The organism is Cupriavidus numazuensis, assembly GCF_905397435.1.
GTDB lineage: Bacteria > Pseudomonadota > Gammaproteobacteria > Burkholderiales > Burkholderiaceae > Cupriavidus > Cupriavidus numazuensis.
Genome location: NZ_CAJPVI010000003.1, coordinates 1 through 115,343, shown reverse-complemented (window position 1 = coordinate 115,343; position 115,343 = coordinate 1). Strand labels below are relative to the sequence as shown.

The following is a 115,343-nucleotide window of genomic DNA, read 5'->3' as shown; positions in this document are numbered from 1 at the left end:
GATGCCCTGCGGCGCCAGGCGCTTTTCCAGCGTGCCGCGCGCCTTCAGCAGGGTCAGCGTGCCGTACTTCTGATAACCGATGCGCAGCACCTTCGGGTCGACATTCTTCGATTGCGCCTCGGCGCGGCCCGGCAACAAACCGTAGGCAAGGCCGGTCGCGAGCACGAGCGCTGCGGCCAGGATCCGGCGGCGGCGCTGGCTGCCGATGTGCGGATAGCGGGAATGGTTCGATTCGCCGGCAACCGGCGACAAGCTGGACGATGTCATGAATGGTTTCCTGAGCCGGCGCTGGTCCGGCAATCTGTCTGCATGGATGGTCTTGGCCGATATGCGGCCCGCAATCCGCCCTGCCGGCCTGGTCTACAGGCGGCATGACAACGTGATTGCTGTGGAGGCGCCGGCCCAGTGCCGGTACGTCAGTACGGGTGGCCGGCGGGACTACGAATCAGCTCAGGCGGGACATCGCTGCGTTACGGTGACGTGCGCGGCATGTACAGCGTGCCGGGCCAGCGAAACGGCGCGCGAAAGCACCGAGGGACTGCCGGACAGCGTGAGGATCGACATCGGGGCTTCCTTCTTCTGATTGGCGGGACGGTGCCGGTGGCCCGGGACGCTGGGGCTGGCCCGTCCGTCTTCTGCTGACTATTGCTTCTTGCCCGGCTGGTAGATCTGGTCGAACGAACCGCCATCGGCAAAGTGGGTCTTCTGTGCCTTCTGCCAGCCGCCGAATGCTTCGTCGATGGTGAACAGCTTCACCTTCGGGAAGTTCGCCGCGTACTTGGCGGCCACCTTCGCGGAGATCGGACGGTAGTAGTTCTTGGCCGCAATTTCCTGGCCTTCATCGGTGTACAGGAACTGCAGGTAAGCTTCGGCCGCCTTGCGGGTACCCTTCTTGTCGACCACCTTGTCGACCACGGCGACAGGCGGCTCGGCCAGAATCGAGACCGACGGCGCAACGATGTCGAACTTGTCCGGACCGAGTTCCTTGATCGCCAGGATCGCTTCGTTTTCCCATGCGATCAGCACGTCGCCAAGGCCGCGTTCGACGAAGGTCGTGGTCGCGCCGCGCGCGCCGGAATCGAGCACCGGCACGTGCTTGAGCAGTTCGCCGACGAATTCGCGCGCCTTGGCGTCATTGCCGCCCGGCTGGCGCTGCGCGTAGCCCCACGCGGCCAGGTAGTTCCAGCGCGCGCCGCCCGACGTCTTGGGATTGGGGGTAATGACCTGCACGCCCGGCTTCACCAGGTCGTTCCAGTCCTTGATGCCCTTCGGGTTGCCCTTGCGCACCAGGAACACAATGGTCGAGGTGTACGGCGACGCGTTGTGCGGCAGGCGCTTCTGCCAGTCGGGCTTGATCAGGCCTTTCTCGGCAATCGCGTCGATGTCGTAGCCGAGCGCCAGCGTAACCACGTCGGCGTCCAGCCCGTCGATCACGGAGCGGGCCTGCTTGCCCGAGCCGCCGTGCGACTGGCGCACGGTTACGGCGTCGCCGCCCTGCGCCTTCCAGGCCTTGGCAAACGCGGCGTTCACGTCCACGTACAGTTCGCGCGTCGGATCATACGAAACGTTCAGCAGATTGGTTGCCGTCGCCGTCTGCGCGGCGCCGATAGCGGCAAATGCGGCCAGGCCAATGGCCAGCTTGCGGATCATCTTGTTGCTCCCGTCAGTGTCGTGAATGGCGCCGGGGCGCCTCATTGGCTGCCCGCCTTGTGTGGATCGGGCTTGTGTCAGGAGCAAGACTACCGAGGGGCCTATCTGAACGGAACGAATGGTTTCGCCGAACCTTGCGTGTTTTCCGCATAAGATCGCGCGGAAATATGCACATGCCGGCGCAGGGTGGGTCGGGCGGTCAACCAGACGTTAAAAAGCGGACGCCCAAAAGAAAACGCCCACACCGTTTTACCGGTGCGGGCCAAGTTTCCATTCGGAAACGGGTAGACAAGTCATGAAGAGCGCCCCCGCATCTCCATGACAGAAACAATCTTATCGGGACGGGCTCGATTCCGGATTGACCAAGGTCAAGCCAGGCTCATTGCGTCGGGTTGCATGGATTCGCCGGTTAGCCGGGCCGAATTGCGCCGCCCGCATCACAAACCGCGCATAAGTTTGCTGCATCGCAAAACACTTTATCGGGCGCTCAAAAAAGTGCAATTGCGTACGCCGTTTGCCGCCGTTAGTGTCCCTTTCGGTTTCATTGACGTGCCGCCCGGCGCGCCCGCTTATGCTCGCAAGATCTTCCCTGGCGGTTTTCTTTCTGGGCGCCCTGCCCGGATTACCCGAGGCCGAAGCGGCCGAATGTTCGCCGTGGCAGGGCGGCAAGGCCGTTGCCAACGCGTGCGAGTTGACGCTGGCCGGCGGCACCATCGACACCGGCCGCGGCGATTACCAGGCAGCGCTGACTGCGCAAGGCGGCGGCGTCGTGACGGTCACCGGCCCGCTCAAGCTGTTCACCGCCGGCAACGACGCAACCGGCATCTTCGCGCAAAGCCAGGGCAAGATCACGCTCACCGTGCCCGGCAACTCCGTGACGACAAGCGGCAACAATTCCTACGGCGTGCAGAGCTTCGGCTCGCAATACATCACCGCGCAAGCCACGATCGTGACCTCGGGCGAGCAATCGCACGCGGCGTTCGAAGATTTCGGCGGCGCCATCCGGCTGACGGACTCGGACCTCACGACCAGCGGCGCACGCGCGGCCGGCGCGGCCATTCAGGGCGGCGGCGTGATCGACCTGGAAGGCACCACCACCATCACCACGCGCGGCGATGCGGCACCGGGCCTGTTTGCGACCGATGCGGGCTCACGTGGGATTCTCGGCGTGAACGGCACTGGCAACTTCACGATCCGCACCAGCGGCGCCGGCGCCCCCGCCGCCATCGCTCGCAACGGCGGCGTGCTGAACCTGCGTGGCAACAGTGCCATGACGACCACGGGCAGCGGCAGCCACGGCTTGCATGTGTATGCCGATGGCTCGAGCCTGACGGCGCAGAACGCGCAGGTCCGCACCGAAGGCCCTTCCGCCTTTGGCGCGTTTGCTACGCAGCGCGGCGCCATCACGCTGGCCGACAGCACCATCACCACGACAGGACAAGGCAGCCACGGGTTGTCCGTCCATGATGGCGGCCGCATCGTCGCGCGCAATGTGACGGTCAACACGTCGGGTCAGCAGGCCAGTGGCGCCGAGATCTCCAACGGTGCACGGCTCGACCTGTACAACGTGACCCTGCGCAGCACCGGCAGCGGTGCTGGCCTCTATAGCGATGCTGCCGGTGCCAATGCGCCTGTCACCGTGCTGGTCGACGGCGGCCTTGTCGATGCGGCGCAATCCGGCGTGGTCCATGTCGCGGGCAGCAATATGGATCTGACCGTGCGCAACGGGGCCATCCTGCGAGCCGGAACGGGACGTTTGGCCGAAATCATGTCGATGAACGGCCAAGCGGCACAACTCACCCTGGCAGCCGACCACGCCACGCTGAACGGTGACATCGTTGCCAATGCCGCCGGTGGCAACATTGCCGATATCGCGTTGACCAACGGATCGGTGCTGACAGGGGCCGTCACCGGCGCACGCACGCTTGGTGTGCAGCAAAGCCAGTGGTCCGTCACCGCCGACAGCACCGTCGGCACGTTGACCAACAGCGGGGCCATCGCCTTCGGTGAGGGCTTTCACCTGCTCGCCACGCGTAGCTACACCGGCCAGTCCGGCAATCTGACGCTCAATACCCGACTGGGCATCGACGAATCACCGTCCGATCGCCTGCAGGTCGCGGACATGGCATCCGGCACCACGGCGCTGCGCATACGCAATGCCGGCGGCCCCGGCGCGACCACGACCGGCAACGGCATCCTCGTCATCGACGCCCACGCCAGCGAACCGCATGCCTTTGCGCTGGCCGGCCCCGTGGTCGCAGGCCCGTACGAGTACACGCTGCAGCGCGGCAGCACCGACGCGAGCGCGCCGCAGAACTGGTACCTGCGCTCGACGCTCGACTGTTCGGGCGCGGGAGCGCCTTCCCCGCCCTGCCCTGCGCCCGGGCCATCGCCGGCGCCGCCCGGTCCGGTACCGCCGATTCCAAACTACCGCCCCGAAGTCTCGCTCTATACCGCCATCGCGCCGCTCGCCCTGCAGTACGGCCGCTCGCTGATGGACACGCTGCACGAACGCATGGGCGAGCAGGCAGTGCTGCGCGACCGTAGCGACCTTTCAGGCGAGCCGTTGCCCGGTGCTGGCTGGGGCCGCGTCATCGGCATGCAGGGCAATCGCGATGGCGGCCAGCGTGGCATCTACGGCAAGACACCGAGCTACGACTATCGCTTCGCCGGCATGCAACTCGGCGCGGACCTGCTGCGCCACACGCATGACGACGGACACCGCGACCACGCCGGTGTCTATGGCGCCATCGGCTACGCGGGCATGGATGTCGATCACTTCACCGGCGTGCGTGCCGGCACCAACCGCTTCGACGGCTATACGGTCGGCAGCTACTGGACCCACTACGGCGAGCAGGACTGGTATCTGGACGGCGTGCTTCAGGGCACGTGGTACAACGTGCGCGCAAGCTCGAACCGCGGCCTGCCCGAACTGACCACCCATGGCGTCGGGCTTGCCTCGTCCATCGAAGCGGGCTATCCGTTTGCCTTGGGCCAGGGCTGGGTGCTGGAACCGCAATCGCAACTGCTGTACCAGTGGGTGAAGCTCGACGACTCGTCGGATGCGGGCGCCACCGTGCACTTCGACAACGTCCGCTCGCTGGCAGGCCGTATCGGCGCACGAATCGCCAGAACATGGCAAGACGACGAAGCTGTGCAGCCGCGCCAGTTCACCGTGTGGGCACGTGTATCGGCGTGGTACGAATTCCTTGGCGATCCGCGCACGGCGTTCTCGACGGCATCGGGCTTCATCCCGTTCCAGGCAAACCTCGCGGGCGGCTGGAGCGAACTCAAGGCCGGCTTCAGCGCAGAGTTTAGGCGCAACTTGTTCGCCTATGCCAGCGCCGGATACCAACGCGGTTTCGATGGCACGCGACGGGCCTGGGACGGCAAGCTTGGCGTACGGTTCAACTGGTAAGCCCAGGACGACAAAAAACCCGCCGCATCACTGCGGCGGGTTTTGGGCAAGCACATGACGGCATTGCTGTCAAGCTTCGCGCTTACTGGGCAACTCCACCGATCACAAACGTCCCATCGGCATAGTCCACCGGCACCACATCCTTGGCGGCGAACTTGCCTTCCAGAATGGCGCGGGCGACCGGGTTCTCGATCTGCTGCTGGATCGCCCGCTTGAGCGGACGCGCCCCGAACACCGGGTCGTAACCCGCGCTCGCGATCTTCTCCAGCGCCAGTTCGCTGACCTCCAGCGTCATGTCCATACGGGCCAGGCGACCCTGCAGGCGTTGCAGCTGGATGCGCGCGATCGACTCGATGTTCTTCTGGTCGAGCGCGTGGAACACCACGACTTCGTCGATCCGGTTCAGGAACTCCGGCCGGAAATGCGTGCGCACCTCCTGCCATACCGCGCCCTTCACCGCTTCCTGCGGCTCGCCCACCATCGACTGGATGATCTGCGAACCGAGGTTGGACGTCATCACGATCACGGTGTTCTTGAAGTCCACCGTACGTCCCTGGCCATCGGTCAGGCGGCCATCGTCCAGCACCTGCAGCAGCACGTTGAAGACGTCCGGGTGAGCCTTTTCGACTTCGTCGAGCAGCACCACGCTGTACGGCTTGCGGCGCACGGCTTCGGTCAGGTAACCGCCCTCTTCATAGCCGACATATCCCGGCGGCGCGCCGATCAGGCGGCTTACGCTGTGCTTCTCCATGAACTCGCTCATGTCGATGCGGATCAGGTGCTCTTCCGAATCGAACAGGAACTCGGCCAGGGCCTTGCACAGTTCGGTCTTGCCGACACCGGTCGGTCCCAGGAACAGGAACGAACCATAAGGCTTGTTCTCGTCCGCCAGGCCCGCACGCGAACGGCGGATGGCATCGGACACCAGCCGCACGGCCTCGTCCTGCCCCACCACGCGGTTGTGCAGGCGGTCTTCCATCTTGAGCAGCTTCTCGCGCTCGCCCTGCATCATCTTCGACACCGGGATGCCCGTCGCGCGGCTCACCACTTCGGCGATTTCCTCGGCGCCCACTTGCGTGCGCAGCAGCTTGTTGGGCTGCTTCTGCTCACTCGCTTCGGCGTCGGTCGCGGCCTTGAGCTTGCCTTCCAGGCCCGGCAGCTTGCCGTACTGCAGTTCCGCCACCTTGTCGAGCTTGCCTTCACGCTGCAGCTTGGCGATTTCGAGCTTGATCTTCTCGATCTCTTCCTTCAGCGCAGCCGTACCCTGCGCGGCGCCCTTCTCGGCCTTCCAGATCTCGTCGAGGTCCGCATACTCCTTCTCCAGGCGCGTGATTTCCTGCTCGATCAGGTCCAGGCGCTTGAGCGACGCTTCGTCGGTCTCTTTCTTGACCGCCTCGCGTTCGATCTTGAGCTGGATGGTGCGACGCTCGAGCTTGTCCATCGATTCCGGCTTGGAGTCGATTTCCATCTTGATGCGCGCGCCGGCCTCGTCGATCAGGTCGATGGCCTTGTCGGGCAGGAAGCGGTCGGTGATATAGCGATGCGACAGCTCCGCCGCGGCGACGATGGCCGGGTCGGTGATTTCTACGCCATGGTGCAGCTCATACTTTTCCTGCAAGCCGCGCAGGATGGCGATGGTCGCCTCCACGCTCGGCTCGTCGACCAGCACCTTCTGGAAGCGGCGCTCGAGCGCGGCGTCCTTCTCGATGTACTTGCGGTACTCGTCCAGCGTGGTCGCGCCGATGCAATGCAGCTCGCCGCGCGCCAGCGCCGGCTTGAGCATATTGCCCGCATCGATCGCGCCTTCGGCCTTGCCGGCGCCGACCATGGTGTGGATCTCGTCGATAAAGACGATGGTCTGGCCTTCGTCCTTGGCCACATCGTTCAGCACGGCCTTCAGGCGTTCCTCGAACTCGCCGCGGTACTTGGCGCCAGCCAGCAGGCCGGCCATGTCGAGCACGAGCACGCGCTTGTTCTTCAGGCTTTCGGGCACTTCGCCGTTGACGATGCGCTGCGCGAGGCCTTCGACGATCGCGGTCTTGCCCACGCCTGGCTCGCCGATCAGCACCGGGTTGTTCTTGGTGCGGCGCTGCAGGATCTGGATCGCGCGGCGGATTTCGTCGTCACGGCCGATCACCGGATCGAGCTTGCCCATGCGAGCACGCTCGGTGAGGTCGATGGTGTACTTCTTGAGTGCCTCGCGCTGCGTTTCGGCGTCGGCACTGTTCACGGCATCGCCGCCGCGCACAGCCTGGATGGCCGCTTCCAGCGGCTTGCGGCTGAGCCCGTTCTCGCGCGCAATGCGGCCGGCCTCGCCCTTGTCTTCCGACACGGCAAGCAGGAACAGCTCGCTGGCGATGAACTGGTCGCCGCGCTTGATGGATTCTTTCTCGGCAGCGTTGAGCAGGTTGACCAGATCGCGGCCCACCTGGACCTCGCTGGTGCCCTGGACTTGCGGCAAGCGCTTGATGGCCGCGTCCAGCGCGGTCTGCAAGCCGTTCACGTTGACGCCGGCGCGCTGCAGCAGCGCCTTGGCGGCGCCGTCGTTCTGCGCAATCAGCGCACGCAGCAGGTGCTGCGGTTCGATGTATTGGTTGTCATTGGCCAGTGCCAGGCTTTGCGCATCAGCCAGCGCTTCCTGGAACCGGGTAGTCAGTTTGTCAAGACGCATAGGATTCCCTCTCTCTGTGAGTGTCCTGTTGCTAGGGAGCTCGCCTGGCCGGACACTGGATGTCTTTCCGAAAGATAAGGCTTTGACTTGACATTTCAAGACCGCGACGTCGCTATCTTGATAGCGGTCTCGAGTGCAGGATGCGATACACGAAGTCGCACGCAAACGAGCGCGCGCTAGCCGTCGTGTGCCTGTGCTTTGCGCTCGAGGTTCCGCACCATCCATCACGAGCGCCTCTCCCTCCACTACGACATGCCCCCCCCGCAGGCGGCGGATACGCACCTGGGCCCCGAGCGGCTCGCCAGGCCGCACCGCGGAGCAGAGCCACAGGGATCGCTTCATCCATCCGGTACCGCGCCCCGGCAACTGCGTGCCTAGCAAGTCCGAAAACATGCGGGCCAGCAAAGGCAACGGTACCGGTGCGCCATCAAAGCCACGCGACCGTGCGAAGCGCGCATCGGCATGAAAGGGGTTCTGATCCCCCGTCAGCGCGATGTATTCGGCGATGTCGGCCGCCTCGAACGTCCGCTGCGCCGATGCCGCCTGCCCCTGCCGCAAGTGGTAAAGCGTACTGTCACCGGCCACCTCCGGCGCGCCATCGTCGGACGCACCCAGCGCCGCCAGTGCCTGCACCGCGGCCTGCGGCAACAGCGGCACTGTCAACCTGGTAGAGCGCGACAAGGTCGAAGCGAACAGGGTCGTCCCACTCAGAAGACGGAGGACGGAGGACGGATTTTGGGTGACTTCCGTGAACTCGCGCTAAGCCGTGAATCGTGCAGCGAACTGTTCGCCGCAGAGCGAGGCATGCAGCGAATGTCGCTTGATCGATCGCGAAGTGCTGACGAACTGGGCCGAAGCTTGACAGGAACGCTTGCGTACGGCTGGCCTCGCGAAGTCCCCGCGTTCGGCGCTCGCGTTCCCAGGTAGGCTGGTGGTTGTTCCCGGCCCGGTTGTTCAGGCGGGCGCTGCCCTTGACGAATACGTGTTTGACCTTGGCCAGCCCCGGGATGTCATCTTTCGCGGCCGGATAGCGTAGTCAGCAGATCGGTAACGCTGCAGAGCTGCTGTTGGCGGGGCCGTCGAAGAGCGATCGGCGCGACGAGGCGCAACCAAACGCTTCTTTCGTGGCACGGGACAGGAACTCAGCACGCGCTGGAAGCGCACTGCGCACGCGGGGCGCGCCGTGCTGCGGCGGTAAGCGCTGGTAACGCCTTCCAATTCGAATCTGGAAAGTATTTTCCAAGTCGGGTAAGGACGCCTCCGTAACGGCGCGTCCTTACCCGCCGAACAAGCACTCTAAAGATTCCTGAACGTGTAACGACATCAGAATCAGATTTTCCCTATGGACATGCGGAGAACATGCCACTAGCGTGCTTCGGCATCACATAGGGATGTAAGGGATCACGCCTGATCTGCGCCACCCATTGGCGCTAGCGGGCCTGCTGTTCCAATGAGTTGAGAAGAATCTACTATGACAGAAAGGAAATTGGTTTGCGGCCATATTCGTTACATCAATTATTTGAAGTTGACTGACCTTTCATCATACGGAATGGCGGAATATTCTGCCTTTCCGACGTGGAATCCCGCTTCCATTTATACAAAAATAATCTGGAAAAAATAGTGAGTCCACTTAATCGTACTGCCTTAATTCTCTCTTTCTTTGGTGTAATTATCAATTTCCCATCAGCCATCGCCCAGTCTAATATGACGGCGCAACAAGAAAATCAGCAGCTATTTTTTGATACAATAATCACCATCAACGAGGAAGCCAGGAAGCACACAACCCGCGGAACGGACGTTTCATCTCCGGCCGTATGTGCACAGGCCCGTCCGCTCTGGCAGCAGGCTTATGATCTGCTTGAAAAATCCGGACTATCTGGCGATATATTCAATAAGATGCTTTCCTCGACCGGCTTGCGTCTGGGACGTTGCCTTATCACGGATCATGAGGAAGCAGAGGCTGTCAGAATTCTGGAGCGGTCAATCGTCGGTACGCGATCCGATGCTCGGATCCATCTTCTTCTAGCCGAACTCTATGCCGAAGGTAGAGGTGTGAAGAAAGATCCCGTCCGCGCACTTGGGCACTTTATGCTCGGTGATGACGGAAAATTCGACGAATACAGAGGTTCTGAGTTTTCCGAGAATATAGATCTTTCACGTATACGCCGCTGCATGGCGGAGCTACTTGTTGAGAATCGCGATAGTGCTGACAAGTATGACGATGTGGTATCTCCATGGATGCAAAAATTGCTTGAGCAGGGTGAGGCAAAAAACTGGCTTCGCGCTGTTCAATTGATGACACCAAATGGGAACTACTATCGAAGTGATCTGTTGAGAATTCAACTGCGTGCTCTTAACGATGGCTACACATCTGATAACGAAGACAAGATTGCATTGCAGACAATGCGGCTCAACATTGGCAACACTTTCTTAGGTTTCGACTCACCTAAGCTCGCCGCCGCTTTGTATTTTCTACAAACATCCAGCTTGAAGGAAGCGCGCGATTCTCTTGCCAAGGTTGGAGAAATGCTTCCATATAGACTTTTAATGCCGACTGGAAAAACGTGGAGTGCCGTAGATGCTCAATAGTGCGCTGTTGCTTGTTGTCTTCATTTGTATGATCGCCTTTTCTCCGATGGCGACGGCGGAATCCTGTCACTCGCACGACCTATCCAGCGTAGGGGACTGCAAGAGGAGTCGTAGGGCCGTCCGCGAACAACTGCGAGGAATCGAGCCGCAGCAAGTGTCTCCGCCCGCCGGAATGGATACGTCCCTGCTAGCGACGCAACTAAGTGGAACGCTTTCCGTTGGCGAGGTTTTTCCCATAACCGATAGCCCCTATAGCGACTGGTTGCTCTTGGCTTATCCGTCATCAGTCAATCCCGTCAACCTTGCCCCCACTCCTCGGAAGGCAGATCAGCAACCTACTCTCGTTGCCGCTATTCGTTGGAGTCAGCCCGCACCGTCAGACTCGCAGGCGAAACCAACGGCAACTGTACTTGCGCTCACGAAAAATGCCTTGATTCCCGAGCAGGCCGTTGGCGATCCAGGCGGAGAACAAGAGGCCATATCTTCACTGGGAGGCCTTTACTGTGTTGTTCCTAAAAACAAGACTGAAGGTTCGGACCCAGGGCGTTACTCCGAATACAGCAAACTTCGCTGGATGCAGCTTTCGCCAAAACGTCGCGTCCTCGTCGCCACGATTTCGAGAAGCGAGGGCTATGCGGGTGGAGGTGGCTCCTTTGAGGCAGAACTTCTCGTCGACGCTGCTACTGATGGTTCCTTGCGTCCGATCGCCTGTTACGCAACCAAAAATTTTCAGATGGTAGCCGGTGAGTGGAACCAGGATGGCACTCGCAACCATGCCGAATATCAGGCAGGTTGGAAACTTGTTATTGACCGCAATTCTCACGCGGAATGGCCCAGACTGCGTTTGCTCCCCACGACCCGTCAAACATCGGGGGCGACATTGGTGTGGAGCCCGCAAAGACATCAGTATGTTGAGTACGTTGGTCACTAGTCAGGATCACGTGATCATGTGCAACTCGCCTCAGTCGGAGCGACGGTGAATCGACGGCCGACGATCGAAGAAATGCACTCAGAAGACGTAGGACGGTGGACAGCCGACGGATTTGGATGACTTCCGTGAATTTGCGCCAAGAGCGGAAACATCAGCGTCCGGGCCACCGTGGCGCCGAAGTGCGTCGTCCGCGCGAAGTCCGGATCACGGTGGATCGGACTGTCGTCGCGCGACAACGCCGCAAAGCGGTCGAAGTCGCGCTGCGTCAGGACATGGCCAGCGGTTTCGCCTGTCAATCCGGAACCTGTACGGTGCCCGAATTCGCCGCGATCTGGTCGCCCAGGGCCGGTGTTGCCGAGATCGCCGGCACGTTGGCTGGCAACAGCGTCGGCGCAGTCGTGGTGTTGGTGGCGCCACCACGCGGAATAGTGCGCACCACCTGCGACGGCGGCAGCACCTTGCCTGCGGTCAGGTTGTCATAGACGGCATCGAGCGCGCGGATCAGGTATAGGTGCAGCGGCACGTAGCGGTTGCTGTAGCCCGACACCGCGCCGATGAACGCGTCGAAGTGCTGCGCGTTCTCGACCTCGATATACGACAGCTTGCTGGTAGCGCCCTCCTGCCGCTGGTTGAGGCCCAGATATGGCCGTGACGTGTGATTGACCGGCAGCAGCCCATCACTGCGGCCATGCACGATCAGCGCGGGCTTGCCGCGCAGATTGCCCGAACGCAGCGTCTGCGCCACACCCGTCTGCAAGGCCACCGCCTGCGTATCGGTGCCAGTCAGCAAATTGCGCAGGCATTTGGCACCATCGAAATTCACATCGGCCCGGTTATTCGAAGCCGATACCGACTGGCCATTCAGAAACGGTCCATGCTGCAGGTCGCGATCATTGATCAGCTGCACCGTGCTTGTCGGCGGCACGCCGTTCCCGGTCGAAAACATCGATGCCAGCACGGCAGGCGCGATGGCCGCCGGCTTGAAATCAGCGAGCGTGGTCGCGAAGCTGTAGCCGCACAGGCGATCGGTCACGCTCGCGCGGGCATACGAATTCGCATAGGTGACGGAGATCGAGGCCGCCGTGTCGAACAGCGACAACGAAGGATGCAATGCATCCGATTCCAGCTCCCAGCCGGCAGCATGGAGCAGCGCCAGCGCGCTGGCCGCCTGGTCCGCAGTTGTTGTCCCAGTGACGACATTGTTGTCCGCCAATGTCTGGCAACGGCTGGCATAGAACGCATTGGTCGCGAACGACGGCGTGTTGACCAGAGAGATATCCTGCGATGCGCACAGCTGCAGCAGGTTCGCCGTAGTGATGTAGTCATACAGCACGCGTCCCGACGCGCTCACGACCGTGTTGCCGCGCTTGACGACCACTCCCGCATTGGCCGGCAGGCTCAGGTTGGGTTCGCCCACGGCCACGCCATCGATCAGGCCATCGGTATCCTGCTCGGCCGCGGCAACCGCCGCGCCGCCGCCATTGGACACGCTCGACGCGATCACGACGATCTTGCTCTTGGCCAGCGTCCGCTGGCGCACGCCGTTGGAGGCGACTGTGCCGAAGCGGTCATTGATGGCCCAGATGCCGAATTCGATCGCCTGCAGCGTGAACTTGCCCCAGTCCTTTTCGGGGTTTCGCTGGGAATGCGCGTGCTTGAAAGCCAGGCGATGCGGCGCCTGCGCCGTGAAATCCGCAAGCGGCAGGATGCCCGGCTTTGCGGCGAACTGGGCGTTGGTGCCGGCTGCGCTGCGCGTCGTGCGCGTGCCATCGATCAGCGGCACGGTGTCGGTATCGAGATCGTGCGGCGCGGCGCCGGTGCCCTTGTCGGTATAGGCCACCGCGCAGCCGCGCTTGAGTCCCCACTCGCCCACGGCAATGGCGCCATACACGCCACGCGAGCCGGACGACGTCGCGGTGATCATGCACGGCTTGCTCTGGTTGAACGTGTTCGGGATCTGCACCAGCATGGTCACGTTTTCCTGCCCGCTGCCGTCGTCGGAGAAGGCCAGGTACTCCACGCCGGCGATCTTGCCCTGCCCGGTGGTGACATTGCCCTGCGCATCCACATTGGGGCCGTAGAGCGAGCCAAAACCGCCGCCCGTCGTGGTGTCAACAATGGCGCGGTAGTTGGTGTAGATCGCATAGCGGCGCAGCTCGGCCGCGGTCGGGCTGTTCGGGCTCGCGGGGACGGGCGCCGTGGCGCTCGCCAGCCCGTCCTTGCCGAGCCCGGCCGTCAGCAGGTCATCGGTCGCGCCATCGTAGGCCTGGATCGTCACCGTGCCGATGTTGGCAGGCTTGATGTTCGGGTTGGTGTTGCCATCGTTGTTGCTGTCGCCGCCTCCGCAAGCGACGGCCAGCAGTGCAACCGCTGCCGCGAAAGCTGCCTTGCCAAGGCGACGAAAATTGTCGTGGTGCATGGGACCCCTCCTGGTGTGCTGAGGTTTGCTGACGTTCCGCTCCTGCCGGGAAGACTTCCGAACTGCAAACTGCCAGGTCCCACGCCGCTATCCGTGACCCGAAAAACGCTTGCGTAGCTTGTGCTTTTCCACCTTGCCGGACGGCGTGCGCGGCAAGGCGTCGATAAACCGCACATGGTGAGGCACCTTGTAGCCCGCCAGGCTGGCCCGGCAATGCGCGATCACGGCATCGGCGTCCAGCGCGGCACCGGGCCGCAACACCACGAGTGCCATGCCGACCTCGCCCCACTGCGGGTCCGGCGTGCCGATCACCGCGGCTTCCGCAACGCCGGCGAGCTGGAACAGGACGTTCTCGACCTCGGCCGGATACACATTCTCGCCGCCGGAAATGAACATGTCCTTGGCGCGGTCAACGATGTAATAGTCACCTTCATCGTCCATCCAGGCAATGTCGCCCGAATAGAGCCAGCCGTCGCGAATCGCCTCGGCAGTGGCTTGCGGCAGGTTCCAGTAACCCGGCGTCACGCCCGGCCCTTTGATCAGCAGTTCGCCGCGCTCGCCGGGGGCCACATCCGCCCCCGAAGCATCGACAATGCGCGTCAGCATGGAACCCACCGGCTTGCCGATGGTGCCGATCTTGCGCCGCGCGGTCGCCTCGTCGCAGACAAAAACCGTGGGGCCGGTCTCGGTCATGCCGAAACCAAAGCAGATGGTCACGCCCTTGACCAAGTAGGCCTGCAGCAGCGGCTGCGCGACGGTGGAGCCGCCCGCGCTCATATTGCGTACGGCCGAGAAATCGGCCTGACCGAAGTCCGCGTGCTGGCTCAGGAACAGGTAGACGGCCGGCACCGCGAAGAACATCGTGATGCCTTCGCCCGAACGGCGATCGAGTTTGCTGAGCACGACCTGCGCGTCGAACTGCCGCATGATGTGCACCGTGCCGCCGGCATGCAGCACCGGATTGGCATAGAGGTTCAGGCCGCCGGTATGGAAGAACGGCAGCACGTTCAGGAACACGTCGTCACGCGTGATCTTGTTGGCGAGCATGGCGTTGACGGCATTGAAGAACACCATGCCATAGGTCTGGATTACGCCCTTGGGCTGGCCAGTCGTGCCCGAGGTGTAGAGCAGGTGCCAGACCTCGTGCTCGTCGCGCGGCGGCATCTCGACAACGCGGCCCGATGCAGCGGCCAGCACGGCTTCGTACTCGGTCCAGCCTGCCGGCACGTCGGCGGCCTCGTCATCGGCAAGATGCAGCACCGCGCGCATCGGCATGGCGCGGCTCAGTTCGGCGGCCACGCGCAGGAACCCGTCGCCAGCCACCAGCACCTGCGGCGAGCAATCCTGCAGGATCGGCAGCAATTCTGCCGCGGGCAGCCGCCAGTTCAGGCACACCATCACCATGCCGGCCTTGGCACAGCCGTAGAGCATCTCGAAATAGTCCGAGCCGTTGTGCGCGAGCACCGCCACGCGCGAGCCGGCAGGCAGGCCGAGCGTCTGCGTCAGATACTCCGCAAACCGGCTCGCGCGCTCGTCGAACTGGCGGTACGTCACGCGCCGGCCGCTCTCTACGTCGACGAGCGCGACCTTGTCCGGGTAATGCTGGGCATTCTTGTGCAGCCAGTCGATCACATACATGGCATACGGTCTCCGTGCGGCGGGTTCAGGAGGCGGCGTCCCGCGCCGAACCGGCGCCGCGCAGCCGTCCTACCACGCCCTGCGGAAAATAATAGACGCTCAGGATAAACAGCAACCCCAGCCACAGCAGCCAGCGGTCCGGGTGCAACAGCCCGGCAAGCAAGGGCACGGACACCGTGGCATCGCTCGCGAGCTTCATCACGTCCTGCAGGTAGGTCTGCGCCAGCAGGAACAGCGTCGTGCCGATGACCGCGCCATAGAGCGTGCCCATGCCGCCGATCACGACAATCAGCAGGATATCGACCATGATCTCGAACGACAGCGAGGTATCGGGCCCGTTATAGCGCAGCCAGACCGCCATCAACACGCCGGCCATGGTCGCGAATATGGCAGACAGTACCGTGGAGACCGTGCGGTAGACCACGGTCCGGTAGCCGATCGCCTCGGCGCGGAAGTCGTTCTCGCGGATGGCCTGCAGTACCCGGCCGAACGGCGAATTGACGATGCGCAGCAACAGCAGGAACAGCAGCACGGCGCCGGCAAAGACCAGGTAGTAGCTCAGCAGCTTGCCGTTGAGCGGCACGCCGAACCATTCGGCGTCGCCAAGCGAGAAGCCGGGGCGCAAGGCCTCCGGCACCTTGAAGGTCAGGCCGTCCTCGCCGCCGGTCCATTCGGACAGCTGCGAAATCAGCGTGGCAAACGCCGTGGCCACGGCCAGCGTGATCATGGCAAAGAAGATGGCCCGCACGCGCAGCGAGAACAGGCCGATCAGGAACGCCAGCACGGCCGACACCGCCAGCGCCGCCACCGTTCCCGCCAGCAGCGCGCCCCACCCCGGCTCCATGCGCGACATGGCAATCGCCACGCCGTAGCCGCCGATGCCGAAGAACATGGTGTGGGCAAACGACACGATGCCGGTATAGCCAAGCAGCAGGTCATAGCTGCCCACCAGCACCACGAAGATACAGATCTTGGCCGCCATGTTGAGCGCGCGGGCGCCCGGAAACACGAACGGCGCACAGGCCAGGGCCAGCACGATCAGGACCAGCATCGCGCCCAGCAAGCGGCTGCGCGGCAGGTCGCCCGAAAGCAGTCGGATCATGTCGCGTCCCCTCTCAGCGCCTGGCGACCGCAAACAGCCCTTGCGGCCGCCACAGCAGGATCAGCATCATCAGCAGGATGTTCGAGAACAGAGCCACCTTGGGGAACAGGAAGCCCGTGTAGTTGGCCATCAGCCCAACCAGCACCGCGCCGACAAAGCAACCGGTGGTGGAGCCCAGCCCGCCAATGATGATGACGATGAAGATCAGCACATTGACCTGCGCGCCGATCGCCGCCGTGATGTTCTGCTGGTACAGGCCCCACAGCACGCCGCCCATGCCAGCCAACGCCGCCCCGGCCACGAACACGCCGATGAACAGGCGCCGCACGCGATAGCCGAGCGCCTCCACCATCTCGCGGTTCTCCACGCCGGCCCGGATCAACAGGCCGATGCGCGTGCGGTTGAGCAGCAGCAACATGGCGATGAAGACCACCAGCCCGAGCACCATGGCCACCAGCCGGTACTTCTCGATCGCGGCATCGCCGAGCAGCACCGCGCCGCGGAACGCCGCGGGCACTTCGAGCGCGATGGTTTCCGGTCCCCAGATGGCCTTGATCAACTGCTCGGCGACGATCATGCCGCCCATGGTGATCAGGATCTGCTTCAGGTGCTGGCCGTAGACCGGGCGCACCACCACGCGCTCGAAGAACAGCCCCACCGCGCCGGCCGCCGCCATGGCGGCGAGCACCGCCAGCGCGAACACCGCGAGGTTCAGCGCGAGGCTGTCGGCCTGCACCCAGCCCGACAGCGGCAACAGCACCGATGCCGCCACATAGGCGCCCAGCGCAATGAAGGCGCCATGGCCGAAATTGAGCACGTCCATCAGGCCGAACACGAGCGTCAGGCCCGACGAGACCACGAAGATGATCATTCCCATGGCCAGCCCGGCAATGGTCAGCGTCAGCCATGTCGAACCGCTGCCCACGAGCGGGAATGCCAGCAGCATCAACAGCGGCGCCAGGGCCAGTGGCGTCCAGTCAAGCCGGACTTTCGGCAGCGATGCCGCGACGGCCGAGGGCAAGGTGGTTGAAGTTGTCATGTATCTCGTCCTGCTGATCGTGTACTCGCCTCCCGCGCGTGCGGGAGAGGCCAGCAAACCTTCGGAACTGCGTGCGTCCTTACTGGTGCGCCGCCAGCGACAACCCCAGCAGGCGCTGCTGTAGCGCTTCGTCCTGCGCCAGCGCGGCCATCGTGCCGGTGTGCACGATGCGCCCGTCATCCATCACGGCCACGGTATCGCCCACCGACTTCGCCATATGGAAATTCTGTTCGACCAGCAGGATCGACACCTCGGTCTGCTTCAGCTCACGGAACACGGCGATCATGTTCTGGATGATGGCCGGCGCCAGTCCCTTGGTCGGTTCATCAACAATCAGCAGTTTGCGCGGTTCGATGATGGCGCGTGCCACCGACAGCATCTGCTTCTGGCCGCCCGACAGGACCCCGGCGCGCTGGTGCCAGAACGTCTTCAGCGCGGGGAACATGCGGAACACCCAGTCCAACCGCCGCTCGTCGATGGCGCCGCTGCGCGCGGCCAGCCGCATGTTCTCGGCCACTGTCAGGTCGGAAAACACGCCCATGTTTTCGGGCACGTAGGCAATGCCGGCCTGCGCGATGGCCGGCGTGCCGTGTTCGGTGATGTCGCCGCCGTCGAACGCCACTGTGCCCGCGCTGGCCCGCCACAGGCCCATGATCGTGCGCAGCGTCGTGGTCTTGCCCGCGCCGTTGCGCCCCAGCAGCATGGTCACCCCGCCGCGCGGCACGTCGAAGCTCACGCCGTGCAGGATGTGGTACGGGCCGATATGGGTCTGCACATCGCGCAGACGCAGGATCGGGCCTGCGCCGGCGTGTTCACGTTGTTCACGCATGGCTTGCCTCCATGCCGGTTTCCACCACGCCCAGGTATGCCTGCTGCACGATCGGCGACGCAATGACTTCCGCCGGGTCGCCGTCCGCCATCAGCGTGCCGTTGTGCAGCACGATGATGCGGTCGGCAAGCGATCGCACCACATCCATCTTGTGTTCGACGAGCAGCACGGTCTTGCTGCGGTCCTGCCGGATCTCCCGAATCAGGTCCAGGATCACCGGCACCTCGTCCACGCTCATGCCGGCCGTGGGCTCGTCGAACATGAAAATGCGCGGCTGCAGCGCCAGCAAGATGCCAACCTCGAGCTTGCGCTGGTCGCCATGCGGCAACGCGGCCACCGGCAGGTGGCGCTTGTCGGCCAGCGCCACGCGTTCCAGGCAAGCCTCCGCCTGCGCGCGCACGCCGCGGTGGCTGGTCCACATCGACAGCAGGTCGATGCCGCGCTGCTGGCGTGCCTGCACCGCCAGGCGCACGTTTTCCAGCACCGGCAGGTTCGGGAACAGGCTGGTCAGCTGGAACGCGCGCCCGATGCCGCGACGCGCCTTGTGCGAGACCGGCAGGCGCGTCACGTCTTCCCCGTCCAGCAGGATCTGGCCCGCCGTGGCAGGCAGTTGTCCCGAGATCAGGTTGAAGTACGTCGTCTTGCCCGCGCCGTTGGGACCGACGATGCACGTCAGCTCGCCGGGCCGGAACGCGCACGACACCGCATTGACGGCCACATGGCCGCCAAAGCGGATGGTCAGATCGCGCGTTTCCAGCATTGGCGGCTGTGCCGCTGTGGCTGTCGCGTCCATCAGCGCTGGTTGCGGATCGGCACGTTCATCTCTTCGGGCTTGATCTCGCGGACCAGCTCGGGCACGCCCCAGGCGAACGCCGGGTCCACCTTGATCTTGAAGTGGTACATCGACTGCATCGCCTGGTGGTCTTCCTTGCGGAAGAACATGCGGCCCTTGGGCGTTTCGAACGCCATGCCCTCCATCGCCGAGATCAGCTTTTCGGTATTGGTGTCGCCGCCCGTCTTCTTCAGCGCTTCCACCAGCGCGATGCCGGCCGACATGCCACCGGCCGTGAAGAAATCAGGCGGCGACTTGAACTTGCTGTAGTGGTTCGACACCAGCCATTCGTTGGCCTTGTTCTTCGGAATGCCGAAGTAGTAGTAAGTCGCGCCTTCCATGCCCGGGAAATTCTTGTAGCTGGTCATGGCCGGCAGGATGTTGCCGCCCGAGGCGATCTCGATGCCGTAGCGCTTCGGGTCGAGGTCCGCGATCTTGAACGGGTTGCCCGCACCGGCCCAGATGATGAAGATCACCTTGCGGCCGGGCTTGTCCTTGAGCGAATCGAACAGCCGCTGCGCACCGGCGGTGAAGTCGGTGGTGCTGGTCGGCAGGTATTCCTCATGGACGATCTTCGCGTTCTTCAGCGCGACCTTGAACGCCTTCACGCCGTCGCGGCCGAAGGCGTAGTCCTGCGCCAGCGTGGCGATTTGCACGCCCGGCTTGTCCAGCGCCACCGCGTTGGAGATGGCGTCCTGCGACGAGTTGCGGCCCGTGCGGAAAATGTAGCGGTTCCACTTGTCGCCGGTAATGGAATCGGCCACGGCGGGCTCGACCAGCAGGACCTTCTTGTACTCTTCCGCGACCGGCAACATGGCCAGCGCGGTGCCCGATGACGTCGGCCCCAGCGCGATGTCGGCGCGGTCATCGCTGTAGGCAGCCGCAAGCTGGGCCTTGGCCACGTCGGGCTTGCCCTGGGTGTCCTTCTCGATCACCACAAGCTTGTTGCCATTGACGGTCATGGTGCCGTTCGTCGCGTACTCCAGGCCCATCATCAGCCCCGTCTGGGTCTGCTTGGCATAGGCTTCCAGCGCGCCGGTCTTGTCGTAGACGTGGGCAATGCGGATGTCCCTGGCAAGCACGCCCGCACTGGCGAGCAGGCTGGCGGCCAGCGCCAGGGCATGTACGGCGATCGTTCTGCGTTGCATGTTGTCTCCTCTTATTTTTCGCTTCGGTATCTCGGCCGCCGCCAGCCATCACCGCGCTTGCAGCCCGTGCGTGATCATGTCGAACGCAGCATCGACCACCTTCTCCATCGATGCCGGCCGTTTCCACAGCGCATAGCGCATGCCCAGGAAATTGCTGATGCCGATCAGGCACCAGGCGCGCACCTCGGCATCGCCGGGGCGCACCTCGCCCTGCTCCGCCGCACGGCTCAGGCGCCGGCTGTAGAGATCGGCAAAGACCTGGAAGTAGCTGCTGTAGATGGTCTCGTCCACCGAATACGAATCGAGCACGATCCGGTAGAGGTTCTTGTGTCGGGAAACGAAGGACAGGAACGCCCTCAGGCCGAGCCGTTCCGCCTCGATCTGGCTGGTGGCCGGCGCCACGTGCTTGCGCAGGTGGGTGCGCAGCAGTTCGAGCATGTGCTGGACCAGCGCGCGGAAAACGTCTTCCTTGTCCTTGAAGTACAGGTAGAAGGTGCCCATGGCCACCTTGGCTTCCTGCGTGATCTCGGAAATCGATGCAACGTAGTAGCCCTTCTCGCCGAACACCTTCTCGGCGGCACGCAGCAGGGCAGCGCGTGTCTTCTGCCCGCGCGCGGTCTTGGGCGGGCAGATGCTGGATTCAGTCCTGGCGGATTCAGTCCTGCCGGAGTCGGTCTGGGACATCGTGTCTCCACTGTGGCGCTCGGGCGCCCTCTGTGTGTGCAACCTGTGTCCCGCGCCCTGCCCGCCGTCCTGCCTCCTCTGCCCGGAGCGGCCCTGCGAAACATGATGACTGATTCATGTTTCATCGTATGAGGCCTTGACCGCCGATGTCAATTCATGGCTTTCCCGTATCACGCGGTGCAAACGGCCCAGCCGGCGCGGCTGCCGCTGCAGCGCTCAGGCCAGCAGGCGGTAGGTCCAGAGGCCCAGCGCGGCGAACAGCAGAGAGCCGCCCAGATGGCTGAGCAGATGCAGCAAGGCCCAGCCGTAGTCGCCTGACATCAGGTTGGCCAGCGCTTCGCTGGAAAAGGTGGAGAACGTGGTCAGGCCGCCGAGGAAGCCCGTAATGGCCAGCAGCCGCCATTCCGGGGGCAGCCCGGGATGGCTATCGAAGAAGCCGACAGCCAGCCCGATCAGGTATCCGCCGAGCAGGTTCGCGGCCAGCGTGCCGTATGGCAAGGCCGGATTCAGGCTGTTCCACATGACCGAGAACGCCCAGCGCAGCCACGCGCCGAGAGCGGCGCCGATGCCGACCGCGACGAACCCGAGCGGCCCCATCAGGCCTCGCCGTCGCTACCGGCTTCGGGACCGCTGGCGTTGAAGGACGGGATCCCCCAGCGCTTCAGGGCGGCCTCGTCAGTGACGCGGGCATCGACCCAGCGCGCGCCTTCCGGTGTCTCTTCCTTCTTCCAGAACGGCGCTTCGGACTTGAGGTAGTCCATGATGAATTCGCACGCAGCGAATGCATTGCCGCGATGCGCGGAGGCGACCGCCACCATCACGATCTGGTCCAGCGGCAGCAGCGGTCCGACGCGGTGGATGATCGTCACGCCCAGCAGCTCCCAGCGCGCACAGGCAGCGGCTTCGATCTGGGCGAGCGCCTTCTCGGTCATGCCGGGATAGTGCTCGAGCTCCATCGCGCTGACGGCGCTGCCCTCGCTGATATCGCGTACCGTGCCGATGAAGCTTGCCACCGCGCCCACGGCCGGACGGCTGCTCCGTAGCGCCGCGACTTCGGCGCCGAGGTCGAAATCCTCGCGCTGTACCCTGACGCTCATGTCAGCCTCCCGTCACCGGTGGGAAGAAGGCCACCTCGCAGCCTTCCGCAATCGCCGTATCGGCGCGTGCCACAGCATGGTCCACAGCCATGCGGAGCGCACGGCCTTCGGCCAGCGCTTCGGCCCAGGAACCACCGCGCGTGCGCAGCCATTGGCGCAGTTCGCCTACCGTGCGCACGTCGCCCGGAACTTCGGCGCGCTCCCCGGCAACGCCGAGTTGTTCGCGCACGCTGGCAAAGAAACGTAGTTCGATGTTCATCGCGACTTCTTGCACCGTTTGCACGGCCCGCTATGCGAGCAGGCCGTCGAACGGAATGAACTGCACGGTATCGCCGTGCGCGATCGCCCGGTCGGGCGGGTTGTCGATCAGGCCGTCGCCCCACACCGTGGAGGTCAGCACGCCCGAACTCTGGTTCGGGAACAGGTCCAGGCCGCCATTGGCATTGATGCGCGCGCGCAGAAATTCGTTGCGGCGGTCGCCCTTCTTCAGTTCGAAGTCCGCGCGCAGCGGCAAGCGCCGTGGCGACACGTCGGCAACCCCTTGCAGTCGCAGGATGAACGGCCGCACGAACAGCAGGAACGTGACGAAGCTAGACACCGGATTGCCCGGCAGGCCCAGGAAGAACGCCGCATCGCTGCTGCCATTGTTCACCTGCCCGAATGCCAGTGGCTTGCCCGGCTTGATCGCGATCTGCCACATGTCCAGACGGCCCTCGGCTTCGACCGCGGGCTTGATATGGTCCTCTTCGCCGACCGAGACACCGCCCGACGTGATGATCAGGTCGTGCCCCTGCGCGGCCTTGCGCAGCGTCTCGCGCGTGGCAGCCAGCGTATCGGGAACAATACCCAGGTCGCTCACTTCGCAACCGAGGTTTTCGAGCAGGCCGCGCAGCGTGAAGCGATTCGAGTTGTAGATCGCGCCCGGCTTCAGCGGCTCGCCAGGCATGGCCAACTCGTCGCCCGTGAAGAACACCGCGACGCGTACGCGCCGCACCACATCCAGCCGTGCCTGGCCCACTGAAGCCGCCAGGCCCAACGCCTGCGGTGTCAGCCGCGTACCGGTGGGGAGGATCACACTACCGGCTTCGATGTCCTCACCGGCGCGGCGGATCCACTCACCGGACTGCGGCACGTGGTTGACGATCACATCGTTGCCATCGGCCGCACACTGCTCCTGCATCACTACGGCATCGGCGCCCGGAGGAATCAGCCCGCCGGTAAAGATGCGGGCAGCGGTACCTGGCGCCAGTTCGCTGCCGACATGGCCGGCCGGAATACGCTGCGACACCGGCAAGCGGGTACCGGCTGCGGGTACATCCGCGGCGCGCATCACGTAGCCATCCATCGACGTATTGTCGGCAGGCGGCACCTGCAGGGAACTGGTGACCGGAGCAGCCAGCACGCGGCCGTTGGCGGCCAGGGTATCGACCTGCTCGGCCTGCGCCAGCGGGCGGGCGGCGGCCAGCAAGGCGTCGAGCGCCTGGGCCATGGTCAGCATCGGGGGGCGAGAAGACGCTGCAGCTTGGGTCATGGTGGGATGTGTGGGTTCTGGGCGCCCATGAAAAACGGCCCGCGCATTGCGTCGCACAGGGTCATTCGACCTGGCGGGCAATCCGGGGGCCGCGACTGGGCCACGGCTAGCCTGATTGTAGCGAGTTGGCGCCGCCAAGGCATGCGGCGGCGCCGCAGCCACATTGGCACCGCCCCGCTTACAGGCCGGTGTGACCGGCGATAAAGGCCTTGACCTGGCTGGCGTCGTTCGCCATCACCTCGAAGCGCTGCGGCAGCTTCTCGATGCCTTCAAACGCAGCGGGACGCTCCGGCTCATGGCCCAGCGCTTCACGGATGGTGTCGGCGAACTTGGCGGGCAGCGCCGTTTCCAGCACGACCATCGGCACGCCGGCGCTGAGATGCTCGCGCGCCACCTTGATGCCATCGGCGGTATGGGTGTCGATCGTGATGCCATAGCGCGCCGACATGTCGCGGATCGTCGCCACGCGGTCATCGTGGGTGCTGCGGCCCGAGACAAAGCCGAACTCGCCGCGGATGCGCTCGTATTCCGGCGTGCCCGACAGGTCGAAGCCGCCCTTCTCGTCCACATCGCGGAACAGCGCGGCCAGCTTGCCGCCGTCCTGGCCGATCAGGTCGAAAATGAAGCGCTCGAAGTTCGATGCCTTCGAGATATCCATGCTCGGGCTCGACGTGTGGTACGTCTCGGCCGACTTGCGCACGCGGTAGGCGCCGCTGCGGAAGAACTCGTCGAGCACGTCGTTTTCGTTGGTCGCTACTACGAGCTTGTCGATCGGCAAACCCATCATGCGCGCAATATGGCCGGCGCAGACATTGCCGAAGTTGCCCGACGGCACGCAGAACGACACCTTCTGGCCAGGGCCCGTGGTCGCGAGCAGCCAGCCCTTGAAGTAGTACACGACCTGGGCCACCACACGCGCCCAGTTGATCGAATTGACCGTACCGATGCGCTGGCGGGCCTTGTACTCGAGGTCGTTCGAGACCGCCTTGACGATGTCCTGGCAGTCGTCGAACACGCCTTCCACCGCCAGGTTGAAGATGTTCGGGTCCTGCAGGCTGAACATCTGCGCGGTCTGGAACGCGCTCATCTTGCGGTGCGGGCTCAGCATGAACACGCGGATGCCGCGCTTGCCGCGCATCGCGTACTCGGCAGCGCTGCCGGTATCGCCGGACGTGGCGCCCAGGATGTTGAGTTCCAGCCCGGCACGGCCCAGCGCGTACTCGAACATATTGCCGAGCAGCTGCATGGCCATGTCCTTGAAGGCCAGCGTCGGGCCGTTGGACAGGCCCAGCAGCTGCAGCTTGGTGCCACCTTCCTCGCCCAGCGTGCGCAGCGGCGTGATGTCGGCGGTGTTGTCGCCGGCGCGCGCGTTGCAGTACACCTCGGCGGTATAGGTCTTGCGCGTCAGCGCGCGCAGGTCCTCGGCCGGGATGTCGTCGCAGAATTTGCTCAGGATCTCGAACGCCAGGTCGGCGTACGACAGCTTGCGCCAGGCTTCCAGTTCGTCGGCGGTGACTTGCGGATACTGCACCGGCAGGTACAGGCCGCCGTCCGGCGCCAGGCCGCCCAGCAGGATTTCAGAGAACGATTGCGGCACTTCGTGGCCGCGGGTCGACTGGTATTTCATGGGTCCGGAATATCCTGCCGATCAGTTCAGTTCTTCCATGCGCAGGCGCGTGACCGGCGACAGCACGGTCGGCAGCGACTCGATCTTCGCGATGGCGGCATTGACGTGCTTCTCGCGCGTCACGTGGGTCAGGATGATGATGTCGGTCTGCGGCTCGCCCTCGCGCGATTCCTTCTGCAGCATCGCGTCGATGGAGATGCCCCCCTCGGCCAGGATGCGCGTGATCTCGGCCAGCACACCGGTCTCGTCCGACACGCGCATGCGCAGGTAGTAGGCGCTGTTGATTTCCTCGATCGGCAGCACCGGCACGTTCGACAGCTCGTCCGGCTGGAACGCCAGGTGCGGCACGCGGTGGTTCGGGTCGGCGGTGTGCAGACGCGTCACGTCGACCAGGTCGGCGATCACGGCCGAGGCGGTCGGCTCGGCGCCCGCGCCCTTGCCGTAGTACAGCGTGGCGCCGACGGCGTCGCCCTGCACCAGCACGGCGTTCATCGCGCCTTCCACGTTGGCGATCAGGCGCGAAGCCGGCACCAGCGTCGGATGCACGCGCAGTTCCACGCCGTCGTCGCGGCGGCGCGTGATGCCCAGCAGCTTGATGCGGTAGCCCAGTTCCTCGGCGTACTTGATGTCGGTCGCGGCCAGCTTGGTGATGCCTTCCACGTGGGCCTTTTCGAACTGCACCGGCATGCCGAACGCGATGGCGCTCATCAGCGTGACCTTGTGCGCGGCGTCGACGCCTTCGATATCGAAGGTCGGGTCGGCCTCGGCATAGCCGAGCTGCTGCGCTTCCTTCAGGACCGTGTTGAAATCCAGGCCCTTGTCGCGCATCTCGGACAGGATGAAGTTCGTGGTGCCGTTGATGATGCCGGCAATCCACTGGATGCGGTTGGCCGTCAGGCCTTCGCGCAGCGCCTTGATGATGGGGATGCCACCGGCCACTGCGGCCTCGAACGCGACGATCACGCCCTTCCTGCGCGCGGCTTCGAAGATCTCGTTGCCATGCACGGCCAGCAGCGCCTTGTTGGCGGTGACTACGTGCTTGCCGTTCTCGATGGCTTTGAGCACCAGTTCGCGCGCGATGCCGTAGCCGCCGATCAGCTCGACCACGATGTCGATGTCCGGACGGGCCACCACCACATTGGCGTCGTTGACGATCTCGACTTCGCCGTTGGTCAGCTCGCGTGCGCGCTCGGTGTTGAGATCAGCCACCACGGCGATCTCGATGCCGCGGCCTGCGCGGCGGCGAATTTCTTCCTGGTTGCGCTTGAGCACGTTGAACGTGCCGCTACCGACGGTACCGATGCCGAGCAGGCCAACTTTGATGGGGTTCATGGACAATCTGACTCTAGGTTGCTAAGGATGGTTTGCAGCGGCCGCCCGATCAGGCAGCCACCTTGCCGTGGCGTTTTCGGTACGCCTCCAGGAAGCGCGCGATACGGTTGATTGCCTCGCGCAGATCTTCCTCGTGCGGCAGGAATACGATCCGGAAATGATCCGGCTTGTCCCAGTTGAAGCCGGATCCCTGCACCAGCAGCACCTTGGACTCCTGCAGCAGTTCGTAAATGAACTCCTGGTCGTCCTGCACCGGGTACATCGACAGGTCCAGCTTCGGGAACAGGTACAGCGCGGCCTTGGGCTTGACGCAGCTCACGCCGGGAATCGCGGTGATCAGCTCATAAGCCAGGTCGCGCTGGCGGCGCAGGCGACCGCCTTCGGCCACCAGGTCGTTGATGCTCTGGTAGCCGCCCAGCGCGGTCTGGATGGCCCACTGCCCCGGCACGTTCGCACACAGGCGCATCGAGGACAGCATGTTCAGGCCCTCGATATAGTCGAGCGCCGGACGCTTGTCGCCCGACACCACCATCCAGCCGGCGCGGTAGCCGCACGAACGGTAGTTCTTCGACAGGCCATTGAACGTCACCGTCAGCACGTCCGTCGACAGCGAGGCGATCGAGGTGTGGACGTTGCCGTCGTACAGGACCTTGTCGTAGATCTCGTCGGCAAAGATGATCAGCCCGTGCTCGCGCGCGATCGCGACGATCTCGAGCAGCAACTCGTCCGAGTACAGCGCGCCGGTCGGGTTGTTCGGGTTGATGATGACGATGCCCTTGGTATGCGGCGTGATGCGGGCGCGGATATCGGCCGGATCAGGCATCCACTCGTTGGACTCGTCGCAGATATAGTGGACCGGCGTGCCACCCGAGAGGCTCACCGCCGCCGTCCACAGCGGGTAGTCCGGTGCCGGCACCAGGACTTCGTCGCCGCTGTTGAGCAGCGCGTTGACTGCCATCACGATCAGTTCGGACGCACCGTTGCCCACGTAGATGTCTTCCAGGCCGACGCCCTGGATATTCTTCTGCTGGGTGTAGTGCATGATCGCCTTGCGCGCGGCGAAGATGCCCTTGGAATCCGAATAGCCCGCCGAATTCGGCAGGTTGCGCATCATGTCCTGCTGAATTTCCTCCGGGGCATCGAAACCGAATACGGCCAGGTTGCCGATATTCAGCTTGATGATCTTGTGTCCCTCTTCCTCCATCTGCTTGGCCTTTTCCAGCACCGGGCCGCGGATGTCGTAGCAAACGTTATTGAGTTTGTTGGATTTCTGGATGGGTTTCACGGCGATATCGGCGGAGGCGAAAACTGCCGCGTCGGCGGCAGCGAACATGGGAATCCGGATGGAGTGTCTCGGGGGCGCCGTCCGTTGCGCTGCAACGCAGTCATGCCGCGAATGTGGCAGACACGGAGGCAAAAGCTATAATTTATCGGATTATGACAGACTTCGGCAGCAATTCTTGCATTGCAGCGTGCCTCGGGGATACCCGCCGCCAGCGCCTGCAGCCTGCCGCCAACCCGCTGCCTGCCCGCGCTGCCGGCCATCCGCCCCGCGGAAGGCATCGCTGCGCCAGCCAGGCCGCCTCCGGGACCCCCAATTGAAACTCCACGCCGACCAGCCACAGTCGCTCAATACCGTCACGGCCTACGGGCCTGATTACATTGAAATCAACCTGATACGTCACACGAATTCCGTCCTGGTACTGCCGGAGGGCGAGGTCCGCCCCTGGCCGGTGGAGCGCTTCGAAGACCTCGAACCCGCCCACTTCGAGGCGCTGGCCGAACTCGGGCCCGAAGTCGTGCTGCTGGGCACTGGCTCGCGCCTGCGCTTCCCCCATCCGCGCCTGACCGCCTCGCTCGCCCGCAAGCATGTCGGGGTCGACGCCATGGACATGCAGGCCGCATGCCGCACTTACAATATCCTGATGGCGGAAGGGCGCAAGGTCGCGGCCGTGCTGCTGCTGGAGCCGGAAGCCGCAGGCAACTGAGCCGTCATTGGCCGCCAGGGAAAGTTAAGGGTACGCCACGCTTGAAGTTTGCCCGCCCGCCCCAATCTGCCCCTTCCGTGACGCAGGCGCGCTACCCGTGCCGCCTTCGTCCAGACTCTCGCAGCGTCTCCGACACCGCCCCTCCCCTGGAGCCATAACAATGACAGTCAGTCTCAACAAGGCAGTGCCCGACTTCAGCGCACCGGTCACTGGTGACGACGGCACCTTCCGCCTGTCCGAGCACCGCGGCAAGACCGTGGTGCTGTACTTCTATCCGAAGGACAACACCCCCGGCTGCACGACCGAGGCCATGAACTTCCGCGACCAGCACGATGATTTCGTGAAGGCCGGCGTGACCGTGTTCGGCATCTCGCGCGACAGCCTGCGCTCGCACGAAAATTTCAAGGCGAAACTCGAACTGCCGTTCGAACTGATCTCGGATCCGGACGAAGCCGTGTGCAATCTCTTCGATGTCATGAAGATGAAAAAGCTGTATGGCAAGGAGCATCGCGGCGTCGAACGCAGTACTTTCATCGTTGACGGCAAGGGCATCCTGCGCCACGAGCTGCGCGGCATCAAGGTACCCAACCATGTGGATGAGGTGCTGGAGATGGTTCGCGGTCTCTGAAACATCATCTGCATGGCCTCCGGCAACGCAAGCCGATTGGCATTGCCGCGACACCACGCCCACCCCGCGTGACTGGCAATTGCCAAACCGAAAACCTTCGGATACATTGGGCCGTAATGAGTTCAGATTCCGGATGCCACGCTGATTCGACTTCCTGGCCCAGGCGGTTCGCGCCGCAGGCCGGTAGCGGACCTGCCGTGTCGCAGGTCCGCAAGCAAGCCGCCAAACCTGTACCGCAGGGCTGGCGGCTTTTTTGTTTATCCGATGCCCCGGGTGCCTCGCGCGTGCATGCCCCGGTGGCCGCTGGCATTCTTCTTGCGAGTTGCCACACGGATAGTTCCGCCCCCATCTTGTCCCCCTGAAAGGAAAGCCAAGCATGCCGCTGCCTACCATGCCCGCCAAGCCTGCCCAATTGCTGGATCCGAGCGAGTTCGCTCCGGTCACTGCGGTGCCCAAGGCCAAAGCCGTCGCACAGGGGAAGAAACCTGTGCCGGCACTCGAACGCGTGGCATTGCTGGAAACCGGCGAAACACAGGCGCCCGCCGTCAAGGCGCGCGCCGCCGGTGGCACCCGCGCCCGTTCGACTCCTACGCAAGAAGTTCCCGCAACGCCCGCCGCTACGCCGCCGGTCAGCCTGGTCAAACCGGCTGCCGGCCCGACGCGACGCGCACGCAAGGCCGAAGGTCCGAGCAAGCTGTTCGTGCTCGACACTAACGTCCTGATGCACGACCCGAGTTCGCTGTTCCGCTTTGAAGAGCACGACGTCTATCTGCCGATGATGACGCTCGAAGAGCTCGACAACCACAAGAAGGGCATGAGCGAAGTCGCGCGCAATGCGCGCACGGTCAGCCGCACGCTCGACTCGCTGGTGAGCGGCACCGGCGGCGTGCTCGATGACGGCCTGCCGCTGGCGAAGCTCGGCAACCGCGACGCGCAGGGCAAGCTGTTCTTCCAGACCAAGCTCAACGACATCAAGCTGCCCGAAGGCCTGCCGCAAGGCAAAGCCGACAACCAGATCCTGGGCGTGGTCAGCGCGCTGCAGCAGCAGTACCCCGAGCGCCAGGTCGTGCTGGTGTCGAAAGACATCAACATGCGCATCAAGGCGCGCGCCCTGGGACTGCCGGCCGAGGACTACTACAACGACCAGGTTCTCGAAGACAAGGACCTGCTCTACGCAGGCGTGATGCAGTTGCCCAGCGACTTCTGGGCCAAGCACGGCAAGGGCGTGGAAAGCTGGCAGGACCCGAAGACCGGCGCGATGTTCTATCGCCTGACCGGCCCCCTCGTGCCCTCCTTCCTGGTCAACCAGTTCGTCTACCTGGAGCCGGTGGACGGCAGCCTGCCGCTCTATGCGCAGGTCAAGGAAATCAACGGCAAGACCGCGCTGCTGCAGACGCTCAAGGACTACACGCACCACAAGAACAATGTGTGGAGCGTGACGGCCCGCAACCGCGAGCAGAACTTCGCGCTGAACCTGCTGATGAACCCGGACATCGACTTCGTCACGCTGCTGGGCCAAGCCGGCACCGGCAAGACGCTGCTCGCGCTGGCGGCTGGGCTAGAGCAAGTGCTCGACCAGAAGCTGTACAACGAGATCATCGTCACCCGCGCCACCGTGCCGGTCGGCGAGGACATCGGCTTCCTGCCCGGTACCGAGGAAGAAAAGATGCAGCCGTGGATGGGGGCGTTCGACGACAACCTCGAAGTCCTGCAGAAGAGCGACGACAGCGCCGGCGAATGGGGCCGCGCCGCGACGCAGGAACTGATCCGCTCGCGCATCAAGGTCAAGAGCATGAACTTCATGCGCGGCCGCACCTTCGTCAACAAGTTCGTCATCATCGATGAAGCGCAGAACCTGACGCCCAAGCAGATGAAGACGCTGGTCACGCGCGCAGGCCCGGGCACCAAAATCATCTGCCTCGGCAATATCGCGCAGATCGATACGCCGTACCTGACCGAAGGTTCGTCTGGCCTGACCTACGTGGTGGACCGCTTCAAGGGCTGGAGCCACAGCGGCCATATCACGCTGGCGCGCGGCGAGCGCTCGCGCCTGGCCGATCACGCTGGCGACGTACTGTAAGGCTTGCCGCCGGCCGGGCCACCAGGTCCGGCCGGCGGACCTGGTTCGCTCCCCGGCCCACGGGCCGCGGGCGCTTGTCCCGTTCGCTGTGAGATTGCCCGACAGGAGGCGTCGATGAGCCCTCAGCAACCGCGCGTCCCGGCTACGCTGCGCCTTCAGCACCGCAAGCGCATGCTGGCACTCGCCGCACTGGCTGCCGCGGGCATGGCGCTGGGCACCGCATGGCGGCCCGCACACGCGGCCGACGAAATGGTGATCCGCACCATGGGCCCGGTGAGCTATGTCTGCGGCGGCATCGCCGAAGACGAACGCAAGGCATTGGCCGACCTGGAAAAGAATTTCAACATGGGCATCCTGTTCACGCAGGGCAGCAACGGCGAATTCCTGTCGGACGTCGCCGTGCGCCTGTTGCGCGACGAGCAGGAAATTGCCACGTTCCGCGCCGCGGGCCCACGCTGCCTCATACGTGCGCCAGAAGGCAGCTACAATATCGAGGCCAGTTACAAGGGCCAGACCAAGACCATCAAGATCGGCACCGGCAGCCGCGACGCACAGTTGCGCTGGTAGCGAACGGATCCGGGTCTGGGCTGGCGACCGACCCAGTAAGGATGCCTTCGCGCCGTTTTCCTGCCCTTCGTGCCATCCAGCTGCGCGTGCCCGCGGTTCCCGCCAGGGCACGGCTGCCGCTGGTATGCGCCGCCGCACTGCTGCTGGCGGCCTGCGCCGGCGCACCGACCTCCCGCCATGCCGGTCTGCCCCGCACGCCGGGCAAGCCGATGATCGACCCGAGCGCGGGACTGGAAGAAATTTCGATCCAGGCCATGTCGCTGGTCGGCACGCCATACCGCTACGGCGGCAATACGCCGGACAGCGGCTTCGACTGCAGCGGCCTGGTGCGATACGTGGTCGCCCGCGCAGCCGACGTCAACCTGCCGCGCACCACCGAGGCCATGGGCGCGCGCGGCTCGGCGCTTGACCGCAGCGAGGTGGCCTCGGGCGACCTGGTCTTCTTCAATACCACGGGTCGCGCCAATTCCCATGTCGGCATCTACGTCGGCCAGAACCGCTTCGTGCACGCGCCGTCCACCGGCGGCACGGTGCGGCTCGAGGACATGGGCAAGCCCTACTGGGCATCGCGATACAACGGCGCGCGCCGCGTGGTGGCGGCCGTCAACCAGCCGCTGCCGGTTCAGCCCGCCGGTCCTGTCCCGACACCAGTGCCTCCCGCTGCGCCACCTGACCCCGTCCCGGCTGTCGACGACGATCCGATCGCGGCCTTCGCCAACAAATAGCGCCCCCCCTCTGAACGACAAAAAAGCCAGGCAAGTGCCTGGCTTTTCTTCATACGCGGATATCCGCCCAGCCTTACAGGATGTGGCGGCCGACCCACCAAGCAATCGCGGACATGAACGCGGACGCCGGAATGGTCAGCACCCAGGCCCAGACGATATTGCCGGCCACGCCCCAACGAACCGCCGACATCTTCTGCGCGGAGCCCACACCGACGATGGCGCCGGTAATGGTGTGCGTGGTTGACACCGGCACACCCAGGGCAGACGCGATGAACAGCGTAATCGCGCCACCGGTTTCGGCACAGAAGCCGCCGACGGGCTTCAGCTTGGTGATCTTCTGACCCATGGTCCGCACGATCCGCCAGCCGCCGAACAGCGTGCCCATGCCAATCGCCACGTAGCAGCTCACGATCACCCACACCGGCGGTTCGCCGCCCGCCGCGACATGGCCGCTGGCGATCAGCAGCATCCAGATGATGCCGATGGTCTTCTGCGCGTCATTGCCGCCGTGGCCGAGGCTGTACAGCGATGCCGAGGCGAGCTGCAGCCGACGGAACCAGCGGTCCACGCGCGACGGCGGCGTACGGAAGAAGGTCCAGCCCACGATCACCATCATCAGCGAGCCGAGGATGAGACCCAGCAGCGGCGAGATCACGATGAAGGCGACGGTCTTCAGCAGGCCGTTGCCCACCAGTGCACCGGTGCCAGCCTTGGCCACCGCAGCCCCGACCAAACCGCCGATCAGCGCATGCGATGACGACGAAGGAATACCGTAGTACCACGTGATCGCGTTCCACGCGATGGCCCCGACCAGCGCACCGAATATCACGTAGTGGTCAACGATATTGACGTCTACGGTGCCGGTACCGACGGTGGCTGCCACCTTCAGGTGGAAGATGAAGATCGCGACGACGTTGCACATTGCCGCCATGGCCACCGCATGGTGCGGCTTGAGCACGCCCGTGGACACCACCGTGGCGATCGAGTTGGCTGCATCGTGAAAGCCGTTCATGAAGTCGAACAGCAACGCGAGCGCGACCAGCAGGCCGATCACCCACAGGCTCATTTGAATGGTATGCATTGCCGATTCCGCTTCAGGCGTTTTCCAGGACGATGCCTTCAATGATGTTGGCCACGTCCTCGCACTTGTCGGTAATCGTTTCGAGCTGTTCGTAGATGGCCTTCAGCTTGATCAGCCGCTTGACGTCGGTCTCGTCGCGGAACAGCTTCGACATGGCCGAGCGCATCACGCGGTCAGCTTCCGATTCCAGCTGGTCGATCTGCTGAGCGGTCTTCAGGATGGTGCTGGCGTTGCCCATGTCCTCGAGCAGGCCCACGGCGATCTTGACCTGATCGCAGCACTGCACGCAGATGGCGGCGAGACGCAGCGCCTCATCGGTCAGGCTGGTCACGTCGTACAGCGAGATGGTTTCCGCCACGTCTTCCATCAGGTCCAGGATGTCGTCCATGGTCGTGATGAGCTTGTGGATTTCGTCGCGGTCCAGCGGCGTGATGAAGGTCTTGTGCAGCAGGTCGATGGTGTCGTGCGTGATCCGGTCAGCCTTCTTTTCGGTCGCCTGGACCCGGCGGGCATGCGCCTCGGCATTGGGCAAGTCATTGACCAGCGTCTGCAGCTCATGGGCGGCGGTCACCGCGCAGTCGGCATGCTGGTTGAAGTATTCGAAGAACTTGCCCTCGGTGGGCATGAATCGGCCGAACATGGAATGTTCCTTGTCGCAGCGCCACGGCGCCGCTTGGTTTGTTGCTGGAGGATGCGCAATGCGTCGCGCAACAGCAGCTTTTTGAGCCGCCGTCATCAAAGCGCAATATTTTACAGGGTTGTTGCTTCAATGCCCGCCCATATGTCGCAAACGAGACGCTTGTTCGCAGGCAGGCTTGACTTCAGTTGTCGTTATCGAAGAAGGCCGGACCGCCGCTGAAGTTGTCGAACTTGGTGAACTGGCCCAGGAAGGTCAGGCGCACCGTGCCGATCGGGCCGTTACGCTGCTTGCCGATGATGATTTCGGAGGTGCCCTTGTCCTGCGAGTCCGGGTTGTAGACTTCGTCGCGGTAGATGAACAGGATCACGTCGGCATCCTGTTCGATGGCGCCCGACTCACGCAGATCGGACATCACAGGGCGCTTGTTCGGGCGCTGTTCCAGGCTTCGGTTGAGCTGGGACAGGGCGATCACCGGGCAGTTCAGTTCCTTGGCGAGGCCCTTGAGCGAACGCGAAATCTCGGAAATCTCGGTCGCCCGATTCTCGCCGCCACCGGAGCCCGACATCAGCTGCAGGTAGTCGATGATGATCAGGCCCAGCTGCCCGCACTGGCGCGCCAGCCGGCGCGAACGGGCGCGCAGTTCCATCGAGTTCAGCGCCGGCGTTTCGTCGATGAAGAGCTGGGCGTCGTTCATGCGCTGGATGGCATGGGTCAGGCGTGGCCAGTCCTCATCGAGCAATCGCCCGGTACGCAACCGGTGCTGGTCGAGGCGGCCGACCGAGCCCAGCATACGCATGGCGAGCTGGGTGCCCGCCATTTCCATCGAGAACACGGCAACCGGCAGCCCCTGCTCCACGGCCACGTGTTCGCCGATGTTAAGCGAGAAGGCCGTCTTGCCCATCGATGGCCGGCCCGCCACGATGATCAGGTCACCGGGCTGCATGCCGCTGGTCATCTTGTCGAGGTCGATGAAGCCGGTCGGCACGCCCGTTACGTCGGTGGTTGAATCACGGTGGTACAGCTCGTCGATGCGCTCGACCACCTGCGTCAGCAGCGGCTGGATTTCCTGGAAACCCTTCTGGCCGCGCGAGCCCTCTTCGGCAATCGCGAAGACCTTGGATTCCGCTGCATCCAGCAGTTCCCGGACTTCGCGGCCCTGTGGCGCGAACGCCGACGAGGCGATGTCATCCGCCACCGTCACCAGCTTGCGCAGCACCGCGCGCTCTCGCACGATTTCCGCGTAGCGGCGGATATTGGCCGCGCTAGGCGTGTTCTGGGCGAGCGAGTTCAGGTAGGCGAGCCCGCCCACCTCCTCGGCCTTGCCAGCCCCCTGCAACATCTCGAAGACCGTGATCACGTCCGCCGGCTTGGTGGCGGAGATCAGCTTCGCGATGTTCTGGAAGATCATCCGATGGTCGAAGCGGTAGAAATCCGCTTCGGAGATGAAATCGGCAATACGGTCCCAGGCGGCATTGTCCAGCAGCAGGCCACCGAGTACCGATTGTTCGGCCTCGATCGAATGCGGGGGTACCTTGAGACTGTCGAGTTGGGGGTCGGCGACGGGCGCGTTCATGGGGTGGGATTATACCGGCGGGCGGACGCTACCCGCCTGACAAATGAGCGGCAACAACTCGGCATCAGGCCTTGACACCAGAACGTGTGCAGCGAAAACGGAGGTCATACCGCGGCATGGATGCCGCAGACAAAGAAAAAGGCAGGAGCCATGCTCCTGCCTTTCTGGTTGCGCTTGCCGGACAGGCCGGCCAGGCAAGGTCTTGCTTAGACTTGCTCGCCAGCGACGGCGACGGTCACGTCGACCACCACGTCGGTGTGCAGGGCAACGCTGACCGGGTGCTCACCCACCGTCTTCAGCGGGCCGTTCGGCAGGCGAACCTGAGCCTTCTCGACCTTGAAGCCTTGGGTGCCCAGGGCAATGGCGATGTCGGCGTTGGTCACGGAACCGAACAGGCGGCCGTCCACACCCGACTTCTGGCTGATTTGAACGGTCTGACCGTTCAGCTTCTCGCCTTCCGCTTGCGCAGCGGCCAGCTTCTCGGCAGCAGCCTTTTCCAGCTCGGCGCGCTTCACCTCGAACTCTTGAATCGCGGTTTGCGTGGCGCGGCGGGCCTTCTTGCTCGGGATCAGGAAGTTACGGGCGTAACCATCCTTCACCTTGACGATGTCACCCAGGTTGCCCAGGTTGATCACTTTTTCCAGCAGAATAATTTGCATCGTGTTCTCTCCTTTACGGACCTATGGCCTGGACTATCAGTTCTTGTGCAGGTCGGTGTACGGCATCAGCGCCAGGAAGCGGGCGCGCTTGATGGCCGTATCCAGCTGACGCTGATAGTGAGCCTTGGTACCGGTCAGGCGAGCCGGCGTGATCTTGCCGTTGTCGCCGATGAAGTCCTTCAGGGTGTCCAGATCCTTGTAGTCGATCTGTTCCACGCCAGCCACGGTGAAGCGGCAGAAGCGCTTGCGCTTGAACAGCGGGTTCTGTTGCTGGAAGCGCTTCTTATTCTTGTTGTCACGTTTGATGAATGCCATGATTCAATCCTTTACGAATGCTTTGCATCCGGTGATGTGAAAGACGAGGGCCTTGCTGTTGCGGTGCTTGCGGGTCAGGAATCCTTCGCAGTCGAGCAGCGTGCCGAGCGGTAACCGCTCCAGGCGCTGGCCAACCGGCCCGATCCCCATCGCTGCAATGGCAAACTCGACCTGCCTCGGCGTATCCGCCTCGACCGCCTCGCCGCTGTACTGCAAGATGCAGTTCACGACGGGCACGCCGGCCGGGGTATACCTGAGAGCATCGCGTTCCGCCAAGGTGGCGGCTAGCCGAAGCTGGTTCAACGCGCGGCCCCTTGCAGTGTGTTGCCCATGCCGCCGTGGTCAGCTTTGCCAGCCACGACAGGCACCGCAGTCCGCATTCAGGCGGCCTGGCCTTCGGTGGTCGTTTGCGCGGCCTTGCGGGCTTCTTCGCGCTGCACTTCCTTCATCATCGGCGAAGGAGCGGTTTCAGCCTTCTTGGTCTGAACGATCAGATGACGCAGCACGGCGTCATTGAACTTGAAGGCGTGCTCCAGTTCAGCCAGGGTTTCCTTGCCGCACTCGATGTTGACGCAAACGTAGTGAGCCTTGGCCAGCTTCTGGATCATGTAAGCCATCTGGCGACGGCCCCAGTCTTCCACGCGGTGAATCTGGCCGCCTTGCGACGTCACGAGCGACTTGTAGCGCTCGATCATGGCCGGGACTTGTTCGCTCTGGTCCGGATGGACGATGAAGACGATTTCGTAATGACGCATTGACGCTCCTTTTGGATGAGCCACCCGGGCGTCACGTCCGGTGCGGCAAGGTTGAATAGCCTTAAATTATAGCCCGGCTATTGACAAACGCGCAACCGCTGTCACGAAGAGGCAAACAGCCCTTGCAGGCGCTCCGGGTCGGAAGCGAGCCCCGGATCCTGCGCCAGGGCCAGCAACAGCAGGACCCTGGCCTTATAGGGATTGAGATCGGCGGCGGACACGAATGTCCCACAAACGGGATCCACAACCGGCGGAATCGCCACATGACCCGCCCCGGTACGCGAACTGCGAACCACCGCAACCCCGGCCGCCACGGCATCCCTGAGCGCGGCCACGAGCGTCTCGTGTACCGAGCCGTTGCCCGCCGCCGCTATGACGAGCCCGCGCACACCAGCGCCGACGAGCGCATCCACCACTATGCGGCCCGGTTGCGCATAGCTGGCGATGATCTCCACATCGGGCCAATGCTGCGGCACCGGTAATGGCGCCATGCCGGACCGTACCGGCGCACGGGCAATGCGCACCAGCTCGTCCTGCACAAAGCCAAGCGGCCCGCATGGTACGGATACGAAAGCATCCACTGCGGAGGTATGCGCCTTGACCACGTCGCGCGCCGCGTGGATCTGCTGGTTCAGCACGACCAGCACGCCCTTGCCGCATGCATCGGGATGGGCCGCAACCCGGACCGCGTCGAGCAGGTTCAGCGGACCATCGGCGGACAGCGAGGTCGACGGCCGCATCGCCGCGGTCAGCACCACCGGCACCGGACAAGCCTGCGTCAGCTGCAGGAACATGGCGGTTTCTTCGAGCGTGTCGGTGCCGTGCGTAATGACAATGCCCGCGACATCCGGCTGGACCGACCAGTACTGCACGCGCGCCGCCAGCGTCGACCACAGAGAGAACACCATATCCTTGCTGTCGACCTGCGCCACCTGCTCGGCCTCGACCCTGGCCACCGATTGCAGCGCCGGCACGGCAGCCAGCAGCGTCGTCACGGGCACCGTTGCGGCCTGATAGCGCGCACTGCTCGCCGGATTGGCGGAAGCGCCGGCAATGGTGCCGCCGGTAGCCAGGATGACGACGCGAGGAAGCTGGGACATGGATCGTGACATGGGCCGGACACGAGAAAGTAAAGGTTCGCCGATTCTACCTGCGGCATGCCGGCAAACCCGAAGTCGAGCAGACGGCTCTGAAATTCTGCTTGCGCTTGTGCCGATACTGTATAAAATCACAGGCATACTGTTTAAACATACAGTGCCCGCCTGGCTGGCAGCCGTATTGCACCGGGGCACTCATCAAGGAAGCGCTTCCATGGCGACCCTGACACCCCGGCAGCAGCAGATTTTCGACCTGATCCGCAACACGATCCGCAATACGGGCTTCCCGCCCACGCGCGCCGAGATTGCTGCCGAGTTCGGCTTCTCATCGCCCAATGCCGCGGAAGAGCATCTGCGGGCGCTGGCACGCAAGGGCGTGATCGAACTGACGCCGGGCGCGTCGCGCGGCATCCGCCTGAAGGTGGCGCGCAGCGATTCCGAGATGCCCGACCAGTTCTCGCTGCCGGTGTCCGGCATCATGCAGCTCACGCTGCCGCTGGTTGGCCGTGTCGCTGCGGGCAGCCCCATCCTCGCCGCCGAGCATATCGACCGCCAGTACCAGGTTGACGCCTCGGTCTTCGACGAACGCCCCGACTACCTGCTGCGCGTGCGCGGCCTGAGCATGCGCGACGCCGGTATCCTTGACGGCGACCTGCTCGCCGTACGCAAGGCCAGTGAAGCGCCCAACGGCAAGATCGTCGTGGCCCGGCTTGGCGATGACGTGACCGTCAAGCGCTTGCAGCGCCGCGGCGGTGCCATCGAACTGATCGCCGAAAACCCGGACTTTCCGAACATCATGGTCACGCCCGGGCGCGAAGAATTTTCGCTGGAAGGTATCGCCGTCGGGCTGATCCGCTCCTCGGGCTTCTGACCTGCGCGGCCAGCTGAGCGCTGGTCGCCGCCCTTTCCCTTTGCTGTGCCGATGCCGCCCGCCAGACGGGTGTTGACCCCGCTTTTGCCGCTTTTTGCCGCTTTTGCCAAATCGAGAGGTGTAGCCATGCCGCAAACCAACCACATTGCAGCCGCCCGTCAACCGGTCAAGCCGGTGCCGTTCCGGCAATCGAAAGGCGTTCGCATCTACCAGGGCGCGCAGCGCCGCACCATGGTCGGCAGCATGGCGGACATCTGCCGGATGCTGGAACTGGCCGAGCCGCCGAAGCTCCTGGCCTGATCCTTCCGAACAGGCATGAGGGCGCCGCAGCCCTCATTGATGGCAGATTGATCGAGAATTGCATATTCTGCATATCTCATCTTCATTTGTTTTGTCCGCGGCACCTTTCCATCAGAGGTGTCACCTTCTAGCCTTCAGATAGCAGGCACAGCGCGCCACGGCGCCGTCGCAGAACGGCCCGACTGCAGCATGGCGCGCCATCGGAGGGAACCGGCTCGCGCACAAAGCCGCCGGCCGCCAGCTTTGCGTTTGCCGGGGCATTTGCGAACGCCCGCGGCGCTGTCGGCGCCGTCAGCGAATCCGCATGGGAGGCATCATGGCCACCATTGCGCTAACGGACGCCTTGCGCCAGGACTATGCGTCGCTGTTCAACAGCTGCGTCATCAACGCCGCACGCGCGGCAGACGTCGACGGGCTAGTCAGGGCGCTGGAACGCAACCGGCCCCGCTATGAGACAGCGGGCACCCTCTCTGGCGTGCCCTGGCACTTCATCGCCGTGATCCACAACATGGAGTCCGGCCAGCGGTTTGATTGCCATCTCCACAATGGCGACCCGCTGGGCGCCCGCACCACGCATGTGCCCACCGGCCGCCCGCGCGCCAGTTCGCCGCCATTCAGCTGGGAAGACAGTGCAGCCGATGCGCTGGCCCTCAAGGGACTTGGCGCGGCCACCGACTGGAGCCTGGCCGGCATGCTGTTCCAGGTGGAGCGGTACAACGGCTTCGGCTACCGCTCCTACCATCCGCAGGTTTCGACGCCTTACCTCTGGAGCTTTTCCAATCACTACATCCGCGGCAAATACGTGGCCGATGGCACGTGGTCCGACACAGCCGTGTCGCGCCAGTGCGGCGCCGCAGTGCTGCTGCGGCGCATGGCCGAGACCGGCGCGATCGGCTTCACGGATCAGCCAGCGCATGCCGAGGCGGACGCGCCGCTGGTCGTTCACTATGCCGCGCGCAAGCCCACCGATCCCACCGTCATCGCGCAGGCCGACGCGCTGCAGCGCTGGCTCAATACGTACCCAGGAATCTTCGTCAGACTGGACGGCTATCCGGGCAAGCGTACCTCTGCAGCCTACCGCGCCGTTACCGGGCACTACCTGCCAGGCGACCCGCGAACCTCGGCATAGGCCGCCCTGCCCTGACCGCCCATGCCACGCAACTACTCCGAACTGGAAATCGTGATCGGCACCGATGCCGCGGGCGGATATGAAGCCGAGGCCAGGCATCGCGTGCCCGAAGGCGACGTCATCACGCCGCGCGTAACGCTACAGCTCGCCCCCGATGACCCCGCCCTGCGCGATGCCGACCCACAGGTGTGCGGCCGCGCGCTGGCCGCGAGCCTGTTCGGCGCACCGCCGCTGCGCGATGCTTTCGTCGTCGCGCAGGCATCGGCCAATGAGCGCCGCCTGGACCTGCGCGTGCGCCTGCGCATCGACGTCGATGCGCAGGAACTGCACGCGCTGCCCTGGGAAACGCTCTACGACCCCACCGGCGAGCACGCGCTGTTCATCACCCAGCGCTGCTTCTTCTCACGCTACCTGTTTGCGCGCGAGATGCGCCTGCCGCGGCTGCGCGCGAAGAGCGATGTCAGCGCGCTCGTGGTCGTAGCGAACCCGAGTGGGCTCGGCGCCGAACTCAAACCGATCGACGCAACTGGCGAAGCCGCGCGCGCCGTCGCCGCACTCGCGCCGATTCCGGCTACGACGCTGGCCGAGCCGGGCCACGCCACGATCGATCGCATCTTCGCGGCGCTGCAGGATGGCGCCGACGTGTTCTGCCTGATCTGCCATGGCGCACTCGTGGACGACCAGCCCATGCTTTGGCTGGAACACGCCGACGGCAGCCGCGACCTGGTCAGCGGCAGCGTGCTCGTGAACCGCATCGGGACGCTCGAGCGCCCGCCGAGCCTGGTGGTGCTGTGCTCGTGTCAAAGCGCCGGAGCTGGCGCCGCGCGCAGCGCCAGCACGCTGATGGCTCTGGGCCCGCTGCTCGCGCAGGCCGGTGTGCCGGCAGTGCTGGCCATGCAGGGCAATGTCGGCATGGCCACCATGGATGCATTCCTGCCGCTCTTCTTTGCCGAGCTGCGCGAGCACGGCGAAGTCGATCGCGCCGCCGGCGTGGCGCGCGCAGCGGTCAGCGAGTACCCGGACTGGTGGATGCCTGCGGTATTCACGCGGCTGGACAGCGGCCGCATCTTCTATCCACCCGGCTTCGCGCCCGACGAGGGCGATGGCGGCGACGCATGGCGCGCCGTCATCGAGAACATCCGCCACGGCGAGACCACGCCGATCCTCGGCCCCGCGATGAGCGAAACCGTGTTCGGTTCACGGCTGCAGCTCGCGCAAATGTGGGCCGAGGCCTACCACTTCCCGATGGCCCCGCACGAGCGCGACGAGCTGCCACAGGTCGCCCAGTACCTGGCGGTTTCGCAGCAGGGAGTATTCCCGCGGCGGCTGTTCTTCAAGTTCGCCTACCAGCATATCGTGCAGCAGTACCGCGAGTTGCTGCCACCCGAGTTGCTCGCGCTGAAGAACGAGGACATCATCGCGCAGCTCGGCGACGTGGTCAGCGCCGTTGGCCGCGCGCAGCGCGACCGCGAGCCGCAGAGTCCGTATCGCACCATGGCGCGCCTGAAGCTGCCGGTCTACCTGAGCACCGACCCCAGCGACCTGCTTCCCGATGCGCTGCGCGAAAACGGCGCCGATCCGAGCGTGCGGCTATGCCGCTGGAACCGCCAGGCCGAGGCTTGCGACGATGCGCTCGCCGAGGGCCGCAAGCGCGCCGCACCGACCGCGCAGGCGCCGATGGTGCTCAAGCTCTTCGGCGACCTGCGCGAGCCCGGCTCGCTGGTGCTTACCGAAGACCAGTACTTCGATTACCTCACCAGCGTCTCGGTCAACCGCAATGCGATCCCGCTCGCGGTGCGCGCAAGGTTGAACGACAGCGCCCTGCTCTTCGTCGGCTTCGACGTGCAGTCGTGGGAATTCCGCATCCTGTTCCGCAGCATCCTGAACCTCGAAGGTGCCGACCTGCGCCAGGAATATCAGCACCTGTCGGCGCAGCTCGATCCGAACAGCATCGTCGACCCGGTCAGTGCACGCCGATACCTGGAGCGCTATTTCCAGGACAAGGCCAGGCTCAAGTTGTACTGGGGCGATGTCGGTATGTTCACCGCCGAGCTGCAGCAGCGCATGGAGCCATGACATGGCGGACGCCCACGCCGGCCCCTATATCGGCCCGAGTCCACTCGACGAAACCGACCCCATCTTCGGCCGCGACGCCGAGATCGAAGAGTTGCGCGACCGCCTGATCGCCGACCGCATCGTGCTGCTGTACTCGCCGTCGGGTGCGGGCAAGACCTCGCTGATCGAAGCCGGCCTGCGTCCGCGGCTGGCTGATCGCTTCGACGTGCTGCCCACCGCGCGCGTGAGCGCACCGTATGGCGGTGCCAACCGTTATGTCACGAGCGTGCTGCATTGCTGGGCCACGCGCACGGGCGTAAAGCCGCGTGCGGACGACACGCTGCTGTCGTGCGTGTCCCGCATGCAGGATCAGGCCAGCAACACCAAGCCGCGACGGCTCATGATCGTGCTCGACCAGTTCGAGGAGATCTTCACGCTCGACAGCGACGACATCGCGCAGAAGCACGAGTTTTTCGCGCAACTCGGTGACGTGCTCGAGCATGGCGCCAGCCCGGTCTGGGCGCTGGTATCGATGCGCGAGGAATATTTCTCGTGGCTCGACGCCTATCGCGATCTCGTGCCGACGCGGCTCACCAACACCATGCGCATCGACTTGCTGACGCGCGAGCAGGCACTGGAAGCGTTGACCGGGCCGGCAAAAGCCGTGGGCGTGGATTTCCGTGAAGACGCCGCGGAACGCCTGGTGCATGACCTCGCGCAGATCCGCACGCGCGACGCAAATGGCCAGGCCGTCATGCGCGAGGGCCGCTTTGTCGAACCGGTCCAGTTGCAAGTCGTCGGCCTGAGCCTGTGGCGGCAATGCTTTGGCGAAGCCGGCACGCCGCCCGCCGGCGCGGTCATTACGCTCGATCAGGTGCAACGGCTCGACACGGGTGCCGCGCTGGCCTCGTACTGCAACCTCGCCCTGGATGCCGCGGCGCCGACCCGCGCGCGCCAGCGCGTGGTGCGCGAATGGATCGAAAGCCGGCTGATCACCGCTGCGAATATGCGCGCACAGGCCACGCTCGACGCCGGTGTACGCGCGTCGCCCACCGCGGCGGAACTTGGCGTACTGCAGCAATATCACCTCGTACGCGCGCAGAGCCGGCAGGACGCGCAGTGGTACGAACTCACGCACGACCGCCTGACCGAGCCGCTACGCGCCAGCAACGCCCAATGGCGCACGCAGTTCCTGCCGCACTGGAAGCAGCTTGCGCGGGCGTGGGCGCTGTCCGGCGAGAACCCGGGCGTATTCGGCAAGCTCACGTCCACCGAAGAACTCGACGACACCCTGCTCGAGCCGGAAGACATGCACAGCGAAGCCGAGAACCGCTTCCTGGCGGCATACCGGCGCCACCGCGAATCCCGCGCACGCTCGCGCAAATGGCGCATATTGGGCTATGCGCTGGGCACGGTCACGCTGCTGTTCCTGATCGGCTTTGTGTTGTCGGCGTGGCAACTGCGGTCAACCAAGCAGGATCTTGCGCGCCAGAACGCGCTGTTTTCGCTGCTCAATTCACGTCCGGCGCCCGACGCGGCATTGCTCGCCGCCGTGGAAGGCACGCGCGGACAACACGGGCACGATCGCCCCGACAATGCGTTCGATTTCCGCCGCCCGCTGCTCGGCACGCTGCATCGGGCACGCCATATCGACGCCTACCTGGCCCGCGCCGACGGCCGCATGATCGAAGTCCAGGCCGATGCCACGCACCGCGTGACAGCGCGCCTCGAAAGCGGGCACTGGGCCATCGAGATTGCCGAACTGGCACCCGGCGGACGCCGCGCCAGTCTCGACGAGGCACAACTGCGCAACCAGCATCCGCAAGGCGTGCGCGCGTTCGTGCTGGCCGGTGCCGGGACGCTGGCCACCGGCGGGCAGGACGGCAGCGTGGCGCTGTGGAGCATCGCACAGCCCGGCCGGGCAACGCGGCTGGCACTGCCGCGCGGCAGCCGCCCCGCCGCCGGCTGGGGCCCGGTATCCGCGCTGGCCAGTGACGGCCGGCGGCTGATCGCCGGCTTCGAAGGCGGGCGCGTGGTCATGTGGGACCTGGCCCGTGCGGGCGGCAACTGGCAGCAGCCCGTCGCCACCGGCCGCGCGCATGCCATGCGGATCACCGGCCTGGCGCTGTTCGACAGCGGTCGCCAACTCGCCACGGTATCGCGCGATGGCAAGGCAAGGCTCTGGCGCCTGCCGGAGGGCGCCGCGCCTGGGCCATTGCTGCTGACCGACCCATCTCAGGAGCTGACTTCGCCGCCCGGCAACACCGACTGGTTTTCCGGCTACCACAGTGTCGCCGTGAGCCCTGATGGCAGCCTTGTCGTGGCCGGTACGCGCAGCGGCCGCATCGATGTCTGGCGCGCCGCGGATGGCGGGCGCTGGCCGCGTCCGTTGTCCGGCCATGACGATGCCGTCGTCCGGCTTGTATTCACAGGCGACCGGCAACTGCTTTCCGGCGGATGGGACGGCCGCGTCATCAAATGGCAGCTCGACCCGGAGGGCATGCAGGTCGTGCGCAACGAACTGATCGACTTGCCCGCGCAGATCACCGGGCTCGCACCGGGCGGACACCAGCAATTGCTGGTCTCGACCGAACAAGGCGAACTGCTGCAGATGCGCGTGGATACGCCGCGCAATCCGATCGCGCGCATCGTGGCGCGCAAGCAGGACAGCGCCCCGCCGCAATTGCTGGCCCTTGCCGGCAGCACCCCTTCACAGGCTGCGGCCAGCGATAGCCAGGGCTTGACGATGCTGCAGGCAGAGGGCGCACAGCCCGCCGTGCGCCGCCTGCCCGGTCAGTTCCAGGCGCCCGTCACCGCGCTGGCATGGTCGCGCGCGGCACAGCGCCTGGCGCTGGCAGATGCCAGCGGCAATGTGTGGATGGTCGGTACCGACGGCACAGGCCTGCCGCTGCCGGACGTCAGGGCCGGCACGCAGGCCCGCCTCGCGCTCAGCGCAGGCGCCGATTTGCTCGCGATACGTTCCGGCGATCCCGGCAGTGGCCGCAGCCTGCAGATGTGGCGCCTGCCGGCCGCCAGCAAACCCGGCGCAACAACGCCGTGCCAGATACCACTGCCGGACGATCTCGCGCGCGCCACCAATGCCGTGTTCCGCCCCGGCGGCAGTGAGCTTGCCGTGTCCGACGACGACCGCCTCAGCCTGTGGCACATCGAGGCTTCCGCGCCAGATTGCGCTGGCGCGCGGGCCACGTTGGTGCGCCAGTTCCAGGATCTGCCGCGTGGCCAGATCACGAGCCTCGCTTTCGACCACCAGGGCAATGCGCTGGTCGCAGGCAATTACCTTGGCAAGGTGTACCGGCTTGCGATCGGACCACAGGCATCCACGGATCCCGCCAAGGCATCGGTCGCGCCCGTATTGCTCAAGCAAGATGCATCGGGCGTCATCACCTCGCTTGCCGTCCCGGATGCGCCGTTTGTCGTCGCCGGCGACGACCACGGCAACCTGTTCCTGCTCGACAGCCATGCCGACCGGCCGCTGCCGATTCCGCAGGCGCTGTACCACGATCCGCGCCAGCCTGTCGCCCAGCTTTCCGTCAGCGACGACGGGCGCTGGCTCTACGCCGCGGGCACTGAAGTCGCTGCCGTCTGGGACCTCGACCTCGACGCATGGCGCCGGCAAGCCTGCGCCATTGTGGGTGGCGGCTTCACGGCGCAGCAGAAGGCCGACTACTTCAAGGACGACACGCGGCAGCCGGATGCGTGCGAGACCCGCTGAGCCCGGCGCAAACACCAGGAGTCCGCCATGCCATTCCAGACCATCACCGCCACCGGCACCACGTACGCGCTGATCGCGCTGGACGCCGACGGTACCGAGCGCAACGACGACCCCGACGCGGGAGGCGGCATGCCGGGCCGCCTGTCCGACCGCCTGCTCGCGCAATGGCGCAATGGCCCGGCTCCGACCGACGTCTTCCTGTGGAGCCACGGCTGGCAGGGCGACCTCCCGGCCGCACGCAGCCAGTATGACCGCTGGATCGGCGCGTTCAGCAGTTGCGCAGTGGACGAGCAGGAAATGCAAACGGCGCGGCCCGGCTTTGCGCTGGCCCATATCGGCGTGCACTGGCCAAGCCTGCCTTGGGGTGACGAAGAACTGGGCGATAGCGCGAGCTTTGCCGCTCCCGCGCACGCAGGCAAGGACGCCATGATCGACGCCTATGCGCAGCGCCTTGGCGACACGCCGGAAATCCGCGCAGCGCTGGCCGTCATCGTGGAAGCGGCGCGCACCGGGGCCGACGCCGCACGGTTGCCGCCGGAAGTGCGGCAGGCCTACCTGCAACTCGACCAGGCACTCGCGCTTGGCGCAAAAGGCGTGGATGGCGATGCCAGTGCCGACCGCCTGCCGTTCAACCCCGATGCGTCGTTCGCCGAAGCGAGCCAGTTGAGCGCGGCGTTTGGCGCGCCTTCGCTTGGCGGCATCCTCGCACCGCTGCGCCAGCTCTCGTTCTGGACCATGAAGAAGCGCGCGCAGACCGTCGGCGAGCAAGGCGTACATCCGCTCATCAATCGCTTGCTGGACGCTCTGCCCGACGCCCGCGTGCACCTGATGGGGCACAGCTTCGGCTGCATCGTCATGTCGGCGGCACTGGGCGGCCCCGGCGGTACCGCGGCGCTGCGCCGGCCGGTGGATTCCTGCGTGCTCGTGCAGGGCGCGATGTCGCTGTGGGCCTATGCACCGTCGATTCCGATACGCCCCGACTCCGCAGGGTATTGCCACCGACTGCTGGCGGACGGCAAGCTGCGAGGCCCGCTGGTCACCACGCGCTCGCGGCATGACACCGCGGTGTGCGAGCTTTATCCCTGGGCCGCCGGTGTCGCAGGGCAGGTCGCGTTCGACGCTGCGCAAACCTATCCCACCTTCGGCGCGATCGGCGCATTCGGCATCCAGGGCGTGGAAACCGCGGCCGACACCGCGATGCTCGATATCGACGGACGCTACACCATGCCCGGCGCACGCGTGCTGAACGTCGAAGCGAGCGACTATATCTGCCACAAATCGGGCGTTTCGGGCGCGCACAACGACATCAGCGGGCCGCAGGTCGCGCACCTGATCTGGCAGGCCGCTCAGGCAAGCGCCACGGAGGCACCATGAGCGAAACGTCGCTGCCCATCGCGCTGGGGGTACACGCGGACACCGGACAACCGCTGGCCGATCTCGACGAAGCAGGCATCGAGGCGTTCTGCACGCGCGAGCAGGCTGGCCGCCGCGCGCCGGAGCGTGCCGCAGAAAAGGCGCGCCAGATCGATACCTATGCCGTCATGGGCGATGTCGACGCCGACAATCTCGCGGAAGCCGGCTGGGGCTTGCTGTTCGCCGCAGACACCGATCCGGCACCTTACCTTGACGCCCTCTCGCCATTGATCGAAAAGCGGCGTTCGGAAGCGGGCGAGGTCAAGATCTTTCACGGCCCGGACGGCTGCCTGCCCGGCGACACCGCCACGACCTGGCTGGCCCGGCACAAGGTGTCGCTGAACGTCGTCGACCCTGCGCTCGGTGTGCCGTATTACCTCGTTCTGATTGGGCCGCCTGACGGGATATCGTTCGCTTTCCAGTACACGCTTGACCTCTACTGGGCGGTCGGCAGGTTGGATTTCGCTGAACTCGAAGACTACCGGCGCTACGCCGACAGCATCGTTGCCTACGAAAGCGCGCCGGCCGTGCCGTCGCGCCGCAACGTCGCCCTCTTCGCCACGTGCCACGACTTCGACCGCGCCACGCAGATGCTGACGCGCCAGCTAGCCACGCCACTGGCCATGGGTACCGCGCAAACCAAACCGCTCGGCGAACGGCAAGGCTTTGCCATGCGCGCCTTGCTTGGCGATGCCGCCACCAAGGCAGCGCTGACGGGCCTGCTGCGCGGCGACGGTCCCGACGGCGCGCCGGCCGTGCTGCTGACCGGATCGCATGGCATGTGCGTGCGCGCCGACGACCACCGGATTGCCGATGTACAAGGTGCACTCGTGTGCCAGGACTGGCCTGGCTATGGCGCCATCGATGCGAGCCACTGGTTCGCCGCGAGCGACATCCCCGCCGACGCAAAATGCCATGGCCTGATCCATTTCTGCTTTGCGTGCTTTGGCGCGGGCGCTCCCGATCTGGACAACTTCAGCGCACCCGGCGCCGACAGCCACCGCATCGCGCCCTACCCGTTCACGGCGCGCCTGCCCCAGCGGCTGCTCGCACACCCGCAGGGCGGTGCATTGGCCGTGCTGGGACATGTCGATCGCGCGTGGGCCTACAGCTTCCAGTCCGAACGCGCCGATCCGCAAACCCAGGGCTTTCGCGACGTCGTCGGCAGCCTGCTACGCGGTCAGCGCGTGGGCCAGGCCACTGACCGCTTCAATATTCGCTGGGCGGCGTTGAGTACGGAACTCGCCGATGTACTGCGTGATCGCAGTGCGGGAGCGGCGGTGTCGGAAACCGAGCTCGCCTTGCGCTGGATCGCACGGGACGACGCTCGCAATTACGTAGTGTTGGGCGACCCGGCGGTGCGATTGCGGGTGGCGGATATGGAGCGATAGCGCGCAGGGGAATTCGCGGCTAATCGTTGGCGTCGCCGGAGATATCGTCGATCTCGTGTTTCGCCGCCGCATAGGCCGCGTCGATCGCATCGCCTTCCGATGTCGAAAGCGCTCCGGCGTTATGCCTGTGTCCATGGCCCCGGATGGAAAAGAACCAGTTCCACTGGCCCTCAGCGGCCTTGAGCGCCTGAATCGAGATTTCGCGGCCCTTGTATCGATATTCCATGGCGGTCTCCCGAAAGCCGGTCCATCGTAGCATGAAGCTTCAGATGAACAGAACCGCTCAAAGAGCCTTCAGATCCACTGCGGTTGTGCCGTCTTCTTCTTGCCCAGGATCGCCATCAGAATCAGTCCGAGCGACGGCGTAAAGACCATCGAGAACGCCACCCAGACAGCGCCTGAACGACCCAGAATGTGAGCCAGCAGGCCCACTGCAAAAGAGCAAAGACACCAGAACGCGAGAGCAAACATGATAATGACGCCGTAAGGTTGTTGCGGCTTCAGTATGGGAAATCTGGCTCAGGTCATTTGATATCCCGGGACATTTTCTTGGCATTCCGGGACATATTGGGGAAAGACCTGAGCGCTGGAAAGTGACAGGCGGCGGCAGGCGTTCGAGGTGACGCGTGATAGCATGATTCGCGGCGCGGCACAGCCAATGTGCTGCTCAATGGAACTGCAAGAAACGAGGTGGGCTGTGGGGGACGACCAGGCGCCATTTGGCGTTGTGTTTGAAGACTTCCGGTTGATCTGGGTGGCAGAGCGCCTGCAGGATGGCAAATGGACCGCGCGCTACTGCTGGCAACCTGGCACTACCGAAGCAGCGGACCGGGCGCTGCAAGAGGCCGTCCTCAACGGCAAGTCGCGCCGGCTGCTGGGCCACTACGACACCGAGGCAGAAACCATCGAAGCCATCAAGCAGGCCGTGCTGCTGGAGGCAAGGTGGAGCCCCTCCAAAGGATGAAGACGCTTTCCTAAAAAAAATTGTGCGGGATACTAGCCATACCGGAAAGTTGTTTGTATAATCTTGGTTTTCGTCGATCAGCGCTTCGCTGATGACCTCTACGGTGGCTGTAGCTCAGTTGGTAGAGTCCAGGATTGTGATTCCTGTCGTCGTGGGTTCGAGTCCCATCAGCCACCCCAAGAATATCTCTTTGCAAAACAGCCGCTTTCTCAAGCGGCTGTTTTGTTTTCAGGGTATCCAACGGCTACGCCAGCCCGAAAGCGATATCCGATTCCACCGCATATATGTTCCGCACAGCCCCCACCGATGCAGGGTTCAACGGCTGTCGACGCACACCGATACTCTCTTCCGAGGGAAATTGACCCCCCTCGACCTTCCCGTCAGGCGGCCGACTAAAGCGCCGCCTGTCTTTTTTGGCATCTGCCGGAAAATTCGTATGGAACCCCTTGGCACCGCCACAGCCAAAGTTGCTGTGATGCTTTCAGGAGTTCGGCAGTGAGCAAGGTATTTGGCATGGCAGCAGCAGCCCTGTTGGCAATGGCGCTGACAGGTTGCGCCGGCGGTGGCGCAAGAGATGGCGGGTCTGGGTCGAGCATTACGACCTACGGCACGATTGACGTCGGCGTCAGCCATACGAGCAAATAGCTCACCTGGCGTGGAACTTTATCGTCACAGTACTATCGAAGCATCTTGCTCGACATGAAAGACGCCCCAAAAAAAAGAGCCCGCAGCGCGGACTCTTAACTTTAGCGATCTCAAATGCCCTGAAGGCCGTTGCAATGTAACTGGCAATCGGGACTTGCGCCATTCGGGTAAACCGAAGTCGCCGTCGCGCAACTCCAAAAAAAAAAGCAGCCCGCAAAGCGGGCTGAATAATCAGTTGAAGAAAGCCCTGTATTCGAGGGCAGGCACAGTGTAAGAAACGGCCTGCCTTCAGCTAATTAGGGGAATCCCTTTCCTGGTGCGGGTTTCCGGGCGACGAATCAACACAAGTGCCGCACGCGCTACCCAACCGACCCTAATGCATAAATCCACCATTCGGAATTAGAGTATTTCTTCGACGACTTTTCTGGCGCCACCCGCCCGAATCGCCTATGCGGCTGCGCGATGCTCAGGTTCAAGCGGGTCGTTGGCATGCAGATGCGACCGCGCTTCTGCGAACAGCGCATCCACATCGGCATGCGTGCGGGCTGCCGACATCCGCTTGGAGTCTGACAGGACGCGCCGCCAGCCGCGGCCACCCGCTACACCGCGGTAGAGGCCCAGCATGTGGCGCGTTACGGCACCCATGTAGCCGCCGCGCTCCACCAGTTCGCCGATATAGCGCTGCATGGCTAGCTCCACGTCCAGCCGCGATCGCACCGGCGCCTCTGCGTCGCCGTAGAACCGGCCATCCATCTCCGCCAGCACATAGGGCTGGTGATAGGCCTCCCGGCCGATCATCACGCCGTCGACATTCTCCAGGTGGGTCGCCATTTCGTCATAGCTGACGATGCCGCCGTTGATCAGGATCTCCAGTTGCGGGAAATCCTTCTTCAACTGATAGGCAACTTCATAGCGGAGCGGCGGGATCTCGCGATTTTCCTTCGGGCTCAGCCCCTTCAGGATGGCATTGCGTGCGTGGACGATAAACGTTTCGCAGCCTGCCTGCGCCACGGTGCCGACAAAATCCCGAACAAAATCGTAATGCTCGACCTTATCGATGCCGATGCGATGCTTGACCGTAACCGGAATCGACACGGCATCGCGCATGGCTTTCACGCAGTCGGCCACGAGCTGAGGCTCGGCCATCAGGCAAGCGCCGAAGGCACCACGCTGCACGCGCTCAGATGGGCATCCGCAATTCAGATTGACTTCAGCGTAGCCCCACTGCTGACCAAGGCGAGCGGCCACCGCGAGATCGGCCGGCTCGCTGCCGCCGAGTTGCAGCGCCACCGGGTGCTCGGCGGCGTCGAAATCGAGGTGCCGCGGTACATCTCCATGCAGCAGCGCGCCAGTGGTCACCATCTCCGTGTACAGCCAGGTATGGCGACTGAGTTGGCGATGAAAGGTGCGGCAATGGCGATCGGTCCAGTCCATCATCGGCGCAACCGAGATGCGGCGAGGGCTTAACTTCATGGAGTGATGACTTGTCTGCAGGACGGAGCGCCGACCGGCCAGGCAGTCGCGCCGCGCGTCCATGTGCCGGCCCGGCGGTTCAGCGGGCATCGGCAACGGGTCTATGCGGGAAAGGACAAGAGTATAGGCCACAGCGCCCGATTGCGCTGCGACCCGTGACCCCGCGCGAAGGCAGCTACATCAGCGCGCAGCCGCGTTGCGTTCGATCCAGGCCGCGTACGCGGTCAGGTACTTGCTCAAGAAACCGCGGGTAGATTCGTTCGCGATGCCGCCCTGCTCGTCGAACAGCTTGTCGACGCCGCTGATATAGGCCTCTGGCTGCTGCAGGATCGGCACGTTCAGGAACACCAGCGACTGCCGCAGGTGATGATTCGCCCCAAAGCCACCGATGGCGCCGGGCGAGGCGCTGATCACGCCGCCGGGCTTGCCATCCCAGGCGCTGCTGCCATACGGGCGCGATCCGACGTCGATGGCATTCTTCAATGGCGCCGGCACGGAACGGTTGTATTCGGGCGTGACGAAGAGGACCGAATCGGCACGGCGGATACGGTCGCGAAAGGCGGTCCACTCGGGTGGCGGACTGGCGTCCAGGTCCTGGTTGTACAACTGCAGGTTGCCGATCTCGACGATTTCCAGCTTGAGCGACTGCGGCGCCAGCGCGATGAGCGCCTTGGCCAGCTTCCGGTTGAACGACTCCTTGCGCAGGCTTCCCACCAGTACAGCGACATCACGAGGATTGCTCATCACGACTCCTTCAACTGTGCGGTTCGAGTGAAGCGGAACGGCGCCGGCCGAATGGATGGCCTGTCATGCCTGGCGCCCGATCCAACCTTCACTCTACCCGAGTCCGGAGAGCCGCGTGGCTCACCCCCTTACTTGCCGAGGCTGGCCAGCGGGTGATCTTCCGCACGCCACGGGCTATCGAAGAACGACAGCACTTTCTCGCGGCTCACGTCGTCGACGCGCGCGTCCTGCCAGCGCGGCTTGTGATCCTTGTCGACAGCAAGCGCACGGATGCCTTCCACGCCGTCGCCCTTGCGGAACACGTAATGCATCATGTCGAGTTCCATGCGGAGCTCGTCGTCCAGCGACATGGTGCGCGCACGGCGGATCTGCTCGAGCGATACGTGCAGCATCAGCGGCGAACGGCTGCGCAGCATCGCTGCCGTTTGCGCGGCCCAGTCGCCCGGCGCATCGCTGATCGCGGAGAGAATGTCGACCATGGTGTCGCCGGCAAAGATACGGTCGATCTCTGCCGACAGTCCGGCGAGCTGGCTTTGCGCCGGCACGCACGCATCGCGATGCTGTTGCGTGAACGTGGCAATGTGGTCGAGCACGGCCTGACCGTTGTCGAACGTGCGCGCGCGCAGCGTGCTTGCCACCTCGGCCAGCACATTGGATGGCAGATAGGCATCAGCCAGTCCGGCATACAGCGCGTCGGCTGCAGCGATTACCGTGCCCGTCAGGCCCTGGTATTCGCCGATGCGACCCGGCGTACGCGCCAGGAACCAGCCGCCACCCACATCCGGGAACAGCCCGATATTGGTTTCGGGCATGGCCATCTTGGTGCGGTCCGTGACGAGCCGCAGCCGTGCGCCTTGCGAAATGCCCATGCCGCCGCCCATGACCACGCCGTCCATCAGCGCGATATACGGCTTGGCGTAGCGGTGGATCAGGAAGTTGAGCGCGTATTCCTCGACAAAGAACTGGTCGAGCAGCGGATCGCCTTCATGCGCGGCCTTGTGGAAATAGCGAATGTCGCCACCGGCGCAGAACGCCTTGCCACCGGCGCCCGCCACCACTACAGCCACGACCTCCGGTGCATTGGCCCAGGCCTGCAGTGCCGCGGTCATCGCACGGATCATCTCCAGCGACAGCGCGTTGAGCGCCTGCGGCCGGTTCAGCGTCAGGTAGCCGATGCCACCCTGGACTTCTGTCGTGACGAAGTCAGTCATGATGCTCTCCTACGCAAATGCAAGCCGCGATTCTACGCCCATCATTCGCACAGGAGCGCTGCGTGTGCGGCATCCGCACACGCGTCACACGCCTTGCCTCGTCATGCGAGCCGGAACGTCGACACCAGCGTCATCAGCCGCTGCGCCTGGTCCTGCAGCGATGCTGCCGCAGCAGCGGCCTGCTCCACCAGTGCCGCGTTCTGCTGCGTCATGCCATCCATGTGCGACACCGCGAGATTCACCTGCTCGATGCCGTTGGACTGCTCGTCCGACGCCGAGCTGATATCGCGGATGATCGCACTCACGCGTCGCACGGCATCAACGATGTCCTGCATCGCGCGGCCTGCGTCATCAACAAGACCCGTGCCCTCGCGCACATTGGCCACCGATTTGCCGATCAGCCCTCGGATCTCCTTGGAAGCGCCCGCGCAACGCTGCGCGAGATCGCGCACATCGCCCGCGACGACCGCGAAGCCCCGGCCATGCTCCCCTGCCCGCGCGGCCTCTACTGCTGCATTCAACGCGAGAATGTTGGTCTGGAATGCGATCTTCTCGATCACGTCGATGATGTCGACGATCTTGCCCGAGCTCGCGTCGATCGACTGCATCGTATGCACCACGCGCAGCACCGCTTCGCTGCCGCGCTCGGCGAGCGTCGTCGCGTCGTTGGCGAGGGTCGCCGCTTCGCGCGCGCTGTCGGCGTTCTGGCGTACCGTGCCGGTCAGCTCTTCCATACTCGATGCCGTCTCTTCGAGCGACGCAGCCTGCTGTTCAGTGCGCTGCGACAGATCCGCATTGCCGCTGGCAATCTGCCGGCTGGCCGCCGCGATCGAATCCGCACCGCCGTTGACCTGGCTGACCATGGATACCAGGCTGGCCTGCATGTTCCCGAGCATGCCAAGCATGCGGCTGGTTTCGCTGCGCGCCTTTTCGTCGGCAATGATGCCGGCATCGGTGGCCGCCCCACTGAGATCACCATCTGCAATGCGCCCGAAGCGCGCGATGGCAACGTCCAGCGGCCGCACGATAGAACGGCGCAGACGCCATGCCACGACAGTGCTGAAGGCCAGCCCGGCAACGAGCACCACCGCCGACCACACGAGAAGTTTGTTGTAGCGCTGCTGCGATGCCTCGTACACGCGGCGCGCACTCGCGATCTGCGCGCGGCTCAGTTCGCCGTTGGCCGCGGTCAGCGCTATATCGAGCTTCGGAATAGTTTCCATCACCGACGTCATCACCGCTTCGCGATCGCCGGCCTTCAGCGCCGCAACCATCGGCGCAACGCCTTGCGAGAACAACGCCTCGCGCTTGGCCGAGACATCCTGCGTCAGGTTCGATTCTTCCGTGGAACGCGGCACGGCGAGATAAGCCTTCCATGCGGTCTCCGAATCGCGCGCGAAACCCTGCGCCGTTTCGGCACGCGCGCGCGCATCGGCGGGGTCTTTGGCAAGCGTCGCCTGGTCCAGCAATACGCGGACCAGCAACTGGTTGGAACGCGCCTCCGCGAGGCGCATGGCAGCGGTCAACTGATGCTCGTAGATCTCGTGCGTAGCATCATTGCTGCGCGACATGCCGATCATGCCGAAGGCTCCGACAATCAACAGCAGGAGGTTGGTAACAACAATCAGGAACCACAATCTGGCGCCGATAGTAGTGTTGCGAAACATGGGCTCTCCGGGGTAAAGGGAACGGCCTGACCGACCGTCCTGCTGGTCTACGGCGCGGCCGATCGTTCCTTGACCCCTGCGCCACGACAGACAGAACTGACTTTTTTGCAGCGCCCGCCAACGTGCATGCGGCACCTGGAGGAATCCCTCCTGGTGTTTTCTCGCAGCGCAGGCACACTACGCGCATGCAAACCGAATCGCTCGATCCCGGACTGATCCTGCTCGCGTTCGCGCCGGCATTCCTGCTGACCATCGGCTGGGAAGCGTGGTACTGGTCGCGGCGCGACCGCAGCATCTACAGCCTGCGCGACACCGCGTCGAACGCCGCGCTGGCGCTGATGCATCAGGCGTCGGATGCGTTCTTTCTGTGGCTGATGGTGCGTACCGTCTACACATGGTGCTATGCACACGGACTGCGCGCGGTGCCGGAGACAGCATGGTCTTTCGCCCTGCTCCTGCTGCTGCAGGATTTCCTTTACTACTGGTTCCATCGCGCCAGCCACCGCATCCGGTGGATGTGGGCTTCGCACGTGACGCACCATTCGTCCGAAGGCATGAACTTCTCCACGGCGTTCCGGCAAAGCCTGACGTATCCGCTATCCGGCATGTGGCTGTTCTGGATACCGCTTGCATGGGTCGGCTTCACGCCTGACTGGGTAATCCTTGCCGTCGGACTGAACCTCGCATTCCAGTTCTTCGTGCATACGCGGCTCGGCAGGCGCTGGCCACTGGTCGAAACCGTACTCAACACGCCGTCCGTGCATCGCGTGCACCATGCAAAGAACGATGGATACATCGATCGCAACTATGCGGGCGTGCTGACGATCTGGGACAGGATATTCGGCACGTTCGTGCCCGAGCACGAAGCGCCGGTGTACGGCATCACGCGGCAGTTGCGCACGCACAATCCGCTGACGCTGACGTTCCACGAATGGCGCGACATGTTTGTCGATGCCTGGCGCGACCGTGATGCACGCTATCTGTGGAAGCCGCCCGAATGGCGCAGCCCGCGAGCGCGGGCCCGATGAAGAGCACCATAAAAAAACCGCGCACCAGGCGCGGTTTTTTTATTACTGCGTTGAAGCGCGTTGTTACACGCCTTCGCGGGAGGCACGCTTGCGCTCATGCTCCTTCAGGTGGCGCTTGCGCAGGCGGATGCTCTTGGGCGTGAGCTCGACCAGTTCGTCGTCGGCGATGAATTCCACCGCATACTCGAGCGACATCTGGATCGGCGGCACCAGGCGCACAGCTTCGTCGGTACCCGACGCACGCACGTTGGTCAGCTGCTTGCCCTTGATCGGGTTCACGACCAGATCGTTGTCGCGGCTGTGGATGCCGATGATCATGCCTTCATACAGCGCATCGCCCGGCTTCACGAACATGCGACCGCGATCCTGCAGCTTCCACAGCGCGTAGGCCACGGCATCGCCATCGTCCTGCGAGATCAGCACGCCGTTGTGGCGCTCGCCCAGGCCACCTTCGCGCACCGGTGCGTAGTCGTCGAAGATATGGCTGATCAGGCCGGTACCACGCGTCAGCGTCAGGAACTCGCCCTGGAAACCGATCAGGCCGCGGGCCGGGATGCGGTATTCGAGGCGGGTACGGCCCTTGCCGTCCGATGCCATGTCGAGCAGTTCGCCCTTGCGGCGGCCCAGCTCTTCCATCACGCCGCCCTGGTGGCTGTCTTCGACGTCCACGGTCAGCAGTTCATACGGCTCGTTCTTGACGCCGTCGATTTCCTTGAACACCACGCGCGGACGCGATACGGCCAGTTCGTAGCCTTCGCGACGCATGTTTTCCAGCAGGATGGTCAGGTGCAGTTCGCCGCGACCCGACACTTCGAAAATGGTGTCGTCGCCGGTATCGGCCACGCGCAGCGCAACGTTGGACTTCAGTTCGCGGTCCAGGCGCTCGCGCAGCTGGCGGCTGGTCACGAACTTGCCTTCACGGCCAGCCAGCGGCGAGGTGTTGACGCAGAAGTTCATGGTCAGCGTCGGCTCATCGACCTTCAGCATCGGCAGCGCGTCCTGGGCGTCCGGCGCGCACACCGTGCAGCCGATTCCCAGTTCTTCGATACCGTTGATCAGCACGATGTCGCCGGCTTCCGCTTCGGACACAATCTCGCGCTCCAGGCCCTGGAACTTCAGCACCTGGTTGATGCGGCCCTTGATCGGATTGCCTTCGGGGCCGAACTTGACCACCACGTCTTGCAGCGGGCGGGCGCGGCCACGCGAGATGCGGCCCACGCCGATCTTGCCGACGTAGCTCGAGTAGTCCAGGGAGATGATCTGCAGTTGCAGGGGACCGTCGCGATCGTCGTCACGCACCGGCACCTTGTCCAGCACGGTTTCGAACAGCGGCTTCATGTCGCCGTCGCGCACGTCTTCGGTCAGGCCGGCAAAGCCATTCAGACCCGAGGCGTAGATCACCGGGAAGTCAAGCTGCTCGTCAGTGGCGCCCAGCTTGTCGAACAGGTCGAAGGTCTGGTTGATCACCCAGTCCGGACGCGCGCCCGGGCGGTCGATCTTATTGACCACCACGATCGGCTTCAGACCCAGCGCCAGTGCCTTGCGGGTCACGAAGCGCGTCTGCGGCATCGGGCCTTCGACAGCGTCGACCAGCAGCAGCACGCCGTCGACCATCGACAGCACGCGCTCGACTTCACCGCCGAAGTCGGCGTGGCCCGGGGTGTCGACGATATTGATGTGGGTGCCGTTGTATTCAACAGCACAGTTTTTCGCGAGAATGGTGATCCCGCGTTCCTTTTCCAGGTCGTTCGAGTCCATCACCCGTTCGGCAACCTGCTGGTTGTCGCGGAAGGTGCCTGCCTGGCGCAGGAGTTGATCGACCAGAGTGGTCTTGCCATGATCGACGTGGGCGATGATGGCGATATTACGGATGGCGCGGGTCATTGCAGCGTCTCGCTGTGCGGAAATCTGAGGTAACCCAACATTATAGCATGCTGCGGCGCGGCATGCCTTGCGCCAACTGCGCCGAACACATAAGTAAATTATTTCTAAAACCGAAATACCGAATTTCTATCCTTGCGGATAGTTAAACGCCTACATATATTTGCCATAGCAAAGATTGCAGAGGCAAATGATGTCACCCGGCTATTCCGCCACTTCCACCGACGACCCGTTCGATCCCGCCCGCTATGTGATGGCGGAGAGCGTGGGCTACCTGATTTCGCGCGCCAAGAACACGCTCGCGCACAGTATCGAACAGGAAGTCAGCGAACTCGACATCACACATGCCCAGGCCAGCTGCCTGATCATGTTGTCATCCGGACGCGCCAGCACGGTCACGGACCTGGGCCGCGAACTGAATACCGACATGGGATCCATTACGCGGCTGCTCAGCCGTATGGAAAAGCGGGGACTGATCGAGCGCACGCGCCGTGACGACGACCGCCGCGTTCTCGATGTGACCCTCACGCCGGCGGGCCACGCGCTGGCGGCGCAACTCCCCACCGTGTTCTGCAAGGTCATGGCCCACCATTTCCGCGGCTTCAGCGCGGAAGAGATCGAAACCCTGCGCAGCATGCTGCGGCGTGTGATCTGCAATAACTCCGGCTAGCGTGCCGGCACGCTTTGCGCTTGCGCCACCAACATCGATCCAGATAACAAGCCGGGCTTCCCTCCGCCCAATGCATCAACCATGAACCACGCCCTTTCGACACCTGTTTCCCGCCCGTCGCGTGCCCGCGCCCTGGGCCGCCGCGCCGGCACGCTGGCGCTGACGGTCGTGGCCGCGGCCGTGCTCGCCGGCTGCGCCGCCCTCGGCGACTCGCACAGCACCCAGACCGTGATGGACCCCAGCACGCTGGCCAGCAGCCAGACGCTGCCGTCCGAGCAAGGCCAATGGCCCGGCATGGACTGGATTGACCAGTTCCAGGATCCGCAACTGCACGCGCTGGTCGACGAAGCGGTCAAGGACAATCCCAACCTGCAAGTCGCGTTTGCGCGCGTGGAAGCTTCGCGCGCCATGGCGGACGTGACCCGCAGCGCGCTCTATCCTACTGTCGGCTTCAGCGCGGACATCACGCGCGAAATCTTCTCGCAGACCGACCTGTTCGCGGGCACGCCGCTGGCCGGTCGCTGGTGGAACCAGTCGCACCTGCAGGCCAACCTGTCGTACGAATTCGATTTCTGGGGCAAGAACCGCTCGGCACTCGAAGCAGCGCTCTCGGACGACCGCGCCGCGGAGGCGGAAAGCCAGGCCTCGCGCCTGATCCTGACCACGTCGATCGCCCGGGCCTACGCCCGCCTCGCTGCGCTCTATGCGCAGCGCGACGTGGCCGAGCGTGCCATCACGCAACGCCAGGACCTGACGAGCCTGTCGCAGCAGCGCCTGGCCGCGGGTCTCGACACGCAGGTGGAAACCACCCAGGCACGCGGCACGGTCGCGGCGGCCCGCACCGACCTGCAGCGCATCGACGAAGACATCGCGCTGTCGCGCAACCAGATCGCCGCGCTGCTGGGCAAGGGCCCGGACCGCGGCCTGGCGATCCAGAAGCCGGTCCTGCTCGCGCACGCCACGCCGAAGCTGCCGGATGACCTGACCATCGGCCTGCTCGGCCGCCGACCCGACCTGGTTGCCGCGCGCTGGCGCGTGGAAGCCAGCAGCAAGGAAATCAAGGTTGCCAAGACCGAGTTCCTGCCCAACATCACCCTGACCGGCTTCGCGGGCCTGGCTTCGCTGCGCCCGGAAGACCTGTTCATGGGCATCAGCCGTACGATGGGTTTCGGCCCCGCGCTGCACCTGCCCATCTTCGAGGGCGGCCGGCTGCGCGCCAACCTGAAGGGCAAGTACGCGCGCTATGACATTGCCGTAGCCAGCTACAACCAGACGCTGGTCGATGCTCTCAAGGAAACGGCCGATACGATGACCAGCATCCGCAGCGTCGACAACCAGATCACGACGCAGCGTGAAGCGCTGGACCTGGCCGAACACGCCTACGCGCTCGCCACGACGCGTTACAAAGCGGGTCTTGGCACGCAGCTGACCGTGCTGAACGCCGAGAGCAACGTGCTTCAGCAACGCCGTCTCGCCACCGACCTGCAGGCCCGCCGGCTGGACCTGCAGATGGCCCTGATGAAGGCCCTCGGCGGCGGCTATGAAGAGCCGAAGGAAGGCGGCGAAGGCCATGCCCCCGCCGCCGCAGCGAACCAGACAACCAGCCAGGCCGGCGCACGCGGCTGATCCGCCCGCCCACCACGCAGAACAGATTCACGAGAGACCAAAATGAGCGATAACCAGCAAGCCGGCAACCCGAACACTCCGGCGGCATCCGTCAACAACAATGGCAAGCGCAAGCGCCTGCTGCTTTCCCTGACCGCGGCCATCGTCGTGGCGGGCGTCGGCTACGGCGTGTACTGGGGCCTGTACGCACGCCACTTCGAAAGTACCGATGACGCGTACGTCGCCGGCAACGTGGTCCAGGTCACGCCGCTGGTGGGCGGCACCGTGGTGTCGATCGCCGCGGACGACACGCAGCTTGTTACCGCAGGCCAGCCGCTGATCCAGCTCGACCGCGCCGATACGCAAGTTTCGCTGGAACAGGCCGAGGCCCAGCTCGCGCAGGCCGTGCGTGAAGTGCGCACGCTCTATGTCAACAACGGCTCCCTCGCCGCGAACGTGGCACTGCGCGAGGCCGATGTCGCCAAGGCGCGCGACGACCTGCGCCGCCGCCAGGCGATCGCTGGCTCTGGCGCGGTGTCGGGCGAAGAAATCTCCCACGCACAGACCGCGCTGCAGGGCGCGCAATCGGCTCTGCTCGCCGCACGCGAACAACTCGCCTCGAACAAGGTACTGACCGACCAGACCACCGTCGAAAAGCATCCGAACGTGCAGCGCGCCGCCGCCAATCTGCGCTCGGCCTACCTGTCGTTTGCCCGTTCGACGCTGCCCGCGCCGGTCACCGGCTACGTCGCCAAGCGCTCGGTCCAGGTCGGCCAGCGCGTGGCCGCCGGGGCGCCGCTGATGGCGGTCGTGCCGCTGGACCAGGTCTGGGTCGACGCGAACTTCAAGGAAGTGCAGATCACGCATATGCGCATCGGCCAGCCCGTGACGCTGGAAGCCGACGTCTACGGTTCGAAGGTCAAGTACAACGGCAAGGTGGCGGGCTTCTCTGCCGGTACCGGCTCCGCGTTCTCGCTGCTGCCGGCGCAGAACGCCACCGGCAACTGGATCAAGGTCGTACAGCGCCTGCCCGTGCGCATCGCGCTTGACCCGCAGCAACTCAAGGACCACCCGCTGCGCGTCGGCCTGTCGATGAACGTGACCGTCGACGTGCGCCATGAGGAAGGCGCCGCCATGGTCAGCGCCGCCGCAGCCAAGCCGATGCAGACTGACGTCTATGACAAGGTCGCGCAGGACGCCGACCTGCTGATCTCGCGCATCATCGCCGTGAACAACGGCGGCCGTGCCGCCGCTCCGGCAGATGCTGTGCCTGCCAAGGGCGCACCGGTCAACAACGTTCCGGCCGATGACGCGGCGGCCAGCGCGGCCGTGGCACGGCCCTCCAACCGCGGCTGATCATGGCGGACGCACTGACCGTGGATGAACGCGCCGGCGCCGCGCCGAGGCCGCCGGCGCGCCCCGTGCAGCCGCAGCCGCTGAGCGGCGGCAAGCTCGTGATCGGCACCATCGCGCTGTCGCTGGCCACGTTTATGAACGTGCTGGATTCGTCGATCGCCAACGTGTCGATTCCGGCGATTTCGGGCGATCTTGGCGTGGCGCCGAACCAGGGCACCTGGGTCATCACCTCGTTCGCGGTGGCCAACGCGATCTCGGTGCCGCTGACGGGCTGGCTCACTACGCGCTTTGGTGCGGTGCGCCTGTTCATCACGTCGATCCTGCTGTTCGTGCTGTCGTCGTGGCTATGCGGCGTCGCGCCCAACCTGGAAACGCTGCTCGCCGCACGTATCCTGCAGGGCGCGGTGGCAGGACCGATGATCCCGCTGTCGCAGTCGCTGCTGCTATCGAGCTACCCGCCGCAGAAGAGCACCATGGCGCTCGCGCTGTGGGGCATGACCACGCTGGTGGCTCCGATCATGGGACCGCTGCTCGGCGGCTGGATCTCGGACAACATGACGTGGCCGTGGATCTTCTACATCAACGTGCCGGTGGGCCTGCTTACCGCATACGCCACGTGGGCGATCTACAAGGACCGTGAAACGCCAACCAAGGTGCTGCCGATCGACCGCATCGGGCTCGCGCTGCTGGTGATCTGGGTGGGCTCGATGCAGCTCATGCTCGACAAGGGCAAGGAGCTCGACTGGTTCCACTCGCCCGAGATCGTGGTGCTCACGCTGGTGGCCGTGCTCGGCTTCCTGTTCTTCCTGGTCTGGGAGACCTACGAGAAGCACCCGATTGTCGACATCACGCTGTTCAAGGGCCGCAACTTCAGCTCGGGCGTGGTGGCAATCTCGGTCGCATACGGGCTGTTCTTCGGCAACTTGGTGATCCTGCCGCTGTGGCTGCAGACGATCGTGGGCTACACGGCCACCGACGCGGGCATCGTGATGGCGCCCGTGGGGATCTTCGCAATCCTGCTGTCGCCGCTGATCGGGCGCAACCTGCCGAAGATGGACGCGCGCTGGGTCGCCACCGCAGCGTTCATCACGTTCGGCATCGTGAGCCTGATGCGTGCGGGATTCACCACGCAAGTGGATACCGTCACGCTGATGATCCCTACGCTGATCCAGGGCGCGGCCATGGCGATGTTCTTCATCCCGCTCACGTCGATCATCCTGTCTGGCCAGGCACCGGAGAAGATCCCGGCGGCGTCCGGCTTGTCGAACTTCGTGCGTATCACGTTCGGTGGCATCGGCGCATCGATTTCGACCACGGTGTGGGAGAACCGCACGGCCCTGCATCACGCGCAACTGGTGGAGAAGGTCAATCCCTACAACCCGGCGTACTCCGAGCAACTGCACCACCTGATGCAGATGGGCATGAACCAGGCACAGGCCGTCGGAGTCATGGAGCGCAACATCAGCCAGCAGGCGGCGATGCTCGGCGCGAACGACATCTTCTGGATTTCGGGCGTACTGTTCTTCGTGCTGATTGGCTTCGTGTGGCTCACCAAGCCGACCAAGGGCGGCGCCGGTGCCGATGCGGCAGCCGGAGCACACTGACGGGAACACGCGCCGACATACTCGCGTTCAGCACGCAACAAGGCCACGCGGCTCCGGTTTGATCCGGAACCGCGTGGCCTTTTTCTTTATCGCAAGGGCCCGGCTACGCACGGGCCGTGTGCGTCGGAACTAATGCGCGCCGGCCTGCCCGGCCTCCAACTGCGCCCGCACTGCGGCGATGTGCTCGCCAACCTCGTCCACGGCATCCTCAAGGGCGCTTGCAGTACACCCCAACTCCTGGCACCAGTACCGCACTTCCACCGGGTCCATCAGGTTGACCCGGCCCGGATCGAGCGGGCGAAACTGGCTGATCTCGTCACTCATGCTGCCTCCTGTGCCTTTGGCCTTCACACGGCTCTTGCATTGTAGGCGAGCGATCCGCCTGTGCCCGCAATCTGCGCGCTTGAATTCGCGCACCGATGGGACTACCATTTCTGAACCGATTTTCGGAACTAAGGTTCCATAAAACGGAACCCCAATCAGGAGCCTTGCGGTGAGCATTCTGGAAGGCGTGGAAAGCGTGCTGGGCATGTTCGGCGAAGGCCGCCACGAAATCAGCTTCAACGACGTCATGGACGAACTCGGCCTGGCCAAGAGTTCGGCATCACGGCTGCTCGCGCAGATGGTTCGGTATCGGCTATTGGAGCTTCAATCCACGACACGGCGCTACCGGCCCGGCATGCTGCTGATCCGTGCGGCGCAGGCGGCCACGCAGGCACATCCGTTCGACGAACAATGCCGCGAAATTCTCGCCACGCTGTCTGATTCGACGGGATTTACCGCGTACCTGTCGATGCTCGACGGCACGGACACCGTGGTGCTCCAGCGCCTGAATGGCAGCAACCCCGTACAGGTGCTGTCGCCACCGGGCGCCCGGCGCCCTGCCTTCACTACCGCGATGGGCCGCGTGCTCTTGTCCCGCCTGTCGGACGCCGAATTCGGCACACGCTACGGCCCTTCGAACGACACCGGCCTGCCGCTGGCGCCGGCAGGTTGCCCTGCCACGGTCGGCGAACTGCACGAGCGCGTGATGACCGCGCACCGCGAGCGCAGCGCCGTGGCGATCAACGAGGGCATGCCCGGCATTGGCGCCGTGGCGGCCACGCTGGCCGACCCGATCTCCGGCGACGTGCGCGGCCTGTGCCTGTCCTTCACCGCAATGCAGGTCAGCCAGGCGCAGGCAACGTCGCTGCGCGACACGCTCGTGCGCGCCGTGGCGACGGTCGGCCAACGCATCGGCGATCCGCTCTGGCAAGACACCGTCGACATTCCCTCGCGATAACGCATCCGATATTCATGGATCTCCTCCTACTCAGCAATTCCAGCAGCGACGCCGGCTACCTCGTGCACGCGCACGATGCCATCACCGAACTGGCGGCGGGCCGCAAGACGGCATGCTTCGTGCCGTTCGCCGGCGTCACGCGCGACTGGGATACCTACGAAACGCTGGTCAGCGATGCGCTGTCGCCCATCGGCATCGCAGTGCGGTCGCTGCACCACGCGGGCGACGCCGACGCTGCACGCCGGCTTATCGGCACCGCCGAACTGATCGTAGTCGGCGGCGGCAACACCTTCCGCCTGCTGCAATGCCTGCGCGAACGCGGCCTGCTCGCCCCGATCGCCGCCTGCGTACGCAAAGGTGGCGCCCGCTATATCGGCTGGAGCGCTGGCGCCAATCTCGCCTGCCCGACGATCTGCACGACCAACGACATGCCGGTCGCCAATCCCGGCGGGCTCGACGCGCTCGGGCTCGTGCCGTTCCAGATCAACCCGCACTACTTCAACGTGGTGGTGCCCGGTTTCCGTGGCGAAACGCGCGACCAGCGGCTGGCGGAGTTCACCACGCTGCATCCCGAAACGCCCGTGCTGGGCCTGCCCGAAGGCAACTGGGTGCGCGTGCGCGACGAGCATTTGGACCTGGGCGGTCCGCATACCTCGCGCTGGTTCCTGGACACGGACGTTCTGGATGTGCAGCCGGGTCCGCTGCCGCTGCCACGCTGAAACCCGCCACGAGAACGGAATCCAGGATGTCCATCAAGCAGGTGATTGAATCGATCGAACTGCTGTCGGCGGCCAACGTCGACGGCGAGCACGTCGCTGCGCTGCTGCGCGCGCGCGGCATTGCCGACGTCACGGTGACGAGGGTCGAGGAAAACGGGCTGTACACCGACTTTCTCGCGTGCACGCTGCCGGGGCTCGATCCCGACCTGCCCGCGCTTGGCGTAGTGGGCCGGCTTGGCGGCGTGGGCGCGCGCCCGGCCGTGACCGGGCTGGTATCGGACGCGGATGGCGCCATCGTAGCCGTCGCCACCGCGCTGAAGCTCGCCGACATGGCGGCCAGCGGCGATGTGCTGCCCGGCCCAGTGCGCATCCATACCCACATCTGCCCGCATGCGGCCACGCGGCCGCACTACCCAGTGCCGATGATGAAATCGCCGTTCGCGATGCGCACGATGATGTCGCACGAAGTCCACGCGAAGATGGCCGCGATCCTGTCGGTGGACACCACGCGCGGCAACCGGCTCGTGAACCGGCGCGGCGTGGCACTGACACCTGTGGCGAAGCAAGGCTGGCTGCTGCGGCTTCCTGAACGGATGCTCGACCTGATGGGCTGGGTCAGCGGCGAACTGCCGCTGGTGCTGCCGCTCACGACGCAGGACATCACACCGTACGAAAACGGCCTGTGGCATGTGAACTCGATCATGCAGCCGGCCATCGCCACGGCCGCACCTGTCATTGGCGTGGCCCTGACAGCGCAGACCATGGTGCCAGGCTGCGCAACCGGCGTGACCAATGCCTTCGACATCGATGTGGCCACGCGCTTCTGCATTGAAGTGGCCAAGACGTTCGGCACGGGGCAATGCGACTTCTACGATGAAGCCGAGTGGGCCGAACTGCAGCGCCGCTATGGCTCCCTCGCCCATCTGCAGACCGTCGGCCGAGAGTCATGAAAATCCTCGACGGAATCGACTAGGGAAGAAGATGGACCAATCCGGTTCGAAGCCGGTTGCCGGCACGGCTGAATGCTTCCCGAGTGTCCTCGCCGACGTGATCGAATCGACGAAGATCGCATTCGATGGATCCGATCCTACAGCCGGACCAGACGTTCCGGCCGCAACGCGCCTTCACGCATGCGTGCGATGCCGAGCAACCTCACCGGCTCGCCGCCATAGACGCGCGCAAGCACGCCTTCCTGCGGGGCGCTGTCCGGCTCCAGGTCGCGGTACGCGAGGCGTTGCCCCTGAAGGAAGCGCGACATCGCTTCGGCGGACAGCGTCACCGGTGGGCAGCGTTGCAGCAGCGCATCGACCGGCGCCAGCATGGCCGGGCGGGCGTCGTCCGCCTGCGCGTCGATCTGCTCGAGCGTCACCGCGCCGTCGAGGGTCAGGTCGCCGACAGCGATGCGACGCAGCCCGGTCAGGTGTGCGCCACAGCCGAGCGCCTCGCCGATATCCTCGGCCAGCGTGCGGATATACGTACCCTTGCTGCATTTCACGCGCATCGTGAAGGACGACGCCTGAGGCAGCGCACAGTCGAGCACGTCGATCGCATGAATCGTGATGCGCCGGGCCGGACGCTCCACGGTCTGCCCCGCTCGCGCGTACTCGTACAGCGGCCGGCCATCCTTCTTCAGCGCAGAATGCATTGGCGGAATCTGGTCGATCTCACCGACGAAACGTGCGATTGCGGCGTCCAGCGCAGCACGGTCACAGGTCACCGGCCGCTCAACCAGCACTTCGCCTTCGGCATCGCCGGTTGTGGTCTTCTGACCGAGCCTGACTACCGCCTCATAAGTCTTGTCCGCATCGAGCAAGTCCTGCGAGAACTTCGTCGCCTCGCCAAAGCAAAGCGGTAGCAGCCCTGTGGCGAGCGGGTCCAGCGTGCCGGTGTGGCCGGCCTTGAGGGCCCGCAGCAGGCGTTTGGCGCGCACAAGCGCGTCGTTGGAAGACAGCCCTAACGGCTTGTCGAGCAACAGCACGCCGTGCACCTCGCGGCGCGGCAGCCGGGGCGGACGGTTGTTGGCGGAATCGGTCATGGAAACAATGCGGGGCGACGGGCGATACGGCCCGCGCCAGGACGGCGCTTCCCGGCGCAGCCGGAATCAGTCGTCCTTGGAACGCGTGGCGTTCGCTTCGTTGATCAGCTTGGACATCTCGATCGCATGCTCCACCGATGTGTCGTGATGGAAATGCAGCGTCGGCACCGTATGGATGTGCAGGCGCTTGAACAGCAGCGAGTGCAGATAGCCTGCCTTCTCCTTGAGAATGGCAGCAGCCACTTCGGGTTCCGCACCCAGCACGGTGAAATACACCTTGGCGTGCGCGTAGTCCGGCGTCAGCGCCACGGACTGGAGCGTCACGAGCCCCAGGCGCGAATCACGGATTTCGCGCTGGATCATTTCGGCCAGTTCTTTCTGAATCTGGTCGGAGATGCGCAGATTGCGGGAGGAGATATTGCCTTTCTTGGCCATTCAATACTGTCTTGTTCCAAAGTGAAAACGGCAGGCCGGAGCCTGCCGTTTTGCGTATCGCTTTACAGCGTACGCGCCACCTCGGTGATTTCGTACACTTCGAGCTGGTCGCCTTCTTGAACATCGTTGAAGTTCTTGATCGACAGACCGCACTCGAAGCCTTGCTTCACTTCCTTGACGTCGTCCTTGAATCGCTTGAGCGAGTCGAGTTCGCCGGTGTGGACAACCACGTTGTTGCGCAGCACGCGCACCAGCGAGTTGCGCTTGACCAGACCGTCGGTAACCATACAGCCGGCCACCGCGCCGATCTTCGGCACGCGGAACACCTGGCGCACTTCCACCTGACCAATCGTGGTCTCGCGCTTCTCCGGCGCCAGCATGCCCGACATGGCCGCCTTGATCTCGTCTACCGCATCGTAAATGATGTTGTAGTAGCGGATGTCGATGCCGTGGTTCTCGGCCAGCTTGCGTGCACCAGCATCGGCACGCACGTTGAAGCCGATGATGACAGCCTTCGAAGCGGTCGCCAGGTTGACGTCCGACTCCGAGATGGCACCCACGCCGGCGTGCACGATCTGCACGCGCACTTCCGCGGTCGACAGCTTCTGCAGCGACTGCACCAGCGCTTCCTGCGAACCCTGCACATCGGCCTTGACGATCAGCGGCAGCGTCTGCACGTCGCCTTCCGTCATCTGTTCCAGCATGGTCTCCAGCTTCGCGGCCTGCTGCTTGGCAAGCTTCACGTCGCGGAACTTGCCCTGGCGGAACAGCGCGATTTCACGTGCCTTGCGCTCGTCCGGCAGCACCAGCACTTCCTCGCCGGCGGCGGGGACTTCCGACAGACCCTGGATTTCCACCGGGATCGACGGACCCGCTTCCTTGGTCGGCTTGCCGTTCTCGTCCAGCATGGCGCGCACGCGGCCGTAGGCACTGCCAGCCAGCACCACGTCGCCACGCTTGAGCGTGCCGCTGCTGACCAGGATCGTGGCGATCGGGCCCTTGCCCTTGTCGAGCTGGGCTTCCACCACCAGACCCTTGGCAGGTGCATCCACCGGCGCCTTCAGTTCCAGCACTTCAGCCTGCAGCAGCACCTGCTCCAGCAGTTCCTCGATGCCCGCACCGGTCTTGGCGGACACGGGCACGAACGGCGAATCGCCACCGTACTCTTCCGGCAACACCTGCTCCGCCACCAGTTCCTGCTTGACGCGGTCCGGGTTGGCATCCGGCTTGTCGATCTTGTTGATCGCCACGACGATCGGCACTCCGGCAGCCTTGGCGTGCGCAATGGCTTCCTTGGTCTGCGGCATCACACCGTCGTCGGCCGCGACCACCAGGATCACGATATCGGTCGCCTTGGCACCGCGTGCACGCATGGCCGTGAAGGCCTCGTGACCCGGGGTATCCAGGAACGTGATCACGCCACGCTCGGTTTCCACATGGTAGGCACCGATGTGCTGCGTAATGCCGCCAGCTTCGCCCGCCGCCACCTTGGCGCGGCGGATGTAGTCCAGCAGCGAGGTCTTGCCGTGGTCGACGTGACCCATCACGGTCACCACCGGCGGACGCGGCAGCTGTTCGGCGTCGGTGTGTTCTTCACCGTCCACCACGAGCAGCGCTTCCGGATCGTCCAGCTTGGCGGCGAACGCCTTGTGGCCCATTTCTTCCACCACGATCATGGCGGTTTCCTGGTCCAACACCTGGTTGATCGTGACCATCTGGCCGAGCTTCATCATCTGCTTGATGACCTCGGACGCCTTCACGGCCATCTTGTGCGCCAGGTCGGCCACCGAGATGGTTTCCGGCACGTGCACTTCACGCACCACCGGTTCGGTCGGTGCCTGGAAGTTGCTGCGGCCATCGTCGGCATGCTGCTGACGGCCGCCACGGCCGCGCGGGCCACCGCGCCAGCCGCCCACGCCGCCCGACGAATCGCCGCGCGTCTTCAGGCCACTGCCCTTCTTACGGTTGCTGTCGTCCTGCCACGAACCGGGCTTGCCAGCCTTGCCCTTCTTGTCGGCGGTGGTGGTCGCGGTCGTGGTCGTGGTCGTCGCCGCGGGCTTCTTGTCGCCCGCCTTGGCTTCGGTCGCGGTCGCGGAAGCCGGCTTCACCGGCTTGTGCAGCGTACCGGTCTGCTCGGCCTTCTTTTCCTCGGCCTTGCGCTCGGACGGTGCCTTGAGCACGCGCGCCGGCGCATTCAGCATCTGCTGAATGGCACGGGCTTCGGCTTCGGCAGCCTCGCGGCGCTTGCGTGCGGCGTCCTGCTCGGCACGCGCCTTGTCGGCGGCAGCCTTGGCATCGTCGGCAGCCTTCTGCGCGGCAGCGCGCTCGGCGGCGACACGAGCCTGCTCGTCTTCGGCCTTCTTGCGCGAAGCGTCCTCGGCGGCCTCACCCACGGCGCGCGCGGCAGCGGCTTCCTCTTCGGCCTTCCTGGCAAGCAGTTCAGCCTGGCGGCGCTGTTCGGCTTCCAGTGCCTCCTGCTTGGCGCGGCGTTCGGCTTCCTCGCGCTCGGCGGCCTCGCGGCGTGCCTTCGCTTCGGCTTCCTGGCGCGCCAGCTCTGCAGCCTGCTGGCGTTCCTCTTCCTCGCGGCGTGCCTGCTCGGCAGCATCGGCCGCCAGTGCCTGCTGATCCGCAGCCTCGTTATGCTGGTCGGAGCCCGCCTCGTCGCGCTTGATCAGCACGCGCTTCTTGCGCACCTCGACTTGGACGGTACGCGTCTTGCCGGTGGAATCAGCCTGACGGATCTCGGAAGTCTCGCGCTTGGTCAGCGTGATCTTCTTGCGTGCGCTGTCATCGGCCTGGCCGTGCGAGCGCTTCAGATAGTCCAGCAGCCTGGTCTTATCCGATTCCGTGACGATGTCTTCTGGCGTCGCCTTGCCCAGCCCAGCCGCCTGCAATTGTTCCAGCAGGGCAGCTGCGCTGCGACTCAGTTCTGCGGCCAGTTGGGCAACTGTTGTGCTTGCCATTCAAACCCTTTCAATGCATGGTTTCTACGTCGGGACAAATCGTATGCGGAAAGCGCGTCCGGACAATGTGCTGTGCACGCGTCCCGGACGTGTCCCTCAGTTAAACCAATGTTCCCGTGCCTTCATGATCAGCGCCTTGGCTTCTTCCTCGGTGACGCCCGTCATCTCGACGAGTTCGTCGACAGCCAGTTCGGCCAGGTCGTCACGCGTATGGATATCGCCTTCGGCCAACTTGCCGATCAGCTCGGGATTCAGGCCGTCGAGCGAGCGCAGATCCTGCGACACCTCTTCCACCTTCTCTTCCCGGGCCAGTTCCATCGTCAGGAGCGCATCACGTGCGCGGTTGCGCAGCTCGTTGACGGTGTCTTCATCAAACGCCTCGATTTCCATCATTTCACTGATGGGAACATAGGCCACTTCTTCCAGCGTGGAGAACCCTTCCTCGATCAGGATGTCCGCCACTTCTTCGTCGACGTCGAGCTTGGCCATGAACAGCTTGCGCACGGCATCGCTTTCCTCGGCCTGTTTCTGCGCCGACTCTTCCTGCGTCATGATGTTGATCTGCCAGCCGGTCAGCTCGGACGCCAGGCGTACGTTCTGACCACTGCGACCGATGGCCACGGCGAGGTTTTCCTCGTCGACGACCACATCCATGCCATGCTTTTCCTCGTCCACGACGATCGACTGCACCTGTGCCGGCGCCAGCGCGCCGATCACGAACTGCGCCGGATCTTCGGACCAGAGCACGATGTCCACGGCTTCGCCGCCGATCTCGTTGCGCACGGCCGTCACACGCGTGCCGCGCACGCCGACGCAGGTACCGATCGGGTCGATACGCTTATCATGCGCCACGACGGCGATCTTGGCACGCACGCCGGGGTCGCGGGCAGCCGCCTTGATCTCGAGCAGGCCCTCCTCCATCTCCGGCACTTCGTTCTCGAAGAGCTTGATCAGGAACTCGGGCGCGGTGCGCGACAGTTCGATCTGCGGGCCGCGCGCGGCGCGGTCCACATTCAGGATGTACGCACGCACACGGTCGCCGGTGCGCAGGTTTTCCTTCGGAATGATCTGGTCGCGTGCCAGCAGCGCTTCCACGCGTCCGGATTCAACGATCAGGCCCTTCTTGTCGGCACGCTTGACCGTACCGGTCATGATCTTTTCGCCGCGCTCGAGATAGTCGTTCAGGATCTGCTCACGCTCGGCGTCGCGGATACGCTGAAGGATCACCTGCTTGGCGGCCTGCGCGCCGATGCGGCCGAATTCGACCGACTCGATCTGCTGTTCGACATAGTCGCCCAGATCGAGGCTGGCGTCGTCATCACGTGCCTCGAACAGCAGGATCTGCTTGTCCGGTTCCTGCAGGCCCTGTTCGTCAGGGACGACAAGCCAGCGGCGGAATGTCTCGTGCTCGCCCGATTCGCGGTCGATCGCGACACGGATATCCACGTCTTCCTCGAAACGCTTCTTGGTCGCCGAGGCCAGTGCAGCCTCCAGCGCGCCGAATACCACATCCTTGTCGACGTTCTTCTCACGCGCAAGCGCATCGACGAGCAACAGAACTTCGCGGCTCATTGCTTGTTCCCTTTTCTTTGATTTCCTTTGAAGTCGATCACCGGCACCAGCCGTGCCTTGTCGACATCAGATACAGTGAATTCCAGCAGTGCCGGACCATCCTTGCCCTCGAACTCCAGGCCGACCTTTTCCGCGCCAGCCTCTCCAGTGGGCTCACGCAGGATGCCTGTGAAGTTCTTTTGCCCATTGACGGGCAGGCGCAGCGTCACGCGCGCTTCTGCCCCGGCAAAGCGGACATAGTCGGCCAGCTTCTTCAGCGGCCGGTCCAGCCCCGGCGACGAGACCTCGAGCCGTTCATAGTCGACGTTCTCGACGGTCAGCACATGGGTCAGCTGCCGGCTTACCTTCTCGCAATCCTCGATGACGATGCCGGTTTCAGGCTGATCGATATAGACACGCAACAGTCCGGCCGGAGCCCGTTCGAGCTCAACCAGCTCGTATCCCATGCCGTTAAGGGTGGTTTCGATCAAATCTGCCAGATGCACTGTATTCCCGAATAATTGCCATCAACACCAAGCAGGCCGGCTTGCCTGCCCGCCTGGGACGACATGGGCACAGCCACCTGCCAGTCAGCTCCCAGCGCACATGCGTCAAACGGGCGAACCAAAAAAAAATGGGCGCAATGCCCATCATTCGCCCATCCTCTGGGAGGATGACTTTTTGAATAGACGTTAATTATACGCAGATTATGTCCAAAAGGCAAAAGGGCATGTATCGGCGCGTAAATGATCCCCCGGCAGGCGCTGCATGCCGGGGTTGCAGCGTGACGACTTAGCGGTTTCCGCCGCGATTGCCACCGCGGTTGTTGCCGCCGCCACCCTTGTTGCCACGGCCCGAGCGGTTGCCGCCACCGCCGCCGGCGCCGCCACCACCGCCACCACCGGACTTGGCCGCCTTCGGCATCACATTGCCGTTGACATCGCCGCCGCCGCGGCGCTGGGGCCGACCCTGGCCGCCCAGGCCCATGCCCGTGCCACGGCCGGCACCGCCAGCACGTCCGCCACCCTGCCCGCGCCCACCACCGAGATTGGCGGCGTGCGACGTCAGCACGGTCGGACCATGGCTGATATAGCCCATCGACGTGCGCATCGGATCCGGTTGGCCACGACCAGCGCCGCCCTTGTCGACGCGCGGCAAACCGTCCATGCCGGTGTGCATGGGCATGCCTGCGATCGCCGCCTCGGTACGCTGCTTGCGCCCGCCGACCTTGGTCGCGCCCTTGCCACCCTGCTCGCTCTTGCCGGGCACCTTCAGGCCGATAGCAGTCATCATCGACTTGACATCATTCGCCTCCAGTTCCTGCCAGCGGCCACGCTTGAGGCCGCGCGGCAGCAGAAACTGGCCGTAGCGCGTGCGGATCAGGCGCGACACGGTCAGGCCGACAGCCTCGAACATGCGGCGCACTTCGCGGTTGCGGCCTTCGGTCAGCGCCACGTGATACCACTGGTTCACGCCCTCGCCGCCGCCATCCGCAATGCGCAGGAAATTGGCTTCGCCGTCATCGAGCTTGATGCCATGCAGCAGGCGCTGGCGATCGGCTTCCGCCAGTTCGCCCAGCGTACGCACCGCGTACTCGCGCTCCACGCCATAGCGCGGATGCATGAATCGGTTGGCGATATCGCCGGACGTCGTGAAGATCAGCAGGCCTTCGGTATTGAAGTCCAGGCGCCCCACGGCGACCCACTTGCCGGTCTTCATGCGCGGCAGGCTGTCGAAAACGGTCGGACGGCCTTCCGGATCCGACTGGCTGACGATTTCACCGGCCGGCTTGTGGTACAGCAGCACGCGCGGCGGCTTGGTGGAAATCTTTCGGTGGATCAGCTTGCCGTTCACGCGGACCTGGTCGGTCGGCAGAATCCGCTGGCCAATATGCGCGGGCAGCCCGTTGACGGACACGCGGCCTTGCAGGATCAGTTCTTCCATTTCGCGCCGCGAGCCCAGGCCGCCCTCGGCCAGGACCTTGTGCAGCTTGGGCGCATCGTCGTCCGCCGACAGTTCGCGCACCGGCTTTGCCTTGGTGCGGGGGATGACGGTTTCTTCCTGGTCGTACTGGTCGGAAATGACGAAGCGGAACAGGTCTTCGCTGCTGGCGGCCGATTTCTCGGCGCCGCCTTGAGGCTTGCGCTGCTGCTGGGCACCACCCTGCTGAGGGCCACCCTTGCGGCGACCCTGTTGCCGGGCTGCCGGCTGGGCGTCACTTTCCGGAGAAGGCTTGGCTGCACGCTGGCCTTGCGGCTTGCGCTTGCGGCCAGCCGACTCGGCCTTTTCGCCACCTTCCTGCGCGGGTTGGCCGCCTTCACGCGGCGCGGCGCCCTCGACCCTGGCCGGCTTGCGCTTGCCGCGGCCACGCGGGGCGGCACGTCCGCCGGCCTCGCCAGCAGCTTTGCTCTCGCCTGCTTCGGCTGGTGCCGGAGATTCCGTCTCCTCGCCGCGGCTGGCGTCGCGATCCTGCGCAGCCTGCCGGCGCGAAGCCACCAGATTGCGCAAGCCGCGCCTCAGCCCTTTCCTGCGCGGCGCGCCGTCGGTGCCTGATCCGGATTCTGCAGCGCCATCGGCGGCCGGTGTCCCGGCGGCCCGGGTGTCTTGTTCAGCGGATTCAGACAAAGTATTCACTATCGGATGTTGCATATTGTTCAGTTGGGCACGCGCTCATCGTGCTCATTCGCGTGCGGCGGCGCAGCGTCGTCGTCGCCGGATGGATTGCCGCCGTCCTGCTCGCCCGGCGCGTTTTCGGCATGGAAGCCATTTGCCTCGGTGACGGCAGACGCGAGGTCTGCCACGTGCATGGCATCGGCGGAAGCCTGTTCGACAGCGTCGGCCGCCTCGGCCTTCGTCTCATCGGCAACCGGTGCGACTTCGGTGACATCAGCCACCTCGCCTGCCGGCGGCGTTGCCTCCGATTCGGGAAAGGCCTCTTCGTCGCCGACCACCGGCTGCGCCGTGGCCAGCTCTTCAAAATCTATTGCCTGCTGATCAAGCAGCGTCGCCTGCGCCTGCGCCTGGGCGTCCTCGAGGGGAGGCAGCTCATCGAGCGTACGCAGCCCGAGATCGTCCAGGAACGCCTTGGTCGTTGCATACAGCGCCGGCCGGCCGGGCACATCGCGGTGGCCGATCACTTCGATCCAGCTACGGTCTTCCAGCTTCTTGACCACTTCCGTGCTGACCGTCACGCCACGGATTTCCTCGATATCGCCGCGCGTCACCGGCTGGCGGTACGCAATGATCGCCAGCGTCTCCATGACAGCCCGCGAATACTTGGGCGGCTTCTCGGGATTGAGTCGATCCAGGTACTCGCGCATCTCGGGGCGGCTCTGGAAGCGCCAGCCGCTGGCCAGCGCCACCAGTTCAACCCCGCGCTGGCGCCAGTCCTGGCGCAGTTCATCGAGCAGGACCCGGATGGTATCCGCACCGACATCTTCGGCGAACAGCCGGCGCAGATCACCTACGCGCAGGGGTTCCTGCGCACAGATCAGCGCGGTCTCGAGGACGATTTTCGCCTCTTGGGTATTCATGTGGGTGTGCAGCCTGTCTTTGCACCTGCTCCCGGACGAACCCGGAGCCCTGGACATTGTGGATTCAGCGGTGCGAATGCCACCACCATCTCGTCGCGCAGCAAACCTGGAAGCGCTTTCGCCTCAAGGTCGTGCACCTTCTTTTTTGCATCGATTTGCCGGGTCGATCCGGCAGGAGATCGTCCGGTCACTGGCAAGTACCAGTGCACGAACCTCTTGCACGCACCCATATGGGCGGACATGGCTTCCGGCGAACGTCCGCCTAGGCCGCAAGAAAATAAACGGATATCGGGAGCAGGGCCAGCAATGACCGCACCACGGTCGCAGTGCCAGCCGGACTTTTGAAACCAGATCTTGTGAACCGGATGGACTGCGGAAGGGCTCGGCGCCGAAATTTCAACTCATTGCCCGAAACCCAGGGCGCGCCCCTTTTTTTGGAAGGGCTGCCAAGCGCCGCTCGGAAAACACGCCGCGCGATACCGCAATGCTGGGGATTGTATGGCATTCCCGCCCACGCCTGCAACCACTGCGCGGCGACAGCGCATCGCCCCGGGACTCAGAACACCAGGCAGAAGCCATGCTCAGCCAGCGAATGTGGCAATAACACCGCTCGACTGATGCCCATCGCACCAAACGCCATGACCGCCACTCCGGCTCCAATCCTGACCCACCTGCGGCGTGACCAGCCCCGCAGGAGCCCCGAAAAACTGGACAGGGCCAGTAGATTCGGCAACGTGCCAAGGCCGAACGCGCCCATCACCAGTGCTCCCGAAGGCGCATTGCCGGCCAGCAGCGCGAGCGCCAGCGCACCGTAGACCATGCCGCAGGGAACCAGGCCCCACGCCAGCCCCATGCCGTAGCGCCGGATCCAGCCACCGTGCCGCACCACGCCCGCCGGCGCCTTCCGGCCAAACCTGGCCATGCCGGCGGCAATGGCCCCACCGCCGCGCGCCGCAAGCCGCTCCAGCCAGGCAATGGAGAACGCCTCGCCGCGCGTGAGCCGCCATCCGGACCACAGCAGCATGGCGCTGCCTGCCCCGAACAGCCAGCGCTGCACCGGCAGATAGTCCTGGCGCCAGGCCGTCGCGCCTACCGCGCCGAGCAACGCGCCAAGCACCATGTAGGTGGAAATCCGTCCAACGTGCATGACGACCAATTCCACAAGCCAGTCCTGTCGGCGCCGCACTACAGCAACCGGTACGCCCACCGCGCGTTGCTCGACAGCGAGCGCAACGCCGCCGCACATGGCAGCGCAGTGAAAGCCACCCAGCAGGGCTAGCATAAAAACGCTGAGAAGCACACCAAATGTCAACTGCAACTCCCTACCGCATCACACCGCGCGTTAAAATGCATACATTGCGCCCTCGCCGCTCATTCCTCGCAGGTTCCAATTGCTAACATCCATCCCCGTCACCGAGATGTCGCCCCGTTGCTCCACTTGCGGCATGGGGCAACTGTGCCTGCCGGTGGGCATGAGCCAGCAGGACCTGCAGAAGATGGACAATCTGGTGCAGGAACGCATCCGCGTCCACAAGGGCGAGACCCTGTACCGCATGGGCGATCCGTTGACCGCGGTCTATGCGATCCGCTTCGGCACCCTGAAGACGCATGTCACCACGGAAGACGGCCGTTCGCAAATCACCGGGTTCCATCTGCCCGGCGAGGTGGTCGGCCTCGACGGCCTCGGCGAAATGCAGCACGCATCGGACGCCACCGCACTCGAAGATACCGAAGTCTGCGTTGTGCGTCTGTCCGACCTGCAGTCGCTTTCGATGGACCTGCCATCGCTGCAGCAGCAGTTCCTGCGCCTGATGGGCAAGGAAATCTCGCATGACCAAATCATGCTCGTCACGCTGGGCTCCATGCGCGCCGAGGAACGCCTTGCCGCGTTCCTGATCAACCTGTCCGAACGACTGTCCGCGCGCGGCTATTCGTCGACCGAGTTCGTCATGCGCATGAGCCGCGAGGAAATCGGCAGCTATCTTGGACTGAAGCTCGAAACCGTCAGCCGCCTTTTCTCGCGCTTTGCCGAAGCTGGCCTGATCCAGATTCGCCAGCGCCATGTGAAACTCGTCGACATGGCCGGTATCAAGCAGGTCTACAGCCGCTCCTGCTGAGCTTGCCTGACCGCCTTGCCAGCAAGGCGGTCCCCCTTCCTTTCGCTACTCCAGTTCGTCCGTTTCGCTGAGCTTCGTCGGCATGGTGTACAGGGTCAATCCGCTGGACAACGCGCAGAACACCCAGGCCAGCAGGAATCCGATCGTATAGACCGCCTCGCGCGAAGCCTCGATAGGCTGGCCGAAGAAATTCAGGTCACCGGGATCGACCACGGAGAACACCGTCGCCGTCGCTACGCCGGCCATCAGGAACGCTGGCCACAATACCCACATCAGCCAGCGCAGCCTCATGGCTGCCTCGCTTGCGGCGCCTTGGCACCGCCCGAGGAAGCCCCTACCTTTTCGACCACCAGACCATGGCGTGCGACACCTTCGACCACAGGCCGGTCGGGATTCGTGGAAGCCAGCCAGATCGTTACGCCGCAAGCCACCATCGCCAGCAACGGGCCGCTCATCAGCAGCCACGGCCACGGCTCCCTCCACCACGGATTGCCTTCTTGCATCGTCTTGCCCCCTTCGCCTGCGCCTTGTCCAGGCGCTCGCGGTTGGTGCGGCACAGCGCCGATGCGCTGCAGCCGCCCTTAGCTTTACAAATTGCGCGGTACGATGAAACTGGTAGATTGCCTGATTTGCGCACTACCCTGCCCAGTACCTTCGCTGGTCACTGTCACGCTGATCTTGTGCGTACCTTGCGCGGCATCGTCGATCGGCACGCGAATCCGGATCGGCACCAGCTTGTTCGACGTTGGCGCCAGGGCCTGCGCCTCCGGATCGTATTCGACGCTCAGGTTCTTCAGCTCGTCGCTTTCGGCTCGCACGCTGATGCGCATGGGCGCCTCGGTCGTATTGATAAGCTGCAGCCGGTAGACGTTCTCGATCCAGCGTCCATCCACTTCCCGCCCTAGCGCACCACGATCGCGAATGATGTCGACCTTCAACGGCGTGCGCAGCGCCAGCGAGGCAGCGAAGCCCGCCACCAGCACCAGCCAGATGACCGAGTAGATGATGACCCGCGGCCGCACCAGACGCTTGCGCGCAACCGCTGCGGACAAAGCCTTGCGCATCGCGTTTTCGGACGTGTAGCGGATCAACCCTCGGGGGTAATCCATCTTGTCCATGACCTGGTTGCACGCATCGATGCAGGCGCCGCAGCCGATGCACTCGTACTGCAGGCCGTCGCGGATATCAATGCCCGTCGGGCACACCTGCACGCAGATGCTGCAATTGACGCAGTCCCCGAGTCCCGCCTGATGGTGATCCACCTTGCGCGACCGGCTGCCACGCGGTTCACCGCGACCGACGTCGTACGTCACCACATAGGTGTCGCGATCGACCATCACGCTCTGGAACCGCGCATACGGGCACATGTACTTGCAGACCTGTTCGCGCATGAAGCCTGCGTTGCCCCACGTGGCGAACGCGTAAAAGAGCATCCAGAACGCCTGCCACGGCCCAAGGGCGAAGTCGAGCGCCTGACTGCCAAGCTCGCGGATCGGCGCGAAATAGCCGATGAACGTGAATCCTGTCCACAGCGCGACCACAACCCACAGGAAGTGCTTGGTGGCCTTGAGCCGGAACTTGCGTACGCTCCACGGATCGCCATCGAGCCGGATCCGCGCGAAACGGTCGCCTTCGACATGCCGCTCGATCCACATGAAGATCTCTGTGTAGACCGTCTGCGGACACGCGTAGCCGCAGAATAGCCGCCCGGCAAGCGCAGTGAAAAGGAACAGCGACAGCGCGGAGATCACCAGCAGGACGGCCAGGTAGATGACGTCCTGTGGCCAGAGCACCAGTCCAAAGATGTAGAACTTGCGCGCGCCAAGGTCGAACAGCACGGCCTGTCTGCCATTCCATTGCAGCCAGGGCGTGCCGTAGTAGATGAGCTGGGTCAGGAGAACCATCCAGACCCGCCAGTTGGAGAACGCACCCGTCACCGAGCGCGGATAGATCTTTCGGCGAACCTCGTAGAGCGTCTCATCGGAGGTATCGACAGGCGCCGACGCCGGCCCTTGCGGGCCGGCCGTCCGGGCCAGCGGTTCTGTCCCGGGTGAATTCATGGACGCGCCCCCTCATGCCACATAGCGCGCCCGCGACCTGAGTCTGTGATCATTGCCCAGCGCCTCCGGTATTCGAAAGGCCCCAGACGTAGGCCGTCAGCATGCGGATGCGCTCGGGCGTCAGGATTTCCTCATGCGCCGGCATGTGGTTGTTGTGGCCCTTCAGGATGGCTTCGACGATGCTGCCTTCCGAGCTGCCGTACAGCCATACGTTGTCCGAAAGGTTCGGCGCGCCGAGTGCCTGATTGCCCTTGCCGGTCGCGCCATGGCATGCCGCGCAGGTGGACTTGAAGGTGCTCTCGCCCCGCGACGCACGGATCGGATCGGACGACAGCCCCGACAGCGAACGCACGTACTGTGCGACATCCCCGGCCAGCTTGCCGTCGATCGTCGACGCAAACGGCGGCATCATGCCGTTGCGACCCTTGGTGATGGTCTGCTGGATGGTTTCCGGTTCGCCACCATAGAGCCAGTCATGGTCCGTCAGATTCGGAAAGCCGCGGCTGCCGCGTGCATCGGAGCCATGGCATTGCGCGCAGTAGTTCAGGAACAGACGCTGGCCGATCTCACGTGCCTGCGGGTCCGCCGCCACTTTCTTGACATCCATATTCAGGTACTTGGCATAGATATCGTGCTGCAGCTTTTCCTGCGCCTGCTGGTTTGCGGCCAGTTCCCCTTGCGTGGAGAACTTCAGCACACCAGCGTAGGAACCCAGCCCCGGATACAGGACAAGGTAGACCAGGCCAAAGATGCAGGCCAGCAGAAACATCCACATCCACCAGCGTGGCAACGGGTTGTTCAGCTCGCGCAGATCGCCGTCCCAGACATGGCCGGTGTCATCGCCGCCGTTGGCGACCTTGGTGACTTTGCGCTGGGAGAACAGCAGCCACACGCACCACACGATCCCCACCAGCGCGATGGCAGCGATGTAGTAGCTCCAGTAATCGGAAAAGAAATCGCTCATGACTAGGTATTCCGGCTCGATGTTGTGTGGATCTCGTCAGGCAGTGCGAACGGGAGCATGGCGGACTCGTGGTTGGCGGCCTGCCGGCCTTTCGACCAGGCCCACCAGCAGATCCCGAGGAACACGACCATCGACACGACCGTGAAAAAGGCAGTCAGCATCGCCATGGCTTACTCCTTCGCAGGCGCGGCAGCGGCTGCTTCCACACGTACGTTGCGGCGATTGGTGCCCAGGCCCTGGAGGTACGCCACCAGCGCGTCCTCTTCGGTCTTGCCCTTGATTTCCTCCGGCGCCTTGGCGATTTCAGCCTCGGTGTACGGCACGCCAAGGCGACTCAGCGCGCGCATGCGGGCCTGGACGTCGTTGGTGGGCAACTGTGCCTTCTCGAGCCATGGGTAAGACGGCATCACCGATTCCGGCACCACGTCACGCGGGTTGCGCAAGTGGATGCGCTGCCAGTCGTCGGAATAGCGGCCACCGACGCGTGCCAGGTCAGGACCGGTACGCTTCGAGCCCCACAGGAACGGGTGGTCGTAGACCGACTCGCCCGCCGTCGAGAAATGGCCATAGCGCTCGGTTTCGGCCTGCAGCGTACGCACCTGCTGCGAGTGGCAGCCGACGCAGCCTTCGCGGATGTAGATATCGCGGCCCATCAGCCGAAGCGGCGAGTATGGCTTGATCCCGACATCGGGCTCGGTGGTGGAATGCTGGAAGAACAGCGGCACGATCTGCACCAGGCCGGCGATGCTGACCACCAGGATCGTGCAGACGATCAGCCAGCCGATGTTCTTCTCCAGCGTTTCGTGGGAAAAGAAGCTTTGTTTTGCGGACATCGTTTCTATCCTGATGGATCAGTGGGCGGAGGCGGGAATGCTGACCGGGATCGGCGCATCCACCGCGCGCTTGCCGATGATGGTCTTCGCGACGTTGTAGGCCATCAGCAGCATGCCGGACAGGAAGCAGATGCCGCCGAGCAGACGGATCAGGTAGAACGGATACTTGGCCTTGACCGCTTCAACGAATGCGTAGGTCAGCGTGCCGTCGGGCTGCGTGGCGCGCCACATCAGGCCTTCCATCACACCGGCGATCCACATCGAGGCGATATAGAGCACCACGCCGATCGTGGCGATCCAGAAATGCCATTCGATCAGGCGCACGCTGTACATCTGCTTCTCGCCGAACAGGCGCGGGATCAGGTAGTAGAGCGAGCCGATCGAGATCATCGCGACCCAGCCCAGCGCCCCCGAGTGCACGTGGCCGATGGTCCAGTCCGTGTAGTGCGAGAGCGCGTTGACGGTCTTGATCGACATCATCGAGCCTTCGAACGTGGCCATGCCGTAGAACGACAGCGCCACCACCAGGAACTTCAGGATCGGGTCGGTACGCAGTTTGTGCCAGGCGCCCGACAGCGTCATGATCCCGTTGATCATGCCGCCCCACGACGGCGCCAGCAGGATCAGCGAGAACACCATGCCCAGCGACTGCGCCCAGTCAGGCAGCGCGGTGTACTGCAGGTGGTGCGGGCCGGCCCACATGTATGTGAAGTTCAGCGCCCAGAAGTGGACGATCGACAGGCGATACGAGTAGATGGGCCGTTCGGCCTGCTTCGGGATGAAGTAGTACATCATGCCCAGGAAGCTGGTGGTCAGGAAGAAGCCCACGGCGTTATGGCCGTACCACCACTGGATCATCGCGTCCTGCACGCCGGCATAGGCCGAGTAGGACTTCCACATCGACACCGGCATCTCGATGTTGTTGACGATATGCAGGATCGCGATCGTCAGGATGTACGCGCCGAAGAACCAGTTGGCAACGTAGATATGCCGGGTCTTGCGCTTGACGATGGTGCCGAAGAACACGATGGCGTAGGCAACCCAGACCGCCGTGATCAGCAGGTCGATCGGCCATTCAAGTTCGGCATATTCCTTCGAACTGGTGATGCCCAGCGGCAGCGTGATGGCAGCCGCGACGATCACCAGTTGCCAGCCCCAGAACGTGAAGGCGGCGAGCGGGCCGCAGAACAGGCGAGCCTGGCAGGTACGCTGGACCACGTAGTACGAGGTCGCGAACAGCGCGCTGCCACCGAATGCGAAGATCACCGCATTGGTATGCAGTGGTCGCAACCGGCCGAACGACAGCCATGGCGTGTTGAAGTTAAGATCCGGCCAAATCAGCTGCGCTGCGAGCAGCACGCCGACGGCCATGCCGACGATCCCCCAGACTACCGTCATGACAGCGAACTGTCTTACGACGCCGTAATTGAAGGTGTCGACGCGTGAAGACGCGGCTGAGACATCCATTCAGACCCCCACAGAAAGAAGAATAAACCGATTGACGTTGTGACTTTATGGAACCAACGCTCTTGCCGCGTTGATCTTTATCAAGTTGCGCGGGTTGCCCCTGAACCTATCTCCGCATGGCAAGTCCGTGAGCCCGATTCAGGGCTTGTCGTTGTCCAGCAGAATGGCCTCTCCCGGCCGGTCGAGATCGTCGTATTGCCCCGCGTGCAGCGCCCACCACAGCGCACCGGCGATGACGACGACAAGGACCAGGCTCATTGGCACCAGCAAGTACAGCGTTTCCATTCCCAGACTCCTAGACTCCGTTTCTGCCCGCGCGCAAAAGGCGCCAGGCATTGGCCACCACCAGCAGCGACGACACCGACATGCCGATCCCGGCCATCCACGCCGTGACAACGCCCGTGGCTGCCAGCGGAATGGCAACCACGTTGTAGAAGAAGGCCCAGCCAAGGTTCTGCCGCACCACGCGGCGGGTCTGACGCGCCAGCGCAAGCGCCTGTGCGATCTCGGCGACGTTGCCGTGGGTCAGGACCGCATCGGCACCCGCCTGCGCAAGCGGAGCGCCACTGCCGATGGCGATCGACACCTGCGCCTGCGCAAGAACCGGCGCGTCGTTGATGCCGTCGCCGACGGCCAGGACCACGGCGCCCTCGCGCTGAAGCTTCGCGACATATTCGCGCTTGCCTTCCGGTGACACGGCGCCGACGGCGTGGGCCATGCCGAAGCGAGAGGCCCACCATTGCACGGTCTCGACGCTGTCGCCGCTGACCAGGTGGCAACGCGCCCCATATCGGCTCAGTGCCTCCAGCAGTTGCGGCGTCGACTCCCGCGCCTTGTCGGACAACGCGAAGACAGCCAGCATGCCCGCTTCACCGCCGAGCCATACCTGCGTCGCCCCCGGACCCGAAGCGGTGTCTGCCTCTTTGATCTGCTCCTCACCGTTTGCACTGCGGATTCCGGCCACAAAGGCGGCGCGCCCGAGTCGAAAGCGCTTGCCGTGTATTTCAGCCTCGACCCCCTGCCCCGGCACATTGCGTACGGTGGCCATGGACACGCCGCCGATATCGGCACCAGCGCTGCCAGCGGCGCTAACCAGCGCCCGCCCTATCGGATGTTCACTGCCCGCCTCCATAGCCGCCGCCAGCGTCAGGCATTGGGCCGCAGGCATGGGCCCGAGCGTCTGTTGCCCCGTCAGCGCAAAGCATCCTTCGGTCAAGGTACCGGTCTTGTCCAACACGACATCCGTCACACGTGCCAGCGTCTCCAGCGCATGCGATCGCGTCAGCAACAGGCCTCGTCGCGACAGCGCGGCGCCGGCTGCAGCCAGCGCCGCCGGCGTGGCAAGGGAAAGCGCGCAGGGGCAACTGACGACCAGCACCGCAACGGTGACCAGCAGGGCCCGTGAAGGATCGATCCAGAGCGCCCACACCACGCCGGTCATTGCCGCCAGCGCGAGCAGCGTCGCCACGAACCAGGCGGCGACACGGTCAGCCAGCGCCGCCAGGTGCGGCTTTTCAGCCAGCGCGCGATCGAGCACGGCCACGATCTCGGCCAGGCGCGTGCCCGCGCCGACGCGGGCCACGGCGATTTCCAGCGGGCTCGCGGTGTTGTAGCAGCCCGCCAGCGCGATGTCCCCGACACTACGGTGCACCGGCCGGCTCTCACCGGTCAGCATGGATTCATCGAGTTCGCTCGCGCCCGAGACGATCGTGCCGTCGGCGGGGATGATCTCCCCCGCCCTGACCCGGATGCGGTCTCCGCACTGCAGGCGCGCGACCGGTACACGCTCCGGTGCCGAGCCTTCCACGCTGAGCCGCTCACAGGTGGCCGGCAACTGCCGCGCCAGCATTTCAGCGCCACTGCGCGAGGCTTGCCGCACACGCAACTCCAGATAGCGCGCGGCCAGCAGGAACGCGACGAACATCGTCACCGAATCGAAATACACCTCACCGGCGCCGCGCACTGTCGCCACGGTGCTAGCGACGAAACCGGCGGCAACGCCGATCGCGACCGGCACGTCCATGCCCATATGCCGTTGGCGCAGGCTGCGCCAGGCACCGGAGAAGATCGGCGACGCCGAATAGAAAACGACCGGCAGCGTCAGGGCCAGGCTGGCCCAGCGCATCAGTTGCAGCATGCCGGGGTCGATCGTGGCCTCGTGGGTGTAGATCGGCCACGCATACATCATCACCTGCATCATGCCGAGCATGGCTACCGCCATGCGCATCAGCAGGCTGCGACGCGCGCGGCGGTCGGCCTGATCGCTGCGGGAGACCTCGAACGGCCATGCTACGTAGCCGATGTCGGCCAATGCGGCCAGCAGAGCGGAAACCGTCTGCTCCGCATCGCGCCATCGCACAACGACGCGGCGTGTCGCCACATTCGCAATCGTCGATTCCACACCAGGCAGGCGGCCCAGATGCTGCTCGATCAGCCAGGCGCAGGCCGCACAACGGATGTTTTCGGGTGCCAGCGTGATCTCGGCGCGGCCGCCGTCGAGCAGGCGTACGAACTGGCTGCGAAGTTCAGGGGTATCGTAGGCCGCCCACACCGGTTCCGATTCCCGCCTGGCGGCGTCATCGATGGGACGGGCAAAGCGCGCCTCGTCGCCGTAGAGGTGGGCAAAGCCTGAGGAGTGCAGCGTGCGTGCCAGCGTCTGGCATCCGCCACAGCAGAATACGCGCCGCTGGCCGTCCATTTCCTCCGCCAGCACCTGGCCCGCGGGAACTGGCTGACCACAATGGAAACACGCCGACCGTGCGGCCGGCGCAGGGCGGTTGGCCGAGGCGTTCTGGAAGGCAGACGACGAGGCGTCTGCGAGGAGGGTGGCGTGCGGGGCGGACATGGAGATCTTTTTTTACCCGTTGGAGGGTATATGCCGATCTCCAAATCGGCCTTGATATAGGTCAATCTCGGCCGGCTGCCCCAGCAAACCGGCGCGCAACGCTCAGGTGAGCGAGGTATCCATAGTGCGCCGCTCGGATTCCAGGTACTCGCGAGACTGCATCTCGACAATGCGCGAGACCGTACGGTGGAATTCGCTGGCCATCTGGCCTTCGACGTAAAGCTCATCCGCCGGCACCTCGGCGGACATCAGCAGCTTGACCTTGTGGTCGTAGAAGACGTCGATGAGCCACGTAAACCGGCGCGCTTCTGACGACATCCGCGGCGTCATGCGCGGAACATCGGACAAAATCACCGTATGGAACTGAGATGCCAGCTCCAGGTAGTCGTTCTGCGAGCGCGGGCCACCACACAGCGTCGCGAAGTCAAACCAGACCACGCCGTTCGCCTTGCGCAACGCGCGCAGTTCGCGGTGTTCGATATGCAGTACCGGCGACTCATCGGCCACGCCCGCAATGGACGTAAAGGCATCGCGCAGCGCCGAGTTGGCCTTGGCGTCGAGCGGCGTGTGATACGCGTCCACCTGTTCCAGCGCACGCTTGCGATAGTCGATGCCGGCATCGACATTAAGCACGTCGAGCTTCTGCTGGAGCAGCGCAATGGCAGGCAACACGCGGTCACGGTGCAGGCCGTCCGGATACAGCAGATCGGGACGGTAGTTGGACGTCATGACGAACTGCACGCCGTTCTCGAACATCTGCTGCAGCAGCCGGTGCAGCATCATGGCATCCGCGACGTCACTGACGTGGAACTCATCGAAGCAGATCAGGCGGTAGCGCCGCGCGATCCGCTTGGCCAGTTCGTCCAGCGGGTCGGGGCGTCCGCGCAGCTCTTCCAGCTGGCGATGCACCTCGCGCATGAACTCATGAAAGTGCAGGCGGGTCTTGCGCACGACCGGAACGCAGGTATAGAAGCTGTCCATCAGGAACGACTTCCCGCGCCCCACCCCGCCCCACAGGTACACGCCCTTGGGCACTTCGGGGTGAACCAGCAGCTTGCGAATGGCATTGCTGCGCCGGCTCTTGTAGGCCACCCATTCGTCGTAGCACTGCTGCAGGCGGGCCACGGCGCGCAATTGCGCCTCGTCGGAATGGTAGCCGCGCTCCTTCAGTTCCTTCTCGTAGTACTCGCTGACGTTCATGCTGGCTGTTTCGTTCTGGACTGCGCGTGAAAGGTGCTGCCGCCCCCTCCCCGGCCATGCCCGGAACTGTTTCGATCCGGCATGGTTTGCAAGTGAAAACGGCGCGCCGCTGTTGCGGCGCGCCGGTGCTCAGGCAAATGCAGGCAAATGCAGGCAAATGCCTTTACATATTGAGCTGACGCTTGTCGACGGCCAGCGCGGCTTCGCGCATGACTTCCGACATCGACGGGTGCGGGTGACAGACGCGGCCGATATCTTCGCTGGCGGCCTTGAACTCCATTGCCACGACGGCTTCGGCGATCAGATCCGACGCGTTGGCGGCAACGATGTGCACGCCCAGGATCTCGTCGGTCTTGGCGTCGGCCAGCATCTTGACGAAGCCTTCCGGATGGCCCATGCCCAGTGCACGGCCATTGGCCATGAACGGGAACTGGCCAGCCTTGAACTCGCGGCCTTCGGCCTTGAGCTGGGCTTCGGTCTTGCCGACCCATGCGATTTCCGGGAAGGTGTAGATCACCCACGGAACGCAGTTGTAGTCGATATGCGGCTTCTGGCCGGCGATGCGCTCGGCCACGGCCACGCCTTCGTCCTCGGCCTTGTGCGCGAGCATCGGGCCACGCACCACGTCGCCGATGGCCCACAGACCCGGCACCTTGGTGGCGCAGTGGTCGTCGACTTCGATGAAGCCACGCTGGTCAGCGGCCAGGCCGACAGCCTCCAGGCCCAGGTTGTCGGTGTTCGGCACGCGGCCGACCGACACGATCAGGCGATCGACTTCCAGGGTCTGGGCAGCGCCGTCCTTGTCGGTGTACTTGACGGTCACGCCACTCTTGCCGGTCGCCACTTCGTCAACCTTCACGCCGAGGCTGAACTTCAGGCCCTGCTTGGTCAGCTGCTTCTGCGCTTCCTTGGCCACGCCTTCGTCAGCGGCGCCCAGGAATGCGGGCAGCGCTTCCAGCACGGTCACTTCGGCACCGAGGCGGCGCCAAACCGAACCCAGCTCCAGGCCGATCACGCCGGCGCCAATCACGCCCAGCTTCTTCGGCACTGCGGGGAACTTGAGCGCGCCTTCGTTATCGCTGACCAGGTCGTTGTCGACCGTGATACCCGGCAGATGGCGAGCCTTCGAACCGGTGGCGATGATGACTTGCTTGGCGGTCACGACTTCACCGGCAACCTCGACCTGGAAGCCCTCGGCGGTCTTGCCGACGAACTTGCCGTAGCCCTTGAGCAGCGTCACCTTGTTCTTGCGGAACAGGAACTCGATGCCCTTGGTCATCTTGCCGACGATGTCGTCCTTGCGCTTGAGCATCTTGGACACGTCGACCTTGACGTCGCCCACGGTGATGCCGTGGTCGGCCAGGTGGTGCTGGGCGTTCTCGAATTCTTCCGAGGAAGCCAGCAGCGCCTTCGAGGGGATGCAACCCACGTTCAGGCAGGTGCCGCCGAGACGCGGTTCGTTCTTGGGATCGTCGTAGGCGTTGCCTTCGCAGCAGGCCACGTTCAGGCCGAGCTGGCCGGCACGGATGGCGGCGATATAGCCGCCGGGGCCGGCGCCGATCACCAGCACGTCGAATTGTTTGCTCATGGAAATTCCTTTCTGGGCGCCGGCAGCAACTTGTGCCGGCGCACCGTCAACACTGGGAACGCGCCCCGCGCGGCCGATTGCGGCAAGCGCGCGGGGGAACCGGTTCTTACAGATCCAGCAGCAGGCGGGCCGGATCTTCCAGCGCTTCCTTCATCGCCACCAGGCCCAGCACGGCTTCGCGGCCATCGATGATGCGGTGGTCATACGACATGGCCAGGTAGTTCATCGGACGGATGACGATCTGACCGTCTTCCACCACGGCGCGGTCCTTCGTGGCGTGCACGCCCAGGATGGCCGATTGCGGCGGGTTGATGATCGGGGTCGACAGCATCGAACCGAAGGTGCCGCCGTTCGAGATCGAGAACGTACCGCCGGTCAGCTCTTCCAGCGACAGCTTGCCGTCGCGGGCCTTGGTGCCGTACTCGGCGATCTTCTTCTCGATGTCGGCCAGGCTCATCTGGTCGGCATTGCGCAGGATCGGCACCACCAGGCCACGCGGCGAGCCGACAGCGATACCGATGTCGAAGTAGCCGTGGTAGACGATGTCGTTGCCATCGACCGAGGCGTTGATGATCGGGTACTTCTTCAGCGCGTGGACAGCAGCCTTGACGAAGAACGACATGAAGCCGAGCTTCACGCCGTGTTCCTTCTCGAAGCGGTCCTTGTACTTGTTGCGCAGATCCATCACCGGCTTCATGTTCACTTCATTGAAGGTGGTGAGGATGGCGTTGGTCGACTGCGACTGCACCAGGCGCTCGGCAATACGGGCACGCAGGCGGCTCATCGGCACGCGCTCTTCCGGACGGTCGCCCAGCGCGGCGAAGTCCACGTTCGCGGCAACTTGCGGCAGGGCCGGCTTGGCAGCGGCCGGAGCCGGAGCAGCCTTGGCGGCCGGTGCAGGAGCCGGAGCAGCCGAAGCGCCCAGCACGTCGCCCTTGGTGATGCGGCCATCCTTGCCGGTGCCGGCAACCTGGCCAGCCGACAGGCCGGCTTCGGCCATCAGCTTGGCAGCCGACGGCATGGCGACCGCGCCAGCGGCGGCCGGCGCAGCAGCGGCGGCCGCAGCCGGAGCGGCAGCGGCAGGAGCCGGTGCGGCGGCGGCGGGAGCCGCGGCGCCAGCGGTGGCTTCGGTGTCGATCTTGGCGATCAGTTCATCGGCCACGACGGTGTCGCCGTCGTTCTTGATGATCTGCGACAGCACGCCGGCCGACGGTGCCGGCACTTCCAGCACGACCTTGTCGGTCTCGATTTCGATCAGGATCTCGTCCTGGGCGACGGCTTCGCCTGGCTTCTTCTTCCAGTTCAGCATGGTCGCTTCGGCGACCGATTCGGACAGTTGCGGAACCTTGACGTCAACAATAGCCATGGTTGTGAATTCCTCGATGTATGCGTTTTGTTCTTCAGGCAGGAAAGAACACGGCGGTCACCTGCGAGCGCCGCCGTGCTGCCACATTTACTTGGTCAGGACAAAGCCCTTGAGCTTCGAGAAAGCCGCGTCCAGCAGCGCCTTCTGTTGCTCGTTGTGCTTTGCGTAGTAGCCCACTGCCGGCGAAGCGGAAGCGGGACGACCGGCATAACCGAGCTTCTGGCCTTCCGTCATGTTTTCCATGATGTAGTGCTGCACGAAGAACCAGGCACCCTGGTTCTGCGGCTCGTCCTGGCACCACAGGATTTCGTTGGCGTTCGGGTACTTCTTGAGCTCCGTGGCCAGCGCCTTGTGCGGGAACGGATACAGCTGTTCCACGCGGATGATCGCGGTGTCGTTCGCCTCGCGTTCCTTGCGCGTGTTGACCAGGTCGTAGTAGACCTTGCCCGAGCACATGATCACGCGCTTGACCTTGCTGGCGTTCAGTTCCTCGTGGTCGGGGATGACCGTTTCGAAGTGACCCTTGGCCAGGTCGGACAGCGGCGAGACGGCGTCCTTGTTACGCAGCAGCGACTTCGGCGTCATGATCACCAGCGGCTTGCGGAACAGACGGATCATCTGGCGACGCAGCAGGTGGAAGATCTGGGCCGGCGTGGTCGGCTGGCAGACCTGCATGTTGTGGTCCGCGCAGAGTTGCAGGAAGCGCTCGATACGTGCCGAGCTGTGCTCCGGACCCTGGCCTTCGTAGCCGTGCGGCAGCATCAGCGTCAGGCCCGAGGCACGGCCCCACTTCACTTCACCCGACGAGATGAACTGGTCGATCACGACCTGCGCGCCGTTGACGAAGTCACCGAACTGGGCTTCCCAGATCACCATCGCGTTCGGTTCGGCAGCCGAGTAGCCGTATTCGAAGCCGAGCACGGCTTCTTCCGACAGCACCGAATCGATCACCGTGAACGGTGCCTGGTTTTCCGACACGTTCTGCAGCGGCACATACGAGCCGGCATCCCAGCGCTCACGGGCCTGGTCGTGCAGCACGGCGTGGCGGTGCGTGAAGGTGCCGCGGCCGGCGTCCTGGCCGGTGATACGCACCGGGTAGCCCGATGCCACCAGCGAGGCGAAGGCCAGGTGTTCACCCATGCCCCAGTCCAGCGGCTGGTCGCCGCGGCCCATGTTGGCGCGGTCCTTGACGACCTTCTCCACCAGCGGGTGCAGCTTCAGCGTCTCAGGCGTGGTGGTGATGCGCTCGGCCAGGCGCTTCAGCTCGGTCACCGGCACGGCAGTGTCGGCAGCATCGGTCCACTTGCGGTTCAGGAACGGCATCCAGTCCACGGCGAACTTGTTCTTGAAGTTCGACAGGACGGGGTCGGAGGTATGCTTGCCGGCGTCCATCGCGGCGCGGTATTCCTTGACCTTCTGGTCACCGAAGTCGGCCGGGACCAGGTTCTGCGCAACCAGCTTGTCGGCGTACAGCTTGCGCGTGCCCGGATGCTGGCTGATCTTCTTGTACATCAGCGGCTGCGTGACGGCCGGGGTGTCCTGCTCGTTGTGGCCCAGCTTGCGGAAGCAGATGATGTCGACCACGACGTCCTTGTTGAATTCCATGCGGAAATCAACAGCGAGCTGCATGGCGTACACCACGGCTTCGGGATCGTCGCCGTTCACGTGCAGCACCGGCGCCTCGATCATCTTGACCACGTCCGTGCAGTACAGCGTCGAACGGGCGTCGCGCGGATCGGAGGTGGTGAAGCCGATCTGGTTGTTGATGACGATGTGCATCGAGCCGCCCGTGCCGTAGCCGCGGGTCTGCGCGAGGTTCAGCGTCTCCATCACCACGCCCTGGCCGGCAAAGGCCGCGTCGCCGTGCACTTGCACCGGCAGCACTTCCTTGTGACCGGCGTCGCCGCGGCGCTCCTGGCGCGCCTTGGACGAGCCCTCGACCACCGGGTTGACGATTTCCAGGTGCGACGGGTTGAACGCGAGCGACAGGTGAACCGGGCCACCTTGCGTCGAGACATCGCTCGAGAAGCCCTTGTGGTACTTGACGTCACCGGCCGGCAGGTCATCGACGTGCTTGCCTTCGAATTCGGCGAACAGGTCAGCGGGCATCTTGCCCAGCGTATTGACCAGCACGTTCAGGCGGCCGCGGTGGGCCATGCCGATCACGATTTCCTGCACGCCCTTGCTGCCCGCTTCCTGGATCAGCTCGTCCATGGCTGCGATGAAGCTCTCGCCACCTTCGAGCGAGAAGCGCTTCTGGCCGACGTACTTGGTGTGGAGGAAGCGCTCCAGGCCTTCGGCCGCGGTCAGGCGGTCCAGGATGTGCTTCTTCTTTTCCAGCGTGAAGACCGGCTTGGAACGCGTGGATTCCAGGCGCTCCTGCCACCAGCGCTTTTGCGCCTGGTCGCTCACATACATGAATTCGGCGCCGATGGTGCCGCAGTAGGTTTCGCGCAGGTTGTTCAGCAACTCGCGCAGGCTCATCGACTCCTTGCCAAAGTAGGTATTGCTGGCATTGAAGACGATGTCGAGATCAGCTTCGGAGAAGCCGTAGAAAGCCGGGTCCAGATCCGGCAGAGGCGGACGCTCCTGGCGCTTGAGCGGGTCCAGGTCGGCCCAGTGCGAACCGATGTTGCGGTAGGCGGCGATCAGCTGGGTGGCAGCGACGCGCTTGCGGCCCATGTCGGAATCGGCCGAGGCAACGATGGTCTTGATGGGGCCTGCCTTGGCGCGCTCGGCGAACGAGGCAACGATGGGAGCGTGCGGAACGTCACGCGAATTGGAACCATCGACGGCCGGGACGTTCTGCATCGCGTCGAAATACGCGCGCCAGTTGTCGGGAACCGAAGTGGGATTCTGGAGATAGGCTTCGTACAGCTCTTCAACGTACGGGGCGTTGCCGCCGAAGAGATACGAATTGCTCTGATACTGCTGCATCATGGGACGCTCACTTTTCTCCGGGTATGCCGGAGTTCAGCGGGTTATTCAACCTTCCGCGACACGGCTTGACCGGTTAGCGGATCGCAAACAACTCTTGGGAGCCCAACGAACGGCCCTTGGACAAACGGCACCACTAGGGCGCCGGAGTATAAGTGCCGCCACAAGGCCCGAAAGGGCAAGTTGTGCGGGGAAGGACCTAAGTCTTCACGGCGGTAAGAATAGCACGTTTGCTTGTGCGCTATGTGGACTTTTCGCGATGTGGTATTACACGCCGCATTAATTCGCGTCTCAAACAACAGATCCGCAACAATTAGCCGGCCGGGAAAATGGTATCGACAGCATCCGTAATCAGTCCGTCGAGCCCCCAGCCGACCAGTTCGGCAGCCCGCCCCGCGTCGTTCACGGTATAGCTGAGCACCTTCAGGCCCGCAGCATGAGCCGCGGCGATGACCTGCGCGTCCAGCACCTTGTGGTTGGCATCGAGCGCGACGCAACCGAGCGCTTGTGCGCGGGCAAGCCAGTCGGGCGGCAGCGCATCGACCAGCAAGGCGCGCGGCAATTCCGGCACGGCCAGCCGCGCCGCGGCCAGCGCGTCTTCTGAAAACGACGACAGCAGCGGCGGCACGTCAGCTCCACGCCACATGGAACGGGCATCCAGCGCGACGGCCGCGCCAGTCTCCGTTTCCCGCCCCGGGACAGGCTTGATCTCGATATTGCAGAGAAGCCCGTTGGCTCGCGTATAGCGCACGATGGCGGCCAGGGTCGGCACCGGCTCGCCGGCGTATCCGGGGCTGTGCCACGCTCCGGCATCGAGCTGAGCCAACTCGCCGAGCGTCAGCGCATCGACACGACCGGTACCGCTAGTGGTCCGATCCAGCGTGGCATCGTGCATCAGCACCGCCCTGCCGTCCGCGCTCAGCTTCACGTCGAACTCGAACATCCGGTAGCCGAACGACGCGCCGAGGCGGAAGGCAGCCAGCGTGTTCTCGGGCGCGAGCTTGCCGGCTCCGCGGTGCGCGATGTGGCGCGGGTACGGCCAGTTGGCCGCCGTAACCGGCGCGAATTGCGGTGCATCCATGCTCAGGCCTCGATGCGCTTGCCCGACTGGGCGTCAAAGAAGTGAAGGTGGTCGGGCGACGATGTCACCGGCAGCTTGTCGCCGGCGCGCACCCGGGCATGGCTGTCCAGCCGTACGACGATGGGCTGGCCACCCAGTGATCCGTAGGCGAAAGAATCCGCACCCAACGCTTCGACCACCCGCACGTCGACTTCGGCAATCGCTTCATGTGCGGCGCACGGCTCGATATGCTCGGGCCGCAGGCCGAGCAATGCTTCACCGGGCAGATGCAAACCCATGGGCAGGTGACCAAGCGTCGCTTCGCTGGTGCCGCCCTCTTTCGCGATCACTCGCATCTGCGCCCCGCCCGCCCCCGCCGCGCCGCCGTTGCGCGCGACCGGGACCAGATTCATCGGCGGCGAACCGATAAATCCAGCCACGAAGGTACTGGCCGGGCGCGTGTAGACCTCCAGCGGCGTGCCGATCTGTTCGACGCGGCCGCCATTGAGCACCATCATGCGGTCAGCCAGTGTCATGGCCTCGACCTGGTCATGCGTCACATAAAGGCTCGTTGTACCGAGGCGCCGATGCAGCTCCTTGAGCTCCAGGCGCATCTGCACGCGCAGTTTGGCATCGAGGTTCGACAACGGCTCGTCGAACAGGAACACCGACGGCTCGCGCACGATGGCACGCCCCATCGCCACGCGCTGGCGCTGGCCTCCGGAAAGCTGCCGGGGCTTGCGGTCCAGCAGCGGTGCAAGTTCGAGAATGCCGGCCGCATGTTTGACGCGCTGCTCGATCTCGGCCTTGGCCATGCCGCGGATCTTGAGCCCGTATGCCATGTTGTCGTACACGCTCATATGCGGGTACAGCGCGTAGTTCTGGAACACCATGGCGATGTCGCGCTCCGCCGGCTCCAGATTGTTGACGACCCGGTCGCCGATATGAATATCCCCGCCGGTGATGGTCTCCAGCCCCGCCACCATACGCAGCAACGTGGATTTCCCGCAGCCCGACGGCCCGACGATGACGATGAACTCGCCGTCGGCGATCTCCATGTCGATACCGTGCACGACCTTGACGTTGCCGGCATAGGTCTTCTGAACATTGCGAAGCGACAGTTTTGCCATTGTGTGTTCCTGTACAACCTGCGTGAATCCAGCCTCCGGATCGCGCGCTCACTTCTCGGTTTCGACCAGTCCCTTGACGAACCACTTCTGCATCAGCACCACGACCACGGCAGGCGGAATCATGGCCAGCATCACGGTGGCCATCACGAGGTTCCAGTCCGTTGCCGCATCGCCCGAGCGCGAGATCATCTGCGTCACGCCGACGACCACCGGCGTCATCGACTTCTGCGTCGTAATCAGCAGCGGCCACAGGTACTGGTTCCAGCCGTAGATGAACTGGATCACGAACAGCGCCGCGATGCTCGTGCGCGACAGCGGCAGCACCACGTCCCAGAAGAAACGCAACGGCCCTGCCCCGTCGATGCGCGCCGCTTCGGCAAGCTCGTCGGGAATCGTCAGGAAGAACTGTCGGAACAGGAACGTGGCCGTGGCCGACGCGATGATCGGAATCGTCAGGCCGAAATAGCTGTCCAGCATGCCGAGGTCCGACACCACCTTGTAGGTCGGAAGGATGCGGACCTCCACCGGCAGCATCAGCGTGATGAAGATCAGCCAGAAGAAGGTCTTGCGCAGCGGGAAGCGGAAATAGACGATCGCGAAGGCCGAGATGATGGAGATCGCGATCTTGCCCAGTGCGATCCCCAGCGCCATGATCAGGCTGTTCTTCATCATCGTGGAGACGGGCGAGGCAGTCTCGCCCACGCCCTGGAACAGCACGGTGCGGTAGTTGTCGATCAGGTGGCTGCCGGGGATCAGCGTCATCGGCGCGTCGAGCACCTGTTCCGCCGTGAGCGTGGATGCCACAAAGGTCAGGTAGATCGGGAACACCACGATCACCATGCCGGCGATCAGCACGACGTGGGACAGGAAATCGAGGAACGGTCGGCGTTCTACCATGGCTGCCTCCTCAGTACTGGACCTTGCGCTCGACGTAGCGGAACTGCACCACAGTCAGCGCGATAACGATCACCATCAGCACCACCGACTGCGCCGCCGAGCCGCCGATATCCATGCCGCGGAAACCATCGTGAAAGACCTTGTAGACCAGCGTATTGGTCGAATTGAACGGGCCGCCGTGCGTAACGGCGTCGATGATCGCGAAGGTATCGAAAAACGCATAGACCACGTTGATGACCATCAGGAAGAACGTGGTCGGCGACAGCAGCGGGAAGATGATCGACCAGAAGCGGCGCCACGGCCCTGCACCGTCGATGGCCGCGGCCTCGATCAGCGAGCGCGGGATGCTCTGCAGCCCCGCCAGGAAGAACAGAAAGTTGTAGCTGATCTGCTTCCATGCGGCGGCCAGCACGACGAGCAGCAGCGCCTGGTTGCCGTCCAGCACGAAGTTCCAGTTCACGCCGAGCCGATGCAGGGCATACGACACCACCCCCAGCGTCGGGTTGAACATGAACATCCACAAGACCCCCGCCACTGCCGGCGCCACCGCATAGGGCCAGATCAGCAATGTCTTGTAGCCGACTGCGCCGCGCACGACGCGGTCGGCGAAATACGCAAGCAGCAGCGCAGTCGACAGTCCAACCACCGTCACGCCGACCGCGAAGATGGCGGTCACCTGGAAGGACTCGACATAGAGCGGGTCATTCCACAGCGTGCGAAAGTTGTCCAGCCCGACGAACTCCAGGTTGATGCCGAAGGCATCCTGCTGGAGCATGGACTGGTACAGCGCCTGCCCGGCCGGCAGGAAGAAGAAAACCAGCGTGATGACGATCTGCGGCAGCACCAGCAGATAAGGCAACCACGGCGAGCGGAAGACGACGCGTTTTTCCATCGGCAGCATTCGTTCGACCGCCGCGCCTGGCGGGGTCGGGGTGAAACCTGTCCGGGGCGGCGCACCATATGCTCGCCACCCCGGAAGCCTGCTCAGTTCGCCTAGGCTTACTCGCGAGCTGTTTTCTGGAAGCGCTCGAGCAGCTCGTTGCCACGCCGCACGGCATCGTCCAGCGCGACCTTGGGCTCCTTCTTGCCGGCCCAGACGGCCTCAAGCTCTTCATCGACCACCGTGCGCACCTGCACCATATTGCCCAGGCGCACGCCCCGCGACTTGTCGGTAGTCTTGACTACCATCTGCTGCACCGACACATCGGCACCCGGGTTCTTGTCGTAGTAGCCTGACTTCCTGGTCAGCTCGTAGGCTGCCATGGTTACCGGCAGATAGCCGGTTGCTTGATGCCAGTCGGACTGGATCTCAGGGCGCGACAGGAACGTGAAGAACTTCGCTACGCCCTTGTACTCCTCGGGCTTCTTGCCGCCCATTACCCACAGCGAGGCGCCGCCGATGATGGTGTTCTGCGGCGCGCCCGGTACGTCCGGATAGTACGGCAGTTGCGACACGGCAAACGCGAACTTGGCGTTCTTGCGGATGTTGGCCAGCGAAGCCGACGACCCCGTGAACATCGCACATTCGCCGTTGTAGAACTTCGCCTGCGACTCGGCCTTGCGGCCGCCGTAGCTGAAGTAGCCCTTCTTCACCATCTCCTGCAGGTTGGAGATGTGCTTCACGTGTAGCGGGCTGTTGAAGACGAGGCGCGTATCGGTGCCCCCGAAGCCATTGTTCTTCGTGGCGTACAGCGTGTTGTGCCAAGCCGAGAAGCTCTCCAGGTGCACCCAGCCCTGCCAGTCGGTCGTATAGGCGCAATTGGTGCCCGACGCCTTGAGCTTGGCCGAATATTGCATCACCTCCGGCCACGTCTTGGGCGGCTTCTCCGGATCAAGACCTGCCTTCTTGAAGGCATCCTTGTTGTAATAGAACACCGTGGTCGAGCTGTTGAACGGGAACGACAGCATCTCGCCCTTCGAGGACGTGTAGTATCCGGCCACGGCCGGGATGTAGGCCTTCTGGTCAAACTTCTCGCCCGCATCCTTCATGACGGCGGAGACTGGCTTGATGGCGCCCTTGGCACTCATCATGGTTGCCGTGCCGACTTCAAAAACCTGCAAGATGGCCGGAGCACCACCCGCGCGGAACGCGGCAATGCCGGCAGCCATGGCCTCGTCGTAGTTGCCCTTGTTGACCGGCACGATCTTGTACTCGGACTGGCTGGCGTTGAACTTGCCGGCGATCTCGTTGACCTTGTCATTGAGGGCGCCCTGCATGGCATGCCACCACTGGATCTCGACCGCTGCCTGGGCGCTGCCTGCCCCGGTAAGGGCGGCCAGCACGGCGATCTTCAGCACACTACGGGAAAAGGACATGGGTGGTCTCTCCTGGTCAGAATTTCCGCTGTATCGGGGAACAAGCGAATTTATGTGCTTTTTATGACAGCGGCATGTTACGCCTGTCGCACCCCGCGCGGCAATTCAGCAAAATCACCAGTACGAGACATATTGCAGTGCAACGTCGATCGGATCTGACCGCAGCGGGTATGGTAGGCGACAAGCGGCAGTACAATCCGCCACCATGCAACCGTTCCAAACCCTGCCCGCCCCCGCCCTGCGCCGCGTGCGCGGGATCCTGACCGACATCGATGGCACCCTGACTACCGGCGGCAGGCTGCCGGCGCGAGCAGCCGTCGCGCTAGAGCAACTCCACCAGGCCGGCCTGCATGTGATCCCGGTCACTGGCCGCTGCATCGCCTGGGCCGAGATTCTGGTGCGCCTATGGCCCGTGGATGCCATCATCGGCGAGAACGGCGCGTTCTATTCCCGCCTGCGCGATGGCCGGTTGTTGACGCGATTTCTCGATGACGCGCCGACGCGCGCCCGCAATCTCGACCGTATCCGCGCCCTGGGCGAGCGCATCGTTCGCGAAGTCCCCGGCAGCGCGCTCGCCTCTGACCAGGCATGGCACGCGGCCGACCTGGCGATCGACCATGCCGAGGATGTCACGCCGCTGCCGCCCGATGCGGTTTCCCATATCGTCCGGCTCATGCAAGACGAGGGCATGACGGCGACAGTTAGCTCCATCCACGTCAACGGCTGGTTCGGCCAGCACGACAAGCTCAGCATGAGCCGCCTGTGCGCCGCGGAACTGCTCGGCGAAGACCTCGACATCCAGCGCGAGGAATGGCTGTTCATCGGCGACTCGGCCAACGATGCGAGCATGTTCGCCCATTTCCCGCTGTCGGTCGGCGTGGCCAACGTGCGCGAGATACTGCCGCAATTGCCGGTGGCGCCGGCCTACGTGACCGAGGCCGCCGGCGGCGATGGATTCGCCGAGATGGTCGAGCAATTGCTTGCAGCGCGCTCGGATCGTGCATAGCAAGAGAAAAAGGCCGGGGCGAACCCGGCCTTTTTGTTGAAAGCCATCATCGGTGGCTTAGTCGAAGCCCAGTTCCTGCAGCTTGCGCGTGATGGTATTGCGTCCGATGCCCAGACGCGTGGCAGCCTCCACGCGGCGGCCTCGCGTCACGCCGAGCGCAGCTTCCAGCACGGCCTTTTCGAAACGCCGCGTCAGCACGTCCATGACTTCCGGCTGGCCGGACTCCAGCATCGCCTTGGCCTCGCCAGCCAGCAAGTTTTCCCATCCGGCCGCAAGCGACGAAGGTGCTGGCATCGAGGTCGCCGTGGCCGGCCTCACCGCGGTCATGGTTTCCGCCTCGGCGACCGGCATGGCCAGTCCGCCGTAATCGGAAAGATCATGGCCGCCCTCGAAATCAGCCGATGGCATTCGCGCCTCGACCGCACGCGGCACCGGCGCGCTTTCCGCACTGCCAGTCCCGATCATTTCGCGCGGCAAGTCCTTGACCTCGATGGTCTGGGCCGGCGCCATCACGGTAAGCCAGTTGCAAAGGTTCTCGAGCTGGCGCACGTTGCCAGGGAACGGCAGCGTGCTCACGTACACCAGCGCCTCGTCGGACATGCGCTTGGGCTCCACGCCCAGCTCCTTCGCACTCTTCTGCAGGAAATGGCGCGCCAGCAGCGTGATGTCCTCCGGACGTTCGCGCAGCGGCGGCAGGCGCAGCCGGATCACGTTCAGGCGGTGGAACAAGTCCTCGCGGAACAGGCCTTCCTTGACGCGCAGTTCCAGGTTCTGGTGCGTGGCGGCAATCACGCGCACATTGGCGCGCAGCGGATTGTGCCCGCCCACGCGATAGAAATTCCCGTCGGACAGCACGCGCAGCAGCCGGGTCTGCAGGTCGAACGGCATGTCGCCGATTTCATCGAGGAACAGCGTACCGCCCTCGGCCTGCTCGAAACGACCGCGACGCATGGTCTGTGCGCCCGTGAACGCGCCGCGCTCGTGCCCGAACAGTTCGGATTCGAGCAGGTCCTTCGGGATGGCGGCCGTATTCAGCGCGATGAACGGGCCATTTGCACGCGGGCTGTGCTTGTGCAGCGCACGCGCCACCAGTTCCTTGCCGGTGCCGGACTCGCCGGTAATCATCACCGTCACGTTCGATTGCGACAGGCGGCCGATCGCGCGGAACACGTCCTGCATCGCGGGGGCCTGACCCAGGATTTCCGGCGCATCGACAAGCCGGTCGTCCAACTCTTCCTCGCGCAGACTTTCTTCCAGCGCGCGGCGAATCAGTTCGACCGCCTTGTCGACATCGAACGGCTTGGCCAGATATTCGAAGGCTCCGCCCTGGAACGCCGCCACGGCACTGTCCAGGTCCGAATAAGCCGTCATGATGATGACCGGCAGGCCCGGATGTTTGGCCTTGATAGCCTGCAGCAGATCGAGGCCCGAGCCGCCGGGCATGCGGATATCCGATATCAGGACCTGCGGAACATCGTCTTCCAGCGCCGCAAGTGCGTCGCGGACATTGGTAAAGCTGCGGGAGAGCAGGCTTTCACGGGCCAGGGCCTTTTCAAGTACCCAGCGGATTGATTGATCGTCGTCGACTATCCAGATCGGCTTCATGTGCGTCGCTTGTCTGCTCGGTGTCATTTGGTCTTCCGCATGCCCGGCCTGGCGGCAAGTGCAACGATCGATCGCGGATGCCGGCGGAAAGCTAGTGCAGCGGCAGCAGGATGCGGAAGTCGGTACAGCCCGGCCTGCTCTCGCATTCGATCAAGCCCTCGTGCTGCTGCACGAAGGTTTGAGCGAGTGTGAGACCGAGTCCGCTGCCGCCGTCCCTACCCGAAACCAGCGGATAGAAGATGCGTTCGCGGATGTCATCGGGAATCCCCGGGCCGTTGTCGATCACATGCAAGTCCAATGCCAGCTTGAACAAGCGCTTGGCGATCGTGACCTGGCGCGCGACCCGCGTGCGCAGAATGATCTGCGCATCGCCGCGCGCAATGCGCTCGGCCAATGCCTGGGCTGCGTTATGGACGATATTGAGCACGGCCTGGATCAGCTGTTCCATGTCGCCGCGCAGTTCGGGCAAGCTGGCATCGTAATCGCGCTCGATGTCCAGCCCGTTGGGGAACTCGGCCAGCACGACCGAACGCACGCGCTCGAGCACCTCGTGGATGTTCAGGCTCGACACGATATGCGGATGGCGGTGCGGCTCCAGCAGCCGGTCCACCAGCGTCTGCAGCCGGTCCGACTCCTTGATGATGACCTGCGTGTACTCGCGCAGTGCCCGTTCGGGCAGCTCGAACTCGAGCAGTTGTGCCGCGCCGCGAATGCCGCCCAGCGGGTTTTTGATCTCATGCGCAAGATTGCGGATCAATTCCTTGTTGGCGGACGTCAGGTCGAGAATGCGCTCTTCCCTGTCGCTGCGAACCTTCTGCTCGTTGGGCAGAATCTCCACCAGCACGGTATCGCTAAACGCCTCCAGCGCGCCGATAACCACGTGCGCGTGGATGGGCTCCTGCAAAGGCGGGCGCAGCACCAGGTCCTGGCGCCGCACGTCGAACTGGCGTGAGATCACCGTGTCGATCATGCCCTGCAGCTCTTCGGACTGTCCGAACAGGTCCGACAACGACAACTCCACCATCGCCTTGCGCGACACCGCGAAAGTCGATTCGGCCGCCGGATTGGCATATGCCACGCGCAACTCCGGCTGCCTGACCAACAGTACCGGGTTAGCGATGACATCGAGGCCAGCATGCAGCGCCACCGCGCCTAGTGGCAACACCTGACCGCTGCCCGGGCCATTCACAGGTTGAGTCTGGCCGGCAGTGTCGCCGCCGGCGCCATCGGCGCCACCGCTCCTGCGCGACACGCTGCGAATCAGGCGACGCATAAGACTAGTCCTTCAAGTTGGAAAGCTCACGGCGCAACGACGCCGCGTTGGCTTCGCTGCGAGCGATGTCATCGCGCATCGCTGCCGTGCGATCCAGATACTTCTGATAATTCCGTTCGTTGCCCTGCCGCTCGGGCTGGCCATTGTTGTACTCGGCCCGCAGCGTTGCGAGCTTGGCATCCTCGGCCTGCAGTTCCTGCTCCAGCACGGTGCGCCGCTCGCTGTCACGGCTCTTCTGCGTGGCGCTGTCCACCCGAGGGAAGCCGGTAGTGGACGCCGTCGCTGCCGGCGCCGCAGCGGTCTTTGCCGGCGCCGTGGTGCGCCCGCCTGGCACGGAGACCACATCGGGCAGGTTCAGCCGCTTGCAGCCCTTGCCGGCGTTGCCGTTGCGATATTCCGGCACGCCATTCGGGCCGACACAGACATAGACGTCGGAGGACTGCGCCTGTGCAGTCTGGCTCCACGCGGATGCCAGCAGCACTGCGGCAGACACCAGGATGGGGAGTCGGACACGGGATTGGTGCAGCAGCTTGTCCAGCTGGGCCACGGGCGGAAACGCGTTCATGAACATCAGCGATAGGGTTGAACGGAAAGCCCCATTCTAGCCATCAAAAGAAAAAGGGACAGCCAAAGCCGCCCCTTGATGGTGCTACTGTTGCCCGACCACAACCTGTCGTCATCGCCGGGCAACAACTCGCTTACAGCGAGTAATACATTTCGAACTCGATCGGGTGAGTCGTCATGCGGAAGCGAGTGACTTCTTCCATCTTCAGTTCGATGTAGGCATCGAGCATGGAGTTGGAGAACACGCCGCCGCGGGTCAGGAACTCACGGTCGTTGTCGAGGTATTCCAGCGACTGGTCAAGGCTGTTGCAGACGGTCGGGATCTTTGCATCCTCTTCCGGCGGCAGGTCGTACAGGTTCTTGTCGGCAGCTTCGCCCGGGTGGATCTTGTTCATCACGCCATCCAGACCGGCCATCAGCAGTGCCGAGAAGCCCAGGTACGGGTTCATCAGCGGATCCGGGAAGCGGGTCTCGATACGGCGGCCCTTCGGGTTGGCAACGTACGGAATACGGATCGAGGCCGAACGGTTGCGGGCCGAGTAGGCCAGCTTCACCGGCGCTTCGAAGCCCGGCACCAGACGCTTGTACGAGTTCGTACCCGGGTTGGTGATGGCGTTCAGCGCGCGAGCGTGCTTGATGATGCCGCCGATGTAGTACAGCGCGAATTCCGACAGGCCGGCGTAGCCGTTGCCCGCGAACAGGTTCTGGCCGTCCTTCCACACGGACTGGTGCACGTGCATGCCCGAGCCGTTGTCGCCGACGATGGGCTTCGGCATGAACGTGGCGGTCTTGCCGTAGGTGTGGGCGACGTTCTGGATCACGTACTTCTGCAGCTGGGTCCAGTCGGCGCGTTGCACCAGCGTGCTGAAGCGCGTGCCGATTTCGTTCTGGCCCTGGCCAGCCACTTCGTGGTGGTGCACTTCAACGGGAATGCCCAGCGATTCGAGGATCAGGCACATTTCCGAACGCATGTCCTGGAACGTGTCGATCGGGGCAACCGGGAAGTAGCCGCCCTTCTTGCCCGGACGGTGGCCCGAGTTGCCGTGTTCGAATTCCTTGCCCGACGACCACGGGGCTTCTTCGGAATGCACCTTCACGAAGCAGCCTTGCATGTCGACGTTCCAGGTCACGCCGTCGAAGATGAAGAACTCGGGTTCCGGACCGAAGAAGGCGGTGTCGCCCAGGCCGGTGCTCTTCAGGTAGGCTTCAGCGCGCTTGGCGATGGAACGCGGGTCGCGGTCATAGCCCTTGCCATCCGACGGCTCGACCACGTCGCAGGTCAGCACCAGCGTCGGCTCTTCGTAGAACGGGTCGATGAAGGCGGTGTTCGAATCCGGCATCAGCAGCATGTCCGAAGCCTCGATACCCTTCCAGCCAGCGATGGACGAACCGTCGAAGGCATGGCCGCTTTCGAACTTGTCGTCGTCGAAATGCGAGGTCGGCACCGAAACGTGTTGCTCCTTGCCTTTGGTATCGGTGAAACGGAAATCGACGAACTTGACGTCGTTTTCCTTCACAAGCTTCATCACATCTGCAACGCTTTGGGCCATGCCAATCTCCTGAAATTCGGCTGAAGTCTAGAAAGCCATTCGTGGGCCGGTCATCGCGTCAACGGCAAAGTGCTGAGCCTCACGGCCGCTGTGCCCGCGCGATTCCTTGCCCTGAAAAGGACGAGGAATGTTAGCAGAAAGCATGCCAAGGAAATGCCTGCCGCATTGCCGCCGTCCCGAAAAAAGTGCGGAGCCAAGGCCCGCGCACCGCCGCAGGGTCACGTCGATGGATGGCCTCCGGACCCCCTCATGACAACGTGATCCCGACGCAACAGAAAGTCGGACAAGTGCTCCACCCATAAAACACCATAAGGGTGCATACATCAAGATTCAGCACCTTATTGGTGCGCATGCACCAAACGTGTTCATTCCGCACCGCAAACGCCCCACTCCGCCTCTTTGCCTCTGCGCAACCGACGAATCGACCTGCCAGCAACGATGGTCATTGGCGGGGCGCGCTATAGAATAACGGTTTGGCAGCTCCGCCATTCCAACTACCAATCTTGTCAGCCAGATGACCACCCGAGACGAACTCCTCAAGACTGCGCAACAGCGCCAGCAACAGAACCAGCTTCCCTATTTCGGCGCCCTGTCGCCCGTGGAAGCCTTCGCGCTGCTGCAGAGCGATCCGTCGGCCGTGCTGGTCGACGTGCGCACGCAGGCCGAGCTCGACTGGGTCGGCGGCGTCGACCTGCCCGATGCGCAATTCGCCCACGTCGAGTGGATGTCCTATCCCGGCGGCGCGCAGAACGCGCGCTTTGTCGAAGAGCTGAAGGCGCGCGTGCCGGCCGATGCGCCGGTGCTGTTCCTGTGCCGCAGCGCCGCGCGCTCCAAGCACGCCGCCCGTGTCGCGACCCAAGCCGGCTACCAGTACGCAATGGACGTGCTCGAAGGATTTGAAGGCAACCGCGACGACAACCACCACCGCAAGACCGTCGAAGGCTGGTGCGTACGCGGCCTGCCTTGGCACGGCGCCTGAAGCGCGCAGGCGCAGAAGCGCAAAATGAAACAGGGGCCCGCGCGGCCCCTGTTTTTTTGTCTCGGAACGACTCAGCGCGCAGCGTCCGCGCTGGCCTGCTCCACCGTCTCGAAACCCATACCGCGCACCCCTTCGAGCAGCATGGCATATGCCGGCGCGACCTGCTCAGCGGCACCCTTCACGCCAAGATCGATATGGCGCCGTGCAAAGATCTCGCCGCGCTGCGCATCGCCTACAGATGGCAGGCTGAATACCCTGATCCCGGGAAAAGCCGCCTCGACCCGCTCCATCAGCGGCGTCAGCGTCGATTCCGGCGCCTCGAACACGTAGAACGCCCGCTCCTGCTGGCCAGCCTGGTGGAACAGGTGGGCATAGGCATGGTCCAGTACCCATTCCATCATCGGCCATGCCATGACCGGAAAGCCCGGCATGAAATGGTGGTCGGCCACCGAGAACCCAGGGATCCGGTTGTAGCTGTTCGGGATGATGCGCGCGCCCTCGGGAAACTCCCCCATCTTGAAGCGATGCTGATTCTCGGGCAGGTTGAGGTCACCTTTAACCGGATCGCCCTGCGCGGTTTCGGCAATCCGCAGCGCGATCTGCTCGCGCGCCTCGGGATGCAATACCAGCGGCACGCCGAGCGCGGCGGCCGCGCACTGGCGCGTATGGTCGTCGGGCGTCGCGCCGATACCGCCCGTGCAGAACACCACATCCGGGCCCGCCAGAGTGCGGCGCAGCGTGGCCGTGATGCTGTCGCGGTCATCGCCGACATACTGGGCCCAGTCCAGCTTGAGCCCGCGGTCGCCCAGCAGCTCGATGGCGCGGCGCAGGTGCTTGTCCTCTCGCCGCCCGGAAAGTATTTCGTCGCCAATGACGATCAGGCCAAAACCCATGATGCCCCCGCTTCAGGAATGTTCAATGCGGCGCACGTCCGACGGCGCCAGATCAATAACGTCGCCGGCCGGCGCCGCAGGCGGCGCTGCCGAGGCTCGTTCGGCGCGCAGCTGCGCTAGCGCACGCAGGCAGAAATGGCCGAACCACAGTGCCGAGAAAATGAAGATCAGCACGTACAGCCACAGCGTGCCCGCCAGCACGAACGGAAACAGGAAAATGACCGCGGCCGAGGACACCCACAGCAGCGTCGGCGCCGAGCCCAGCAGCCCCACGACGACACCAATCGTCAGCAGCGGGACACGATGGCGCTGCATCAGCGTCTTGCGCTCTTCGGCGCTCGCGTGATCAGCCAGCGCGTCATAGGTCATCACGCGGTAGGTCAGCCAGCCCCACAGCACGGGCGGAATCAGTGCAAAGAACAGCGGCATCAGCCACAACGGCAACGTCACCAGCACCAGGACCAGGAACACCACCGTACTGCCGAGCGACTGGAACACGCTGCCCATGACGCTGCCACCGCGCTTCTTGGCCAGGTCCGGGTAGCTGCGCTCGAGATGGCGCACCACCGCGGGCACCGAAAACAGGCTGATGAACAGCAGCATCGATGCAATGACCAGCGGCACCGCCAGCGCGACCACGAACAGGGGCGCCACCACGGCGCGCATCGACTGCAGTCCAAACCAGTCCAGCGTGCCGTAGATCCAGCTGGTGAGCACGGAAGTCTCAAGGAACGACCGCATGGCGCCCATGATCGGGTCCCAGCCCCACCAGAGCAGGCCGCCCCAGAGCGCCGTGGCAAGGAGGAAAGGCAGGACCGTCAGCATCAGCATGCGCGGATGCAGCTGGCTCACGAGCGCGCGGCCAAACGAGCGAAAAAGATCGTTCATGCAGGATATCGGAATAGAACAGTGCAATGCGCCTGCAAAAGCACGCGCACCGGAACACTAGCATACGCCGCCTGGATCGCGGCGTGTCGGCTCAGCCGAGGCGCAGCAGGCGCTTGATGCCGTACCACTGCTGGGCCAGCAGCCCCGCGCCGTAGTCGCGGCCCTTGCCCGTCGGCGGCGGCATCTGGTCGCGAATGCCGGTCGGATGGTACGCCGGCGTGAAGACGGCCGTGCCGAACAGCATGTCCCACCATGGGAAGATCACGCCGTAGTTGCAGCCGCCGAGACGTGCCGGCACGCCAGCCGCCTCATGCCCGATGCCCACGGCATGGTGCGTGCGGTGAAAGCGCGGCGAGACCAGCAGGCGTTCGCCGAACGCGCCGAAGTGCAGGCGCAGGTTGGCATGTTGAAGGCTCTGCAGCAGCTGCGACAGCGCCACCAGCAGCACGTATTGAGACGGCTCCACGCCTACCGCAATGGCGACCACGGCGAACACGAAATCGCGCAGCATGTCGTCGAGCAGATGGTTGCGGTTGTCGCTCCAGAGCGTCATCTGGCGCTGGCTGTGATGCACCGCGTGCAGGCTCCACCACCAGCGGTAGGTGTGCGACAGCCGGTGGTACCAGTAGTCGAGCAGGTCGAACAGCAGCAGGTAAACGAAGAAGCTGACCAGCGGGATCGACGTCACGCCGGGCCACCAGTCCTCCACGTTTACACGCTGCCAGCCGAACAGCCGCAGATGGCCTTCGAGCGCATCGGTCAGCGGCGCCAGCATAAAGAACATCGCCAACCGGAACAGGCCGAGACGGTGGATCAGCGTGTAGAGGATGTCAGTGCGGATCCCGGCGCGATCGGTGACCGGCTCGACCGGGCGCAGCTTTTCCAACGGGCCCAGAATCAGCACCATCACGGCAATCTGCACCAGCCCCACAAGCAGCCATTCGGTGCCGGTGAACGCATCTTCCGCATAGCCGCCGAAGCCCAGGTTGTAGACAAGCGGCAGCACCACGTCCTGGAACAACGTGCCTTCGAGTTGGGCAATCCACCCGTTGAGGGTTTCCCACATCAGCGCTTGCCCTCCTTGTGCGCTCCCTGTCCGGCCGTGGCGATCCAGTTCCGGTAAGCCGGGTGCTCGCGCAGCGTGGCGAAACAGAAGCCCTTGCGTTCCAGCCCCGTGATCAGCGGCTCGAGCACGCCGGGTGCCCACGGATCCTTGCGTGACCAGATGCCGAGGTGCGCCATAGTGATGTCGCCGTCGCGCAGGTCGCGCAGCGCGCGTGCGAGCAGCGCTTGGTTCGGATAGCGCTCCGATGACAATTCGTCACCGAGAAAACCGGCCGGCGCCCAGCCCACATGCCTGAACCCGCATTGCTCGGCCCACTGCAGCGTTTGGGGCGCGGTGCGCCCGCCCGGCGCGCGCCAGAGCGGCACCATGTCGACACCCGTCATGCCGCGCAGCGCCTGGGCACTGCGTTGCAGCTCGCGGCAAAAACCGTTGGCGTCCGTGGCGACATCCTTGCCGGCATCGGCGCCAAACTGCGGTCGCATGGTCACCTTGCCGTCGCGCACGCTGCGCAGATAGACATGATCGTACGTATGCGTGCCGAATGCATGGCCATCCGCCGCCAGCGCCTTCCAGTATGGCGCCCAGCCGGCCTCGAGCGAGCTGTCCTTGTTGATGGTCGGCTCGTTGGCCAGGAAGAATGTGGCCTTGATATGGTGGCGGCGCAGCGTATCGGCAATCAACTGGGCCTGGCTCATGCTGCCCGTATCGAAGGTCAGGTACAGCGTGCCGGCCCGGCAGGCCTGGCCTGGCGCCGAGGCGGCGTCAGCAGCATGCAAACCTGTCACAGGCGCGGCCGTTGCCGCGATGGCGGCGATCAGCCACTTCAAGCGAGACACGATGGACTTGCTCATGATCCTGCCCTGCCGTCGTCAGTAAAGCGGCGCCCGGGTGCGGAAATAAATCCCGTGGGGCGAACGGCCCACGCGGATGGTTTTCACCAGCTTGCGGTTGGCCACGTCGATCAGGCCGACCGCGCGTGCCCAGCGGAACGTCACCCACAGCGTCTTGCCGTCGGCAGTCAGTTCCATGTCGTCCGGGCCAGGCGGCAGGCCGGTGATCTCGCCCACCTTGGTCAGCGTCTGCTGGTCGATGATGCTGATGCTGCCCGATACGCGGTTGCTCAGGAACAGGTGACGCTTGTCGCCGATTGCACGGAAGTTGTGCGCGCCCTTGCCGGTCTGGATCTGCTTGACGATGGTCCGCGTGCGCCAGTCGATCACCGCGACATAGTCGGCGCCCGTCATGCCCACCAGCAGGTAGCGCTGGTCCGGCGTGACCCAGATGCCCGCCGGCGCCGAGCCCGCGTCCATGCGCCACATTACGTTCTGCGTGACGAGGTCGATTGCGACCACCTCGTTGGAATCCTGCAGCGTGATGAACGCGATACGGCTGTCGGCGGTATAGGCGATATGGCTCGGCGTCTTGGCCAGCGGAAACTGCTTGGCGATCTTGAGCGCCTTGCCGTCCCAGCGGTAGAGGTCGACGCGGTCAAGCCGGTTGCCGGTGGCAATGAACCACTTCTGATCCGGCGAAAAGCCGATCTGGTACGGATCGTCGATGTTCGGCACGCGCTGCTGCACCTTGCCGGTCACCGGGTCGAGGAAAACGAGGTCATTGCCCACCGCGTTCGCCACGATCAGGGACTTGTCGTCCGGCGTGGCGATCAGGTGGTGAGGCTCCTTGCCGATCGGGAAGGTCTCCAGCACCTTCTGCGAGTCCTTGTCGATCAGCGTGACGGTGGCATCACCCGAATTGAGCACCACCACGACTTCCGCCGAGGCCGGCGACGCCATCAACCCCAGGGCCAGGGAGCCGACCGTCAACACACCAGCAACAACACGACGCAACACGAGCATAAGTCCAGTCAATCCATAGGCGGAATCGCACATTCTAACGTTTCGGATCGACGCCACGATGACCGGCGAACTGATCATGGACAAGTCTTTCACAATTCGTTACACATCTTTGTGCTGTTCTTGTCCCATTGGCTTGGTCCTGCAGCGATTTACCGCTGGATCGCCTCCCAGACCTTCTGCAACCGCTTGACCGACATCGGCACCGGCGTGCGCAGTTCCTGGGCAAACAGCGCAATGCGCAGCTCTTCCAGCATCCAGCGGAACTCCTCCAGCCTGGCATCGGCGCCGCCCTTGCCCTGCGTGCGCAACTGCTTTTCCGCGCGCTGCCATTGCTGCAGCAGCGGCATCATTTCCTGCGTGCGCTGCGTGTCGCGTGTCGGGTCGCCCTTGAGCTTGTCCACGCGCATGGCGATGCCCTTCAGGTAGCGCGGGAAATGCACGAGCTGCGTGTACGGCGTGTCGATGATGAACTGCTTGCCCATCAGGCGACCGAGTTGCGCTTCCATGTCGGCGTAGGCCGTGCCGAAAGGCTTGGCCTGCAGCAGCTTGCGCGGCAGTCCGGCGTACTCGGCCAGGATGGTGCCCGCCAGCCGCGCGATCTCCTGTGCGAGCAGCGACAACCGTGCCCGGCCCTCCTCCTTGCGCGCGGTGAACTCGGCGTCGTTGCGCGGCAGCGGCGCCTGCAGGCAAGCCCGTTCGAGCGCCAGCAGCACGATCTGCTCGCGCAGCATCTCCTGCGTGCCGAGCGTCATGTACTGCATCGCCATCTGCTGCAGGCCGGGGATGTTTTTCTCGATGAACTTGACCTGCTCGCGCAACTGCAGTGCGAACAGCCGGCGCAGGCCCGCCTGGTGGATGCGCTCTGCCTCTTGCGGATCGTCGAACACCTCGACGTCGCAATGCGTGCCTTTGTCCACGAGCGCCGGGTAGCCGAACAGCGTCTGGTTGCCCTTGCGGATTTCGAGCAGCTCGGGCAGCTCGCCGAACGACCAGGACGTCAAACCCTCGTACTGTCCGGCTTCGGCCGCCGGCACGTCGCGCGCGGCAATGTTCTGGAACGACTGCTGCGCCTGGCCGCCGAGTTCGGCGCGAAGCTGCGCCAGGTTGCGCCCCATGTCCAGCTGGCGGCCGTGCTCGTCAACCACCTTGAAATTCATGAAGTGGTGTGCGGACAGTGTCTCCGGCTTGAAATCGGCGCGCCGCACCATCGTGCCGGTCTGCTCGCGGATATCGGCGATCAGCACATCGGTCAGCTCGCCCTCGCCGAACGGTTGCCGCGCGACGAAGCCAGCAGCGTAGTCCGGCAGCGGCACGCAATGGCGGCGCAGCTTTTGCGGGAGCGACTTCAGCAGCAGGTGGACCTTTTCCTTGATCATGCCCGGCACCAGCCATTCGGTGCGCTCCGGGCGAACCTGGTTTAGCGCATACAGCGGCACGGCCAGCGTGACGCCGTCGCGGTGGCTGCCCGGTTCAAAGTGATACGTCAGTCCCATGTCGACGCCAGCCACGGACATGGTCTTGGGGAACAGGTCAGTGGTGATGCCAGCTGCCTCGTGCCGCATCAGCTCATCGCGGTTGAGGTAGAGCAGCTTGCGGTCCTTCGCGCTTTCGGTCTGGTACCACTGCTCGAACGCGGTCTGCTGGCAGACGTCGGCAGGAATTGCGCGGTCGTAGAACGCGTAGATCAGTTCGTCATCGACCAGCACGTCCTGGCGGCGCGACTTGTGTTCGAGATTCTCGATCTCGCGCACCAGCCGCTGGTTATGCGCATAGAACGGCAACCGCGTGTCGAACTCACCCTCGACCAGCGCGCGGCGGATGAAGATCTCGCGCGCTTCCGTCGGGTTCATCGGCCCGTAGTGCACGCGGCGGTGCTGGTACACGACCAGCCCGTAGAGCGTCGCGCGCTCCATCGCAAGCACCTGCCCCGCCTTCTTTTCCCAGTGCGGATCGCTCCAGCTCACCTTGAGCAGGTGGCGGCCCACCTGCTCCAGCCATTCCGGCTCGATGCGCGCAAGGGTTCGCGCGAACAGCCGGCTGGTCTCGACCAGTTCGGCGGCCATGAGCCAGCGCCCCACCTTGCGCGCAATCAGCGAGCCCGGCCACAGGTGGAACTTGATGCCACGCGCGCCAAGATACTCGCGGCCCTTGCCGTCGCTGTCCTCGATCCGGCAGCCGATATTGCCGAGCAGGCCGGTCAGCAGCGCCTTGTGCAACTGTTCGAATGTCGGCTCGCTGTCGTTCAGGCGCCAGCCCTGTTCGGTCACCGTGGTCAGGAGCTGCGAATGCACGTCACGCCACTCGCGCAGCCGCACATGCGACAGGAAGCTCGCACGGCATTGGTCCTGCAGCTGCTTGTTCGACTTCTTGTGCGCCACGGCCTCTTCGAACCATTTCCAGAGCTTGACCCAGCCCAGGAACTCGGACTTCTCGTCCATGAACTTGCGATGCGCCTGGTCGGCCGCCTCCTGCGCCTCCTGCGGACGCTCGCGCGGGTCCTGCACCGACAGCGCGCTCGCGATCACCAGCACCTCGCGCAGGCATTGGTGCTCGCGCGCGGCCAGGATCATGCGTGCCACGCGCGGGTCCAGCGGCAGCTTGGCAAGTTGCCGGCCAGTGCCGGTGAGCTGGTTGGCATCGTCGACCGCACCGAGTTCCTGCAGCAACTGGTAGCCGTCGGCAACGGCGCGGCCCAGCGGCGGCTCGATGAACGGGAACGATTCGATCTCCGTGAGCCGCAGCGCCTTCATGCGCAGGATGACGGCCGCCAGCGACGAGCGCAGGATTTCCGGATCCGTAAAGCGCACGCGGCCCTGGAAGTCCGATTCCTCATAGAGCCGGATGCAAACCCCGTCGGCGACACGCCCGCAACGGCCCGCGCGCTGGTTAGCCGCAGCCTGCGAAACCGACTCGATCTGGAGCTGTTCGACCTTGTTGCGGTAGGAATAGCGCTTGACGCGCGCGAGCCCGGTGTCGACCACATAGCGGATGCCCGGCACCGTCAGCGAGGTCTCGGCGACGTTGGTCGCGAGCACGATGCGGCGCGCGTTCGACGGCCTGAACACGCGCTCCTGCTCCTGCACCGACAGCCGCGCGAACAGCGGCAGGATTTCCGTGTGCGGCGGATGATGCTTGCGCAGCGCCTCGGCGGTCTCGCGGATCTCCCGCTCGCCGGGCAGGAACACCAGCACGTCGCCGGGGCCGAGCCGGGAAAGTTCATCCACGGCATCGACGATGCCGTCGTACAGGTCGCGCTCGCGCGCCTGTGCACTCTTCGGCGGAGCGTCGGCGGGCTTGTCCTGCTGGATCGGCCGGTAGCGGATCTCCACCGGATACAGGCGCCCGCTTACCTCGATCACCGGAGCCGGCTTGCCGTTGGCAGCGAAATGCGTGGCGAAGCGCTGCGCATCGATCGTGGCCGACGTGATGATGACCTTGAGGTCGGGGCGCTTCGGCAGTATCTGCTTCAGGTAGCCGATCAGGAAGTCGATGTTGAGGCTGCGTTCGTGCGCCTCGTCGATGATGATCGTGTCATACGCGCGCAGCAGCGGATCGTTCTGTGTCTCCGCGAGCAGGATACCGTCGGTCATCAGCTTGACCGAGGCACCGGCGGACAGCGCGTCGTTAAACCGCACCTGGTAGCCCACGTGCTCGCCCACCGGCGAACCGAGTTCCTGCGCGATACGCTTGGCGGTCGAAGTGGCAGCAATACGCCGTGGCTGGGTGTGGCCGATCAGCCCGCCGCCTTCGCGGCCGGGCCCGCGTCCGATCGACAGGCAGATCTTCGGGAGCTGCGTGGTCTTGCCCGAACCGGTCTCGCCGGACACGATGACGACCTGGTTGGCCTGCAGCGCCGCGGCAATCTCGTCGCGGCGGGCAGAAACCGGCAGCGCCTCCGGGAACGTGATCGGCGGCAGCGGATTGGCCTGGCGCGGCGGCCGTGGCGGGCGCGCGCGCCTGGCCGCCGCCTCGCCGCCGGG

General features: G+C 64.3%; 98 protein-coding genes, 1 tRNA gene and 1 pseudogene (1 of these 100 running past the window's edge). 29 read left to right on the top strand and 71 right to left on the bottom strand.

The window, feature by feature from the left end; translation table 11 throughout:
* Positions 1–267, bottom strand: partial view of a sulfonate ABC transporter substrate-binding protein gene (locus tag KHO41_RS04130; protein ID WP_244873703.1) — the 5' end (the start) only. 789 nt of this gene lie to the left of the window's left edge; the window shows 267 of its 1,056 coding nt (coding positions 1–267); its start codon is at positions 265–267; the stop codon falls past the left edge of the window.
* On the opposite strand from KHO41_RS04130, the gene KHO41_RS04125 reads away from it, so the two are divergent.
* Positions 266–583 (top strand): hypothetical protein, encoded by a 318-nt coding sequence (locus KHO41_RS04125; RefSeq protein ID WP_211952035.1) that lies wholly within the window; start codon positions 266–268, stop codon positions 581–583. The two genes, KHO41_RS04130 and KHO41_RS04125, sit on opposite strands and share 2 nt — an antisense overlap.
* A gap of 59 nt (positions 584–642) precedes the next feature.
* Here the strand turns inward: KHO41_RS04125 and KHO41_RS04120 are convergent, their stop codons facing one another.
* Complete coding sequence (locus tag KHO41_RS04120; protein WP_211952034.1) at positions 643–1,650, bottom strand: sulfate ABC transporter substrate-binding protein; 1,008 nt, start codon at positions 1,648–1,650, stop codon at positions 643–645.
* 571 nt (positions 1,651–2,221) lie between these two features.
* Between KHO41_RS04120 and KHO41_RS04115 the strand changes: the two genes are divergently transcribed.
* A complete protein-coding gene (locus tag KHO41_RS04115) occupies positions 2,222–5,068 on the top strand; it encodes an autotransporter family protein (RefSeq protein ID WP_211952033.1) in 2,847 nt (948 codons plus the stop codon).
* 82 nt (positions 5,069–5,150) lie between these two features.
* Here the strand turns inward: KHO41_RS04115 and clpB are convergent, their stop codons facing one another.
* Together clpB and KHO41_RS41145 are read right to left on the bottom strand one after the other, a co-directional pair.
* A complete protein-coding gene (gene clpB / locus KHO41_RS04110; protein WP_244873702.1) occupies positions 5,151–7,739 on the bottom strand; it encodes an ATP-dependent chaperone ClpB in 2,589 nt (862 codons plus the stop codon).
* A gap of 759 nt (positions 7,740–8,498) precedes the next feature.
* Positions 8,499–8,769, bottom strand: a pseudogene (locus tag KHO41_RS41145) (IS6 family transposase); the annotation flags it as partial.
* A 545-nt stretch (positions 8,770–9,314) separates the two neighbouring features.
* On the opposite strand from KHO41_RS41145, the gene KHO41_RS04105 reads away from it, so the two are divergent.
* A complete protein-coding gene (locus tag KHO41_RS04105) occupies positions 9,315–10,328 on the top strand; it encodes a hypothetical protein (protein WP_211952031.1) in 1,014 nt (337 codons plus the stop codon).
* Positions 10,318–11,259, top strand: a complete 942-nt coding sequence (locus KHO41_RS04100) for a hypothetical protein (RefSeq protein WP_211952030.1) — start codon at positions 10,318–10,320, stop codon at positions 11,257–11,259. The genes KHO41_RS04105 and KHO41_RS04100 overlap by 11 nt, the downstream gene beginning before the upstream one ends.
* Before the next feature lie 292 nt (positions 11,260–11,551).
* Here KHO41_RS04100 and KHO41_RS04090 read toward each other — a convergent pair whose 3' ends face one another.
* From KHO41_RS04090 to KHO41_RS04020, 15 genes are all read right to left on the bottom strand, one after another.
* Positions 11,552–13,678, bottom strand: a complete 2,127-nt coding sequence (locus KHO41_RS04090; RefSeq protein WP_211952028.1) for a D-(-)-3-hydroxybutyrate oligomer hydrolase — start codon at positions 13,676–13,678, stop codon at positions 11,552–11,554.
* Between the two features lie 87 nt (positions 13,679–13,765).
* Positions 13,766–15,316 (bottom strand): acyl-CoA synthetase, encoded by a 1,551-nt coding sequence (locus KHO41_RS04085; protein ID WP_211952027.1) that lies wholly within the window; start codon positions 15,314–15,316, stop codon positions 13,766–13,768.
* Positions 15,317–15,341: 25 nt separating this feature from the next.
* Positions 15,342–16,418, bottom strand: a complete 1,077-nt coding sequence (locus KHO41_RS04080; RefSeq protein WP_211952026.1) for a branched-chain amino acid ABC transporter permease — start codon at positions 16,416–16,418, stop codon at positions 15,342–15,344.
* Positions 16,419–16,431: 13 nt separating this feature from the next.
* Positions 16,432–17,457: a branched-chain amino acid ABC transporter permease gene (locus KHO41_RS04075; protein WP_211952025.1), complete on the bottom strand. Its 1,026-nt coding sequence runs from the start codon at positions 17,455–17,457 to the stop codon at positions 16,432–16,434.
* A 79-nt stretch (positions 17,458–17,536) separates the two neighbouring features.
* Positions 17,537–18,286, bottom strand: a complete 750-nt coding sequence (locus KHO41_RS04070; RefSeq protein ID WP_211952024.1) for an ABC transporter ATP-binding protein — start codon at positions 18,284–18,286, stop codon at positions 17,537–17,539.
* Positions 18,279–19,046 carry an ABC transporter ATP-binding protein gene (locus KHO41_RS04065; protein ID WP_211952139.1) on the bottom strand — a complete coding sequence of 256 codons (768 nt, stop codon included), beginning with the start codon at positions 19,044–19,046 and terminating at the stop codon, positions 18,279–18,281. Before KHO41_RS04065 ends, KHO41_RS04070 begins: the two co-directional genes overlap by 8 nt.
* A 32-nt stretch (positions 19,047–19,078) precedes the next feature.
* Positions 19,079–20,266 (bottom strand): substrate-binding domain-containing protein, encoded by a 1,188-nt coding sequence (locus tag KHO41_RS04060; RefSeq protein ID WP_211952023.1) that lies wholly within the window; start codon positions 20,264–20,266, stop codon positions 19,079–19,081.
* Positions 20,267–20,314: 48 nt separating this feature from the next.
* A complete protein-coding gene (locus KHO41_RS04055; RefSeq protein ID WP_211952022.1) occupies positions 20,315–20,950 on the bottom strand; it encodes a TetR/AcrR family transcriptional regulator in 636 nt (211 codons plus the stop codon).
* 216 nt (positions 20,951–21,166) lie between these two features.
* Complete coding sequence (crcB, locus tag KHO41_RS04050) at positions 21,167–21,547, bottom strand: fluoride efflux transporter CrcB (protein ID WP_211952021.1); 381 nt, start codon at positions 21,545–21,547, stop codon at positions 21,167–21,169.
* Positions 21,547–22,047, bottom strand: coding sequence for a molybdopterin synthase catalytic subunit MoaE (gene moaE / locus KHO41_RS04045; protein WP_211952020.1), 501 nt, complete (start codon positions 22,045–22,047; stop codon positions 21,547–21,549). Before moaE ends, crcB begins: the two co-directional genes overlap by 1 nt.
* 1 nt (position 22,048) lies before the next feature.
* The gene (gene moaD, locus KHO41_RS04040; RefSeq protein WP_211952019.1) at positions 22,049–22,306 is read right to left on the bottom strand and encodes a molybdopterin converting factor subunit 1; all 258 of its coding nucleotides are present in this window, start codon (positions 22,304–22,306) and stop codon (positions 22,049–22,051) included.
* Positions 22,307–22,336: 30 nt separating this feature from the next.
* Positions 22,337–23,578 carry a molybdopterin molybdotransferase MoeA gene (locus tag KHO41_RS04035; RefSeq protein ID WP_211952018.1) on the bottom strand — a complete coding sequence of 414 codons (1,242 nt, stop codon included), beginning with the start codon at positions 23,576–23,578 and terminating at the stop codon, positions 22,337–22,339.
* A gap of 178 nt (positions 23,579–23,756) precedes the next feature.
* Entirely contained in the window at positions 23,757–25,205 is a 1,449-nt protein-coding gene (gene thrC / locus KHO41_RS04030) for a threonine synthase (RefSeq protein ID WP_211952017.1), read from the bottom strand.
* Between the two features lie 21 nt (positions 25,206–25,226).
* Positions 25,227–26,537 carry a homoserine dehydrogenase gene (locus KHO41_RS04025; protein WP_211952016.1) on the bottom strand — a complete coding sequence of 437 codons (1,311 nt, stop codon included), beginning with the start codon at positions 26,535–26,537 and terminating at the stop codon, positions 25,227–25,229.
* Positions 26,538–26,586: 49 nt separating this feature from the next.
* Positions 26,587–27,822, bottom strand: a complete 1,236-nt coding sequence (locus tag KHO41_RS04020) for a pyridoxal phosphate-dependent aminotransferase (protein WP_211952138.1) — start codon at positions 27,820–27,822, stop codon at positions 26,587–26,589.
* Between the two features lie 313 nt (positions 27,823–28,135).
* Here KHO41_RS04020 and KHO41_RS04015 point away from each other — a divergent pair, with 313 nt between their 5' ends.
* From KHO41_RS04015 to KHO41_RS03995, 5 genes are all read left to right on the top strand, one after another.
* Positions 28,136–28,525 carry an Mth938-like domain-containing protein gene (locus tag KHO41_RS04015; protein WP_211952015.1) on the top strand — a complete coding sequence of 130 codons (390 nt, stop codon included), beginning with the start codon at positions 28,136–28,138 and terminating at the stop codon, positions 28,523–28,525.
* A 160-nt stretch (positions 28,526–28,685) separates the two neighbouring features.
* Positions 28,686–29,153, top strand: a complete 468-nt coding sequence (locus KHO41_RS04010) for a peroxiredoxin (protein WP_211952014.1) — start codon at positions 28,686–28,688, stop codon at positions 29,151–29,153.
* Between the two features lie 376 nt (positions 29,154–29,529).
* The gene (locus tag KHO41_RS04005) at positions 29,530–31,233 is read left to right on the top strand and encodes a PhoH family protein (protein WP_211952013.1); all 1,704 of its coding nucleotides are present in this window, start codon (positions 29,530–29,532) and stop codon (positions 31,231–31,233) included.
* 114 nt (positions 31,234–31,347) lie between these two features.
* A complete protein-coding gene (locus tag KHO41_RS04000; RefSeq protein WP_211952012.1) occupies positions 31,348–31,800 on the top strand; it encodes a hypothetical protein in 453 nt (150 codons plus the stop codon).
* A 41-nt stretch (positions 31,801–31,841) separates the two neighbouring features.
* Complete coding sequence (locus tag KHO41_RS03995; protein ID WP_211952011.1) at positions 31,842–32,525, top strand: C40 family peptidase; 684 nt, start codon at positions 31,842–31,844, stop codon at positions 32,523–32,525.
* A gap of 73 nt (positions 32,526–32,598) precedes the next feature.
* On the opposite strand, the gene KHO41_RS03990 is transcribed toward KHO41_RS03995, so the two are convergent.
* The 8 genes from KHO41_RS03990 to KHO41_RS03955 form a co-directional block, all read right to left on the bottom strand.
* Positions 32,599–33,606, bottom strand: a complete 1,008-nt coding sequence (locus KHO41_RS03990; RefSeq protein ID WP_211952010.1) for an inorganic phosphate transporter — start codon at positions 33,604–33,606, stop codon at positions 32,599–32,601.
* Positions 33,607–33,619: 13 nt separating this feature from the next.
* Positions 33,620–34,246, bottom strand: coding sequence for a DUF47 domain-containing protein (locus KHO41_RS03985; RefSeq protein ID WP_011298163.1), 627 nt, complete (start codon positions 34,244–34,246; stop codon positions 33,620–33,622).
* Between the two features lie 181 nt (positions 34,247–34,427).
* Positions 34,428–35,819, bottom strand: coding sequence for a replicative DNA helicase (locus KHO41_RS03980; protein ID WP_211952009.1), 1,392 nt, complete (start codon positions 35,817–35,819; stop codon positions 34,428–34,430).
* A gap of 206 nt (positions 35,820–36,025) precedes the next feature.
* Positions 36,026–36,478 (bottom strand): 50S ribosomal protein L9, encoded by a 453-nt coding sequence (gene rplI / locus KHO41_RS03975; protein WP_211952008.1) that lies wholly within the window; start codon positions 36,476–36,478, stop codon positions 36,026–36,028.
* A 36-nt stretch (positions 36,479–36,514) separates the two neighbouring features.
* Positions 36,515–36,793, bottom strand: a complete 279-nt coding sequence (rpsR, locus tag KHO41_RS03970; RefSeq protein ID WP_011298166.1) for a 30S ribosomal protein S18 — start codon at positions 36,791–36,793, stop codon at positions 36,515–36,517.
* 3 nt (positions 36,794–36,796) lie between these two features.
* Positions 36,797–37,096, bottom strand: a complete 300-nt coding sequence (priB, locus tag KHO41_RS03965; protein ID WP_011298167.1) for a primosomal replication protein N — start codon at positions 37,094–37,096, stop codon at positions 36,797–36,799.
* A 77-nt stretch (positions 37,097–37,173) separates the two neighbouring features.
* Positions 37,174–37,548 (bottom strand): 30S ribosomal protein S6, encoded by a 375-nt coding sequence (gene rpsF / locus KHO41_RS03960; RefSeq protein ID WP_211945285.1) that lies wholly within the window; start codon positions 37,546–37,548, stop codon positions 37,174–37,176.
* Positions 37,549–37,649: 101 nt separating this feature from the next.
* The gene (locus KHO41_RS03955) at positions 37,650–38,648 is read right to left on the bottom strand and encodes an asparaginase (protein ID WP_211952007.1); all 999 of its coding nucleotides are present in this window, start codon (positions 38,646–38,648) and stop codon (positions 37,650–37,652) included.
* A gap of 211 nt (positions 38,649–38,859) precedes the next feature.
* On the opposite strand from KHO41_RS03955, the gene lexA reads away from it, so the two are divergent.
* From lexA to KHO41_RS03920, 7 genes are all read left to right on the top strand, one after another.
* Positions 38,860–39,516, top strand: a complete 657-nt coding sequence (gene lexA, locus KHO41_RS03950; protein ID WP_211952006.1) for a transcriptional repressor LexA — start codon at positions 38,860–38,862, stop codon at positions 39,514–39,516.
* Between the two features lie 126 nt (positions 39,517–39,642).
* Positions 39,643–39,816 (top strand): hypothetical protein, encoded by a 174-nt coding sequence (locus tag KHO41_RS03945; RefSeq protein WP_211952005.1) that lies wholly within the window; start codon positions 39,643–39,645, stop codon positions 39,814–39,816.
* 316 nt (positions 39,817–40,132) lie between these two features.
* Positions 40,133–40,945, top strand: a complete 813-nt coding sequence (locus KHO41_RS03940) for a hypothetical protein (protein WP_211952004.1) — start codon at positions 40,133–40,135, stop codon at positions 40,943–40,945.
* Between the two features lie 21 nt (positions 40,946–40,966).
* Positions 40,967–43,021, top strand: coding sequence for a CHAT domain-containing protein (locus KHO41_RS03935; RefSeq protein WP_211952003.1), 2,055 nt, complete (start codon positions 40,967–40,969; stop codon positions 43,019–43,021).
* Position 43,022: 1 nt separating this feature from the next.
* Entirely contained in the window at positions 43,023–46,733 is a 3,711-nt protein-coding gene (locus tag KHO41_RS03930; protein ID WP_211952002.1) for an nSTAND1 domain-containing NTPase, read from the top strand.
* 27 nt (positions 46,734–46,760) lie between these two features.
* On the top strand, positions 46,761–48,107 hold the full coding sequence (locus KHO41_RS03925) for a hypothetical protein (protein ID WP_211952001.1): 1,347 nt from the start codon (positions 46,761–46,763) through the stop codon (positions 48,105–48,107).
* Positions 48,104–49,537 (top strand): C25 family cysteine peptidase, encoded by a 1,434-nt coding sequence (locus tag KHO41_RS03920; RefSeq protein WP_211952000.1) that lies wholly within the window; start codon positions 48,104–48,106, stop codon positions 49,535–49,537. The genes KHO41_RS03925 and KHO41_RS03920 overlap by 4 nt, the downstream gene beginning before the upstream one ends.
* 19 nt (positions 49,538–49,556) lie before the next feature.
* On the opposite strand, the gene KHO41_RS03915 is transcribed toward KHO41_RS03920, so the two are convergent.
* Positions 49,557–49,763, bottom strand: a complete 207-nt coding sequence (locus KHO41_RS03915) for a hypothetical protein (RefSeq protein WP_244873701.1) — start codon at positions 49,761–49,763, stop codon at positions 49,557–49,559.
* A gap of 68 nt (positions 49,764–49,831) precedes the next feature.
* The gene (locus KHO41_RS03910) at positions 49,832–50,008 is read right to left on the bottom strand and encodes a hypothetical protein (RefSeq protein WP_211951998.1); all 177 of its coding nucleotides are present in this window, start codon (positions 50,006–50,008) and stop codon (positions 49,832–49,834) included.
* Positions 50,009–50,207: 199 nt separating this feature from the next.
* Here KHO41_RS03910 and KHO41_RS03905 point away from each other — a divergent pair, with 199 nt between their 5' ends.
* On the top strand, positions 50,208–50,501 hold the full coding sequence (locus KHO41_RS03905; protein WP_211951997.1) for a hypothetical protein: 294 nt from the start codon (positions 50,208–50,210) through the stop codon (positions 50,499–50,501).
* 103 nt (positions 50,502–50,604) lie between these two features.
* Positions 50,605–50,680, top strand: a tRNA-His gene (locus KHO41_RS03900).
* Positions 50,681–51,593: 913 nt separating this feature from the next.
* On the opposite strand, the gene dusA is transcribed toward KHO41_RS03900, so the two are convergent.
* From dusA to KHO41_RS03880, 4 genes are all read right to left on the bottom strand, one after another.
* Positions 51,594–52,619: a tRNA dihydrouridine(20/20a) synthase DusA gene (gene dusA, locus KHO41_RS03895; protein WP_211952137.1), complete on the bottom strand. Its 1,026-nt coding sequence runs from the start codon at positions 52,617–52,619 to the stop codon at positions 51,594–51,596.
* 180 nt (positions 52,620–52,799) lie between these two features.
* The gene (locus tag KHO41_RS03890; protein ID WP_211951996.1) at positions 52,800–53,363 is read right to left on the bottom strand and encodes an NADPH-dependent FMN reductase; all 564 of its coding nucleotides are present in this window, start codon (positions 53,361–53,363) and stop codon (positions 52,800–52,802) included.
* A gap of 128 nt (positions 53,364–53,491) precedes the next feature.
* Positions 53,492–54,574, bottom strand: a complete 1,083-nt coding sequence (locus KHO41_RS03885; protein WP_211951995.1) for an enoyl-CoA hydratase/isomerase family protein — start codon at positions 54,572–54,574, stop codon at positions 53,492–53,494.
* 101 nt (positions 54,575–54,675) lie between these two features.
* Entirely contained in the window at positions 54,676–56,241 is a 1,566-nt protein-coding gene (locus tag KHO41_RS03880; RefSeq protein WP_211951994.1) for a methyl-accepting chemotaxis protein, read from the bottom strand.
* A gap of 185 nt (positions 56,242–56,426) precedes the next feature.
* Between KHO41_RS03880 and KHO41_RS03875 the strand changes: the two genes are divergently transcribed.
* Positions 56,427–57,269 (top strand): sterol desaturase family protein, encoded by an 843-nt coding sequence (locus tag KHO41_RS03875; RefSeq protein ID WP_211951993.1) that lies wholly within the window; start codon positions 56,427–56,429, stop codon positions 57,267–57,269.
* Positions 57,270–57,332: 63 nt separating this feature from the next.
* Here KHO41_RS03875 and typA read toward each other — a convergent pair whose 3' ends face one another.
* Positions 57,333–59,153, bottom strand: coding sequence for a translational GTPase TypA (gene typA, locus KHO41_RS03870; protein WP_211951992.1), 1,821 nt, complete (start codon positions 59,151–59,153; stop codon positions 57,333–57,335).
* Between the two features lie 190 nt (positions 59,154–59,343).
* On the opposite strand from typA, the gene KHO41_RS03865 reads away from it, so the two are divergent.
* The 4 genes from KHO41_RS03865 (at position 59,344) to KHO41_RS03850 (ending at position 64,385) form a co-directional block, all read left to right on the top strand.
* A complete protein-coding gene (locus KHO41_RS03865) occupies positions 59,344–59,820 on the top strand; it encodes a MarR family winged helix-turn-helix transcriptional regulator (RefSeq protein ID WP_211952136.1) in 477 nt (158 codons plus the stop codon).
* Between the two features lie 81 nt (positions 59,821–59,901).
* A complete protein-coding gene (locus KHO41_RS03860) occupies positions 59,902–61,446 on the top strand; it encodes an efflux transporter outer membrane subunit (RefSeq protein ID WP_211951991.1) in 1,545 nt (514 codons plus the stop codon).
* A gap of 42 nt (positions 61,447–61,488) precedes the next feature.
* Positions 61,489–62,781, top strand: coding sequence for an HlyD family secretion protein (locus tag KHO41_RS03855; protein ID WP_211951990.1), 1,293 nt, complete (start codon positions 61,489–61,491; stop codon positions 62,779–62,781).
* Between the two features lie 2 nt (positions 62,782–62,783).
* Positions 62,784–64,385, top strand: coding sequence for a DHA2 family efflux MFS transporter permease subunit (locus tag KHO41_RS03850; protein WP_244873700.1), 1,602 nt, complete (start codon positions 62,784–62,786; stop codon positions 64,383–64,385).
* Between the two features lie 129 nt (positions 64,386–64,514).
* On the opposite strand, the gene KHO41_RS03845 is transcribed toward KHO41_RS03850, so the two are convergent.
* Complete coding sequence (locus KHO41_RS03845; protein WP_211951989.1) at positions 64,515–64,709, bottom strand: DUF3606 domain-containing protein; 195 nt, start codon at positions 64,707–64,709, stop codon at positions 64,515–64,517.
* 169 nt (positions 64,710–64,878) lie between these two features.
* Here KHO41_RS03845 and KHO41_RS03840 point away from each other — a divergent pair, with 169 nt between their 5' ends.
* From KHO41_RS03840 to KHO41_RS03830, 3 genes are read left to right on the top strand one after another with little or no spacing between them, the layout of a single operon-like run.
* On the top strand, positions 64,879–65,667 hold the full coding sequence (locus tag KHO41_RS03840) for an IclR family transcriptional regulator (protein WP_211951988.1): 789 nt from the start codon (positions 64,879–64,881) through the stop codon (positions 65,665–65,667).
* Between the two features lie 14 nt (positions 65,668–65,681).
* Positions 65,682–66,386, top strand: a complete 705-nt coding sequence (gene pepE / locus KHO41_RS03835) for a dipeptidase PepE (RefSeq protein ID WP_211951987.1) — start codon at positions 65,682–65,684, stop codon at positions 66,384–66,386.
* Positions 66,387–66,412: 26 nt separating this feature from the next.
* On the top strand, positions 66,413–67,336 hold the full coding sequence (locus tag KHO41_RS03830; RefSeq protein ID WP_211951986.1) for a DUF1177 domain-containing protein: 924 nt from the start codon (positions 66,413–66,415) through the stop codon (positions 67,334–67,336).
* A gap of 137 nt (positions 67,337–67,473) precedes the next feature.
* Here KHO41_RS03830 and truB read toward each other — a convergent pair whose 3' ends face one another.
* From truB to KHO41_RS03790, 8 genes are all read right to left on the bottom strand, one after another.
* Complete coding sequence (gene truB / locus KHO41_RS03825) at positions 67,474–68,421, bottom strand: tRNA pseudouridine(55) synthase TruB (RefSeq protein WP_211951985.1); 948 nt, start codon at positions 68,419–68,421, stop codon at positions 67,474–67,476.
* A 66-nt stretch (positions 68,422–68,487) separates the two neighbouring features.
* Positions 68,488–68,856, bottom strand: a complete 369-nt coding sequence (rbfA, locus tag KHO41_RS03820; RefSeq protein WP_211951984.1) for a 30S ribosome-binding factor RbfA — start codon at positions 68,854–68,856, stop codon at positions 68,488–68,490.
* A 62-nt stretch (positions 68,857–68,918) separates the two neighbouring features.
* Positions 68,919–71,819: a translation initiation factor IF-2 gene (gene infB / locus KHO41_RS03815; RefSeq protein WP_211951983.1), complete on the bottom strand. Its 2,901-nt coding sequence runs from the start codon at positions 71,817–71,819 to the stop codon at positions 68,919–68,921.
* Between the two features lie 96 nt (positions 71,820–71,915).
* Positions 71,916–73,391 (bottom strand): transcription termination factor NusA, encoded by a 1,476-nt coding sequence (gene nusA, locus KHO41_RS03810; protein WP_211951982.1) that lies wholly within the window; start codon positions 73,389–73,391, stop codon positions 71,916–71,918.
* A complete protein-coding gene (gene rimP / locus KHO41_RS03805; protein ID WP_011298192.1) occupies positions 73,388–73,876 on the bottom strand; it encodes a ribosome maturation factor RimP in 489 nt (162 codons plus the stop codon). The genes nusA and rimP overlap by 4 nt, the downstream gene beginning before the upstream one ends.
* A 286-nt stretch (positions 73,877–74,162) precedes the next feature.
* Positions 74,163–76,019 carry a 23S rRNA pseudouridine(2605) synthase RluB gene (gene rluB, locus KHO41_RS03800; protein WP_211951981.1) on the bottom strand — a complete coding sequence of 619 codons (1,857 nt, stop codon included), beginning with the start codon at positions 76,017–76,019 and terminating at the stop codon, positions 74,163–74,165.
* 5 nt (positions 76,020–76,024) lie between these two features.
* Complete coding sequence (scpB, locus tag KHO41_RS03795) at positions 76,025–76,903, bottom strand: SMC-Scp complex subunit ScpB (protein ID WP_211951980.1); 879 nt, start codon at positions 76,901–76,903, stop codon at positions 76,025–76,027.
* A 556-nt stretch (positions 76,904–77,459) separates the two neighbouring features.
* Positions 77,460–78,215, bottom strand: a complete 756-nt coding sequence (locus KHO41_RS03790) for a sulfite exporter TauE/SafE family protein (RefSeq protein WP_211951979.1) — start codon at positions 78,213–78,215, stop codon at positions 77,460–77,462.
* A 79-nt stretch (positions 78,216–78,294) separates the two neighbouring features.
* On the opposite strand from KHO41_RS03790, the gene fnr reads away from it, so the two are divergent.
* Positions 78,295–79,020, top strand: a complete 726-nt coding sequence (gene fnr, locus KHO41_RS03785) for a fumarate/nitrate reduction transcriptional regulator Fnr (protein ID WP_211951978.1) — start codon at positions 78,295–78,297, stop codon at positions 79,018–79,020.
* Positions 79,021–79,065: 45 nt separating this feature from the next.
* On the opposite strand, the gene KHO41_RS03780 is transcribed toward fnr, so the two are convergent.
* The 18 genes from KHO41_RS03780 to ugpB form a co-directional block, all read right to left on the bottom strand.
* Positions 79,066–79,311 (bottom strand): hypothetical protein, encoded by a 246-nt coding sequence (locus KHO41_RS03780; protein WP_011298197.1) that lies wholly within the window; start codon positions 79,309–79,311, stop codon positions 79,066–79,068.
* The gene (locus KHO41_RS03775) at positions 79,308–79,523 is read right to left on the bottom strand and encodes a FixH family protein (RefSeq protein WP_211951977.1); all 216 of its coding nucleotides are present in this window, start codon (positions 79,521–79,523) and stop codon (positions 79,308–79,310) included. Before KHO41_RS03775 ends, KHO41_RS03780 begins: the two co-directional genes overlap by 4 nt.
* An 84-nt stretch (positions 79,524–79,607) precedes the next feature.
* Complete coding sequence (gene ccoG, locus KHO41_RS03770; protein WP_211951976.1) at positions 79,608–81,080, bottom strand: cytochrome c oxidase accessory protein CcoG; 1,473 nt, start codon at positions 81,078–81,080, stop codon at positions 79,608–79,610.
* A gap of 49 nt (positions 81,081–81,129) precedes the next feature.
* Positions 81,130–82,044 carry a cytochrome-c oxidase, cbb3-type subunit III gene (gene ccoP, locus KHO41_RS03765; protein WP_211951975.1) on the bottom strand — a complete coding sequence of 305 codons (915 nt, stop codon included), beginning with the start codon at positions 82,042–82,044 and terminating at the stop codon, positions 81,130–81,132.
* 2 nt (positions 82,045–82,046) lie between these two features.
* Positions 82,047–82,211, bottom strand: a complete 165-nt coding sequence (locus KHO41_RS03760) for a cbb3-type cytochrome oxidase subunit 3 (protein ID WP_211951974.1) — start codon at positions 82,209–82,211, stop codon at positions 82,047–82,049.
* A 3-nt stretch (positions 82,212–82,214) separates the two neighbouring features.
* Entirely contained in the window at positions 82,215–82,877 is a 663-nt protein-coding gene (gene ccoO / locus KHO41_RS03755; protein WP_211951973.1) for a cytochrome-c oxidase, cbb3-type subunit II, read from the bottom strand.
* Between the two features lie 18 nt (positions 82,878–82,895).
* Positions 82,896–84,344, bottom strand: a complete 1,449-nt coding sequence (gene ccoN, locus KHO41_RS03750) for a cytochrome-c oxidase, cbb3-type subunit I (protein ID WP_211951972.1) — start codon at positions 84,342–84,344, stop codon at positions 82,896–82,898.
* 138 nt (positions 84,345–84,482) lie between these two features.
* Positions 84,483–84,629 (bottom strand): cbb3-type cytochrome oxidase assembly protein CcoS, encoded by a 147-nt coding sequence (ccoS, locus tag KHO41_RS03745; protein WP_011298204.1) that lies wholly within the window; start codon positions 84,627–84,629, stop codon positions 84,483–84,485.
* A 10-nt stretch (positions 84,630–84,639) separates the two neighbouring features.
* Positions 84,640–87,189: a heavy metal translocating P-type ATPase gene (locus KHO41_RS03740; RefSeq protein WP_211951971.1), complete on the bottom strand. Its 2,550-nt coding sequence runs from the start codon at positions 87,187–87,189 to the stop codon at positions 84,640–84,642.
* A 102-nt stretch (positions 87,190–87,291) separates the two neighbouring features.
* Positions 87,292–88,389, bottom strand: a complete 1,098-nt coding sequence (zapE, locus tag KHO41_RS03735) for a cell division protein ZapE (protein ID WP_211951970.1) — start codon at positions 88,387–88,389, stop codon at positions 87,292–87,294.
* Positions 88,390–88,552: 163 nt separating this feature from the next.
* Positions 88,553–89,977 carry a dihydrolipoyl dehydrogenase gene (gene lpdA / locus KHO41_RS03730; protein WP_211951969.1) on the bottom strand — a complete coding sequence of 475 codons (1,425 nt, stop codon included), beginning with the start codon at positions 89,975–89,977 and terminating at the stop codon, positions 88,553–88,555.
* Positions 89,978–90,083: 106 nt separating this feature from the next.
* Positions 90,084–91,343 carry a 2-oxoglutarate dehydrogenase complex dihydrolipoyllysine-residue succinyltransferase gene (odhB, locus tag KHO41_RS03725; RefSeq protein ID WP_211951968.1) on the bottom strand — a complete coding sequence of 420 codons (1,260 nt, stop codon included), beginning with the start codon at positions 91,341–91,343 and terminating at the stop codon, positions 90,084–90,086.
* A gap of 87 nt (positions 91,344–91,430) precedes the next feature.
* Positions 91,431–94,283, bottom strand: a complete 2,853-nt coding sequence (locus KHO41_RS03720; RefSeq protein WP_011298209.1) for a 2-oxoglutarate dehydrogenase E1 component — start codon at positions 94,281–94,283, stop codon at positions 91,431–91,433.
* A gap of 310 nt (positions 94,284–94,593) precedes the next feature.
* Positions 94,594–95,361 (bottom strand): glycerophosphodiester phosphodiesterase, encoded by a 768-nt coding sequence (gene ugpQ, locus KHO41_RS03715; protein ID WP_211951967.1) that lies wholly within the window; start codon positions 95,359–95,361, stop codon positions 94,594–94,596.
* A 2-nt stretch (positions 95,362–95,363) separates the two neighbouring features.
* Entirely contained in the window at positions 95,364–96,470 is a 1,107-nt protein-coding gene (locus tag KHO41_RS03710) for a sn-glycerol-3-phosphate import ATP-binding protein UgpC (protein ID WP_211951966.1), read from the bottom strand.
* Between the two features lie 48 nt (positions 96,471–96,518).
* Positions 96,519–97,367: a sn-glycerol-3-phosphate ABC transporter permease UgpE gene (gene ugpE / locus KHO41_RS03705; protein WP_211951965.1), complete on the bottom strand. Its 849-nt coding sequence runs from the start codon at positions 97,365–97,367 to the stop codon at positions 96,519–96,521.
* A gap of 10 nt (positions 97,368–97,377) precedes the next feature.
* Entirely contained in the window at positions 97,378–98,259 is an 882-nt protein-coding gene (gene ugpA / locus KHO41_RS03700) for a sn-glycerol-3-phosphate ABC transporter permease UgpA (RefSeq protein WP_211951964.1), read from the bottom strand.
* A 107-nt stretch (positions 98,260–98,366) separates the two neighbouring features.
* On the bottom strand, positions 98,367–99,683 hold the full coding sequence (ugpB, locus tag KHO41_RS03695) for a sn-glycerol-3-phosphate ABC transporter substrate-binding protein UgpB (RefSeq protein WP_211951963.1): 1,317 nt from the start codon (positions 99,681–99,683) through the stop codon (positions 98,367–98,369).
* A 205-nt stretch (positions 99,684–99,888) separates the two neighbouring features.
* Here ugpB and KHO41_RS03690 point away from each other — a divergent pair, with 205 nt between their 5' ends.
* Positions 99,889–100,689, top strand: coding sequence for an HAD-IIB family hydrolase (locus KHO41_RS03690; RefSeq protein WP_211951962.1), 801 nt, complete (start codon positions 99,889–99,891; stop codon positions 100,687–100,689).
* 57 nt (positions 100,690–100,746) lie between these two features.
* On the opposite strand, the gene ntrC is transcribed toward KHO41_RS03690, so the two are convergent.
* The 4 genes from ntrC to KHO41_RS03670 all read right to left on the bottom strand — a co-directional run bounded on the left by ntrC (position 100,747) and on the right by KHO41_RS03670 (position 105,681).
* Positions 100,747–102,294, bottom strand: coding sequence for a nitrogen regulation protein NR(I) (gene ntrC, locus KHO41_RS03685; RefSeq protein ID WP_211952134.1), 1,548 nt, complete (start codon positions 102,292–102,294; stop codon positions 100,747–100,749).
* Between the two features lie 91 nt (positions 102,295–102,385).
* The gene (gene glnL, locus KHO41_RS03680) at positions 102,386–103,567 is read right to left on the bottom strand and encodes a nitrogen regulation protein NR(II) (protein WP_211951961.1); all 1,182 of its coding nucleotides are present in this window, start codon (positions 103,565–103,567) and stop codon (positions 102,386–102,388) included.
* Between the two features lie 4 nt (positions 103,568–103,571).
* Positions 103,572–104,138, bottom strand: coding sequence for a DUF4124 domain-containing protein (locus KHO41_RS03675; protein WP_211951960.1), 567 nt, complete (start codon positions 104,136–104,138; stop codon positions 103,572–103,574).
* Positions 104,139–104,265: 127 nt separating this feature from the next.
* Positions 104,266–105,681 (bottom strand): 3-hydroxylaminophenol mutase, encoded by a 1,416-nt coding sequence (locus tag KHO41_RS03670; protein ID WP_211951959.1) that lies wholly within the window; start codon positions 105,679–105,681, stop codon positions 104,266–104,268.
* Positions 105,682–106,195: 514 nt separating this feature from the next.
* Here KHO41_RS03670 and KHO41_RS03665 point away from each other — a divergent pair.
* Positions 106,196–106,660: a rhodanese-like domain-containing protein gene (locus KHO41_RS03665; protein ID WP_211951958.1), complete on the top strand. Its 465-nt coding sequence runs from the start codon at positions 106,196–106,198 to the stop codon at positions 106,658–106,660.
* Between the two features lie 71 nt (positions 106,661–106,731).
* Here KHO41_RS03665 and KHO41_RS03660 read toward each other — a convergent pair whose 3' ends face one another.
* The 6 genes from KHO41_RS03660 to hrpA form a co-directional block, all read right to left on the bottom strand.
* On the bottom strand, positions 106,732–107,553 hold the full coding sequence (locus KHO41_RS03660) for a competence/damage-inducible protein A (RefSeq protein WP_211951957.1): 822 nt from the start codon (positions 107,551–107,553) through the stop codon (positions 106,732–106,734).
* Between the two features lie 12 nt (positions 107,554–107,565).
* Complete coding sequence (locus KHO41_RS03655; protein ID WP_211951956.1) at positions 107,566–108,441, bottom strand: EI24 domain-containing protein; 876 nt, start codon at positions 108,439–108,441, stop codon at positions 107,566–107,568.
* Between the two features lie 91 nt (positions 108,442–108,532).
* Entirely contained in the window at positions 108,533–109,507 is a 975-nt protein-coding gene (locus KHO41_RS03650; protein WP_211951955.1) for a sterol desaturase family protein, read from the bottom strand.
* Positions 109,507–110,358, bottom strand: a complete 852-nt coding sequence (locus KHO41_RS03645) for a polysaccharide deacetylase family protein (protein WP_211951954.1) — start codon at positions 110,356–110,358, stop codon at positions 109,507–109,509. The genes KHO41_RS03650 and KHO41_RS03645 overlap by 1 nt, the downstream gene beginning before the upstream one ends.
* A gap of 18 nt (positions 110,359–110,376) precedes the next feature.
* Positions 110,377–111,363, bottom strand: a complete 987-nt coding sequence (locus KHO41_RS03640) for a YVTN family beta-propeller repeat protein (protein WP_211951953.1) — start codon at positions 111,361–111,363, stop codon at positions 110,377–110,379.
* Between the two features lie 149 nt (positions 111,364–111,512).
* On the bottom strand, positions 111,513–115,343 hold a 3,831-nt coding region (gene hrpA / locus KHO41_RS03635; RefSeq protein ID WP_244873699.1), incomplete at its 5' end, for an ATP-dependent RNA helicase HrpA.

Bases quoted from the DNA above. Each gene is read 5' to 3' on its own strand.
- KHO41_RS03710 (WP_211951966.1), bottom strand. From the start codon at position 96,470: ATGGCAAAACTGTCGCTTCGCAATGTTCAGAAGACCTATGCCGGCAAC.
- KHO41_RS04080 (WP_211952026.1), bottom strand. From the start codon at position 16,418: ATGATCCGACTGCTTTCGGGCGACCTGCCGCGCAGCCGCTTGCTGGGC.
- KHO41_RS04075 (WP_211952025.1), bottom strand. From the start codon at position 17,457: ATGACAACTTCAACCACCTTGCCCTCGGCCGTCGCGGCATCGCTGCCG.
- KHO41_RS03845 (WP_211951989.1), bottom strand. From the start codon at position 64,709: ATGAGTGACGAGATCAGCCAGTTTCGCCCGCTCGATCCGGGCCGGGTC.
- KHO41_RS03690 (WP_211951962.1), top strand. From the start codon at position 99,889: ATGCAACCGTTCCAAACCCTGCCCGCCCCCGCCCTGCGCCGCGTGCGC.
- rpsF (WP_211945285.1), bottom strand. From the start codon at position 37,548: ATGCGTCATTACGAAATCGTCTTCATCGTCCATCCGGACCAGAGCGAA.
- dusA (WP_211952137.1), bottom strand. From the start codon at position 52,619: ATGAAGTTAAGCCCTCGCCGCATCTCGGTTGCGCCGATGATGGACTGG.
- KHO41_RS03645 (WP_211951954.1), bottom strand. From the start codon at position 110,358: ATGAGCAAGTCCATCGTGTCTCGCTTGAAGTGGCTGATCGCCGCCATC.
- glnL (WP_211951961.1), bottom strand. From the start codon at position 103,567: ATGCGTCGCCTGATTCGCAGCGTGTCGCGCAGGAGCGGTGGCGCCGAT.
- KHO41_RS04010 (WP_211952014.1), top strand. From the start codon at position 28,686: ATGACAGTCAGTCTCAACAAGGCAGTGCCCGACTTCAGCGCACCGGTC.
- ugpB (WP_211951963.1), bottom strand. From the start codon at position 99,683: ATGTCCTTTTCCCGTAGTGTGCTGAAGATCGCCGTGCTGGCCGCCCTT.
- ccoG (WP_211951976.1), bottom strand. From the start codon at position 81,080: ATGAATTCACCCGGGACAGAACCGCTGGCCCGGACGGCCGGCCCGCAA.
- KHO41_RS03990 (WP_211952010.1), bottom strand. From the start codon at position 33,606: ATGCATACCATTCAAATGAGCCTGTGGGTGATCGGCCTGCTGGTCGCG.
- KHO41_RS04120 (WP_211952034.1), bottom strand. From the start codon at position 1,650: ATGATCCGCAAGCTGGCCATTGGCCTGGCCGCATTTGCCGCTATCGGC.
- KHO41_RS03935 (WP_211952003.1), top strand. From the start codon at position 40,967: ATGCCACGCAACTACTCCGAACTGGAAATCGTGATCGGCACCGATGCC.
- KHO41_RS03670 (WP_211951959.1), bottom strand. From the start codon at position 105,681: ATGGCCCAAAGCGTTGCAGATGTGATGAAGCTTGTGAAGGAAAACGAC.
- KHO41_RS03945 (WP_211952005.1), top strand. From the start codon at position 39,643: ATGCCGCAAACCAACCACATTGCAGCCGCCCGTCAACCGGTCAAGCCG.
- KHO41_RS03830 (WP_211951986.1), top strand. From the start codon at position 66,413: ATGTCCATCAAGCAGGTGATTGAATCGATCGAACTGCTGTCGGCGGCC.
- KHO41_RS04000 (WP_211952012.1), top strand. From the start codon at position 31,348: ATGAGCCCTCAGCAACCGCGCGTCCCGGCTACGCTGCGCCTTCAGCAC.
- crcB (WP_211952021.1), bottom strand. From the start codon at position 21,547: ATGGGGCCGCTCGGGTTCGTCGCGGTCGGCATCGGCGCCGCTCTCGGC.
- moaD (WP_211952019.1), bottom strand. From the start codon at position 22,306: ATGAACATCGAACTACGTTTCTTTGCCAGCGTGCGCGAACAACTCGGC.
- KHO41_RS04090 (WP_211952028.1), bottom strand. From the start codon at position 13,678: ATGCACCACGACAATTTTCGTCGCCTTGGCAAGGCAGCTTTCGCGGCA.
- rplI (WP_211952008.1), bottom strand. From the start codon at position 36,478: ATGCAAATTATTCTGCTGGAAAAAGTGATCAACCTGGGCAACCTGGGT.
- lpdA (WP_211951969.1), bottom strand. From the start codon at position 89,977: ATGAGCAAACAATTCGACGTGCTGGTGATCGGCGCCGGCCCCGGCGGC.
- lexA (WP_211952006.1), top strand. From the start codon at position 38,860: ATGGCGACCCTGACACCCCGGCAGCAGCAGATTTTCGACCTGATCCGC.
- KHO41_RS04005 (WP_211952013.1), top strand. From the start codon at position 29,530: ATGCCGCTGCCTACCATGCCCGCCAAGCCTGCCCAATTGCTGGATCCG.
- KHO41_RS04065 (WP_211952139.1), bottom strand. From the start codon at position 19,046: ATGCTGGAAACGCGCGATCTGACCATCCGCTTTGGCGGCCATGTGGCC.
- scpB (WP_211951980.1), bottom strand. From the start codon at position 76,903: ATGAATACCCAAGAGGCGAAAATCGTCCTCGAGACCGCGCTGATCTGT.
- KHO41_RS03640 (WP_211951953.1), bottom strand. From the start codon at position 111,363: ATGCTCGTGTTGCGTCGTGTTGTTGCTGGTGTGTTGACGGTCGGCTCC.
- KHO41_RS03660 (WP_211951957.1), bottom strand. From the start codon at position 107,553: ATGGGTTTTGGCCTGATCGTCATTGGCGACGAAATACTTTCCGGGCGG.
- KHO41_RS04035 (WP_211952018.1), bottom strand. From the start codon at position 23,578: ATGACCCAAGCTGCAGCGTCTTCTCGCCCCCCGATGCTGACCATGGCC.
- rpsR (WP_011298166.1), bottom strand. From the start codon at position 36,793: ATGGCATTCATCAAACGTGACAACAAGAATAAGAAGCGCTTCCAGCAA.
- KHO41_RS03880 (WP_211951994.1), bottom strand. From the start codon at position 56,241: ATGTTTCGCAACACTACTATCGGCGCCAGATTGTGGTTCCTGATTGTT.
- odhB (WP_211951968.1), bottom strand. From the start codon at position 91,343: ATGGCTATTGTTGACGTCAAGGTTCCGCAACTGTCCGAATCGGTCGCC.
- ugpQ (WP_211951967.1), bottom strand. From the start codon at position 95,361: ATGGATGCACCGCAATTCGCGCCGGTTACGGCGGCCAACTGGCCGTAC.
- KHO41_RS04025 (WP_211952016.1), bottom strand. From the start codon at position 26,537: ATGAACCCCATCAAAGTTGGCCTGCTCGGCATCGGTACCGTCGGTAGC.
- nusA (WP_211951982.1), bottom strand. From the start codon at position 73,391: ATGAGCCGCGAAGTTCTGTTGCTCGTCGATGCGCTTGCGCGTGAGAAG.
- KHO41_RS03865 (WP_211952136.1), top strand. From the start codon at position 59,344: ATGTCACCCGGCTATTCCGCCACTTCCACCGACGACCCGTTCGATCCC.
- KHO41_RS03910 (WP_211951998.1), bottom strand. From the start codon at position 50,008: ATGTTTGCTCTCGCGTTCTGGTGTCTTTGCTCTTTTGCAGTGGGCCTG.
- KHO41_RS03985 (WP_011298163.1), bottom strand. From the start codon at position 34,246: ATGTTCGGCCGATTCATGCCCACCGAGGGCAAGTTCTTCGAATACTTC.
- KHO41_RS03720 (WP_011298209.1), bottom strand. From the start codon at position 94,283: ATGATGCAGCAGTATCAGAGCAATTCGTATCTCTTCGGCGGCAACGCC.
- KHO41_RS03740 (WP_211951971.1), bottom strand. From the start codon at position 87,189: ATGTCCGCCCCGCACGCCACCCTCCTCGCAGACGCCTCGTCGTCTGCC.
- ccoS (WP_011298204.1), bottom strand. From the start codon at position 84,629: ATGGAAACGCTGTACTTGCTGGTGCCAATGAGCCTGGTCCTTGTCGTC.
- KHO41_RS03915 (WP_244873701.1), bottom strand. From the start codon at position 49,763: ATGGAATATCGATACAAGGGCCGCGAAATCTCGATTCAGGCGCTCAAG.
- KHO41_RS04115 (WP_211952033.1), top strand. From the start codon at position 2,222: ATGCTCGCAAGATCTTCCCTGGCGGTTTTCTTTCTGGGCGCCCTGCCC.
- rluB (WP_211951981.1), bottom strand. From the start codon at position 76,019: ATGCAACATCCGATAGTGAATACTTTGTCTGAATCCGCTGAACAAGAC.
- rbfA (WP_211951984.1), bottom strand. From the start codon at position 68,856: ATGGCCAAGAAAGGCAATATCTCCTCCCGCAATCTGCGCATCTCCGAC.
- typA (WP_211951992.1), bottom strand. From the start codon at position 59,153: ATGACCCGCGCCATCCGTAATATCGCCATCATCGCCCACGTCGATCAT.
- KHO41_RS04070 (WP_211952024.1), bottom strand. From the start codon at position 18,286: ATGCGTGAACAACGTGAACACGCCGGCGCAGGCCCGATCCTGCGTCTG.
- KHO41_RS03875 (WP_211951993.1), top strand. From the start codon at position 56,427: ATGCAAACCGAATCGCTCGATCCCGGACTGATCCTGCTCGCGTTCGCG.
- moaE (WP_211952020.1), bottom strand. From the start codon at position 22,047: ATGAGCGTCAGGGTACAGCGCGAGGATTTCGACCTCGGCGCCGAAGTC.
- KHO41_RS03920 (WP_211952000.1), top strand. From the start codon at position 48,104: ATGAGCGAAACGTCGCTGCCCATCGCGCTGGGGGTACACGCGGACACC.
- KHO41_RS03675 (WP_211951960.1), bottom strand. From the start codon at position 104,138: ATGTTCATGAACGCGTTTCCGCCCGTGGCCCAGCTGGACAAGCTGCTG.
- KHO41_RS04125 (WP_211952035.1), top strand. From the start codon at position 266: ATGAATGGTTTCCTGAGCCGGCGCTGGTCCGGCAATCTGTCTGCATGG.
- KHO41_RS03905 (WP_211951997.1), top strand. From the start codon at position 50,208: ATGGAACTGCAAGAAACGAGGTGGGCTGTGGGGGACGACCAGGCGCCA.
- ntrC (WP_211952134.1), bottom strand. From the start codon at position 102,294: ATGAAGCCGATCTGGATAGTCGACGACGATCAATCAATCCGCTGGGTA.
- ugpE (WP_211951965.1), bottom strand. From the start codon at position 97,367: ATGGTAGAACGCCGACCGTTCCTCGATTTCCTGTCCCACGTCGTGCTG.
- KHO41_RS04060 (WP_211952023.1), bottom strand. From the start codon at position 20,266: ATGCAACGCAGAACGATCGCCGTACATGCCCTGGCGCTGGCCGCCAGC.
- KHO41_RS04055 (WP_211952022.1), bottom strand. From the start codon at position 20,950: ATGTCCCAGACCGACTCCGGCAGGACTGAATCCGCCAGGACTGAATCC.
- KHO41_RS03885 (WP_211951995.1), bottom strand. From the start codon at position 54,574: ATGACTGACTTCGTCACGACAGAAGTCCAGGGTGGCATCGGCTACCTG.
- KHO41_RS03890 (WP_211951996.1), bottom strand. From the start codon at position 53,363: ATGAGCAATCCTCGTGATGTCGCTGTACTGGTGGGAAGCCTGCGCAAG.
- KHO41_RS03650 (WP_211951955.1), bottom strand. From the start codon at position 109,507: ATGTGGGAAACCCTCAACGGGTGGATTGCCCAACTCGAAGGCACGTTG.
- KHO41_RS04085 (WP_211952027.1), bottom strand. From the start codon at position 15,316: ATGTATGTGATCGACTGGCTGCACAAGAATGCCCAGCATTACCCGGAC.
- thrC (WP_211952017.1), bottom strand. From the start codon at position 25,205: ATGAAATACCAGTCGACCCGCGGCCACGAAGTGCCGCAATCGTTCTCT.
- ccoO (WP_211951973.1), bottom strand. From the start codon at position 82,877: ATGTCCGCAAAACAAAGCTTCTTTTCCCACGAAACGCTGGAGAAGAAC.
- KHO41_RS03850 (WP_244873700.1), top strand. From the start codon at position 62,784: ATGGCGGACGCACTGACCGTGGATGAACGCGCCGGCGCCGCGCCGAGG.
- KHO41_RS03995 (WP_211952011.1), top strand. From the start codon at position 31,842: ATGCCTTCGCGCCGTTTTCCTGCCCTTCGTGCCATCCAGCTGCGCGTG.
- KHO41_RS03665 (WP_211951958.1), top strand. From the start codon at position 106,196: ATGACCACCCGAGACGAACTCCTCAAGACTGCGCAACAGCGCCAGCAA.
- pepE (WP_211951987.1), top strand. From the start codon at position 65,682: ATGGATCTCCTCCTACTCAGCAATTCCAGCAGCGACGCCGGCTACCTC.
- KHO41_RS03860 (WP_211951991.1), top strand. From the start codon at position 59,902: ATGAACCACGCCCTTTCGACACCTGTTTCCCGCCCGTCGCGTGCCCGC.
- ugpA (WP_211951964.1), bottom strand. From the start codon at position 98,259: ATGGAAAAACGCGTCGTCTTCCGCTCGCCGTGGTTGCCTTATCTGCTG.
- KHO41_RS03930 (WP_211952002.1), top strand. From the start codon at position 43,023: ATGGCGGACGCCCACGCCGGCCCCTATATCGGCCCGAGTCCACTCGAC.
- KHO41_RS03925 (WP_211952001.1), top strand. From the start codon at position 46,761: ATGCCATTCCAGACCATCACCGCCACCGGCACCACGTACGCGCTGATC.
- infB (WP_211951983.1), bottom strand. From the start codon at position 71,819: ATGGCAAGCACAACAGTTGCCCAACTGGCCGCAGAACTGAGTCGCAGC.
- KHO41_RS03775 (WP_211951977.1), bottom strand. From the start codon at position 79,523: ATGCAAGAAGGCAATCCGTGGTGGAGGGAGCCGTGGCCGTGGCTGCTG.
- ccoN (WP_211951972.1), bottom strand. From the start codon at position 84,344: ATGGATGTCTCAGCCGCGTCTTCACGCGTCGACACCTTCAATTACGGC.
- KHO41_RS03655 (WP_211951956.1), bottom strand. From the start codon at position 108,441: ATGAACGATCTTTTTCGCTCGTTTGGCCGCGCGCTCGTGAGCCAGCTG.
- truB (WP_211951985.1), bottom strand. From the start codon at position 68,421: ATGACCGATTCCGCCAACAACCGTCCGCCCCGGCTGCCGCGCCGCGAG.
- KHO41_RS03780 (WP_011298197.1), bottom strand. From the start codon at position 79,311: ATGAGGCTGCGCTGGCTGATGTGGGTATTGTGGCCAGCGTTCCTGATG.
- KHO41_RS03955 (WP_211952007.1), bottom strand. From the start codon at position 38,648: ATGTCCCAGCTTCCTCGCGTCGTCATCCTGGCTACCGGCGGCACCATT.
- KHO41_RS03940 (WP_211952004.1), top strand. From the start codon at position 40,133: ATGGCCACCATTGCGCTAACGGACGCCTTGCGCCAGGACTATGCGTCG.
- clpB (WP_244873702.1), bottom strand. From the start codon at position 7,739: ATGCGTCTTGACAAACTGACTACCCGGTTCCAGGAAGCGCTGGCTGAT.
- zapE (WP_211951970.1), bottom strand. From the start codon at position 88,389: ATGAACGTCAGCGAGTACTACGAGAAGGAACTGAAGGAGCGCGGCTAC.
- KHO41_RS04100 (WP_211952030.1), top strand. From the start codon at position 10,318: ATGCTCAATAGTGCGCTGTTGCTTGTTGTCTTCATTTGTATGATCGCC.
- KHO41_RS03980 (WP_211952009.1), bottom strand. From the start codon at position 35,819: ATGAACGCGCCCGTCGCCGACCCCCAACTCGACAGTCTCAAGGTACCC.
- KHO41_RS03760 (WP_211951974.1), bottom strand. From the start codon at position 82,211: ATGGCGATGCTGACTGCCTTTTTCACGGTCGTGTCGATGGTCGTGTTC.
- KHO41_RS03855 (WP_211951990.1), top strand. From the start codon at position 61,489: ATGAGCGATAACCAGCAAGCCGGCAACCCGAACACTCCGGCGGCATCC.
- ccoP (WP_211951975.1), bottom strand. From the start codon at position 82,044: ATGAGCGATTTCTTTTCCGATTACTGGAGCTACTACATCGCTGCCATC.